This window comes from Hymenobacter sp. BT188 (assembly GCF_014333585.1).
In the GTDB taxonomy this organism is placed as follows: Bacteria; Bacteroidota; Bacteroidia; order Cytophagales; family Hymenobacteraceae; genus Hymenobacter.
In genome coordinates this window covers 518,769-634,111 of the sequence record NZ_JACSCW010000004.1, presented here as the reverse complement: position 1 = coordinate 634,111, position 115,343 = coordinate 518,769, and the positions used below count along the sequence as shown (strand labels likewise).

Here is a 115,343-nt window from a genome sequence, read left to right as displayed (position 1 = left end):
ATTCTTGCCCCATGCTCGTACGTGCTGAACTCCGTAAGCTCCTGCCCTATCGCACGGTCTGGATTGTGCTGGCGCTTTTTGTAAGTCTGCTGGCTTTCTTCGTTTCAGTAGGCGGCAACGTGACCATCAATGGGCAGACCATGGGCAGCAGCCTGTATGCGTTTCCGGGCTTGTGGACAAAGCTGGCTTACGTAGCGAGCTACTTTCATCTGCTGCTGGGCATTCTGCTCATCATTCTCATCACCGACGAATTCCAGTTTCGCACCTTCCGGCAACAGCTCATTGATGGCTTATCGCCGGCCGGACTGATACAAGGCAAACTGGCCGTATCGGGACTGCTGACCGTGTTTGGGATGCTCGTGGTACTGCTAGTCGGGCTTTACTTCGGGCTCTCCTATGCTAATGACTCCAGCATTTCCCCGGCGGAAGGGCTCTTCGACGCCCTGCTTCGCTACGGTGTGCAGGCCTTGGGCTACCTTAGCCTTGCTGCCCTATTTGGCTTCCTAATTCGAAAGAGCGGACCCGCTATTCTGCTTTTCCTGCTGTATTCCTGGGTAATTGAGCCTCTGCTGCGCTTACCCGTCGAGGACCACATTGACCGATATTTCCCCACCAAGGTATTTTCTAGCCTTACCCCCAACCCGACGCAGGCCATTCTCGAAACCATGACCGGCCCCACCAGCGCCCTCACCGCCACGCAAGCTGTGCCGCTCGCCCTAACCTATGCCGCTGTCTTTTGGCTCGGCAGCTACCTGCTGCTTCGCTACCGGGATTTGTAACGTGTTCGGCGTTTAACGCCACAGCATAAAAAAGCCCCCCAGAAGATTTATGGGGGGCTTTTTTATGCTAGGTATCGAAACGGTCTGCTTAAGGCTGCTTTTCTTCCGTCAGCGAATTAGCATAATTCACGATGAACGCCAGCTCGCGGGCAATGGTAAAGTTCAGGTTGTTTTGCTTGGCGTACTTCTCAATCTGGCGCGCCTGCTTCGGGTAGGCAGCCAACAAATCCTTCTTCGGATTGCGTAGCGGAATAATATTGCCTGTTGGCGTACCCAGGTAGAAATTGTCCTTTATCTCCGAGTACGAGCCCGCGTAGCGCGAAGGCCCAGCCGGATACCCACCATAGCCGCCCCCGTAACCATAAGGACCAGCGGCATACACAGGCCGCTCGACTAGGGCTTCGCGGCGCAGCAACACCGTAGGACCACTGCTCAGTTGCTCAAAAAACGCCGGCGATTTGTAGTCGCTGTAGTCGTTGTCACGGTTCCAGCGGTAAGTGCGGAATACCCGCACCAAGCTAGTGTCGGGTCGCTCCCGGCGATTCGGCAAGGGTCCATTGAAGAACGCGGGGCTACCGTAGTAGTAGCCCCGGCGCGCATCATAAAAGTCGTCGTAGTAATATGCATCGCGGCGCTGGTCGAACTGCTCGCCTTTCACCGCAAAGCTCTGCACGGCCACCGCCGAAAGCGTATTGATGGTATTATTGGGCATGGTCATGCGCACCACGTCCTCATTGCGGTGCAGTACGAGCGGCCCTTCCAGCGTATCGCCGTTGGCCAGCAGAATGGTACTGCCCGCAAACTCCTGCACGAAATTACTGCGCTGCGCCAGGGCAGTCGAAGTTGGGAAAAAGCTAAGCACCAGGGCGGCCACGCCGGCACTCAAAACGGAACGCAGGATTTTCATAGCCAGAGTAATATAGCCAAAAAACGCGTTTTCCGGCCTTTAGGCTATAATTCTTTTTCGGCTTCTACCGTCGTTTTACCGGGGTACGGCTTACTCAGAATCATGTGACCGAGCTTATCGCGCTTCGTAGTTAAATAACTCTGGTTATGTTGGTTGGGTTCAATTTCGATAGCTACGGTTTCGACAATTTCCAGTCCGTAGCCCATCAAGCCAGTACGCTTGCGGGGGTTGTTAGTCAGCAAGCGCATCTTACTAATTCCCAAGTCGCGCAAAATAGAAGCACCCACGCCATAATCGCGCTCATCCATGCCAAAACCCAACTCTACGTTGGCTTCCACCGTGTCGCGGCCCTGCTCCTGTAGCTTGTAAGCCTTTAGCTTATTCAGCAAGCCAATTCCACGGCCCTCCTGGTTCATGTACACCACCACACCCCGACCGGCCTTGTTGATCTGCTCCATGGCGCGGTGCAATTGCGGACCACAATCGCAGCGGCATGAGCCAAAAATATCGCCGGTTACGCAGGATGAGTGCACCCGTACCAGCGGTGGCTCCGAGCCAGTTAGGTCTCCTTTTACCAGAGCTAAGTGCTGAGCACCATTAGAGCGCTGGGTGAAGGCATAAAGGTCGAAATCACCCCACTGAGTAGGTAATTTGACGGTAATGTCACGCGTAATCAGGCTTTCTTTGGCCAGACGATACTTGATAAGGTCCTGTACCGAAATCAGCTTTAAATTCCAGCGCTGAGCGACTTCCTCCAGATCGGGCAGACGAGCCATTTCGCCATCTTCCTTTAGAATCTCCACCAGTACCCCAGCCGGCTCAAACCCCGCCAAACGCGCTAAGTCTACCGCAGCCTCCGTATGGCCGGCGCGACGCAACACGCCTTCCTTGCGCGCTTTCAGCGGAAAAATATGACCCGGCTTACCTAGCTCTTCCGGCTTGGTAGTGGGGTCAATAAGGGCCATAATGGTCTTGGAGCGGTCGGAAGCGGAAATGCCCGTCGTGACACCGTGGGTAAGCAAGTCAACCGATACCGTGAAAGGAGTCGCGTGCAGGGCCGTATTACGCCCCACCATAAGCTCCAAACCTAACTCCTCGCAGCGGTCTTCGGTAAGCGGTGCGCACACCAAGCCGCGACCGTGAGTGGCCATAAAATTCACAATTTCGGGCGTGGCACAGCGGGCAGCACAGATAAAGTCGCCTTCATTTTCGCGGTCTTCGTCGTCGACCACGATAACTACTTTGCCGGCGCGAATATCGGCAATGGCGTCTTCTATTGAATTAAGCATGAACGTAAGTGATGCAGATTAAAGGATGTTGCGGCGGTCGGCTTTTGGAAAACCTATTCGCAAAGCTGGCAGAACAACCACCAACGGCGCCACGAAGTTACGACAGGCAAAATTCTCGAATGGTAAACCGCTATATAAGCCAAATTAAGCCAGACCCTAGATCATCGAAATGCCCCCCGGAGACGCGAGTACGCTTCTCTACTCCTTTGCCAGTTCTGTAGCGCGCTGTTGAGCCGCTTTGATGCCATCTACCAGTGTTTCAGCCAAGTGGCCCGCCCGAAAAGTACGCAACGCTGCTTCGGTAGTGCCGCCTTTAGAGGCCACGTTGGCAATCAGCTGGTCGATACTTTGGTCGGAATTGTTCAGCAAATGAAAGGCCCCCAACATCGTCTGCTTTACCAGCAATCCCGCCACCGATTCCGAGAACCCCAGCTCCTGCCCGGCTCGCATCATGGCCTGCACGATGTAATAGAAATACGCCGGGCCACTGCCACTGACGGCCGTAACAGCATCGAGCAGGCTCTCATCTTCCATAAAGATAGAGCGGCCCGTGGCGTTAAGGAGGTTTTCGACCTGATGCAACCGCGTACGGCTCACCTCGGAAGAAGCTGAAAAACCCGTGATTCCCATACCTAGCAAAGCCGGCGTATTCGGCATAGCTCGCAGTACCTGCCGATGCTTGAGTTCCCGCTGCAAGCGCGCAATCGGGATGCCGGCCATGATGGATACCACTACCTGTTCAGGCTGTAGCACCTGCCGGAGCCCATCGGCCACCCGACCAAAATCCTGGGGCTTTACCGCTACCAGCACCACATCGTAGCTACCTACGTCGGCGGAAAGCAAGCCAGTTGGCATACCCAACTGGCTGGCATTTAGGCGCTCACAATGCGCGTCGTCGCGGCCCAGCAGCAGCATATCGGTGCGGGCCACGAGATTGTATTGCAGAAACGCTTTCGCAAAAGCTCGCCCCATGTTGCCGCAGCCCAGAATAGCGATGCGTAAGTTCTTATTCATGAGGATTAAGTAGTTAGTAATGCGCAGAGAAGCTTATTTCGAAGCCACTCTGATCAGCAACTTTGCCGGCAGTCCCCGTTGCTGTTTAAGCTAAATTCAAGAATGCAACGTGCTTATCCTAGGGCTTTTCAAACAAGCGCTCCAATCGGCTGGTAGCCGTGGCCCAGTTGTAGTTTTCGCGCACAAACTCAAGGCCCCGTTTGGCCAGTGATTTTGCATATTCAGCCTTAGCGAGCAGGTCGCTGATGTGCGCTGCCAGTTCCGCCGCCGATTGGCCAACAAGCAAATGCTCTCCTACTGTTCCGCGTAAAGCATTGTTTGCCAATGGAGTAGTTACGCAAGGCAAGCGCATAGCCATAGCTTCGAGCAGCTTATTTTGCAGGCCTGTACCTACGCGCATGGGCGCCACAAATACGCCCGCCGCCGCATACGCCTCGCGAATATCAGAAAGCCAGCCGCTGACTGTTACGGTAGGTGAAGCCAGCGCCTGCACCCGCGGCGCCGGCGTGGTGCCGGCAATCAGCAGGCGGGCTGCAGGATGTTGTTGCCGTACTAAAGGTAGGATTTCCTCAGCCAGAAACACGGCAGCATCCACATTCGGATGGTAGTTCATGTTGCCGCAAAACAGAATCTCGTATTCTTTTTTGCTTTGTACAGGCCGAAAATAGTTGGTATCGATTCCGTTCAGCACTACCTCAATCTCGGCCCGACGCGGGTGATCGATAAGCTGACGGTCTTGGTCGGAGATGATGGTGTGGTGGCGAAACCACTCAAATGCCGCCGCCTCGTAGGCGCGCAGACGCTCTGCTTCCAGCTGAAACACCGGCCGCTGCCACTGGGGGGCTTTTTCGGCCCGGCGCAGCATGCCAGCTGAGAATACATCCATGTAATCGAGGGTGCAGGGCAGGCGCTGCGTGTGTGGGCGCAGGTATTCGGCCATGCGAATAAGCTGGCAGTACGCGTGGTCGGGCTTAAACTGGATCATTATCTGATCGAGGCAGCGCTGGGCCTTGGTATCGTGAAAGTAGCCCACCTGCAACGGGCGCCCATTGGCGAGGGCGCGGGTCATGTTCAGGGCAATGCGGGGCCGGCGGAGCTGATGAATGTGCAGTCCCCCTTTGCAAAGGGGCGTCACGGTCGCCAGCGCGGACGGCGTCACGGGCTCATCGGTGAGAGCAAATAAGTAGATCTCATGGCGCTGGGCCAGCTCACGGAGTTGATGGAAGGCACGCAGCTTGTCGCCCTTGTCAAGCGGGTAGGGAAACCGGGACAGCAGGACGAGCAGCTTCATGGGGGGCAAAGTTAGACGCCGGGAGCAGTCAGGCTGCGGTAAAGGTCTACAAAGTGCGTTATAACCTGCTGATTATCGTAGGTACTCAGGATAGTTTGGCGGGCCGCCTGCCCTATCTGGGTGTGGTTCAAATCGCCGTTGTAATAGCTTTCAATACGATTAATCCACTCGCTGGGCTCATCGCAGAGCACAATATCATAGTCGTTGCGCACGCTGATACCCTCGGAGCCCAAGCCAGTACTGATTATGCACTTCGCCAATGCCATGCCTTCAATAATCTTGATGCGCATACCGCCGCCGCTCAGCAAGGGCACAATCATGATTTCATAGCGCTGCATAAACTCCGCTGCCGACTCCACAAAACCGTGTACGAATACGTTGCCCCCTTTTAGCCGCAGGATGCGCTCGGGCGTATCCTTGCCGGCAATATGCAGCTCCAGTTCCGGCATTCGCTCGTGTACGTAGGGCCACACATTGGTCAAAAACCAGTCGAACCCTTCCAAATTAGGCAGCCAGTTCAGCGAGCCAATCATGAACAGCGTTTTGGGTTTGGGCTGAATAGCGGAATCAATCTGAAACCGACTCAAATCTACGCCGGCCGGGATGAAGACCACCGGCTCGGGGCAGCCCATGGCCCGCAAGCGGCGCTGATCAGGAGCCGTAATAGCAGCTACGGCATTGAAGCGCGGCAAATACTTTTCCTCGAAGCGCTTCAGCCCATTCGCCAGATGGTGCAGATACATGGCTTTAAGAGGGTTGTGCTCCCGTTCGGCCAGCATCTTCCAGATGGTATGCTCCACATTATGAGCGCGTAGCACCACCGGCAGGTTGGGGGCTTCCGCCCGGATAACGTCCACGTACCAGGCTACAAAAGTGCCTTCTACCTGCACCACGTCGAAGCGTTCTGTGCGCAGTAGCTGTTTTAGCTCCGCCACCATTTGCTGGCTTACAAAACGCTCTACATTATAAGGCACCTTGCCTAGAAGCAGGTTTCTTAGCGCCTTTAACGGGTTCAGGCGCGTATCAACGGGCACCGTAAGTAGGCGCACGCGGAGCAAGTGGCTTAATACATCCGCCGACTGTTGGTGCTTGGGCGTGTTGGCGGCCAGCACTGTCACCTGGTGTCCGGCACGGGCTAAGCCAGCAGCTACGTCGTACATGGCAATAGCGCCTCCATCATGAGGCGGAAACGGCACACGCGGACAAAGCTGCAGGATATGCACAGGAAGTATTATGGAAATTATATATTAATCAGGAGTCGCAAAGCTACAAAGAACCCACAGGCGACCAAGCTGGCAGGTGGCTTAGGCCCGATATAGGCGAATGAGCTCATACACTTGCTCATCCGTACCCAAAACCAGCAGTACATCTCCTGGCGTGGGCACAATATCTGGATTGGGACTTACCTCCAGCTTATCATCGCGGTGTTTAAGCCCAATAACCGTAGCACCTGTTTGGGCAAAAATGTCCAGCTCTCGGATGCTACGAGTGCGCCACGCCGGTTTTAGGTCTTCCAGGCGAAGCTCTTCCAGACGCAGCTTATTTGGCCCCAAGCCCGAAATCATATCCAGAAACCGAATGACTTCGGGGCGAATCACGAGATTGGCCATATGCGAGCCCCCTATTTCATCGGGCATGACTACTGAGTTGGCTCCTGCGCGCAATAGCTTACGCTCACTGGTCTTGGCGCTAGCTCGGGCAATAATGCGAATGCTTGGATTCAGCTCGCGGGCCGTGAGCGCTACGAATACATTATCGGTGTCTTTGGGAAGCGTCGTAATGAGCGCCCGAGCGCGGTCTACGCCGGCGGCGCGGAGCGTATTGTCGTCGGTAGCGTCGCCTAAGATGGCTAACAGGGGTGTTTTGCTGGCATCGGCAGCCGTTTTAAGCAGCGCTTCATCCAGTTCAATGATAACTACCTGCGTACCGCTGGCCCGCAATTCCTCACAGGCCTTGCTCCCATTGCGGCCGAATCCACACACAATTACATGGCCTTTCAAATGACTAATCTCCTGGTCGGAACGAAACATAGCAAATGCATTGAGCAACCCACCCTCGAAAATATAGGTGGTGAGCACCGACAAAAGGTAGGCAACAACCAGCAGGTTGAAGAATATGTAAATCGAAACAAATAGCCGCCCGGCCGATGACAAGGGATGCACTTCGCCATAACCAACCGTTGATACGGTGATCATCGTCATATAGAGGGCATCGAGCAAGCTATACCCCTCGATGGCAATAAAGCCGATAATGCCGGTACCCAAGCTAATAACTGTCAGCAGTAAAGCCAACAGTAATCGGTTCAGGTTAAGACGCTTCCACATGCTGCTTTTAAGTCAAAACCTATTCCGTGCTGGCGATACCATGCTAGCATCAGCATAGCAAGCTAGCCGATTCTGCCCAGAAAAGCCCCCAGAGTATGCGCCATCTGCTTAGCTCTCAGTACAGCAGTACTACCCGCTTCTCGGAATGACCGTGCCCAGCATGCCGCCCAGTTGGTTGTCCATCTGCTTGAGCAGCTTAATTGCGTTTAGGGTTTCCATCAGGTCGGCCTCGTCCATGGGTTGGCGCAGGGCGTCGAGGCGGGTAGCGAGTTCGCGCTGCACGGTGCATTTATTAAGACGCAGCACGGCATTGTCGCAGGCTTGCTGGAGCAGGTCCAGCTCGCGGGGCACGTAGATCTGGTGGGTGGTCCAGTTGGGACTCAGTTCATACTTTTCGGTAGCCAAGTCGCTTACCAATTGGCGAATATCGCCGCGGCCGTGCTGAATGAGGGTGCGTACATCGGGCCAGCGGCCCTGCTCCATTTCGGTGCGGCAGAGGTGCAGCAAATCGGCGTAGATCGGCGTGAGAAACACGTTTTCCTCCAGCTGCCCAAACAGGTATTGGGCCACGCTTACCTCATTGGCCAACTGTTGCGGTGCATACAGCAGAATCAGACGCACGATTTCTCGCTCGCAGGCCTGCAATACATCCGGCACGGGCTCTACTTCCTCACTGGCTCCGGCATCAAAAGTCTGGGGGGCAAATGCGTCGGATGGCGCGCCGTACATGGCGGCTTCAGCTTCCTCCTCCAGCGAGAGTGGCCGCGTATTCGCGTAGGGCTTCTGGCTTTGGGGGCGAGAGGCTGGCTGGCTGGTGGGCGGCGCGGCAGCCGTCTGGGGGGCATTTTTGCCCCCCGCGCTCTTCACCAGCTTGTTATATTCCGTGATAAGTACCTGCTCGTCAATACCAAACGTGCCCGAGGTTTGCTGCAGGAACACCTGCCGCTTAATCGGGTCGGGCACCTTGGCGATGCTCTGGAGCACGTCGCGGATGGCTTCGGCTTTCTTCACCGGGTCCTGAGCGGCTTCGCGGGCTACGAGGTCGGTTTTGAAGCTGATGAAGTCCTTGCTGTGGTTTTCGAGGTGCTCGCGGAAGCGCTGGTCGCCTACTTTGCGGATGTAGCTGTCGGGGTCGTCGCCGTCAGGAAAAAGCACCACGCGCACGTTCAGGCCGCCTTCCAGAATCAGGTCGATGCCGCGCAACGAAGCCCGAATGCCGGCCGCGTCGCCGTCGTAGAGCACGGTCACGTTATCGGTATAGCGCGCAATGAGCCGTATCTGGCTTTCCGTGAGCGAAGTACCCGACGAAGCCACCACGTTCTTAATCCCGCCCTGGTGCAGACTAAGCACGTCGAGGTAGCCTTCAACTAAGTAGCACGTTTCCTCCGCCCGAATAGCCTGCCGTGCCTGGTACATGCCGTACAGCACATCCGACTTATGGTAAATATCCGACTCGGGCGAGTTTAGGTACTTGGCCGTCTTGTCGTTAGCCTTCAGCGTCCGCGCCCCGAAGCCAATGGTGCGCCCGGCCACGTTATGAATCGGGAACATGACGCGGCCCCGAAATCGGTCGTAGCGCCGGCCAGTGTCCTGACCTTGTTCGTCGTCCTTTTTAATGACGAGGCCCGTTTTTTCCAGATACTTCCGCTCATAGCCGGCTTTTTCGGCGGCCTTCAGCAGATCATCCCACAGGTCAAGCGAGTAACCCAGCTCAAACGTTTGAATAGTCTGCTGATTCAGGCCGCGCTGGCGCAAATAGCTCAGACCAATACTCTGCCCTTCCTCCGACTCCATTAGGAGCTTATGGTAGTGGTCTTTGGCCCAGTTGGAGATGATGTATTGAGAGTCTTTCTCGTTTTGCACGAGCTGCTGCTCAGGCGTTTTCTCCTCCTCCTGAATCTCAATGCCGTACTTTTTCGCCAGATACTTGAGCGCCTCCACATAGCTGCTGCCCTCAATATCCATAATGAACTGCACCACTCCGCCGGCCTTGCCGCAGCCAAAGCATTTGTACAATCCCTTAGCCGGTGCCACCGAAAACGAGGGCGACTTTTCGTGGTGAAACGGGCAGCAGGCCCACATATTCTGGCCTTTGCGCTTGAGGCTCACAAAGTCGCCGACTACCTCCACGATGTCGGCTAAGTGCAGGATTTGATCTATTGTTTCTTTGGGAATGCGGGCCATAAAGGCAAAGGTAATACCGCACCGCCCGGAAGTAACACCGACCTTCGGCTTGGCCTGATATTCAAGCCAGCGCATACTGCCGCATCATTTCCAAAAGAGTTTTATAAATACTCTTTTGGAAATGAGTTGTATCCACTACAATATAACTATACTTACTTTTAGTATAACCCCTTCCCAATCAAAAACTTATCACCACTTATTTATGAAAAAAGCGACTACTTTTCTCTCCATCCTCTTGCTGGCGCTGCTGCCGTGGCTTTCGCCGGCCCAAAGCAGTCAACCCGCCCTTATCGATCGGGAGCTGCTGTTCGGTGACCCCGAAATTTCGGGAGCTCAACTTTCGCCTGATGGCAAGTTCCTATCCTTTATCAAACCCTACAATGGCACCCGCAACATCTGGGTGAAAGGCTTGAACGAGGCCTTCGACAAGGCCCGGCCTATGACCAACGACCAAGCCCGACCGGTGCGCGGCTACTTCTGGAGTCGCGATGGCAAATACTTGCTTTACAGTCAAGACAAGGGCGGCGACGAGAACTTTAACATCTACGCCGTGAACCCAGCCGAGACACTGCCTGCCAGTCAAGCTGTGCCCGCGGCCCGCGACCTGACCGGCCTTAAGGGCGTGCGGGTGCTAATTTACAACGTGCCCCTCACCGACCCTAACTCGCTCTTCATTGGCTTGAATGAACGCGACAAAGCCTGGCATGACCTCTACAAACTAAACCTGACTACTGGCGAAAAGACCCTGGTGCGCCAGAACAACGACCGTATCGGCGCTTGGGAGTTTGATTGGAATGACCAGCTGCGAGTAGCCTCGCGCTCCAACCCTGACGGCAGTACGGAATGGCTACGGGTGGAAGGTGAAAAAATGACGCCATTCTACAAAAGCTCCATTGACGAGCAGAGCAACGTAGTTTCTTTTGCCAAGGACAATAAGCGGGTGTACTTGATCACGAACATGGGCACTAACCGGGATCTTTCTGAAATAGTGCTCCTAGACCCAGCCACTGGTAAAGAAGAGCCCTTTCAGGCCGACCCAATGAAGCGAGTGGATGTCGGCAACCTTACTATCTCGGAAAAAACTCACGAGCCAATTTATGTGAGCTTTGAGGACGAGCGGATGCGCCGGGTGTGGAAGGACAAGGAGTTTGAGAAGGATTTTAAAACAGTGAGCAGTCAGTTACCGGGCCTTGACCTGTACCCGGCGTCGAACACCACCGATGAGCGGCTGTGGCTGATCTCGGCCAGCTCGGCTACACAACCTCCTGTGACTTATCTCTTTGACCGCCAAACGAAGAAGCTTACCAAGCAGTATGAAACACGGCCTAAGCTGAAGTCCTCCGACCTGGCCGAGATGAAAGCGGTGCGCTACAAGTCTTCGGATGGCCTCGAGATTCCGGCTTACCTGACTCTACCCAAAGGCGTGGCAGCGAAGAACTTGCCGATCATCATTCTGCCGCACGGAGGGCCCTGGTCCCGCGATACCTATGGCTTCAACGCCATGCACCAGTTCCTTGCTAACCGTGGCTACGCGGTACTTTCTCCCAACTTCCGCGCTAGCACTGGCTACGGTAAAAAATTCCTGAACGCCGGCAACAACGAGTGGGGTCAGAAAATGCAGGACGACCTGACTTGGGGCGTTAAATATCTGATCAGCCAAGGCATTGCCGATCCTAAGAAGGTGGGTATCATGGGTGGTTCGTATGGCGGCTATGCCACCCTAGCGGGCGTCACATTTACCCCCGATTTGTACGCTGCGGGCGTGGCCATCGTGGCTCCATCCAACCTAACGACTTTGCTCACCACCATTCCACCGTATTGGGAAGCCATTCGTCAGCAGTTCCACCGGCGCATGGGCGACCCCAGCACCGAGGCGGGCAAGGCACAGCTCATACGCCAGTCGCCGCTCACTGCCGCCGACAAGATTAAGACCCCGCTGCTGGTAGTGCAGGGCGCCAACGACCCTCGCGTGAACAAGGCTGAGTCCGACCAGATAGTGGTTGCCCTGCGCGACCGCAACTACCCTGTGCAGTACCTACTGGCACCGGATGAAGGTCATGGGTTTGTACGCCCCGTGAACAACATGGCCATGTTGGCGGCTTCCGAGAAATTTCTTGCCAAGCAACTTAACGGACGCTACCAGGAAAGCATGAGCCCCGCCGTAGCGAAGCGGCTAAGTGAAATAACGGTAGATCCTAAGACGGTTGAACTCAAGAAAATCGGGAAAGCTACGATGGAAATGAAATAGTCAAAATAACGTCATGCATAACAGAAAAGCCTCTTTCGTTGAAAGAGGCTTTTCTGTTATGCTGGCTTCAATGCGCAAGCTATTATAAGTAGCACTTAGGAATAGCTATTGTAAACCTAGCCCTTTTTGTGCCTCCAGCAAGAGATCATGCACTACTAAGGGATGCCGGTAAGACTAAGCAACTTCTACCCACATTTCCGGGTTATCTTTGCACTTTGATACACCAATCTATGGCTATTACTCAAGAAGACGTACTGCGTGCCCTCAGCTACGTGGAGGAGCCCGATCTAGGCAAAGACCTGGTGACGCTCAACATGATAGAGGACGTACGCATCGACGGCCTGAACGTCTCGTTCTCCGTCATTCTCACCACCCCCGCCTGTCCGCTCAAAGAGCTGATTCACAACGCTTGCGTGCGCGCCATTCATACCATGGTAGACAAAAACGCGGTGGTGAATGTGAACCTCACTTCCCGCGTAACGACTGCTCGGGCAGCCAATTCGGCTATTCTCAGCGGAGTTAAAAACATCATCGCCATTGCCTCGGGCAAAGGCGGTGTAGGCAAAAGCACCGTGACTGCCAACCTGGCTATTGCGCTGGCTCGTACCGGCGCTAAAGTCGGTCTGATCGACGCCGATATTTCCGGCCCGAGCATGCCCACGATGTTTGGCCTAGAAGACTCACGCCCCCATGTATTCCAGACGCCCGAAGGCAAAAACCTCATTTTGCCCATCGAGAAGTTTGGTGTAAAGCTGATGAGTATCGGCTTTTTGGCCCCCAGCGACAATGCTATTGTGTGGCGCGGCCCCATGGCTTCGTCGGCGCTGAAGCAGTTCATTTCGGAGGTCGATTGGGGTGAGTTAGATTACTTGCTCATCGATATGCCCCCCGGAACCTCCGACATTCACCTGACACTGGTGCAAACCGTGCCCGTAACGGGTGCCCTCATCGTAACGACGCCGCAAAAAGTGGCGCTGGCCGATGCACAGAAGGGTTTGCAGATGTTCCGTCAGCCCCAGATTAATGTACCCGTGCTGGGCGTAATTGAGAATATGGCGTGGTTTACGCCGTCTGAATTACCTGAGAGCAAGTACTTCATCTTCGGTGAAGGCGGCGGCAAAGCCCTCGCCGAAAAGCACGAAGTGCCGCTACTGGGCCAGATTCCGTTGGTGCAAAGCATCCGCGAAACCGGCGACCAGGGCACACCCGCTATCACACAAGAAGGAACGCCCGCCGCAGCCATTTTCGAGCAGGTAGCCGAAGAAGTAGCCCGCCAGATTTCTATTCGCAACGCGGTGGCTCCGCGCACTCAGGTTGTCGAAATGACGCGCTAATCAGGGTGTTTTAGCTGTTTTTTGTAATGCATAAAGCTATTGCCGAACTTCCCAACCTTACGGTTGGTTGGTTCTTAACCGGCTAAAAGCCTTACTTTTGTTTTGCTAATTTTTTGTTTGTCTGGTTGTCGTAAACCAGTTGAATCAATAAAATCAGCGTTAATCTGCGATTCATGACACATTCTGCTGCCGTTGAAGAACATCCGCTCTTATCCCGCGTCGAGCAGGCCCTGGACACGATTCGTCCGTACCTGGCCGCCGATGGAGGCAACGTGCGTGTGCTGAACATCACGGACGATATGGTACTCCAGCTGGAGCTATTAGGTGCCTGCGGTACCTGCCCTATGTCGCCGATGACGCTGAAGGCTGGCGTAGAAGAGTCCGTGAAAAAAGCGGTGCCCGAAATTCGGTCGGTGGAAGCTACCAACGCTACCCCAATGGAAGAGCAACCCGCTGGCCAAACGGGCCATCCTTTGCCCCCCACGCCCGTACCTACGCCTCAGTTCTAGATTTTACTGCTTGTAATAGACAGCGCCCCGCTCCTGCCGATTTCGGCGGAAGCGGGGCGCAATTGTTTTGGGGAATCTACCAGGAAAACATTAAAGTGTTTATGAATTGCTACAAATGAAAATCGCTGTATTCAATCACCCAACAGGTAAATAGTGATTTATGGATGTATTTTTAATGTTCAGTCATAATTCAATAAACACACTGTTAGGCCCATTCTCTCGTCCATTTAGAAATCAGAAACACTAATAGGGATAAGAGAACTAATATGCCTGGTATAATCATAGAATACATTCCAATCGCAAAGCCATACCCGCCATTCCCTTCTTTAGGCATATCTACATATTCTGTCACCAGCCATGTTATTGTCAGAACATATAATCCGACAATTAACCAGTAAAAAAACACTTTTAGTCCTTTACGGATTGTCGCACGAATTATAAAAAACATAATTGCTATGTAAATAAATTGAATAATAATAAGTTCATCAAGTCCTGCCATAACTATTATATTATATCTCTGGATTTCGACTTTATAAAATTTTTATAACAAAAGCCTTTAGTTCGATCATTTTACTGTCGCGAAATTGCCAGACGTCGCAGTATGAATAATCGGCCATTTTTCCTGATTCGTCCTTTAAACTGATTTTGCCCCCAACTAGCGCCGTGCCTAGCCTTGAGGTGGAGGTTGTATCTCCAATGCCGCAACAGCGGCAAACAGTAACCGCGCCACCTGGATACTTCGGGTGGCGTTGTCGTTCTGTCTGGAGAGGCGCAGCTTCCCGGCATGGCTGGTCACGAGTTACGCTCCGCTAAACTCGCGCCAGTTGGGGGATGCTAGCAAGTTGCGCTGCGTTGAATTCGCGCTAGTTCAAAACTTTATTTTGAGTAATGTGATGAAACCCCTCTTTCCAACTTAGAAAAGGTTGTCTCATTAAGTTTTATGACAGCAACAAGAGGATTTCCGATAATTAGCTCTTTAAAGTCGAAGAAAATAAATTTCTTGTTTCGCACTTCATTTATCTCCTTCCAAGGAATAAGTATTGGGTCATGAAACAAACGAAATAAAAAGATGGGTTTTAGATAGATTCCTTCATTGGTAAATTCTAGTAAAAGTGAGTTATTATAATTAGCCTTATTTATCAAAGCGGAAATCAATCCTATCCGATTGCCAACAAATTTGTCATTTGTTTTATAGTGTAAGACAAGGTCACTCCAACCGAGTTTAGAAATAAGATAGGTAACAAATACCCATATGCTAATAAAGAAGAATGAAAAAAGGTAAACGAGATACTCCATTAACTTTTCTTATTATTAGTCTGGTGTTAATTGCAGTCAACATCTATATTGCCGCTACCGAAGATATACCGAGTAGCGGGTATCGCCCGAACGGTAGCGTGATTACCGCTACACATCCCGTAATCGTAGCGGTAATCAGCAGCGGAAGCTGCGACTCAAGGTAGCCGGTTTCATTGGGTTCCCCCAAACTTCTGTTTGGTTTGCAGTCCTTTGGCGAGTGGGTCTACCTTTGCCGCTCCTCCTACCAAGTATTTGCTCTATGGCCAGCCCCAACGACCCCGCGCTCCGATCCTGGATTGACATTCCGCCTACCAGTGACTTTCCGATTCAGAACCTGCCCTTTGGCGTGTTTGAAACGCCGGAGCGCGGCACTCGCCTGGGCGTGGCCATCGGCGAGTATGTACTGGACTTGTACGCGGTTTGTCAGTATGGTTTTTTTGAAGATCTGGACTTGGGACCGGCTCAGCCGAAAGTGTTCCGGCGGCGTTCGTTGAATGCTTTTATAGCCTTGGGCCGCCCTATATGGCGGGCCGTGCGCCAGCGGGTAAGCGAGTTGCTACGCCACGACAACCCCAGCTTGCGCGACAACGAAGAAACGATGCGGGCCTGCCTGCTGCGGCAAAGCGAAGTGGAAATGCGGCGCCCCGTAAAGCCCGGCAACTACACCGATTTCTATAGCAGCATTGAGCATGCCACCAATGTAGGCACCATGTTTCGCGACCCAAATAATGCGTTGCTGCCCAACTGGCGACATATTCCGATTGGCTACCACGGCAGGGCCAGCAGTATTGTAGTGTCGGGTACGCCCATTCGCCGCCCCAATGGGCAGCGCAAAGCGCCCGATGCCGATACGCCCACGTTTGGCCCATCTCAGCAGCTTGATTTTGAACTGGAAGTAGCATTTATAAGTGGCCGTTCGACGGAGCTGGGCTCTCCGGTTCCGATACAGTATGCCGAAGAGCACATTTTTGGCTTGGTGCTATTTAATGACTGGAGCGCCCGCGACATTCAAGCCTGGGAATACGTGCCGCTGGGGCCTTTTCTGGGCAAAAGCTTCGGCAGCAGCATTTCGCCCTGGGTCGTGACGCTGGATGCGCTGGAGCCTTTCCGTACGGCCGGCCCAGTCCAGGAGCCGGAGCCGCTGCTGTATTTGCGCCAGCTGGATGCACACAACTTTGATATTAACCTGGAAGTGGCCATTCAGCCCGAAAATGCCCCCCCGACAGTGGTTAGCCAAACGAACTTCCGGTACATGTATTGGAGCATGGCCCAACAGCTCACGCACCAAACCAGCAACGGCTGCAACCTGCAAGTGGGCGACCTCTACGCCAGCGGCACTATTAGCGGCTCTACGCCCGACTCGCTGGGCTCGATGCTGGAACTGACTTGGAAAGGCACTCGCCCGGTGCCATTATCTGATGGTTCGGAGCGCAAATTTCTGCTCGATGGCGACACGGTGACGATGCGTGGCTACGCGGAAAAAGATGGCGTGCGCGTCGGGTTTGGCCAGGTAAGCGGGATGATTCTGCCAGCAGTGGAGTAGCAGCAATGGCGTAAGCTACTTATAGTATCATAGTTTATAAAAGGCCGCTTCTTGCTGGAAGCGGCCTTTTTATGTTATCTCCGAAGCTTAAAAAAGCATTCTCAATTGTATCGATGGCCAATACATATTGGTCTAAGTGAAGTAGATTTAACACTACCCGTATAAACACGCATAAGCAGTAGTTTTAGTACGTATTCTTATTTGATTTAACACTTAATTACCCCCCATTTACCTCACTCCCGCAACTTTAGAAATACAGGGTAGTACCATTCATCACCGCTGTCAGGCGATTGTTTATTGTAGCGTTTATCTCAACGCTACCTGGCAGTGCTTTACAGCGGCTCGAACTTCTACCCACTACCTAAACGCCGGAAACGTATGTTAGCTATGGAATACCGGGGCCCGAAAAGGGTCCGTGCCGTTCAAAAACCAATGCCCGAAATCAAGCATCCTCAGGATGCTATTGTGCGGGTAACTCGTACCTGTATCTGCGGGTCGGACCTGCACTTATACAACGGCAACGTGCCTGACACCCGCGTGGGCTCAACGTTTGGGCACGAGTTTGTGGGTGTAGTGGAGGAAGTTGGCCCTGATGTAACCAAGATTAAGGTGGGCGATCAGGTGTTGGTACCCTTTAATGTTGCTTGCGGCGAGTGTCACTTCTGCAAACAGAATATGTTTGGCAACTGCCATGAATCGAATAGCATGGCGACGGCCGTGGGGGCCATTTTTGGGTACTCACACACGGCTGGTGGCTTCGATGGCGGCCAGGCAGAATATGCTCGCGTACCGTATGCCAACGTCGGTCCAACGGTTATTCCGGCCGGCATGGACCCGGATGATGCTGTGCTACTCACAGACGTAGTGCCCACAGGTTATCAGGCAGCCGAAATGGCGGGCATTCAGCAGGGCGATACGGTGCTGGTATTTGGTGCTGGCCCGGTTGGTATTATGGCGGCCCGCTGTGCGTGGCTGTTTGGCGCCGGCCGCGTTATTGTGCTCGATAATGTTGACTACCGCCTAGAATTCGTGCGTGATTATGCGCCCTGTGAGGTGTATAATTTCGATGAAATCGGCGACCCGGTGCTGTTTATCAAGAAAATAACCGACTGGATGGGTGCCGATTGTGTGATTGACGCGGTAGGAGCTGAAGCCTCCGGCGACCCGATGCAGACTATTACGGGCAGAAAGCTGCTGCTGCAAGCTGGTTCGGCCACAGCGCTGCACTGGGCTATCAACTCTGCGAAAAAAGGCGGTGTCGTTTCAGTTGTGGGCGTGTACGGCCCGACCGATAACCTGGTGCCCATTGGAAATATGATGAATAAAGGCCTCACTATGCGGGGCAACCAGACGTCGGTTAAGCGCTTGCTCCCGCGTTTGATTGACCACGTGATGAACGGCACGCTCAACCCGAAAGCAATTATTACTCACCGCATTCCGCTGGAGGAAGTAGCCGACGGTTACCGCATGTTCTCCGCGAAGCTGGATAATTGCATCAAGACGGTTATGATTCCCCCATCCGCTAACAAGTAAAGCCGACTGATCATGGAAAATACAATAAAAGATTACAAGCAGATTAAAGGCTGGGGTGTAGATGCGGATCCGAAGAACGACCCTACCTACCCCATGCGGAATAGGATGAATGTGTCGCAGGACCCTGACAGCCACTCGCACCCCACCCCGATGCAGCATGATGATACGGAGGTGCTGAAGTCGAATGAGCGGCCCCGCGTAACGGCTGTTTATGGTACTACCGTACCGCCCAGTGGGCTGAGCGGCATGATCCGGCGCTTTGCCTTCCGTTACAGCGAAAACGAGTATCGCCACTGGCTTCCCCTACTGGTGGCCGACCGCGTAAACGTGGTGGAAGGTATCCTGGAAGACTTCTCTAAGGGCACAATCCCGAATATTTTTGCCGAGAAGGGCTATGCCGTGGAGTGGAAACACAACCGTACAGCCTTCGTGACCAAGATGGCCGCTATTGCGGCGGTTACAGCTGGGGTTGTAATCCTGCTAAGCTCCGATTCCAAAAAGAACAAGGGCTCGCGCAAGATTAAAGGATATAAGAAGGGGTATCGCGGCTATGCTGATACGCACGCCCTATAGAATTGCAATTCTCTAAAAAAGCCCCCCAGATAAGTTCCGGGGGCTTTTTTAGTATACAGCCAACTATACATTTGGGTTTAGAGACGCGCATTCGGGTTTCAATCGTTGCGGCCGTTGTTTAGTGTGTCATCCTGACGAAGGAAGGATCTTATGCCCGATGCACGACTATTCTAGCAACGACTCTTTCCAACCTAATAAGATCCTTCCTTCGTCAGGATGACGGGCGCTTGTTGTTAAACAATCAGACGCAGATCCGCGCCTCAACATGTTATTTTTTACCAGCAATAATTTCATCTACTATACCGGGATCAAGCAAGGTAGTGGTGTCGCCGAGGTTGCTGGTTTCGCCTTCCGCCACTTTGCGCAGAATGCGGCGCATGATTTTGCCGGAGCGCGTTTTGGGCAAACCTGAGACAATCTGAATCTTATCGGGCTTGGCAATTTTGCCGATTTCAGCCACTACCGTTTCGATAATGCTGGCTTCTACGTGCGACATTTCGTTGGGCTTCACGGGCTCACTGCAAATAACGAAGGCATAGATGCCCTGCCCTTTCACATCGTGCGGATACCCAACTACGGCCGACTCTACTACATAGGCGTTTTCGTTGATGGCATTCTCAATTTCGGCCGTGCCGAAGCGGTGGCCCGATACGTTGATGACATCATCGACACGGCCAATAATGCGGTACATGCCATCCTTGTCGCGGCGGGCGCCGTCGCCGGTGAAGTAATAGCCCGGGTAAGCGCCAAAATACGTTTGGCGGCAGCGCTCATGGTCGCCGTAGGTGGTGCGAATAATGCCCGGCCACGGATACTTGATGGCGAGGTAGCCTTCCTCTTCGTTGCCTTCAATTTCCTTTCCTTCCTGGGTAAGCAACACGGGCTGCACACCGGGCAACGGCTGGCCAGCGTGGGCCGGTTTGAGCGGAGAAATGCCCCCCAACGCCGAAATCATGATGCCGCCGGTTTCGGTTTGCCACCACGTATCCACAATGGGGCAGCGCTCCTTGCCCACGTGGGTGTGGTACCAATCCCAGGCTTCCACGTTGATGGGCTCGCCCACAGTACCCAGAATGCGGAGGGAATCGAGGGAGTAGCTGAGTACGTTATCGAGGGGCGTGGCCATGAGTGACCGGATAGCGGTTGGAGCCGTGTAGAATATATTAACGCCATGCTTGTCAATTACTTCCCAAAAGCGTCCGGCGCTAGGATACGTCGGAATGCCTTCGAACATAAGCGTAGTGGCGCCACTTAGCAGCGGCCCGTAGAGCAGGTAGCTGTGGCCCGTCACCCAGCCGATATCGGCGGTGCACCAGTACACGTCGTTTTCATTTACCTGAAACACATTGCGGAACGTGTAGTCAGCCCACACCATGTAGCCGGCCTGGGTATGCACCACCCCTTTCGGCTTGCCGGTGCTGCCCGACGTGTACAGGATGAACAGCATATCCTCCGCGTCCATTTCCTCAGCCGGACACGATTTTTCAGCCTCCAACACTTCCTCGTGGTACCACACGTCGCGGCCTTCCTGCATGTGCACCGGCCAGCCTAAGTGCTCGACCACAATCACGCGGCGCACGCTAGGACAAGTTTCCAGCGCCTCATCCACTACCCGCTTCACCGGAATCTGGCGGGCGCCGCGGTTGAGGCCATCGGAGGTGAGGACGGTGGTCGCCTGCGCGTCGTTCACGCGGTCGGCAATGGCCGTGGCGGAGAAGCCAGCAAACACCACCGAATGCACCGCCCCAATGCGGGCGCAGGCCAGCACGGCAATAGCCAGCTGCGGAATCATAGGCATGTAGATGCACACCCGGTCGCCTTTTTCCACGCCATTATTGTGCAGCACGTTGGCAAACTTGCAGACTTCCTGGTGCAGCTCGCGGTAGGTATAGCGAATCTGACGGACTTTGGGGTCGTTGGGCTCCCAGATGAGCGCCAATTTGTTGCCGCGCGTGGCGAGGTGGCGGTCGAGGCAGTTTTCGGTGATATTGAGCTTGGCGCCGCTAAACCATTCATTGTGCCCACCAACGAGGTCGGCCTTAACTACCGTATCCCACTTGCGGCGCCAGGTAAAGGGCTCGGCCACGTCTGCCCAGAATTGCTCGGGGTTCTCGACGCTGCGCTTGTACGCGTCGGTGTATTCTTCGAAGGTGCGAATGCGCGAATGTTGAGTGGGCATAATAGGGAGAGTAGGTTGTGTGGAAGTTTCTACTGAGTGAGGCAGGAAGTTTACCTCTGTGATGGGTATCGAATGCTAGCGCAGGATTTATACTTTCTCAAATGCGGCCCCTATCCCCCGCCGCTCCAGCCCCGCCCGAATCTCGTCGAGAATCAGGGGGTCGTCGATGGTGGAGGGAATGGTGAACTGGTCGCCGTCGGCTAGTTGGCGCATGGTTTTGCGCAGGATTTTGCCCGACCGGGTTTTGGGCAGGCGCTTTACTACCAGCGCCTGTCGGAAGCAGGCAACCGCCCCAATCTGCGAGCGAATTACCTGTACCAATTCCTGCTCCAGGGCATCTTCCGCAATGGATTGGCCATCTTTCAGCACGATCAAGCCAATGGGCCGCTGGCCTCGGAGCTCGTCGGCAATGCCTAACACGGCGCATTCGGCCACGGCCGGATGCGCGGCCAATAGTTCCTCCATTTCGCCGGTGCTGAGGCGGTGGCCGGCCACGTTCATTACGTCATCGACCCGACCCATAATGAAGAGGTAGCCCTCCGCATCGCGGAAGCCCCCGTCGCCGCTGAGGTAGTAGCCGTGAAATGTGGTCAGGTAGGATTTGCGGAACCGCTCATCATCCTGCCAGAGCGTGGGCAGGCAACCGGGCGGCAACGGCAGGCGCACTGCTACCAGACCGGTAGTACCGGCGGGCACTTCGTGGCCGGCTTCATCCAGAATCTGGACATCGTAGCCCGGAACGGGGTGCCCGGCGCTACCAGCACGTGTAGGGGGCATTTCTGGGAGCCCTACCAGCGTGGCCAGCATCGGCCACCCCGATTCGGTTTGCCACCAATGGTCAATGACAGGTACGCCCAACGTTTGGGCAGCCCAATCATAGGTAGCAGGGTCGCAGCGCTCTCCAGCCAGAAACAGGTAGCGCAGTTGGCTCAGATCGTATTGTTTCGCCAAATTGCCCCCCGGATCTTCTTTTTTGATGGCCCGAATGGCAGTTGGCGCCGTGAACATTACGCGCGCACCGTACTCGGAAGCCACGCGCCAGAAAGTGCCCGCATCGGGCGTGCGCACGGGTTTGCCTTCGAACAGCACCGTGGTGCAGCCTTGTAACAAGGGTCCATACACGATGTAACTGTGGCCCACCGCCCAGCCAATGTCAGAGCCGGTAAACATAGTTTCGCCAGGTGCCAGCCCATAAATGGCGCTCATGCTGTATTTCAGCGCCACGGCGTGTCCTCCATTATCACGCACGACGCCTTTGGGTTTGCCGGTAGTGCCGGAGGTGTACAGGATGTAAAGCGGGTCGGTGGCGTACACGGGCACGCAGGCCTGGGGTTTGGCTTTCAGCAACTCCTGGTAATCAAGGTCGCGGCCAGATTGCATGTCGGCCTGCACGAAAGGGCGCTGGAACACCACCGTGTAGTCGGGCTTGTGAGTGGCCAGCGCAATGGCCTCATCGAGCAGAGGTTTGTAGGGAATAATCTTGTCGATTTCGATTCCGCCCGAAGCCGACACAATAACTTTGGGTTGAGCATGATCGATGCGTATAGCCAGCTCGTGGGGGGCAAATCCGCCAAAAACAACGGAGTGCACCGCCCCCAGACGGGCGCAGGCCAGCATAGCAACTACCGCTTCCGGCACGTTGGGCATATATATAATTACCCTATCCCCTTTCGCCACGCCCAGATCGCGCAGGCCGCCAGCAAAACGTGCCGTCGAATCGCGCAGCTGCTCATACGTGTAGTGCTGCTTGGTTTGGGTCACCGGCGAGTCATAAATCAGCGCCACCTGCTGCCCACGACCAGTCTCGACGTGATGATCGAGGGCCAGATAGCAGGTATTGAGCATGCCGCCTTTAAACCAGCGGTAGAAGCCGTTGTCGTCCTGAGACAGGATTTCCTTGGGTTCGTCGAACCATGTCAGTTGCCGGGCCTGCGCGGCCCAGAAGGCGGCGGGGTCGGCGAGGCTGGCCGCGTGGGCGGCAGCATAAGCAGACGGTTGGGGGGCATTTTTCATGGGGGTGAGTTATTACTCTTCCGATTGAGTGGGATTAACTTACTAACCAGAACGTCATGCAGAGCAAAGCGAAGCATCTCGCGTGTTTAGCTGGATTAGTACTCAAACATCAGCACGCGAGATGCTTCGCTTTGCTCTGCATGACGTTCAATTAATAATGTATGCATACTCAAAGACTTACAAAGAATCACTCAGCGGCGGTAGCTACCATTTCCTGCACTTTACTTACCAGCTGGCGCGTGCTGAAGGGCTTGGGAATGTAGAGGTCAGCGCCGGCTTCGTAGCCTTTCTGCACGTCCGCTTCCTTGCTTTTGGCGCTCAAGAAAATCACTTTCGTTTCCTGGCGGTCAGGATTGGCGCGCACGTGGCGGCACACCTGATAGCCATCCACGTCGGGCATCATAATATCCAGCAGAATTACATTGAAAGCCGTTTGATTGATGGCCTCCAGCGCTTCTGTGCCATTGCGGGCGATGCTGACGTGGTAACCGTTTTTGCGCATCAAAAACTCCAACGACATCACGATATTGGGCTCATCATCAACGATTAAGATTCGGGGCTGCTTCATAGAGAAAAAAACGGATCAAGAGCGGAATTCGGGGTAAAAGCGGAGGCTGACTGCTCCGTGAGCTCATGTAGTTTGCGGTTACTTAAACTTAGGTTTGGGTGCCGGCGGCAGTTGGCTGGGGCGCATTGCTGCTCGTCGAAACAGGCAGCTCAATGGAGAAGCGCGCGCCTTGGTCGGGCCTGCTTTCTACCCAGATGCGGCCAGCGTGCAGCTCCACTATCTTCTTGGTGATGGCCAGGCCCAGGCCAGAACCTTCGGGCTTGCGGGTAGTCTGGTTTTTGGCCTGGAAAAACTTGTCGAAAATCAGCTCATGGTAAGCCGGATCGATGCCTTTACCGTTATCCAGCACGCTGATGCGCAAGGCCTCTCCCACTACTTCCGTGAGGACGCTAATTTGCCCCCCACCATCGGCGCGGCACGATTTGATGGCGTTGGAAAGCAAATTGACCAGCACCTGCATCAGCCGGTCGCGGTCGCCGGAAAGCAGCGGCAGACTGGACGGCACTACCACATTGAGGTGGATATGCTTGTCGCGCATAAGCTGGCCCACCGACTCAATGGCGTCGTTGATGATTTCGGCCACGTCCAGGGGCGTACATTCCAGCGTGGCCTTGCCCGATTCGTACTTTTCCAGGTCCAACACCAGCGTAATCAGCCGGCTCAGGCGCTCCGACTCGCGGGTGATGGTGTGCAGGAATCGGAGGCGTTCTTCTTCCTCAATTTCCGGGTTATCGCTCAGGATTTCCGACAAAGCCCGAATACTGGTGAGCGGCGTGCGCAGCTCGTGCGTGACCGTGTAGAGAAACTCATCCTTGCGCATATCCAACTCTTGGAGCTGGGTGTAAGCATCGCGCAAGTCCTCGGTGAGGCGCTGCAATTGGCGCGACTGTTTCTGGAGCTGGCGGTTAGCTTCCAGCACTTGCTGGGATTCTTTCAGAATACCCACCACATTATCAAAGCTGATTTCCTCCACTCCCACCGCCGACGAGAACAGCAGCCGGGCCGAAGCCGGGCCGATACTACCGGCCAGCAGCTTTTCAGCATAGGCTACCAGGCGCGGATCGGCCTGGGGGGCAATTGTGTCGGCCGATTGGTTGTCGGCATCCGGGAAGCGCTCGGCGAAGGCGTGCAGGGCCTGGGCTGTCCGTTTTTTGCCTAGGAAGCCAGTGAGTAAAGCCCGCAGATCGGGGAGCGGAGCCGCAGAACTAGGCCAGCCGCTGGGGCCTTCAAACACGGTGCGGTAGCGGAATACATCCACAAATACATCGGCCTGCCGCTCTTCCAAAGCTGTGGGCTGGCCCGCCAGCGAAACCCCAACATAGAGGCCCACATTGAAAAACCAGCTCCAAAAAAGTCCGTGCGAGAGATAATCCAGGTCGCTGAGGCCAAATAACGCGAAGGGTCGGAGCCAGCTTTGGCCGAATAAGCCATCAGTGAGCAAGCTCTCGGGCAGCAGCCCCGGCCCAACCATGGTGGGCATAACGAGTGTGAAAAACCACACAAGAAAGCCCCCCAGAATCCCCGCTGTCGCGCCCTGATGGGTGCCGCCTTTCCAGTACAAGCTGCCCAGCACTACGGGTAGAAACTGCGCTACCGCCGCAAACGAAACCAGCCCGATATTCACCAGCGGCAGCAAATGACCCACAAAAATATAGTAGCCATACGCCAGCAGCAGCACCAATATCACGGCTAACCGCCGGCTTTGCAGCGCCACCTGACTCAGGTAAGCAAACCAACGCGTACGCACCTCGGAGCGGGCGGCGGGCACGCGCACGAGCAAGGGCATGAGCAGGTTATTACTCATCATTACACTAAGGGCAATGGTTTCGACGATAATCATACTGCTGGCCGCCGACAACCCACCCAGGTAGGTGAACATGGCCAGCCAGCGCTGGCCCGCGTTCAGAGGCAAAGCCAGCACAAACGTATCGGCATCGAGGCCGCGGCCCCCGTAGAGCAGTACCCCACCGAAAGCAATGGGGAGCACAAACAGATTGATGACGATGAGGTAGAGCGGAAACAGCCACATGGCTTTGCGCAGGTGGTCCTCATTCACGTTCTCGACCACCGAAACCTGGAATTGCCGGGGCAGCAGCAGTATGGCCGACACGCTGAGCATGAGCAGCGTGAGCCACTGCGTAGCGCTGGTGCCCGCCCCGCCCAGCGTAAACAGACGGTTGAGGGCCGGCTCAGCGGCCGCTTTTTCAAACACGTCGCCGAAGCCATCAAACAGCCCGTACGTGACAAATAGCCCCACGCCCAGAAATGCGATGAGCTTCACTAAACTCTCTACGGCAACCGCCAGCACCATGCCCTCGTGGCGCTCGGTGGCCTCCACGGAACGCACGCCAAAAATGATGGTGAAAAAAGCCAGCGCAACGGTGGTGTACAGGGCTGAGCTGGCCGCCTCCCCACCCGCGGCTACAATGGAAGTTGCCGCCGCTCCCCGAGTCATAATATTAAACGAGGCAGCTATCGCCTTGATTTGCAGAGATATATAAGGAATAATTCCCAACACGCACACCACAGTTACGAGGGCGCCAAGCGAGGCGCTTTTGCCATAGCGGGCCGATATAAAATCGGCTATGGACGTGAGGCGCTGCAAGCGGCAGATACGGATGATTTTGCGCAGCACCAGCCACCAGGCCGGAGCCAACAATGTCGGACCCAGGTAGATAACGACAAACTCCAGCCCGTGACTAGCAGCGTGGCCCACGCTGCCGTAGTACGTCCAGGCGGTGCAATACACGGCCATGCTCAGGGCGTACACATAGGGGTTGCTCACCAGCGAACGGCGTTCGGCCGAGCGGCGCTCCGCCGCGTAGGCTACGCCGAAAAGCAAAGCCAGGTAGCCGAAAGAAAAGCCGATGATGAGCAGCTGGTTCATGTATTACCCAGAGGGAGCTGGTGTAGAGAAAGCCGAACGTGAATGGTGCTTGTAGTTAAGGAAATCGTCAATTTTTAACTTTCCGGACCAGCCAGCCCGTGAGCATAACCAGCACCACCCAAGCCAGTAGCACATAGAGGTAGAGCACCGGAATGCCCCCCACCCGACCGTTATGATCAAAAACGGCCAGCAACGGATAATTGAGCAGCACCGCAAACAGCAAACCCAGAAACAGCAGACGCTGCCCGCGACGGTGTTCGGCCTGCTCTTGGGGCGACATGGAAGCCATAAACGACCAGAAATAGTTGAAGTAAAACCTGTGAATGCAGCTATACTCAGTAGGCAAAAGCATGCGGGTAGAATGTACGCATTCGCTGCTAAAAGCCCCCCAAACGCTAGTTAGGTCTGCTCATCCAACCAAAAAAAGTCCGTCGTGCCACTGGCCCGACGGACTTTTACAAGTTAACAGCGCTGGGCGTCCTGTTATCGAATCCTTAGTGGGTACTGCCAGAGCCTTCCTCCATGAGGCGCACGTTGCGCACATCTTTCATCATCGCCTGCCCGATAAACCAGCAGATCAGGGCAATGCTAACTGGATAAATCAGACCGGCAAAGCTGCTGTATTCTTTCAACAACGTACCCTCGGGCTTGGTAGCGGCCCACAGGGTGAGGGCCGTAGCAATGAAAGGCACAAAGCCACCAAACACGCCATTACCAATGTGATAAGGCAAGGAAAGTGAAGTATAGCGAACTTTGGTGGGGAACAACTCTACCAGGTAAGCCGCAATCGGACCATAGGCCATTGTCACGAAGAGTACGAGGCAGAAGGTCAGCGCCGTCATGGCCATCAGATTGGGATTCAGGGACTTCATCACGGCAGGCACGGCTTTGCCGGTGGCATCTACGGTAGCGGCAGTCACTTCCGTAAGAGGGCCAGCAAAGGCTTTGAGGCCGTAGAAAATGGGAATGGTAAATAGCGCCCCGCACAGTAGCCCCATCATGATGATTTTCTTGCGGCCAATGCGGTCCGATAAGCTGCCAAAATACACGAAGAACGGAGTAGCGAGCAGCAGGGCCGCGCACAGCACAATACTGGCGTCGATGAGGTCAAGCTTCAGCACGTTCTGCATGAAGGAGTAAGCATAAAACTGGCCGGTGTACCATACAACACCTTGGCCCATGGTAGCACCAAACAGCGAAATAAGCACCAAACGGCGGTTTACGGGGTTTACAAACGACTCGCGCAAGGGGTTCGTGCTTGTTTTGCCTTCAGCCTTCGCTTTCGCAAAGAGAGGCGACTCATGCAGTTTGCGGCGGATGTAGTAGGAAGCAATTACCAGCGCACCAGAAAGCAGAAACGGAATGCGCCAGCCCCACTCTTTAAAGGCTTCTTCGCCCATGCTCTTGCGGGTAACAATAATTACCAGAATGCTCAAAAACAGACCAGCCGTGGCTGTAATCTGGATGAAAGAGGTAAAGTAACCCCGGCGGTTATCTGGCGAGTGCTCAGCTACATATGTGGTAGCGCCGCCATATTCGCCCCCCAGGGCCAAGCCTTGCAGCAAGCGCAGCAGCGTAACGATAATAGGTGCGGCAATACCTATCTTGTCGTAGCTCGGAATAAGGCCGGTTACGAATGTGGCTCCACCCATGATTAGCAGCGTAAGCAAAAAGGTGTACTTGCGGCCAATCATATCACCGATGCGACCGAAGAACACTGCTCCGAAAGGCCGCACGATAAAGCCCGCTCCGAACACGGCCAGCGTACCCAGAATGGTGTCTTCAATCTTGCCCGTGGTGCCAAACAGCACCGGCCCAATAATGGCCGCCAGAGAGCCGAAGATGTAGAAGTCGTACCACTCGATGACAGTACCTACGGAGGAGGCCGTTATAACCTGCCAGATTTTACTTTCCGATACGGCGTTGTTGTCGTGCTCTACAGGCGCATCCGCGACAGTGCCATAGCCGGGATTAACAGTGTTTTCCATGCTGATTGGGGGGTTATGTTGTGGAGTATAGGGAAGTATCGATGGAGTTTTGACGAAATCCGCACGCTTTCAAAGCGGCCAGCTACAACAGCGTATTACAGAGACACCTGGGTCTGGAGCGTGATTTCGGGCCGATAGTTCAGGTTGTTGATGTTTGTGAAGTCGGGCCGGGCGCGGTAGTTGAGCGTGAACTTGGCGTTGTGTCCATCGATGTAGAAATTGGCCCCCGCATCGAAAATATTGACGTTTCTGATTTCACCGTTGGAGCGGCGCAGGCCTTCGTAGCTGGCCAGCAAATGGGAAGCATAAGGCTGCACGCGCAGCTTCGGCCCCAGCAGATTGGTTGGCAGCAGATAGCCCGCCTGCAGATAGCCTACATTACCTGTACCGGAGTGGGGCACAGCGTTGCCCCGGCGGGCATCAGTGCCATAGCCAGGATTGGAAGCCCCGATAAACCGCACGTGATTAGGGCCCATGTTATAGTTGTAGTACACCCCGTACAGGGTAAAGGCAGTACCAGATTCTTTGTTGATGGGTGTGTCAAAAAACACATCAGCTGAGAACAGCGCAATGTCATTTTTTGTCGTTTGAATGTTGTTGGGATCGGCAATCTGAGCGCCATTTACGATGCTGCTCGTGGGCCGCGACACCATGCCATCATTGTTGTAAAAGAAGCCTGCCCCAATGTTGAATACCCGCTTGGTGCCTAGGTAAGTGCCCACGTTGAAGGGCAGCAGATTAGCCTCCTGATCTAGGAACTCGTAGCTGAAATAGCCCTGGTAGACGTGGTCGGTGCCTTGGGGATTATACTGGGCGGTATTGGTACCGGTATTTACGGCGGTCGCGCCCGTGCCTACGGTAGTACCCAAGCCCAACGGGGTGCTTAGCGCCCCTGTCTGATTCGTCAGGAAAGACTCGTTTACGCTCAGCACGTAATCCAGCTTGCCAACTCGGCCCTTGCCGTACACCCCGATACCGCGCACAAACTGGTCGATGGCTTCGATGGTAGGCCAGTTGGTGAGCGGTGCGTCCAGCGTAAGGTAATTGATGGTGCTGGAGCGCGTCATGCGTGACAGGCCGTTCTGGTAGTGCATACCGGCCCCCAGATTCAGGTATTTGTTCACCTTATACTCCACTACCGCCTCGTGCACAAAAAGCTGCGGCTTCTTAGCGTCGGTAGCCGGGGCCACGCCGCCGCTCACGGCTGTTTGGTTGTTAATACCAATGTGGGTGTACACCAAAAACCGCGGATTTAGCTGCGACAGCACGATAAAGCGCGAGCGGCGAAGGGCAAAGTCAATCTGGTCGCTCTGGGGCTTATTGGGTGCGCGCAGGGTGCCAGTGTTATTCTCCGTGTAGCGCGTCCAGACCTGGTGCCAGGTGATAAAACGCAGATACTTTGAGCCATCAGGCGATAGGGGCACCTTCATGCCGGCCCCGTATGGCACAGACTCCGTGGCCGTGGGGGTAGGTGGAGCGGGTGCCGGCGCTGCTGGCGGTGGGGCGGGTTGTCCTCCGACGGGTGGGGGCTGTACCTGGGCTGAAGCTCCAGCGGCGGATAATAGGGCACTGATGGCCAACGCGTAACGGGCGGTTCGCATAGGGTCTGGGGGGATGGGTAAGAAGTGTGGGAACATCTACCCGAAACCAGAGCGATTCTCCGGTTCGGCCCAACCAAGTAGGAAAATCCTCGCAGCGAAAGCACACCCTTGCTATACTTCCGCTAAGTGCTATAGCTCTATACTCCCTTAAACCGCTCCCAGCGAATCATCATGTACTTATCGCCTAGCTCCGTGACTACCAGCCCCGCCCCTTTCAGTTGCTGCGGGTCCTGAAAAAACTCCGCCAGTTCCTTCTGATTCAGTATTTTATACGTGGGGTGATAGTCGGTTTGGCGGGGGGCTTTTACGCCGTACTTTTTCACCCAGTTCATCACACTCACGTGGCTCACACCCAGCAGGCGTTCAATCTCGCGGTAGCTGACGCCCTCTACGTACAGTTGAAGCGCCTTTATTACATAATACGAATTGATTTCCCGGCCCACCTTGGCTACCGAGAAATGGTAACCACAATTCTTACACTTATAACGCTGCCTGCCACCTACAACCCCACTTTTCGTAGCTTCCGTGGTGTCGCACTTGGGGCAGGATGGCTTGGTCATGGGGGGCTTTCTTCAGACAGAAAAAGTATAAGCTATATCTATTTAGTAAAGATATATCAGATTAGCTAATTACATAGTAAACCAACCTATTTATAGCTGTCTGCCAGCAGTCTACAAGTTTCTCATAACCAGCGCAACACATAAGAATATCAGCTCGACTCACGAGCTTAGCAACGCCGCCAAAACCGCATCAACCGCCAAACTCAAGCGGTACAGATCGAGGCGGTCAATAGTATCGGTGGGCTCGTGGTAGTGCTTGTTGCGGTAGAAAGCGGTGTCAGTGACCAGCACGGCAGAATAGCCAAACTGCCAGTAGTTGAGATGGTCGGAAAAGTCGAGGCCAGGCAGCCAGGTGGGCGCTTTGAAGCGCTTGACGGGCAAAGCAGCCACTTGGCGACAATGCCGCGCAAAATGCCGCCCGAAGCTTCCATTGCCAAATTTCTGGGCCACAGTCAGGTAATTGCCGCGGCTTCCATATACTAAGCTCAGCAGGCTGACGGGGTAATCCTGCGTGTTTTTGCGGTCATCGTAGTAGCCCAGGGTTTCCAGCGCTACCATGCCGCGCACAGGTATGCCTTGGTCGTGCAGGGATTTGGCGTGGATGTAGCTGCCCATGTTTTTGGTACGGAAGAATGGTGGTTCTTCCAAGGTATAAGCAACCAGATCAACGCGGTACGAAAGCTGTTGCTGCTGGCCCATCAAGCGCGCCAACTCTAAGAGCGCAGCTACGCCCGAGCCATTATCGTCGGCACCGGGCTGGTCGCCGCACACATCGTAATGGGCGCCTACAATGAGTCGCGGCCCATCCGTGGGGCCAAAGGAGCCGATGACGTTGCGGTAAATTTGCCCCCCAACCTCGTAAGGCTGGTCGCTGAGGCGGGCGCCAGCGACGCGCAACTGTCGGTTGACATACGCCGCCACTGTGTCGAGTACGGCTACCTGCCGATAATTGCGCGGCTGGGGTGTAGAAGTCAGGTATGTGAGGTGTTGTCGCAGGCGCACGGAGTCGGCCTTGGTAGTGGCGCTAACATGCAAGGTGCTCAACAGCAAATAAGTGAGCAAAGACAATCGTAAATGCATAAACTGCGCAGGTATTAGCTAAATCCTATACGTCGTGAAGTTATCTATTAACTATTCTTGGATACAGCGTGTCAGCTTATTTCTAGCAGTCCTAGTTTATCTGCACACCGAAATTAGCGAGCCTTTATTGCTGGGACCACAAGTATTTATTTCACTGTTTTTGGCGTTGCTTCACGTTGTTCTCTGGGGATTTGGATCATCAGAAATATCAGTTGCGATACGCCGATATCTGGGTCCGACACTTCTAGCTTCTTTGCTCAGCGTTCCCTTAGTAATACCTATTTATAAATGGCAAAATACGTTAACTAAACGTCGCGCAGATACCATTATTCAACAATTGGAAAAATACCAAAATAAGGAAGGCCATTATCCTGAGTCGCTTACGCAACTTAAACCGGGCTACTTGACTAAATTACCACGCACTGCTAAAGGCTTATTATTTCAACGGCCTTTTCGCTATAGTGAAATTGCGGACAACTCGCGAACAGCCCATTCTTTTTGGCTAGGTTACGACTCTGGGGCTTTCGTTGAAATTGTATATGACGGTTTATATGGAAAATGGTACATCAATGATTGACAAGCAATTATCGCTATACCTAAACAATAAGCCCTACTCTGCAACTCCAAGATACTCTGGCGGCACCGCCTCCGTCAGCCAAACGCCATTCGCCGACAGGTAAAAAAGCCCCCCAGCCCGGTGCAATCGGCCCGCTTGCACCGTGAGCACTACTGGCTTGCCATGACGGCTTCCTACGGTCACGGCTGTTTCCGCATCGGCAGATAAATGCACGTGCTGCCTACTACCACTTCGCAGTCCGTCCTTTCGTATTGAATCGAGAAAGCGTGTGGCCGTGCCGTGGTAAAGGAGTTCGGGTGGAACCACGGCGGTTAGCTCCAGATCTACGGCTACCGAGTGGCCCTGATTGGCGCGTATCTTCGCCCCATCAGCGGATAAGCTGAACCGTTGCTTATCGTTAGTGGCTACTACTTCGTGCAGTTGATTTGGTGTTACTTCATGCCCATGAGCGTGCAGGGCGCGGAGCAGTTCGGTCACGTCTATCCAGCCTTGGGTATCCAATTGTAACCCGAATGCTTCTGGCTTATGCCGCAGCACGTAACTCAGCGTCTTACTCAGTTGTTGATTTTGCATAGCACAAGCGATAGATCATCTTCGCGGCTTGAAAGTACAAACACGGCCCCTCACGCATTCCCATTTCTAATGTCCCTTCCCTCCTTCCGCACTATTGACCCAGCCACCATCAAGCCCAGCGAGCTACACCCATTTCTGGTCGGTGCCGTAGCGCCGCGGCCCGTGGCATTTGCCAGTACCGTGGATGCGGAAGGAAATGTAAACCTGAGTCCCTATAGCTTCTTCAACTGCTTCGGCTCCAACCCGCCTATTCTGGTGTTTTCGCCGGCCAACCGGGTGCGTGACAACTCGCAGAAACACACCCTGCAAAACGTGCGCGAAGTGCCGGAAGTCGTCATTCATATCTGCGACTACGCTATGGTCGAGCAAATGTCGCTGGCGAGCACGGAGTATGAAAAAGGCGTGAATGAGTTCGTAAAAGCCGGTTTCACGGAGGTGCCCAGCCAGAAAGTAAAGCCACCCCGAGTGGCCGAAGCCCCCGCAGCCTTTGAGTGCGTGGTGGAGCAGGTAATCGAGTTGGGTCAGAATAATGGCGCGGGCAACCTCGTTATTTGCCGGGTAGTTCTGGCTCATTTTCGGGAGGATATCGTGCTGCCCAGCGGCACTGGCATCGACCCGTTTAAACTCGACGCCATTGCCCGCCTCGGCGGCGACTGGTACTGCCGCGCCTCAGGCAGCAGCCTGTTTGAGGTGCCCAAGCCCAACCGCAACATGGGCATCGGCATTGATCAGCTGCCCGAACATATTCGCAACTCCGATCTACTAACCGGCAACAACCTGGGTCGCCTGGGCAATATTGAAGCTACTGCCCTGCCAGACGCGGCAGAAATAGAAGCCTTCCGCGACGATCCGCTGGTCGCTTACACGCTCAGCAAGTATGAAAAAGCGCCCCAAGAGCAACGCCAGCAGCTAGAGTTATTGGGGAAGAAGCTGTTGGAAGAAGGCCGACTGGTGGAGGCATGGAAGACGTTGCTCCTGGCTCAGCCAAAATAAAGACGAATACCTACAATGGCCGGACCATCTCGAATAAGGGCAAAGGCATTAGCTCCCATTGCATAGCCTGCAAAAACGAATAGAGCGGCCCGCTTGCCAGCATCGAAATCACGAGCGGTTTTTCCGGAAAAGCAGCCTCCACCGCTTGCAAAAGCTCCCGGCCACGCCCCTGCCGCCGATGCTCAGGCCGCACCAGCAGCGTCTGCAGCAGCGTACGATCTGGATCTTGGCGCAGCATCACGTACGCCTTTTCATCGAGCTGAAACGCCCGACTAGGCGTAGCAGCTCCCGTCAGCGTCTCGGGGGCATACATCCACGAAATATTGGGCTCACCTTCTAGCAGCACAAGTCGGGCTACTTCCGCTGGGTCTATCTCCTGTAATTCTCGGCGAGCCGCTGGGGGGCTTTTTGGAGTGGGTACATGCCGGAAGCTAAATAACTCGCGCTCATTCCGGAAGCCCAACCGTTCGTAGAGGCGGCGCGCCCGCTCATTAGCCGCGAATACTTCCAGCAGCATCGACCGGTCGCCGCGGGCAATAGCCTCATTTATGGCCGATTGCAGCATCTGGCGGCCGTATTGTTTGCCACGCTCATCCCGCACCAGACCCATAGCCGCTACACGGCTCGTCCAGCCCCGACGGGCAATGAAAACCACCCCAATTAGCTTCTCTCCCCGAAACCACAGCTTGCTCGCTTCGGCATCTAAATGCTCACCCCGAAATCGGCGCTCAAAACTGACCGGCGTAAATACCATGGGCACCATGTATTCCTCGAAAGAGCGGTTCATGGCATCGGTTACCTGGGCGGAAGTAAATTCGAGCACCGGGTGAGCAATGAGTTCTACGTCAGGGGTTAGCATGGGAAGAATCTATTTAACGAAGGCTGATTCGCTTATACATCTGAGCAAGCTTGGGCGCGCTGTTCCTACATTCGATCAGGCTAGTGTGTAGTTACAAGCATGTTGCAGATGGAGTCACAAAAAAGGCCATTTCAAATTAGAAATGGCCTTTTTTTAAGGAATAAAAATCTGTCTTCTAACCAGCTAGTTACGAACCGCAATCATTAGCCCAAGCTCTTTATAGCGCATATTGAATTTCTTCGCAATAGCCGAATTAGTCAATGAGCCTTTATAAATGTAAACACCAGCGCGGAAATGCTCATTGGCGAACAACACTTCATTCACGCCACCATGCTGACTGATTTCCTGCAGAATTGGCGTAAAAATGTTGCTTAACGCACCTGTAGCAGTGCGCGGAACGCGGGAAGCCACGTTCGGCACGCAATAATGTACGACGTCGTATTTGCGAAAAACGGGCTTGCTGTGGCTGGTCATTTCTGAGGTTTCAAAACAGCCACCTTGGTCGATGCTGACATCAATAATAACTGAGCCGGGCGCCATCGTGGCCACCACACTTTCGGGCACCATGAAGGGAATGCGACCTTCTTCCACATTCAGCGCGCCAATCACCACGTCGGCGCGGCGGATTTGCTGATTTAGCACATAGGTATCCAACGTACTGGTGTACAATTGGGTACCGAGGTTTTGCTTGAGTCGGCGCAGCTTGTAGATGTGGTTGTCAAACACTTTTACTTCGGCCCCCAGACCTGTGGCGGCGCGGGCAGCATACTCAGCTACGGTACCCGCTCCGAGAATGACGACTTGGGAAGGTGGAACACCCGTAATGCCCCCCAGAATAATTCCTTTGCCTTCATTGGAGCGAGCCAAATACTCGGCAGCGATGAGCATAACCGTGGAACCCGCAATCTCACTCATGGCGCGTACTACGGGTCGGGCGCCGGAGGGGTCTTTAATCAGCTCAAAAGCAATGGCATTGATCTTTTTGCGGGTAAGCGAAGAAATATAGTCACCGGTAAGTGAGCCGAACTGGAGGGCGGAAATCAGGGTTTGGCCCGCCCGCATGAGGTTAATTTCGTCGGTGGTGGGTGGGGCGACTTTCAGGATGATGTCGGCCTCGTACACTTCCTTTTGTGAATAGGCGATGGTTGCGCCTGCCTCCGAGAACTCGTGGTCGGAATACTTGCTGGGCTCACCAGCACCGCTTTCCAGCACGATTTCGTGGCCTTCGTTGATGAGGTGCTTCACGGCCTCGGGGGTCAGACCCAGCCGATTTTCCTGTAACGATGACTCGCGGGGCAAACCGATAAAGAGCTTGCGTCGGCGCGTCTCCACCGCCAGCATCGATTCTTGCGTGAAATAGGCACGGCTCGTAGCCAGCGACTCGAATCCCGGGGGTACTGCTTCCTGCATTATGGCAAGTAAAAATGTTGACCTAAAGACGCTGAATTAAAATGTGCAGGCAGAATGCAACTAACTTAAAAACAGGGTTGATTCTGCTTCAATTTTGCTGTTTAACTCATCGTTTTTAATTGAAGAACGCGTGCTTCTTCGCCGGTGACCGTGAGCGTGACAAGTAGATGGCGCGGGGGCAAAAGATCGGATACTCGGCTTGGCCATTCTATCAGGCAAAGATAGCCAGAATCGAAGTACTCAAGCGCACCCATTGCTAAAGCTTCGGCCGAATTATCGAGGCGGTAAAAATCAAAATGGTAGATGGGCTGATTGCGGGCGTCGCGGTATTCATTTACCAAGGAAAAAGTAGGGCTACTCACTTCGGAGGCTGGCACGCCCAGGTTTTCGCATAGTGCCTTAATTAGCGTGGTTTTGCCCGCTCCCATTTCGCCCTCAAACAAAATGATATTGTGGTCGCTGAGGGAAGCCCGGAGCTGCGCAGCGGCGGCAGGCAAGTCGGCGAGCGATGGAACGGCTATTTCAGTTTCAGGAATTGCCATAGTGCAGGGCGTGGATATGCTACTTCAGAATCTGATAAATGCGCACGTGCTCGTCTTTGTGTACGCGCGGGTTAAGGGCATGTAGCACCTGGTCGTAGGGCGAGGGCGTGATAGTATGCTCTAGTTTCAGGTTTGGAAACAACAAGCGCAGACGGTCGAGGCGGCGGTCAATGTCTTTGTCGCCCACCAGCAACAGGTAGGTTGGCCGGCGCTGGGTGTAATTCATCTCGCTGATCAGCCGCCGCAACGGCTTCTGGTCGTTGAGCGCGTAGGTCATCACGAAGTTGGCCGGCAGGTGACGCTGCTGTTGGTAGCGCCGCCATACGCCGCTGGAATCTGGAATGAAGGCGCTGGCTTCGGCTCCCATCCGACCCAGATAAAATATGGGGGGCATTTTGGTGCCGTGGGGGCCAAAATCGAGCACCAAACCGCGCAAATCAGTCTTCTGCGATAGATAGACCATAGGCTCGACGCGGCTTTTTTTGGAATAAGTTAGCGCCAAAGCCAGCGCTACAATCCCATTGAGGACCCAAAAAAACCGCCAGCTATTCGCCAGCAATTGTGGGTGTCGGTGCCAGAACGCAGCGCCGGCCACGTACCGCTCCCACCCTATCACGCCCAGAATAATGAGCAAGGGAAACAGGGGAAGAATAAATCGTTCCTGCTTATTCGGGAACAGGGAATGAGCAACAAAAAACAGCACTCCACCCCAGAAAAGTAAGGGTGCCAGCCGCCGGGTACGAGCGTAGCCAAGCACCAAAAAGGCGCTAATTGGTGGCACCAAAAAACCCAAAACTGTGAGCGCAAAGCGGTAAACAGGGCCCGTGCTATACTGAAAAGCGCCTTTCGAATTGAAAAGAAAATAAGCCACCAGCGAATGCATGGGATAGTCAAATAGAACTCCGTCGATAGTGCCTTGGACCAACCCAACCACGCCGATGAAGCCAAGCGCGAGCCACGCAATAGCTTTCCACTGCTGCCGAAATACCAGTACTGCGCCGGCCCCCATCAAAAACAAAGCCGTGTGGTAGCGAAACAGAAATGATACACCAAACAAAGCGCCAGCCAACCAAAAATGCCGCGCCTGTAGCCGGTCGCGGTAGCGCACGAGCACATAAAAGCCCCCCAGATACGGTGGAATGCACACCATCTCGACCAGATTGCGTACACTCATAAACGGCATAAACCACAGTACCGCTAACAACAGGCCCGCCCTTCGGGCGTACGTTTCGCCAGCTAGCTCTTTCGTGATTTTGTAGCCCAGATATACTGTGAGCAGCGAGTAAACCCCGTGCAGGAGACGCACTAAGGTCATTTTGGCGTCAGGATTGGTAAAGCCGACTGAATCGAGAAGCCAAAAAAGTCCGTAATGCAGCCCCGTGTAGGTCATGCTGTGGCGGGGCGGCAAAGGCTGGTGCAGCCAGGTGGTAAGGCCATACACCCAATCTTGGGCGATGCTGATAACGTCGAAGTGGTCGTCGTGAAAAGCGTAGCCCTTCGAGAAAAAAGCCGCCAGCACGCGCAGGCCCAACGCCAGCAATAGAATGGTGCGCAACGGGGGCAGATACTCCTGGCGCGCCGATGCTTGCTGGGCAGGTTGAGGCGAAAGGGTAAGCGGGTCGGGCATACAACAGACAGACGTAGTGCTGGGTCTCTGACGTGGACCAGCGGAATTAAACGGGCGCAAGTTCAACAATTCCTTTGGGCCACCGGTTAGCTTTCGCGCTATTTTCGGAAGCTGACTGCAGCACGCTCAGTGACTACACTTAACTTTCCGGCTACCAACCGGCTGTTATCTTTAAGCAAAAAAATGCCCCCCATGACTGTATCCAAGATGGCCGGTAGCTTGATCGGCTCTGAAATCATAAAAATCGGCAATGAGGTAAGTGAGATGATCAAGAAGGGAGCAGCCATCTGCAACCTGACCATCGGCGACTTCGACCCCGCTATTTTTCCAATTCCTGAAGAGCTGCGCGATGGTATAACAGAAGCGTATGCAGCAGGCCAAACCAATTATCCGCCGGCCAATGGCGTAGCCGACCTGCGCATCGCCGCCGCCGATTTTGTGCAACAGCGTCTGGGTCTGAGCTACTCCCCGGCCGATGTGCTGGTGGCAGGTGGCTCGCGCCCGCTCATCTATGCTACCTACTTAGCCCTGCTCGACCCCGGCGATAAAGTGGTGTTTCCGGTGCCATCGTGGAACAACAACCACTACTGCCACTTAGCCAGTGCGGAAGCGGTAATGGTGGAAACCAGCCCGGCCCACGACTTTATGCCCACGGCCGCCGAAATTGCCCCCCACCTGCCCGGCGCCACGCTTTTAGCGCTTTGCTCTCCTCTTAACCCAACCGGAACCGTATTCGCCCGTGCCGATCTGGAGGCTATCTGCGACTTGGTAATAGCCGAAAACCAGCGCCGTGGCCCCGATGAAAAGCCCCTGTATATTCTGTATGATCAGATTTATTGGATGCTCACCTTTGGCACCGCTCAGCACTTCGACCCCGTAAACCTGCGTCCCGAGCTGCGCGACTACGTTATTTATATTGATGGTATCTCTAAGTGCCTCGCTGCCACTGGCGTGCGGGTTGGGTATGCCTTTGGCCCGAGCGGAGTAATCGACAAAATGAAGTCGATTCTGGGCCACGTGGGCGCGTGGGCTCCCAAGGCTGAGCAGGTAGCCACCGCGCATTATTTGCCCAACACCACAGCCGTCGACACGTACACAGCAGCGTTTAAGCAGAAAATTCAGCGCAGCCTCGACACGCTTTATAAAGGACTGCAAGACCTGAAAGATGCAGGCTATCGGGTTGATGCTATTGCGCCGGCGGGGGCCATTTATCTTACCGCGCGGCTCGATGTGCTCGGAAAAACCACACCGTCAGGTCAATTACTGGCCACTACCCGCGACCTGACTTCTTATCTGATTGCTGAGGCGGGCTTAGCGTTGGTGCCCTTCAGTGCCTTTGGTACCGCCGACACTTCCCCGTGGTTCCGCCTCTCAGTGGGTGGTGCTTCGCTGGAGTCGATTGAGGCCGCTTTGCCACGACTGCGGGCGGCACTTACAGGATTAAAATAGTCATTACAGAGCGGTTTGGGAAGCATAGAATCGCTTTTCAGCAACCATATTGTTTCTCCAATTCTTTAATCCTTCTGCAAATCCTTAGATTGACAAAATTTTTGGTTGCCTGTTGAGCTTGCGAAAGCGTAACAGGCAACCGATTATTGTTCTGCTTACGCCACTCCTACCCTTGCGCTGCCGGTGTTTTTAACTGGCTGACAAGGGCCCGTCATCTCCTCCACCGCAGCGTCGCAACAGCGCTTGCTCCTGATGATCATTCGACCTACGCTTTTATCCACATCTATGTCAACCAACAATTTAGCTCCGCTCCCTCTTATATAGTCTTTATGCAAAGTGCTTTACCTACTTCGGCCATGGGTCGACTAGGTTATTTGCTGATACTGCTTCTGCTGACCTCGCAATCAGCCCTTGCTCAAACCCAGGCTAACCTGAGTAGCGTTACGGGTCGGGTGCAAACTGCAGATGGAGGCGTACCCATACAATTTGCCAACGTAACCCTGCACCGCGCCGCAGATTCGTTGGCGGTCAAAACAGAGTTCAGCGATGCCCAGGGAGCCTTTCGGCTGGAGCAATCAGCGGGGGGGTCTTTTTTGGTTTCCGTCACTCAGGTTGGCTTCATCCCTTATTGGAGTCCGACCTTCGAGTTGACCGCTGGGGGGCAAAATTTAGCCAATATCTTCCTGCAAGCCAGCGTAGCTACCCAACTCAAAGAAGTAACCGTAGTAAAGCAAAAGCCTTACTATGAGCGCTTAGCCGACCGCACGGTGGTGAATGTGGAAGGCTCAACACTGTCCGCAGGCAGTACCACACTTGATATTCTGAGCCGAGCACCCGGTGTAACTCTAGACGGCAACGAAGCCTTGGCGCTACGTGGCCGACAGGGTTTACTAGTATTAATTGATGGCAAAAGGCAGCCCATGACCGGCTCCGAGCTTTCTGAGTATTTGCGTGCGCTGCCGGCCGAGCAGTTGAGCAGCATTGAGCTAATTACTTCCCCCCCAGCCAAATACGACGCCCAGGGAGGAGGCATTATTGCTATCAATCTCAAAAAAGATCAGCGCCAGGGTACTAATGGCACTGCGAATGCCGCTTACGGCCGCGGCCAATACGGCAAATTCACTACGGGCCTAACGCTGAACCACCGGCAAAAGAAGTTAAATGCCTTCGGCTCTTACGCGTATGCCAATCGGGAAAACTTTCAAAAACTCACGTTCGACCGTTTCTTTTACGTCAACAGGGTTTTGCAAAGCAGCAGTCTCCAAAGAAACAACAGTCGCAGCCACCTTCAATCGCACACCTGGCGGGGCGGACTCGATTATACGCTCTCAAAGCGGACAGTTGTAGGCTTCGTTGTTGGGGGCCTGGACAGCCGCATTCCAGGTTTTGCTACCAACAGAACGTTATTGTTTGATGCCCAGAATCAACCGTTGCCGGCCTATCGGTCCACCATTAACCGGCGCCCCTACAACCCTAGCATTACAAGTAACCTCAATTTCAGGCATTCTTTTGCTGACTCCAGCGGAGCTCCCACGCTCTCGGTGGATATTGACTACGACCGCTTTAACCGCTACGCTGACCAGGAGCTGACCACGTTCTTCAGTGAACCCGGACGATCGGCGGCTATACTGGACGGCGACCAGGAGGGTAACCTGACCATTCAGTCAGTAAAGGCTGATTACACGCGCAATTTGCGTCGGGCTACGCGACTGGAAGCTGGCCTTAAAGCAACCCTGATTAATTCCGATAACGACTTGGTGTTTGATGACATTATTGATGGAGTAAGGACGCTCAATCAAAATTTTAGCAACAGTTTTCGTTATAACGAAAATATTAATGCGGCTTATTTTACCCTGACGCGCACTTTGCCTAAGCTTACTATATCGGCTGGGCTTCGGGGTGAGCAAACCAACGTGGATGGCCAGCAGGCAATAGGCAATGAAGGCTTCGACCGCAACTATTTTCAGCTTTTCCCTAGTGCCAGCGTACAGCGTAAGCTATCGGATAAGCACGATCTAAGCCTCTCCCTCAGCCGCCGAATCAACCGGCCCACGTACAATCAACTCAACCCGTTCCGGTCCTACGTAGATGCCACCTCCTACCGCACCGGCAACCCTTACCTACGGCCCGAAACCAGCTATAACATAGAGCTTACCCACACTTTCAAAGAAAAGTATAGCGCAGCGCTTAGCTATAGCATCACTGATTTACCTATTATCCCTATAATTCAACCAGCGTCTGAAGGTGGATTCTATGTCGTAAATCGTGACATCAACCTTCGTAGTCTACAGAATTATGTTTTAACCTTAACCGCCCCACTGGAGCCAACCAAGTGGTGGAGTGTTTATAACAATGTATTGGTGTACTACAATCATTTTGAAGGGAAAGTAGCCGATACAATGCCCCCTCGTACTTGGATAACGGTTAATCTAAGCACTAATAGCACATTTAAGTTTGGTACTGGTTGGTTGGCCGAGCTAAATGGTACGTATCTGGCACCCGAACGCTACGGGTACGAGCGGCTCCGGGCTCGCGGCCAGATAGCCATCGGAATCCAAAAGCAACTTTGGAATAATAAAGCTTCGGTGAAGGTGAACGCAACCGATATCTTGTACACAAGTCCCGTTCGCTCAACGTATGCTTACGCAAATTTTGAAGACACCTTCTATAATCGGCTCGACGCGCGGGTTGCTACGCTCTCCTTTACCTACCGCTTTGGCAACGATAAGCTAGCTCCTATTCGTAGGCGCCAAAGTGGAGCTGAAGACGAAAAGCGACGAGCTCAGTAATACTTCTTGCCAGAAGGCTAACCGATATTGGATAGCAGAATCACTAGTTAATAACGCTTCTTGCATAAAGCACTATACTTATATGCCAGATTGCAATCACCTCTACTAAATTCAAACTATTTCATAGTAGCTCATAAAAAAGGCAGACTGTAGTAGTCTGCCTTTTTTATGAGCTACTTAATTTAAGATCCTTTGGGGCTAAGCGTTACAAAAGGAATAATAATTTCCTCTAGCGAAATACCACCGTGTTGGAACGTGTCTTTGTAGTAATTCACGTAGTAGTTGTAATTGTTCGGGTAGGCGAAAAAATAATCACCTAACGTGAATACGTAGGCGGTGCTCACGTTTTCGCGGGGCAGAAAAATGCGTTCAGGTTTACGCACTACATATACGTCCTTCTCCGTAAAACCAAGGTTTTTACCGTGCTTGTAGCGAAGGTTCGTGTTTGTGTTACGGTCGCCTACAATTTTGAAGGGGCGCTTAACGCGGATAGTACCGTGGTCAGTGGTGATGATAAGCTTGCCTTTCTTGTCCGCAATCTGCTGAAGCATTTCATATAAGGGCGAGTGCAGAAACCAAGAGCGGGTGAGCGAGCGGTAAGCCGACTCGTCGCCAGCTAGCTCCCGAATCATCGCCATATCGGTGCGGGCGTGGGAGAGCATATCTACAAAGTTGTAGACGATGACATTAAGCTTATGATTATTGTGCAGGTTGCTCATCTTGCTCAGCAAGTCTTTGCCAGCCTGAAGATTAGTCACCTTGTTATAACTAAACTTTTGCTTCTGGTTAGCCTTCTGGAACATGATTTCCAGAAACTCGGCCTCGTTCAGGTTCTTGCCTTCATCATCGTCGTCGGTCACCCACAGGTTGGGATACTTCTTCTGTATATCACCGGGCATCATGCCAGAGAAGATTGCATTGCGAGCGTAAGCCGTCGTGGTAGGCAGAATACTGTAGTACATCTCCTCCGTGTCCACGGTGAACATCTCGGCAATGATGGGCTCTAAAATCTTCCACTGATCGTAGCGCAGGTTATCAATGAGTACGAAGTAGACGGGCGTATCGCCAGTGTCTTTGAGCAGCGGAAACACGCGCTTCTGAAACAGCTCATGCGACATGAGCGGAGCATCGTCCACTTCCTTATTTACCCATTCCTCATAGTTCTCCATAATGAACTTGGAGAAGTAGGTATTGGCCTCATCCTTCTGCATGTTAAACACGTCGGCCATGCTCTTGCCTTCGGTCTCATCGATCTCCAACTCCCAGTAGACCAGCTTTTTGTACACGTCAGCCCACTCTTGGGGCGAAAGACGGTCGCCGAGTTGCATACCCAATTGACGGAAATCGCGCTGGTAGCCGGTATTGGTACGCTCGCTCACTAAGCGCTTGTTGTCCAGCACTTTCTTTACAGAAAGCAAAATCTGGTTGGGATTAACAGGCTTGATGAGGTAATCGGCGATTTTGGAGCCGATCGCCTCTTCCATGATATGTTCTTCCTCGCTCTTGGTAATCATAATGACGGGCACCGTAGGCCGCGCCGCCTTAATTTCAGACAAGGTTTCGAGGCCGGTGAGACCGGGCATATTTTCGTCGAGAAATACGATATCAAAGCTCTGCTCAGCTATTTGCTCAATGGCATCGGCGCCGCTGTTAACGGGCGTGACGTCGTAGCCGCGGTCTTTGAGAAAGAGAATATGGGGCTTGAGCAGGTCAATTTCGTCGTCGGCCCAAAGGATGTTGTATCGTTGCATAAGGGTGTTTAGAGGTACGTTGCTTGAATAAGAGTGGCAGGGCAGCGGTAGTGCGAGTATGCCCGGAGCATAAAGCTCCGCAGTCACTAACGCTCTGCAACTGAAGTTTCGTCAGTAGCTTTACTGCCAATCGGTAGATTTTGATCCGAAAAATTCAGATTTCTCTATTTTTTGTAATTAACTCATCCGTTAAGTAAGGCATAATAAGATCGTTCTGGTTCCCTGGCTGGTTGCGCGAGCCGTATCGCAAAGTTTTAGTTCGCGGGTCGTTGCACAGGGTTCTGGGGGGCTTTTTTTACACCTACCACAATGCGCTGCGCACGCTCAGTGCCTTTTCAAACGCCTGCTCCCACTCATTAAGCTTCAGCTTAATGTAACTGCCAATGAACAAGAAAAAGATATTCAACGACCCGGTGTACGGCTTTGTAACAGTGCCCACCGAGCTCCTGTTTGATTTAATAGAGCACCCTTATTTTCAACGGCTGCGCCGCATTCAGCAATTAGGACTCACTGGCTTCGTGTATCCGGGAGCGTTGCACACGCGTTTTCACCACGCGCTGGGGGCTATGCACTTGATGAGCATGGCACTGCGCACGCTCAAAGACAAAGGGGTGCAGATTTCGGCGGCGGAAGGGCAGGCAGCACTGGCGGCTATTCTGCTGCACGATGTAGGCCACGGTCCCCTCTCGCACGCTCTGGAAACGGCTATTTTTGATGAGGTGCCGCACGAGCAGTTGTCACTTTATCTGATGCAGCGCCTCAATGCCGAGCATAATGGCGCCTTGGATAAGGCCATTGCCATTTTTCAGGGGAGCTACGCACGGCCGTTTTTTCATCAGCTGGTGAGCAGTCAGCTGGATATGGACCGGCTCGACTACCTCAACCGCGACTCCTTTTATACCGGCGTGCAAGAAGGCCGACCGGGCGCTGACCGTCTTATCAAAATGTTGACCGTAGTAGATGAGCGCCTTGCTTTGGAAGAAAAGGCCATTTACTCGGTTGAGAATTTCCTGGTGAGTCGGCGGCTGATGTACTGGCAGGTGTATCTGCACAAAACGGTGACCAGCGCCGAGCAAATGATTATCCGGATTGTGCAGCGGGCCCGCGACTTGGTACGCACGGGGCACGAGGTACCAGCCAGTGCCGACCTGCATTTCTTCCTAGCCAAAGCCGTTACGATACTGGACTTCGAGAAAGACGATACGATACTGCAACGCTTTGTGCAGTTGGATGACCATGATATCTGGGGGGCAGTAAAGATGTGGGCCTCTCACCCCGACCGCGTACTGAGCTATATGTCGCGCAGCCTGCTTGACCGGCGCCTGTTCAAAATAATCCTGCAGACTGAACCGTTTGAGGAAGAGATGAAAGCAGGCGTAGTCGAGTTGATTGCCGAACACTTCAATTTGCCCCCCAGCGAGGCCAGTCTGCTCATGCTTGCCGGGCGCATCAGCAACAATGCCTACGACGCCGACGGCAAGGATACGATTGATGTCTTAACCAAGTCGGGACGGGTGGTAAATGTGGCCGAAGCATCTGATTTGCCGAATATCCGCGCCCTAGGCCAACGGGTGGAGAAGCATTATATCTGCTACCCAAAGGAAATAGCGCAATAAGGTTTACCCTCGCTTCAAAGCATTATAAATAGATACGCGGTTATTTGACTGACATTTCAGCTTAGCACCAACCACGACTATTCACCAACTGATTTTATTTACTTTTGCCCGATGGAATTTACTGTAGGCCAAATAGCCGAAGTACTGAGTGGAACTGTCGAGGGCGACGCGTCTATGCGCATCGACCGGCTGGCAAAAATCGAGGAAGCGCAGGCTGGCTCTTTGGCTTTTCTGGCAAATGCCAAGTACGAGCCCTACTTATATACAACGGGTGCTTCCGCCATTATCATTAGCAAGAAGCAGGCATTGAAGCAACCTGTAGCAGCTGCTCTAATTCGCGTCGATGACCCGTATTTGTGTTTTAGTCGCTTGCTGGAGTTTTATCAGCAGACAACGCGTACGGGTCGGCGCGGCGTAGAGGAACCCTCCTTTCTGGGGGCCAATTCCAGTATTGGGGAAGGGCACTTCCGGGGGGCTTTTTCGTACATAGGCGAAGGCTGCACCATTGGCCGTGACGTGCTCATTTTTCCCCACGCTACCATCGGCGACCGGTGCCGCATCGGCGACGGCACCATTATTTACGCGGGCGCCAGAATTTATGCCGATACCGTTATTGGGGCGCGCTGCACTGTGCACGCGGGCGCCGTATTAGGCTCCGATGGCTTCGGATTTGCCCCCCAGCCTGATGGATCGTACCGTGCCATTCCGCAAATTGGAAATGTAGTCTTGGAAGATAACGTCAGCATTGGCGCTAATACTACCATCGACTGCGCCACCATGGGTTCGACTATCATCCGGGAAGGCAGCAAGATTGACAACCTAGTGCAGATAGCCCACAATGTAGAGATTGGGCGTCATACCGTGGTAGCTGCGCAAACGGGTATTTCGGGCTCAACCAAGATTGGCGACTATTGCGTGCTGGCGGGCCAAGCGGGCCTGGCAGGCCACCTGACCTTGGCTAACCGCACGACCGTCACAGCGCAGTCGGGCGTTGGCAAATCAATAAAGGAGGAAGGGCAGTTTTTGCAAGGCTCCCCGGCGTTTAACCTGCGTGATAGTTTGCGTGCCAACGCTATTTTCCGGCATCTACCTGAACTAGCGCGGCGCCTCGACGCACTAGAAGGCAGCAAAAGCGCAACAGAAAAGCTTTAGCTTTGCCTCTTAGAAAACCGGAAGTCGGAAACTAGGAGCTAAAAGCTCACAACTAGTAGCCAGGCCGGGCTTCTTTTTCTTCTGCTTTTGGTAATGTCATCCTTCCAGCTTCTAGCTTTCAGCTTCTAGCTCCTCTAATGAACGACAAGCAACACACTATCAAGTCGCCGGTTACTGTGAGCGGCATTGGCCTGCACACGGGCGTACAGGCCACCATGACCTTTTGCCCAGCACCAGTCGACCACGGCTATAAGTTTCAGCGCATCGATTTGCCCGGTAAGCCCATTGTGGATGCCGACGTTGATAATGTGGTGGACCTTTCCCGCGGCACTACCATCGAGCAAAATGGTGCCCGCGTAAATACCGTGGAGCACACGCTAGCTGCGCTGGTAGGCCTGCAAATTGATAATGTGCTGATTCAGCTGGATGGCCCTGAACCTCCCATCATGGATGGCTCCTCGTATGAGTTCATCAAGCCTTTGCAGGAAGCTGGCTTGGAGGAACAGAATGCGTTGCGCAACTACTTCGAGATTCCGGAGAGCATTCGGTACGTAGACCACGCCCGTCATGTAGAGCTAGCGGTGCTGCCTTTGCACGACTACCGCGTGACGGTAATGGTGGATTATAACTCCCCCGTGCTAGGCTCTCAGCACGCCACCCTCACTGATATCACCCATTTCGCTACCGAAATAGCCTCCTCACGTACCTTCTGCTTTTTGCATGAGTTAGAGGCCCTTTACAAGCAAAACCTTATCAAAGGCGGTGACCTCAGCAACGCTATTGTGGTAGTTGACCGCGTGGTAAGCGAGGAAGAACTGCATGATTTGGCGGAAATGCTCGGCAAGCCCAAAGTGGCAGTCAAGAAGGAAGGCATTCTGAATAATGTAGATCTGCGCTACAAAAACGAGCCCGCTCGCCACAAGCTTCTGGACTTAGTAGGTGATTTGGCCTTAGTAGGTCGTCCACTGAAAGGTCAGATTTTAGCAGCTCGTCCTGGCCATGCCGCCAACGTAGCATTCGCCAAGAAGATTAAGAAGAAGATGATGGAGGTGGACTCCTCTCCGGTGCCCACCTATGACCCTGGCCGCGAGCCGGTGATGGATATCAACAAGATATCGGCCACCCTGCCGCACCGCTACCCATTCCTGCTCATCGACAAAATTATCCACCTCGATACAACTACCGTGACGAGCGTGAAAAACGTGACGATGAATGAGCAGTTTTTTCAAGGACACTTCCCCGGCAACCCCGTAATGCCCGGCGTTATTCAGATTGAGGCTATGGCCCAAACTGGCGGTATTCTGGTGCTAAACACGGTGAAAGATCCCGAAAACTATTGGACTTACTTCCTAGGAATTGAGAACTGTCGATTCCGAAAAAAAGTAATTCCCGGTGACACCATCATTTTCAAATGTCAGCTACTCGCTCCTGTTAAGCGGGGAATTGCCAAGATGAGCGGCAAGGCTTTTGTGAATGGCAAAGTGGTGATGGAGGCAGAAATGAGCGCCGCCATTGTCCGCAAAGACGCTTAGTTTTTCAATTAACAATACAGAATGAACCAGCCCCTCGCCTATATTCATCCGGAGGCTAAAATTGCGCAAAATGTAGTGGTAGAGCCTTTTACCACTATTGATAAGGACGTAGAAATCGGCGAGGGCACATGGATTGGGCCCAATGTGACAATCATGCAGGGAGCCCGGATTGGCAAGAACTGTAAGATTTTTCCAGGTGCCGTTATTGCCGCTATGCCCCAGGATTTAAAGTTTGCGGGCGAAAAGACGACGGCTCATATCGGCGACAATACCGTGATTAGGGAGTGCGTGACCGTAAATCGGGGCACTATAGATCGGATGCGGACCGTGGTGGGGGCCAATTGCCTGCTTATGGCATACGTACACGTAGCCCATGACTGTATAGTTGGTGATAACTGCGTGCTAGCCAACTCTGTGCAACTGGCCGGTCATGTAGAAATAGGCGACTATGCCATTGTGGGTGGCATGTCAGCGGTGCATCAGTTTGTGAAAGTAGGACCGCACACCATGATTTCGGGTGGCTCGCTGGTGCGTAAGGATGTACCACCATTCGTGAAGGCAGGCCGCGAGCCATTGACTTACAGCGGTATTAACTCAATAGGTTTACGTCGCCGGGGCTACTCCGATATTAAGATCGGTGAGATTCAGCAGATCTACCGCTTGCTGTTTTTGAGTAAGCTCAATAATGCCGACGCGCTGGACAAAGTAGAGCTGGAATTGCTGCCCTCGCCGGAGCGGGATGAAGTTGTAAACTTTGTGCGCAACTCTGGGCGGGGAGTGATAAAAGGCTATTCACGCAGCAGCAACGGTAGCTCCGACTACTAGTCGTTTATGCAGATTCAGGCTACCGGACTTGGCAAGCGCTTCAACCGCGACTGGATTTTCCGACACCTGACCCACACCTTCCGGCCTGGTACTGCTACGGCCATTCTGGGGCCCAATGGCGCTGGGAAAAGCACCCTGCTTAATACGCTTTCCGGACAGCTATTGCCCACCGACGGCACACTTACCTACAGTTTGCAAGGCAAGCCAGTGTCGGTAGAGGATATCCCGGCCCAACTGGCCTATTGCGCGCCTTATCTGGAGCTGATTGAGGAGCTGACGCTAAGTGAGTTGCTCTCCTTTCACACCCGCTTTAAGCCTCTTCGGCCGGGACTTAGTATGCGAGGCCTGATCGAGCTGCTATATCTGGAGAAATCTCGTTATAAGCTCATCCGCGATTTTTCGTCGGGTATGAAGCAGCGTCTCAAGCTTGGATTAGCTTTATACAGCGCCGCTCCTCTCCTGCTTCTCGACGAGCCCACAACCAACCTGGATCGGGCCGGCGTGGCCTGGTATCAGGAACACATTCATGCTACAGTGGCGGGCCGGTTGGTACTGGTGAGCTCCAACGTAGCGGAGGAGTACGAGTTCTGTCAGGAGCAGCTAGACATAACCAGCTTTGGCGCCACAGCAGCTCGCTAGCGCAGAATAAAGCCCCACGCTTTTCGTAAAATGAATGTTCGGCAGGTGTGTGCTTCGTAACTGAATTTTCGCCAAATTTAAGAGTGCTGCAGCTTTCTCTTTTTATTGAAGCTCATCCATTTGTGCGGATCGTAACGTGGTGAATAAGGCTTTCTTGTGCAGGTTTTGAGCTGAACGCTCACAATTGATTAGTTAAAAAACGACTTTATTTCCAACGCAAAAACCATTCGGACCGTATCTTCGCAACTACCCAAGGGTAGTACAGCTGCCTAAAGTATTCTTCTTTCACCCATCACCTGCCCTGACACGGCCATGAGACAATACGACGACCTCGACGACGATTCGCTCGATGATGACGAGCTAGATAACTTCGCCAAAAGTGGCGGCCGCGCTGGTATCGGCAGCACCGAAGACCGCCTTAGCGCCAAGTATGCCGACTACCTGATGTGGCGCGATACGGGCTCCTCGCACGATGAGGCGCTGGACCTAGCCAGCATGACGGAGGAAGAGTACACTGCTGCCGAAGCTGCGGAAGATCCGGATAGCAGCGGCTTTGCTTCCTTGGATGACGATGACGACTTTGATATCGCCGATGATGATGATGACCTCGGGAGTAGCCGCTCCGGTCGTGGTGGCCGCATCAGCGACGATGATGACTATTAAAGACCTATAATTAACACTAAAAAGCCCCCCAGTGTAATGCTGGGGGGCTTTTTAGTATTTTAAAAGAAGGCTAAATTTTTTTACCAAACACCCGCTTGAGCAATTCACTGCCGCGTGCCATCGGATTTTCCCGAATGTTGGCTTCCTCCTGCGCGATGAGGGTAAAAAGCCCCCCAATGGCTTTGTCGGTAGCATACTGGTTCAGATCTGTATTGACGGGCTGCACCAGCGGAATGCGGTTATAGCGCGTCGTTAGGTCGGTGTAGTAGCGGGTGGCGTTCACCTTGTCAAGCGACTGCTGGATTATAGGCTTGAAAGCGGTGGTGAGTTGGGTAGTAGTGGTGCGACGCAGATAGTTGGTAGCCGCATCTTTCTCGCCAGTCAAAATGCCCCACACGTCTTTAAAGGTCAGGCTTTTGATAGCGGCTAAGAAAATAGGCTTGGCACTCTTGGCCGCATCCTCGGCGCCGCGGTTCAACGACAGCTCGAACTTATCGACCTGTGAACCTAAGCCAATGCTACGCAGCGTATTAGCTACACGCTGGGCATCGGGCGGAAACGGAATGCGGATAAGCTTGTTGAGGTAGAAGCCATCTTGCTGAGACGCTTGGTCGGCGCCTTTGCTGATACCTTGCACCAAAGCTTCTTTGAGGCCACGGACGGCTTCATCTTGCGTGATGCTACCAGTGGAGCCTTGCGTTGGAGTCTTGGTAGTTGGGGTTGTCAAAATGCCCCCCAGTTTGGGTAAGCGAAAAACCTGCGCTGAGGCGGCCACATGCAGACCAAGCAACGTAGTTAATACGAGTGAATAGCGAATCTTTTTCATAACTCGGGGCAACTAAAGTGTAACGACCAATGGGCCGGGCGTACTGGCTAAGGCACAAACCGGACCAAACCATCCTACTTTTTCTTTCCTTATTCCTTTCTATGCGGCAGGTACCTAATGCAGAAATCATTACCATCGGCGACGAGCTACTTTATGGGCAGGTTGTGGACACCAACTCGGCCTTTATGGGCCAGGAACTAGGCAAGCTGGGTATACGAGTGCGCCAGATAACGAGTGTCTCGGACCGGGCGGCTGAAATCGTGCTGGCGCTGGATGCGGCCCGTGAGCGCGCCGACGTGGTGCTGATTACTGGCGGCTTAGGCCCCACCAAAGACGACCTGACCAAGCATATTCTCACCGAGTACTTTCGCACCGAGTTGGTGCTGCATGAGCCTTCCCTGCGCGATGTGGAAGGTATCTTTGCCCGCTTCAACCGGCCCATGCTGGAAGTAAACCGCCAGCAGGCCTATTTGCCCGCCGCCTGCACTCCTATCCGCAATGCTGTGGGTACGGCGCCGGGCATGTGGTTCGAGGATAGGAACGTGGTGTTTGTGTCGATGCCAGGCGTACCGTTTGAGATGAAGCGCATGATGACTGACATTGTGTTGCCTAAGCTCAAAGAACATTTCCATACAGCGCCCATCGAGCACCTAGTCATTCAGACAGTGGGCATTGGTGAGTCATTTTTGGCAGAGAAAATTGCGGACTGGGAAGACAGTTTGCCCCCCAATTTCAAGCTGGCTTACCTGCCCCACCTAGGTGCCGTACGCCTCCGCCTCACCGCCACCGACGATGGAATCCCCGACCTGCGCGGACGACTTGAGGCCCATCTGCCTTTACTTCAGGAACGGCTTGGCGACTACATTTTTGCCGTTGGGGAAGTGTCGTTGGAAGCTGCTGTTGGTCAATTATTAGTTGAGCGCAACCTCACCATTGGCACGGCCGAGAGTTGCACGGGCGGCTACCTGACTCACAAGCTAACCAGCGTGCCAGGCAGCTCGCGCTACTTTCTGGGGGGCATTTTGGCGTATCATAACGATATCAAAATCAAACATCTAGGCGTAAGCACTGAAACCTTAGCTACACATGGCGCAGTGAGCGAGGCTACCGTGCGCGAGATGGCCGAAGGAGCCCGCAAACACTTGGGCGTAGATGTAGCACTAGCAACAAGCGGCATTGCCGGCCCCGGAGGCGGCACCCCTGAAAAGCCCGTGGGCACCGTCTGCATTGCCTACGCCGACGCTCACCAAACCATCAGCAAGCAGTTCACTTTTGACCGTGGGCGTCAGCTCAACATTGAGTATACAACTACTACCATCCTGAATCTGCTGCGACAGAGTTTGCCGAAAGCTCCCTAGCATAACTGCTTACCCGCATTCCTAATCAGCACCAGCCTTAATTATACCTGAACGTTAACTAGACCCGAATGGCAGCAATGCCGCTCGGGTCTGGTGTTTTATTACTATGGTAGTTTGAGGAGTTTACAGGTGAGTAAATACAAAAAATAAAGGTTGGTGAACTTTTTCTAAAAATTTATAAAGTACTATTAAACCTTATTAGCTCATCGCCCTCCAAGTGACCAAAGAACCCATTCTCCACCCTTTCCCCTTGCACGCATTATGAAAATGTTTACTCTCCGTCCGGCTTACATGGCTACCATCGCTAGTGGTATGTTGCTACTCGCATCCTGCGATAAGAGCCAGGATCCTACCGCCATTGAAAGCCTTACTTCGGCCGAAGACAGCGGAGTAGCCGAGGATACTAATGCTTCTGCCAGTGACCTGCTTAATGCAGCGGCCCCGCAGGATGCTACCCAGTCGGGCAGCACGACAGTAGCTAGCGCCGCCGATCTGGCTCGCCTGCTTTCTGGATGCGCAACCCGCACCTACGATGCCGCCACCAAAACGCTAACCTTGGACTTTGGCCTAACAAACTGCATAGGGCCCAACGGTGTGGCCCGTCGTGGTAAGCTTGTGGCCGTATTTAGCGGCCCTTATCGCCAGACCGGAGCCGTTATTACGGTGACGCCAGTGGAATATTTTGTGAACGACAAGCAACACACGGGCACCCGCGTACTGACTAACTTGGGCAATGGCTCCTATTCGGTAAGCGTTGCGCAGGCTAGTGTTATTACCTCAGAAGGCACCCACACTTGGTCTGCTCAGCGCCAATATACTCGCACAGCTGGCTTCGGCACTCCCACTATTCTTGATGACAAATACAGTGTAACAGGTTCAGCAACAGGAACTAATCGCCAGGGCATAACTTATTCCGCCAAGATTGAGCAGCCACTCTTAAAGGAATTCGCCATTGGGTGTGCCCGGCACTTTGTAGCTGGCACCGTCAGCGTTACGAACTCTCAGCAGAAGACGATGCTATTGAATTACGATCCTACAGGCACACAGTCCTGCGACAATATTGCCTCGGTTACTATCAACGGTCGCACCCGCACAATTCGGCTGCGTTAAATCCTCCCGACCAGCAATTACCATTAATTAATTTTTTGCTTTAGCCAATATAAAGTCCCCAATCTACCTTCTCAGGTTAGATTGGGGACTTTTGCGTCTTGGTTACCCTTCTATTTTATAGTAGCCACAAAATCAAGCTCTATCGTCAGAATTGATTTGATCAGAGGAGTTAATAAGCGAAATAAGCTTTCCGTATTAGCTTTTTCGAAATCAGTTCTCAAAGTCCAACAACGTGGGGTTGTTTTCAGAGTAGCAGCTATAACACCCAAACAACTGCTTTCTGATTAACACACTCTGTTTTCTGGTATCGGCACGCCCTCATGCCTACACCTCAGTTTATGCTACCCGCTAAAACACCTACCTTTGATGAAGCTTGACGGGCGTCCACCCCGCATATTATGGCGCGCACTGAGCTAATTTTCTGACCTTCAACACCCAACAAACCCCAACCCCCAATAACCGCATGGCACGAGTGGAAATGGTGATGCCCAAAATGGGCGAAAGCATTATGGAAGGCACCGTCCTGAAATGGCTCAAACAAGTAGGCGACGCAATTGAGCAGGACGAATCCGTACTGGAAGTAGCTACTGATAAGGTAGATACCGAAGTACCTGCCATTCATGCCGGCATTTTGCAGGAGATTCTGGTACAGGAAGGCGAAGTGGTAGCCGTAGGTGCTCCCATCGCTATTGTCGAGACCGACGCCAGTGCTGCCACATCGCCCCCGGCTGCACAAGCTGCTGCTCCTGAGGCAGTTTCTACCGCTGCCTCTGATAATGGCGAAGACATTTCAGTTGATATTCCTCACTTGCCAGAGCCCGCCCAATCTTCGGCCAACCAGAATTCAGCGCAGCCTCAGCCTGGCCGTTTCTACTCGCCGCTGGTATTGAGCATTGCGCGTCAGGAAGGAATTTCAATGGCTGATCTGGAATATCTGCCCGGGACTGGCAAGGAAAATCGCGTCACGAAGAAGGATATTCTGGATTACGTGGAAGGCGGCAAGAAGTCGTTGAGCCAGGCAGCTAGCGCGGCCGCGCCTACTCCTCAGAATGCCCCCCAGCCCATGTCGGCGCCCGCTGCGCAGCCGCTTCAGGCGCAGCCAACCGCCCAACCCCAGGCGGCACCAGCCGAAGCGACTACCAAGCCCGCTACGGCGCCCGCCAGCAAGCCTGTGCCCTCTGTGAGTGGCAACCAGGAATTGATCGAGATGGACCGCATGCGTAAGATGATTGCCCAGCGCATGGTGGACAGCAAGCGGATTGCCCCCCACGTCACGTCCTTCGTAGAAGCAGATGTAACTGAACTGGTAAACTGGCGCAACAAGCACAAAGATGCCTACAAAAAGCGTGAGGGAGAAAATTTGACCTTCACGCCTATTCTGATTCAGGCTATTGCCCGCGCTATTCAGGACTTCCCCAATATCAATGTATCGGTGGATGGAGACTACATCATCAAGAAGCGCGACATTAACATTGGCCTGGCCGTGGCGCTCCCTTCCGGCAACCTGATTGTGCCCGTGATTCACAATGCCGATCAGCTGAACCTAAACGGGTTGAGCAAAAAGGTAAATGATCTGGCTAACCGGGCTCGCATCAACAAGCTAACCCCTGGCGACTTGGAAGGCGGCACCTATACCGTATCCAACGTGGGCTCGTTCGGCAACGTGATGGGTACGCCCATTATCATGCAGCCGCAGGTGGCTATTATGGCTTTGGGCGCTATCAAAAAGAAGCCCGCCGTTATCGAGACGCCGCAGGGCGATTTGATTGGTATTCGACACTTTATGTTCCTTTCTCACTCCTACGACCACCGTGTGGTTGATGGCTCGCTGGGTGGCATGTTCGTGCGCAAAGTGGCCGACTACTTGGAGCAATTCGATTCTAATACCGTTATCTAAAGTAGCTCGCGGCACCTTAACAGGCGGCGCGGCTGCACTTGAATAAGCCCGTCTACTGGACGGGCTTTTCTTTTTCTAAATCAGTTGATTATGAAAAATGTACTTTCCCTCATTGCCCTCGTTATTTCCTTGGGGCTTATCATCTTTTTGTACTTACAGCTAAGCTCCACACAAGAGCAATTACGCCAAGCCGAGCAGCGCTATGCCGACTGTGAGAAGGTAACCTTCCAGCTGCAAAACCAGCTCACTGCCAAGCAACGAGAGGCTGAAGCGAAATAAAGCCCAGTACTAGTGAAGCTACAAAAAAATGCCCCCCAGATATTTTCTGGGGGGCTTTTTTCGGCGGGAAAACCTTACGACTTAATTCCCAAAAGCATCAGCATAAATGCCTGCTGCCGGGCTACATCACGAATGGACTTGAAACGGCCCGAGGCGCCGCCGTGGCCCGCTGCCATATCAGTGTGCAGTAGCAGTAGGTTGTTATCGGTTTTCATGGTGCGCAGCTTGGCAACCCATTTGGCGGGCTCGAAATACTGTACCTGCGAGTCGTGCAGGCCAGTGGTAACGAGCATATTGGGGTATGGCTGCTTTTTCACGTTGTCGTAGGGAGAGTACGAGAGCATGTAGTCGTAGTATTCCTTTTTGTTAGGGTTGCCCCACTCGTCATACTCGCCGGTAGTGAGCGGAATGCTTTCATCCAGCATAGTAGTTACGACATCCACGAACGGCACACCAGCCAGTACACCTTTGTAGAGGTCGGGGCGCATGTTCACTACGGCACCCATAAGCAGGCCACCAGCGCTACCACCTTGAGCAAAGAGCTTAGCTGGCGAGGTAAACTTCTGTTGAATCAGGAACTCCGAGCAGTCGATGAAGTCAGTAAACGAGTTTTTCTTCTTGAGCAATTTGCCGTCCTCATACCACTGCCGACCCATTTCCTGCCCGCCCCGAATGTGGCAGAGCGCGTAAGCAAAGCCGCGGTTAAGCAGGCTCAGGCGGGCCGCGCTGAAGGTCGCGTTGGAGATGATGCCATACGAGCCATACGCGTACTGAAGCACCGGCGCATTGCCATCTTTCTTGAAGCCCTTCTTATAGACAATCGAAATCGGAATCTTTGTACCGTCTTTGGCCGTGGCGTACGTGCGCTCGGTCACGTAATCTTCCTTGTTAAAGCCCCCCAGCACGGCTTGCTCCTTGAGCAGCGTTTTTTGCTTGGTGACCATGTTATAGTCGTACGTGGAATTGGGCGTGGTAAGCGAGGTGTAGGAATAGCGCAGCACTGGCGTATCAAACTCGGGATTCACGCTGATGCTAGCTGAGTACGTAGGCTCCCCGAAATTGAGGTAGTGCTCCTCACCTTTCCAGGGGCGCACGCGCAGGCCTAGCAAGCCTTCCTTGCGCTCACCCAGCACGAGGAAATTCTTGAACAGCTCCATGTTCTCCAAAAACACGTCTTTGCGGTGCGGAATAATCTCTTTCCACGCCGTTTTGGCCGTGTTGCTAACAGGAGTTTCGAGCAGATGATAGTTGGGAGCACCCGCATTCGAGCGGATATAAAACTTGTTGCCGAGATGATCTACGTCGTAGAGATGGTCCCTTTCGCGGGCCAAGAATACTTTGGGCGCAGCCGTGGGGTTGCTGGCGTCGATGTAGCGCAACTCCGAGGACATGGTGCTACCCATTCCGATGAAGATGTACTTCTTCGACTTGGTACGGCCCACGCCTAGGTTGAAGGTGTTGTCCTTTTCCTCGTACACCAGCACATCCTGCTTGGGATCGGTACCTAGCGTGTGCCTGTACACCTGATAAGGCAGCAGCGTGGTGGGGTCCTTTTTGGCGTAAAAAAGCGTCTTGTTGTCGGTGGCCCACACGGCATTGCCGCTGGTATTCACGATTTTCTCGGGGTACAGCTTACCCGTTTTCAGGTCCTTGAAGCGCAATGTGTACAAGCGGCGGCTTACTGTATCGGCGCCGTAGGCCATCACTAGGTTGTTGTCGCTGACCTCGTAGCCGCCAATCTGGAAGTAGGTTTTATCCTTACCCAACTCATTGGCATTGAGCAAAATTTCCTCAGGCGCCTTCATATCGCCCTTCTTGCGGCAGTAGATAGGGTACTCGCTGCCAGCCTCGTAACGAGTGTAATAATAGTAGCCGTTGTCGCGGTAAGGCACCGATTCGTCCTGCTCTTTTATCCGGCCTTTGATTTCGTTGAAGAGTTTGTCTTCCAGTTCTTTGGCTGGCGCCATCTGCTTGTCGAAGTAAGCATTTTCGGCATTGAGGTAGCTGATTACCTCGGGGTTTTCGCGCTCATTCAGCCAGTAATAGTTATCGGTGCGAGTGCCGAAGGGCGAGGTCAGCTGCTTGGGCTTGATGGGCGCGAGAGGCGGCGTGGTCATGGAGTAAGTAGTAGGCTGCGTCTGGGCTTGCGCTACGCCCAGCGTCAGGGCGAAGGCACCAGCCAGCCAGCGTAAGGAATGGTTCATAGAATGTTAGGCTGAGGTTAGAACTTAGAACAAGCTAAAGGTACAGAAATGAATCAGCCTTGCTCCCAGCACGAAGGCATAATTGCTTCAGAAATGATTATTCACAAAAAGCCCCCCAGCGAAGTTCTGGGGGGCTTTTTTATTACACCCTACCTAAAGCGCAGCTAAGCTTTGCTCCAGCGCCGTGATTTTTCCTTCGGCGTCGGCTTGTTTCTGCCGCTCCCGTTCCAAAACGTCGGGCTTGGCGTTTTGCACAAATTTTTCGTTGCTCAGTTTCTTCATAACTGACTCCAGGAAGCCGCGAGCATACTCAATTTCCTTAGTCAGGCGCTCGCGCTCGGCACCTAAATCGATGTGGCCTTCCAGGGGAATGAAAAACTCGCCTGTGCCTAGCACGAAGCTTACGGCGCCAGTTGGGGCGGCGCTTACGAAGCTAATGTCGCTCAGCGCCGCCAACTTGCGAATTACACCGTCATAATCGCGCAGCAAGGCAGCTTCCTCAGTTTTGGCTGCCAGCGTCAGGGGCTTATTAGGGCCGATTCCTTTCTGGTTGCGCACGTTGCGGACGCCAGCTACCACCTCCAGCACTTTATCCATGCGGCTGAGGATGTCGGCAGCATTGGCCATCGGCTGCGGCTTGGGCCAGGCGGCCACGCACACGTACTCTTTCTCTCCTCGCTCGTCCAACTCATGCCAGATCTCCTCGGTAATAAAGGGCATGAAAGGGTGCATGAGCTTAAGCAGCGTTTCCAGGTAAGCCGTGGTCTGGCGCAGCGTTTCTGGGTCGATAGGCGCTTGGTAGGCTGGCTTGATCATTTCCAGATATACCGAGCAGAAATCATCCCACACGAGCTTATACACAGTCATCAGTGCATCCGACATGCGGAACTTGGCAAAGTGCTCGTCTAGCTCTATCTGAGCGCTTTGCAGCTTAGCTCCGAACCACTCTACTGCTTTCTCATTCGCAAAAGGCAAGTCAAGATTTATTTCCCAGCCCTGAGTAAGACGGAAGGCGTTCCAGATCTTGTTGGTAAAGTTGCGGCCCTGCTCCACAAGGCGAATGTCAAACAGCAAGTCGTTACCAGCGGGCGACGAAAACAGCATACCGGTGCGCACCCCATCGGCGCCGTACTGGGCAATAAGATCCAGAGGATCGGGCGAGTTGCCGAGCTGCTTGCTCATCTTGCGGCCTTGGTCGTCGCGCACGATGCCCGTGAGGTACACGTTGCGGAACGGCACCTCTTTGCGGTACTCCAGACCAGCCATAATCATGCGAGCCACCCAGAAGAACAGAATCTCGGGAGCCGTTACGAGGTCGTCGGTAGGATAGAAATAGTTGATGTCAGGGTTGTCCGGATCTTTAAATCCATCGAACACCGAAATCGGCCATAGCCACGCCGAAAACCACGTATCAAGCACATCCTCATCCTGACGCAAGTCACTGATTTTCAAATCGGCGTTGCCGCTCTTTTCACGTGCTGCTTCAAGCGCTTCATCTGCGGTGAGAGCAACCACGAAAGAGCCATCGGGCAGGTAGTAAGCCGGGATGCGCTGCCCCCACCAGAGCTGCCGCGAGATGCACCAGTCGTGCACGTTTTCCATCCACACCCGGTACATGTTCTTAAACTTGGGCGGGTGCAGCTTGATTTCGTCGTTCTCCACTACGGCCAGCGCCTTTTCGGCCATATGGTCCATTTTGCAGAACCACTGCATGCTCAGGCGCGGCTCAATGACAGCCCCAGTGCGCTCGGAAGTTTGGAGCACGCTAGCGTAGTCTTCGATCTTATCGAGCAAGCCAGCAGCCTGCAAATCTTTGGCTATCTGCTTGCGGGCAGTAAAACGATCTTGGCCTACATAGAGCACGGCCTTTTCATTCAGCGAGCCATCGTCGTTGAGAATGTCGATAACCGGCAGGTTATGCTTTACGCCTAGTTCATAGTCGTTCAAATCGTGGGCCGGCGTCACTTTCAACGCGCCTGTTCCGAAGTCAATGGCTACATATTCATCCAGAATAATGGGAACTGCGCGTCCCAGCAACGGAATGCTTACTTGCTGGCCGTGTAGGTGCTTGTAGCGCTCATCGTTGGGGTTTACAGCTACCGCTACGTCGGCCATAATTGTCTCGGGGCGCGAGGTAGCTACGGTTAAAAACTGGCCCTGCTGCCCTACCACTGGGTAGCGCAGATAATACATTTTGGCCTGGGTATCCTTGGCAATTACCTCCTCATCGGAAATAGCCGTGCGGCTCTGTGGGTCCCAGTTTACCATGCGGATACCGCGGTAAATCTGGCCCTTCTGGTGCAAGTCCACGAACACGCGCAATACAGCGTCGGTCAGCTCAGGCTCCATAGTGAAGCGGGTGCGGTCCCAATCGCAGGAGGCACCCAGCTTTTTGAGCTGCTCCAGTATGATACCACCGTATTTCTCCTTCCATTCCCAGGCATGCGCTAGGAACTCCTCACGGGTCAGGTCGCGCTTATCGATGCCTTTCTCCTTTAGTAGGGCTACTACTTTGGCTTCAGTAGCAATGGAGGCATGGTCGGTGCCGGGCACCCAGCAGGCTTCTTTGCCCTGCATACGGGCACGGCGCACCAGCACATCCTGAATGGTATTATTGAGCATGTGGCCCATGTGTAGCACGCCCGTCACGTTGGGCGGCGGAATCACCACGGAGTAGGCAGGCTTACGCGGGTTGGGCTTGGCTTTAAAAAAGCCCTGCTCCTGCCAACGCTCGTACCATTTGGCTTCTACGTCGGCGGGAGTATAGGTTTTGGCGATGGACATGGGCGCGGGGGGCAAATTCAGTTCTAAACAATGACAAAAGTAGGCATTTCAACTGGGCAAATGCCCCCCAGAACATCAGATTGGCTAAAGTGCCAAGGAATGTCAATTCTTATCTTCTGGTCCTACCTTTGCCACTTGACGAATGGCTAAGCTCTAGGTTTAATGTATTTTTAATCTAGTGAGCCGTTTTTTAAATTATTTTTACAAGTTCTCCACTCTCCCCCAAGTCGGCATGGCCGCTTTGTTCTCCTTTCGAAAAGTACCTAAAGTTACCCCCAGCACGCCTGAGCCGGTTGTTTTGCCCCCCACTACCTCCGTACGAGTCGGGATGGGCCAACTACTGGTGGAGGGCGGGGAGCCAACGCGCAACTTGGAGCGAGCCGCCCGCATGATTGGTGAGGCAGCGCAGCAAGGCTGTGAGTTGATCCTGCTGCCCGAAACGCTAGATTTTGCCTGGACACATCCGAGCGCCCTCACAGAAGCACAGCCTATTCCAGGACCATTCAGCGACTTGCTTTGCCAGCAGGCAAGCAAGCACAAGATCTATGTGTGCGCTGGCCTTACGGAGCGGTTGAATGGCCGTAATTACAACGCCGCTATTCTAATAAATCCCGAAGGCGAAATCATCGTTAAATATCACAAGATAAACTTATTAGGGGTTGAGTTGCCGTTTTACTCCGTGGGCCAAACTCTGAACGTAGTGGACACGCCTTTAGGTAAAATCGGGGTTAATATCTGCGCCGACAACTACCTCGATGGCTTGCCCATTGGCCACACGCTGGCTCGTATGGGCGCTGAGTTTATTATCTCTCCTTCTTCCTGGACCGTCGATTATTCGCTGACGGAAGAAGATGATCCGTACCGCGAAAAGTGGGTAAATCCATTTTCAATTTTGGCTCGCCTCTATAATGTAGTGGTGGTCGGGACCACGTCGGTGGGCTATATTGTAGGCGGGCCGTATGAGGGCAAGAAAAGCGTTGGCTGCTCTTTGGCGGTCGATGCGAGTGGCGTGCGCGCCCAGGGTACTTTTAATGAGTTTGCGGGTGATTTGGTAGTGGCCGATTTGCCTCGCCCTATTCGTCCGGAGCAGGGAACGGCCATTGGCGAAATGCTCCAACGCAAAGGCTATCAGTTTGATAAGTTGCTTTAGAATAACGCCTATCCATTTATTCACGTTATAAACCCCACTAAGCAAAGCCTCAGATTTCATAGTCTTTCACTTTTACTTTGCCGCTTGTCCGCTCCACTTTCATCCTCTACTAACGCACCGACCAGCACAACGGAGCTCACTGCTACAACTGTGTCTGCTCAACAGCCGAAGGCGCCATCCCAGCGCTGCACTCGGTGTATTATGGATAGCACCGTGCCTGGTATTCAGTTTGATAGCCGCGGCGAGTGCAGCTTCTGTGCCTTGCACGACAAGTTTGATAAAGCTTTTCCGCTGGGTGAAGCTGGCCGCTTGCAAGTGCAGAAGCTTGCCGACGATATCAAGCGTGCGGGCCGGGGCAAGAAATACGACTGCGTACTGGGCGTAAGCGGCGGCCGCGACAGTTCGTTTACGCTCTGGTATTGCGTCACAAAGCTGAAGCTGCGTCCGCTGGCGGTGCATTTCAATGACGGCTTTGGTAATCCTGTGGCGGGCGAGAACATGGTAAAAGCTTGCCGTAAGCTGGGCGTAGAGCTTCGCACCATCACCTCCGACTGGCGCGAATCCAAAGACCTCAAAATTGCTTTTCTCAAAGCCTCCACTCCTGATATGGAGGAAGGCACTGACCTCGGCATTGCTACTGCTTTGTATGGAGTAGCCGCAAAGGAAGGCATTCAGCGCATCGTGATTGGCCAGAGTTTCCGTACCGAAGGCATCTGCCCGTTATCCTGGAATTATCTGGATGGCCGCTACTTGAAAGCTGTGCATAAGCGCTTCGGCACGGTGCCGCTGCGACCTTGGTCGCCCGCTGATCCGGGTTTCAATCTGGATTTGAAGGAGATGTTTTACTACGCCTTTGTGCGGCGCATTAAGACGGTAACGCTGCTTTACCACATCGACTATGTGCGAGCAGATGTTGACGAGTTGATTGCTCGTGAACTGGACTGGGTAAATCCGGGCGCTCATTACTTCGACGACCTTTACCAGAGCGTTATCTACTACCTCAACCGCACCAAGTTCAACATCGACCGCCGACTGTTCAACTATTCAGCTCTGGTGCGCTCAGGTCAGATGTCGCGGGAAGAAGCTTTAGAGCGCACCTCCCATATCAATTCCATAGAAGACCCGCGCGTGATTGACCTCTGTATCAAGCGCCTTGGCCTGACACGTGCGGAGTTCGACCAGATTGTAGCTACACCCCCTAAAACGTTCCGCGACTACCCGAATAACTATTCGCTCATTCGGCGGCTGCGCTGGCCTATCAAGGTACTGAGCCAACTGAATCTGATTCCAGAGTCAGCTTACGACAAGTATTTTAACTGTGGTACATAAACCCTGATTTCGTTACACTCATATCTGCAAAAAAGCCCCCCAGAACTTTTCTGGGGGGCTTTTTATAAGCTACATCCTAAAATCACGGGCTGCGTTGGTTAAGCAGTGAGATGGAGCCACTCTTTCTTCTTGAGCAGTTCTTCCTGAGTTTCGCGCAAATCGGGGTCGTCCACACAGCAGTCTACGGGGCACACGGCGGCGCACTGCGGCTCTTCGTGGAAGCCAACGCACTCGGTGCACTTATCCGACACGATGTAGTAATATTCGTCCGAAACCGGCGTTTGGGGCGCCGTGGCTGATACTACGGCTCCACCATCAACTTCCACTTGCTTCAAAGAAGTGCCATCGGCCCAGCGCCATTGGGCACCACCTTCATAAATCGCGTTGTTGGGGCATTCAGGTTCGCAGGCACCACAGTTGATGCACTCGTCGGTTATCATTATGGCCATAGCCGCAGTCGTCTTGGTTTGGGTACTAGTAATTGAACATATATGCTTACGCAAAGATGCCCCCCAAAAGTTGGTTGGGACCAGCAAAAGTAGAAACTAACCTTGTTTTAATTTTGAATGTTCAGCTTTGAGGGACGAATAAACGAAAATTTGTCTCTCACGGCTGTTCCCACTGTAGTATAATGGCTTTTTCTGTCATCGTACCAACCAGTTCCACTTATCAGAAACGTTTAACCTAATGACATATTCCGAACGCCAAGCTGCTTTCATTGCCCTTGGCCAACGCCTACGCCACCTCACCGAAGACGAAAAAGCCGACCTTTTTAGTCGAGCTCGTAATAATAATTCGTGGTTCGATGCGCCCAACGTCGCCTCGGCCCTGGATGGAATTGCGCGCTTGCTGGAAGAAGATAGCTTTCGAACCTGGGCAAACCGTTATTCAGCCGAACCCCCTACGCCGCGTGCTGTGGGTGTAGTGATGGCAGGCAATATTCCGTTGGTGGGCTTCCACGATTTGCTGTGCGTAGTGCTCAGCGGGCACAATCTGTTGGCAAAACCCAGCTCCGACGACAAATTTCTGATGCACTGGATTGTAAATGAGTTCACGCGCATTGAGCCGCGCATGGCTGAACGCATCACTTTCGTAGAGCGCCTGAATGCCGCCGATGCCTTCATTGCTACCGGCTCCGATAATACAGGCCGCTACTTCGAATATTATTTCCGCAACAAGCCCAACCTCATCCGCCGCAACCGCACCAGCTTAGGAATTTTATCGGGCCAAGAAACTCCAGAAGAGCTAGCCGCCTTGGGTGCCGACATTTTCCAATACTACGGCCTAGGTTGCCGCAACGTATCGAAGCTCTTGGTGCCCAAAGACTACCGCTTTGATAAGCTGCTGGACAATCTGCAACCCTGGGAGCGTGTGCTGGAACAGAACCGCTACCAAAACAACTACGACTACAACAAGAGTATTCTGCTGGTAAACCGCGTGCCGCACTTCGACAATGGCTTTGTGCTGTTCACGGAAAGCGCCCAACTCGTGTCGCCGATTTCGGTAGTCCATTACGGCACCTACCGCGACGAGGCCGACCTTCAGCAGCAACTGGCGCAGGTAGCTAATCAAACGCAGTGCTTGGTGTCGGCTGGGGGGCAATTTCCGGGCAGCTTCGCCTTTGGGCAGGCTCAATGCCCTAGCGTAAGCGACTATGCCGATGGCGTGGATACGATGGCTTTTTTGACGGCTTTAACGTAGACAATAACATATATAATGCCTCTGGGGCGCTTACTGTAATTCGGCTTGTCTGGATTACTTTGCCGATCTACGGTACTGCCTCTGCCGCTTCACAGGCATTTTGCACACTTAACCGTTTTGTGCTATGAACGCTGACTTTACCGATGTTGTGACCGTCGAAAAAGAAACGATTTCCGGCCAAATATTTCCCCACGATGATGTGCTTACCGACCCGGAAGCGAAGCTCAAGCGTCGCCGTGATGCTGAGCGCGCTGCGACGTTAGGCAACGGGTACCAAGGCAAGTTGGATATTTATTTTCAAACGGCCGATGGCGTCACTAAACGCGTGCAAACCACCGTGTGGGCTGCCCACGAAGAGTATATTACACTAAAAGCAGGAACCACCATTCCCCTACGTGCTATACTTCACTTCGAATTTTACTAAAACAAAAAAGCCCCCCAGTGATGCTCCGGGGGGCTTTTTTGTTTAAGAGTTGTTAGCAACGATCCAGCGTTTTGGCAATTAGATCGTTCATGGTTTGTTCGGCATTAGTGGCAAATTCGCCGGTAGACCGATTAGCCACAATCGCATTCAGCGATACAATTTCGTGGCCCAGCATGCGGCCTAGCGCATAATAGCCGGCGGTTTCCATCTCAAAGTTGGTGAGGCGGAATTCACCTTCAGCGCTTTCGTACCGGAAGTTCTGAAACTGCTTAATCAGATCGGGCTGACGTAAATCGAGGCGGAGTACGCGGCCCTGCGGACCATAGAAACCAGGGCACGTGAGTGTGTTACCAGTCAGCATTCCAGCCCCAATCTGTTCCCGAATAAGATCGTGGCCACGCACGCAGTACGGGCGATAATCGAGCTGCAAAGCCTTTTGGATGCCAGTACCTACTTCCACCTCCAGACCGGTTTCTACCAGCGGATAAAACTGCATAAGGGCATCAAGGCCTACGCCGTGTTCTGTCACGAGGTGAGCACCTAACGGAATATCAGGCTGCAAAGCGCCGCTGGTACCTACCCGAATAATGCGCAGCGTAATGCGCTCTTCCATGGGCCGCGGCTCGCGTGTTATAAAGTCAATATTCACCAGTGCATCCAGCTCATTCAGCACTATATCAATGTTATCGGTGCCAATGCCAGTAGAAATTACCGCGATGCGCTTGCCCTTGTAGTAGCCCACGTGGGTCACGAACTCGCGCTTGTTTACCTGCGTCTCGATGGAGTCAAAGTGCTGACTCACCAGCGCCACCCTGTCTGGGTCGCCAACGGTAATAATGGTTTCGGAAATATGATCAGGCAGCAGGTTGAGGTGATACACGCTGCCGTCGCGGTTCAGAATGAGCTCGGAGTCGAGAATAGGCATAGGAAGTGGGATTAGAAAGTGGCGCGAAGGCGGCAAATTAGTTATAACCTGTTACGCAGCGGCTCAGGCATAGTTTGCGGGCTTCTACTCTCCCCGTCGAGATACAACTGATTTCGAACTTCACTCGTTGGAATTAAGATACATTCACCAACGCCCTATCCCATGAGCAACACCCAGATTCAGGGAAAAGACTTTTATAATAGTGTGCTGCAGTTCTATGATCAGGCCGCGCAGTTTTCAAAACTTGATCCTGGCATTCTCTCCCAGATCAAGGCTTGCAACAGCATTTACAAGGTTAATTTTCCGGTGGAAGTTGATGGGCATGTGCAGGTTTTTGAGGGAATACGGGTGCAGCACAGCCACCATAAACTACCCAGTAAAGGCGGTATTCGCTACAGCGTGTATGTAGATGAGGAAGAAGTGATGGCACTAGCTACACTTATGACCTTCAAATGTGCCCTCGTCGATGTTCCTTTTGGTGGGGCTAAAGGCGGCGTCAAAATCAACCCGCGAACTAGCTCCGTGGAGACGCTGGAGCGAGTAACGCGCCGCTATGCTAGCGAGCTGATTAAGAAAAATCTTATCGGTCCGGGCATGGACGTGCCCGCCCCCGATTACGGCACGGGTAGCCGCGAAATGGCCTGGATTGCCGACACATACCTAGCGTTCAAATTCGGCGACACCAATGCGCTGGGCTGCGTAACTGGCAAGCCGGTGGGCCAAGGCGGTATCCGCGGCCGGACCGAAGCCACAGGTCTGGGCGTCTTTTTCGGCTTGCGCGAACTCCTAGCCGACGGCGAGCTCCTGAAAAAACTCGGGATGACGAGTGGCATGGCCGGCAAACGAATCATCGTACAAGGATTAGGCAATGTAGGCTACCACGCGGCTCACTTCTGCGAGTTGGAAGGCGCTATCATCACGGGGATTGCAGAGCGCGAGGGGGGCATTTTTAACGCTGATGGTCTCGATGTAGCTGCCGTGTTTAAGCACCGCAATGAAAGTGGCTCCATCCTTAATTATCCCGGCGCGCAAAACGTAGCGGAAGCCAGCCAACTCTTGGAGTATGAGTGTGATGTATTGTTGCCCGCCGCGCTGGAAAACCAGATTCACGCTGGTAATGCCGCTCGCATTAAAGCCAAGATAATTGCGGAAGGTGCCAACGGCCCTACTACCAAGGATGCCGAGAAGATTCTGATCGAACGCGGCGTTGTTATCCTCCCCGACCTTTATCTAAATGCGGGGGGCGTTACGGTTTCTTACTTTGAGTGGCTAAAGAATCTCTCGAATGTGCGCTTTGGTCGCATGGGCAAACGGGCAGAAGAAGCTTCGCTCCGCCGCCTAGTAACCACCATCGAACAAACCACAGGCAAGAGCATCAGCGCCCAGGAACGCGAGCTAATCATTCAAGGCGCCGACGAAACCAGTCTCGTACGCTCGGGCCTAGAAGACACCATGATTGTGGCTTACCATGAAATCAGAGAGGTAATGCACCAGATAAAGGGCATCGAAGATCTGCGCACTGCCGCCTTCTACAGCGCCATTGAGAAAGTAGGCGTCAGCTATCAGTCATTGGGTATTTTCCCATAAGCCCAGATGATTTTCGAAAGAATCAAAAACACAAAAGGCAGCACCGTATAGTGCTGCCTTTTGTGTTTTTGATTTGCTTTAAGTAGAAATGCCTATCGGCGCCTCTTAATATGATGGAGCGCGGTAGGAAACTAAGCCTTGCTCGGGGCGATAGTTGTTGCTCAGCTTCGGATATGTGCCCGTGCCATCATACGCCCGCTTATCGGGGTGGGCTTGGCAAGTGGTTGAGCAAGCGCCTTCGAGTTCTTGGCCACAGTTTTCGCAGAGTGCCAAATGAGCGTTGCAGTGCGGATTGGCGCAGTTTACGAGCCTATCGGAAGGCGCATGGCAATGGTGGCAATAAGAGATAATTGTGGGATTGACGCTGTTTACATCCACCGCTACGCGGTTGTCGAAGACGTAGCATTTGCCCTCAAAATCTTCGCCACCCTCTTCAATTCCGTACTTAATAATGCCGCCGTGAAGTTGGTACACGTTCTCGAAACCCTGCTCCAATAGGTAAGCGCTGGCTTTTTCGCATTTGACGCCACCAGTACAATAAGTCAGAATTTTCTTGTCCTTAAACTCCTTTAGCCGCTCCACCCGTTCGGGGAAGTCGCGGAAGTTTTCCATGTCTAGGGTGACGGCGTTTTTGAAACGACCTACATTGTACTCGTAGTCGGAACGCACATCCACCACTACCACATCGTCGCGGTCTTTGAGTTCCTTAAACTCTTGCGGTGAAAGGTGTTGCCCAGTGCGCACATGGGGCCGCACGTGACGCAAACTGCTGTGCACGATTTCAGGCTTCACGCGAACATGCAGCTTCTGAAAGGTATGCGCAGGCGCTTCGTCAACTTTAAATTCCAAGGCTGAAAAGCGCGGATCGGCTTTTACAATCTGCATATACTCCTCACAGTCAGCCGCTAGCCCCGACACCGTACCATTGAGACCTTCAGCCGCCACAATAATGCGACCTAACAGCTTCAAACGCAGACACAGCCGATGATGCTCCTCACGATACGCCTCCGGATTTTCAATCGGTGAATAGCAGTAGTAAAGCAGAACGCGATAATCCATCTCTGAAATGGTGTTTTGTGCTACGAGTGAATGCTAAATCAAGTACGAAGGGTTCCGGGGGGCTTTTTTGTGTGACAAAATGCATGTCTGTCCAGCACCCAGAAGCCAGTGCCTAAACTTTCGTGGCGGGGTTCCCGAATACCGTCTGGTTTGCTGCCACATCAGCCACTACAACCGAACCAGCACCCACCCGGGCTTTTGCCCCGATTTTTACGCCTCCTACGATGATAGCGCCCGGGCCGATAAACGCCTGCTCGGCCAGCACGGCACCTGCATTAACGATGGCACCCGCTCCTATCTGCACAAAGTCGGCTAGTTCTACCTGCACATCAATTACAGCGTTGGCTCCTATAAGGCAGCTGTTACCCATTTTGCTATTGCTCGATACGACGGCTCCAGCCCCAACAAGGTTGCCGTGCCCCAGCCACGCCTGTTCCGAAACGCTAGCGCGAGCATGAATGGCGTTCACTGGCACCACCTCGTACTCATCGCGGAGCATATTAGTGAGGCTGCGGCGGCTGGCCGTATCCTCGGTGGCCACGAACACTTCGCACTTTTTGCCCAGAAGCTTGAGCAGTTCGCGGTCATCGGTGTTGCCCATTACGGGTACATTGTTTAGCTCGGTGTTCTGCAGTTTAGCATCGTCGTCGAGCAGACAATACACCACAACATCGTTGCTTTGAAAGGCATCAAGTGCCGTTGCGCCCAAGCTTTGAGCACCCAAAATAATAACTGGATTTTCCATGTGAAGCGAAAATGCCCCCCAGGGGCGATTTTTTCTAAACCACAAAGATACACCCTACTGCGAGCGGGGCCAAGTATTGCGCAATAGTCAGTGGCCATACGCTCACTACTTAGCCTTACTTATCCCTGAACTGCGGCAGCCAACGGACCGCATATTCATTTTGAAGCAGCAGAAATACTAAGTACGGCAGCAAAACCGCCCGGTAGCGGTTCAGGGTGCCCAGGTTAGGAGTGCTAAGGCCTAACAAGGCAGCTAAAGCCAAGCAGTACAGCACCAAAATAACTACCAATGCGAATGGCAGGTAGCCGGGCCGATGTCGAGCCAGCGCTACGAAGGCCACGCCAATTAGTAGCAACAAAGCCAAGTTTTCGAGCCCGGCAACTATGTACAGGAGCTGTTTATCTTCCCCCAGCCAAGGGCGAGTAATAGTGCTTACAACAGCCTTTGGCGCATAGCGAAGCATGCTTTCCAAAGTAGGCTTTAAGTCGGCGTATTCAATGTGTGGGCGGGTTCGGGAAGCCCTCAGTAGTTGGTGATAATTGTTGCTTAGCTGATTAGTAAACTTATTCACGCGAAGAACGGGAATTACCTCAGCAGCTACCCGCATCCCTCCTACCAGCACTACCAAGATAATGGCCAGCTGCACAAGCCAATGCCGGGCACGGCTAAAGAACTGTTGTAGCAGATGCACTACTATAAGACTAGCTAACCCACCCAACAGCAGACCAGCAAAGAAAAAACGCATTTTAAAGTGCAACCACGCCAGCAGCAAAGCGCCAACTATTCCCACTAGTCGAACAGGTTGGCCGCCATACACCCAGCCGATAACCAAAGCAGTGAGCCAAGCTCCGCTCCCTATCAATAAGCTCTCTTTCGTAATGCCCGACGACCAATAAACGACGGACGGCCACGCCAGCCATGCCACTGCCGCCGCCCCTACGGGTACTCGTGGTAATGCCCCTTCTACTGCCCGCACCAGCTGCCAGCTACCGACAAAACTAAACAGGCTCAGATAAGCCCCATTCACCAGCGTATTCCCCAACGACCCTAAATTCAATACCGATAGTAGCTTGATGAGAAAGAAGGTATTTGAGAAGCCGTGAAATATGAGTTTTCCCCCATAGCCATGAAATTCTTCTCCCAACAGCGTCTGTAGCCAAGCGCTGGGGTTATCCCATAGCTGAGCGTTGAGCAGCTTGCCCCAGAACTGAAAATATGCAGCGTCGCTGGTGAGCATAACGCAGGCAGCGGAGCCCGCCAAGAGCCTGAGCCCTAAGGCAGGTAGCAGCACCTTGCGCAACGCAGAAGCACGAGCTTGCCGCCGCAGCCAGTATACCAGCGCTACTAGCAAAAGTATATTCAGCCCTATAGCGACAATAATCTTCACTTGGGTGGCAAATTATGCTGCAGAATTCGGCTACCAATGGCGCACTTCAGGCAGCGTCGGGGCTGGCAATAACCACGATGCATAGCCAGCAGTCCTTGCGAGTCGGCGGCGGTGCGGTGCTCAAAGTGCAGAGCTTCGTAAGGGGCCGTAAGATGATTATGCTCAGCGGGCAACTGCTCCAGCAAGGCTATAGCTTGCTCCACCAACTCGGGCTGGCCTACGTGGCGGGCATAGGCTACACGCAGAGGCACCACAACGTTGATTATCAATAGATGAATGCTACTTCGGCCCAGAGCAGCTACTTTGCCGGGGCTGCCCGGCCGGTAATGCGCCTGCCAATAAGGAGATACCGCCACCCGAAAAAACTGCTCCAGCGCCGCTATGCTAACGGCCGTGAGCAACGCATCAAACAGGGCCGGACGGGCATGAAGCAAAGCCGCTAGCTGAGCAATACGTACCGTCGGAAAGTTGGCGGGCCGCAGGCGCAGGAAGTTCCAGGCATGGGCAGGCAAAGCCAGAGAAGCCATCTCATATTTATGACGCAGAAACTCATACTCCCGGCACAATTCGACCAGGTAAGCATCATTGGGGGGCAAATCGGAGGCAGTGGGCAAAAGTCCAGCCTGCCCAAAAAGTAACGCTTCCGTCTGAAGCGAATCGTGGCGGTGCCGCCGCAGAATGCTTAGCGGCACGGCTTTAGCCAAACGAGCTAGCGGCTCACTATTTTTCTTAAACCCAAAAGCGGCGGCCAGCACATGATAAGCCGTGGCTCCCCAGTCGCCGCCTAAGTGTTTATTCTGAACTTCTATCAGATCAGCTTTTTGCTCTACTCTTTCCAGTAACGCACGCCCGAGCATCATGGTGCGCGTAATGCTCGGCACCAGTGGGAGAAACGGCGCACACGGCACCGATACGGCATCCAAATTACCCCCCAGCGCGGCATAAGTGGTCAGTAGTGCAGGCATTAAGCGCGGCGCTAAGGTCAGCGAAGGAATGTCGGATCCATTGGTGCGCTGCACGGGCTGGTCGGCGGCATACACCACATGCAGTACTACTTGGTCGTATTTCGGGTCTGTCTGGTGCTGGTGACGCTGCCAGTCGGAGGCGCGCAAATGAATTTCCACCGCCCCGTTCCACTCTACCTCACCAATCTGAAGACGAGCATTCAGAAAGTCCGGACCAGCATCCGTATTGTGGTGGCCGGGGCGCAAAACAATCAGCTTTTCGCCCTGGTCCGTCAGCAAATCTGTTTTATCAAAATACTGGTGCTGCCAGACATAGTGCAGTAGCTCTTCTTTCATAAGTGATAAGGTGATCCAATATAAGTAAGTGGTAGTGATGCTGAGAATAAAGGCAATTATTAACTCTTTATTCGGGCAAAGGCCGCATACAAAAACCAAGCACTTATTTGAGACTATTCACCAAAAAAACGGCCCGCCTCCACTAGAAGTGAAAGCGGGCCGAAATTTAATAGCGACGGATTAACGCAGGTCAATCACCTTTACGCCTTTATACTTGGTCTTATCGAAGTTGAAAGTAGTAGCATCTACCGGCGGATTAGGCTGAAATTTGCGAATAGTAACGGTAGTCCGACTGCCATTCTTTTTGAACATCTTCCAGCTTTTCAACGACTTATCCGCCTTGCTCACAGACAAACGCACTTTGAAGACCTGATTATTTCGATCCTCGGGGGCCAATTCAATGATATCGACAGCCTCACCAGCTTCTTTGGCTTCCTGCACATATGAGTACTTGTAGCCTTTTTTATACAACGTATAAATCTGAGCCGGCGAAATCTCCCCCTCTTCAGGCTCATAGTCGGAGATGTTCACCTCGTTCTCGTCCTTCATGTAAGTCCACATGGTCTGGCCGTTGTTGATGATCTCCTGACCGCTCAACTTCAGCCGAAACTTTTGGCCACTCACCGTAATATCGCCGGTCATGTTCTCCTTCACCTTGGCCGCATCGTTTTCGAGGGTTTGGGTGAAAGTGGCTTTAAATGCTTTCATTGCCTGATACTTGGCACTCATCTGGTCGAGAATTTTACCAGCTTTGGGGTCCTGCTGTGCGGGGGCGGCTGCAACTAGTGTAACCGATAACGTCAGCAGAGCGAGAAATTTTTTCATTTGGGAGGAGAAATTGCTGTTGCAAAGTGGGGGCTCAGAACCAGAAACTCTATTGGTAACCATAAAAACAGAGGTAATAGTTCTTCCGTTTTTATGCTACAATTTCCAACCTTAAGCACTTATTTCTAGGTTTTGTTCAGGTTATTCAATAATTGCTCCAAACTGTACTCGTCTGGAATTAATACCTCCCGGGCCTTGCTGCCTTCAAAGGGTCCTACGACGCCGGCGTGTTCGAGTTGGTCAATTAAGCGTCCGGCCCGGTTATAGCCCAGCTTTAGGCGGCGTTGGAGCAGTGAGGTACTACCCTGCTGATGCGTTACGATTACGCGGGCGGCTTCCTCAAACATGCTGTCGCGGGAGGCAGGGTCAAAGTCTTCGCTGTTGCCACCCGTATCACCTTCGGCACCAGCTACTTCAGGCAGCAAATACGCCTCTGGATAGCCTTGCTGCTCACCGACAAAATCGCAAAGGCGATCTACTTCGGGCGTATCAATAAAGGCGCACTGCACGCGAATCAAATCGGAGCCGGCCGAGAATAGCATGTCGCCTTGTCCAACCAGTTGATCAGCGCCACCTGTATCCAGAATGGTGCGGGAGTCAATTTTGGAGGTCACTTTAAAGGATATACGGCATGGGAAGTTGGCCTTGATGATACCAGTAATAACGTTCACGGAAGGCCGTTGTGTAGCTACAATCAGGTGAATACCAATGGCACGCGCCAACTGAGCCAGACGCGCGATAGGCGTTTCCACTTCCTTTCCTGCTGTCATCATCAAGTCGGCCAACTCATCAATAACAAGCACAATGAACGGCATGAAGCGGTGGCCTTTTTTAGGGCTAAGCCGACGCTCCACAAACTTGCGGTTGTACTCCTTCAGGTTGCGGCAGCCAGCGTCTTTCAACAGGTCGTAGCGCCGATCCATCTCCATGCACAGGGAGTTAAGCGTGTTCACCACCTTCTTTGTATCGGTGATGATGGCCTCTTCCGTGTCGGGTAGCTTAGCCAGAAAATGGCGCTCGATTTTGTTGAAGATGCTCAATTCCACCTTTTTAGGATCGACGAGCACAAACTTCAGCTGTGAAGGATGGCGCTTATAAAGCAGTGAAGCCAGAATCACGTTCAGGCCCACCGACTTACCCTGACCTGTAGCACCGGCCATGAGCAAGTGAGGCATTTTGGCCAGATCGGCCACAAATACTTCGTTGGTAATGGTGCGACCAAAGGCAATGGGCAAGTCCATTTCGCTGGTGCGAAACTTCTCGTGGCCCAGCACCGAGCGGATGCTCACCATTTCCTTTTTGGTATTCGGCACCTCGATACCGATGGTGCCTTTACCGGGAATCGGCGCGATGATGCGGATACCTAACGCGGCCAGGCTCAGCGCAATATCATCCTCCAGGCTCTTGATCTTAGAGATACGCACACCGGCATCAGGCACAATCTCATACAGCGTAACCGTGGGCCCGATGGTGGCTTTGATGCTGGCGATGTTAATACCATAATGACCCAGCGTCTCCACGATACGGTCTTTGTTGTCCTCCAACTCCTCTTTGCTCACCTGGGCTTTGGCGGCACCATAGTCGTTGAGCAATTCTAGGGTTGGATATTGGTAGCGCGAAAGGTCGAGCGTGGGATCGTAGTTCTCTGTGCCTTCGGCAAAGAAATCATCCTCATCGGCCACGGTGATGGCCATGGGGGGCGTTTCGGCGGGAGTAGCCGGAGCTACGGTCAAAGGAGGCGAAGTGGGTGCAGTGGTGTCGTCGGCCAGATCAGCCATGGAAAGCGGCGTGGGCACACGGCTGGTCACGGGAGCAACCTCAGCATCAACAGGCATTTCGACCGAGAAGCTAGGTCCGCTGTTTGCAGCCGAAGCAGCTAATGCTGCCGCGCCCGCCGTGGCCACGCTGGGTGCCACCGATAATGGCAAGGCTGCGCCCGCCGGAGCCGTAACACTAAAAGCCGGGGAAGCAACCGACCCCGTAGGTGCCGGGCCTTCCACTTCAAATTCTTCGTCATCCTCCTCATCCATCGTTGAGGTGAACGGGGGGGCAATTTCTGCTTCGGCCTCTCTTCTAGCTACTGACTTTGTAGAGCGAAGCGTCATCTGGGGAGCAATTTCCGTTTCTTCAGCATCGAGCGAGGCAGTAGGGTCTGCGCCATGATTTACGCCCAGCCCGGTGCGGCCATACAGATCTAACCCATTGGTGCTATCGTTGGTACTAGAGGCGTCTGCTTCCTCTTCAGCGGCCGTTCCCATGCTTAGGCTGGTCACATTAAAGAAGAAGACAACGAATGAAATTAACAGAAAAGCCAGTAGTAGCACCGTACCCCAACCAATAAGGCTATCGAGCCAGGAGGCAACTTCATAGCCGATGCCGCCGCTCAAAAAATCGAGGGTATGCGCTAGGTTTGGGTCGGCATCAGGGGTTTGAAGGGTAAGCACAACATAGCCCAGCAAAGCACTCAGCCACAGCATCGAAAACAGGCACAAGGCTATAACATAGCTGAGCGACACGCCTACGCCAGCCCGTCGAAACACGATTTTGTAGCCTAGAAAGAAGACGATAGGAATGACCGCAAACGCGGCTACACCGAAGCCTTTATAAATGAGCACTTGGGCGGCCATTGCTCCTAATAAGCCCAGCCAGTTGCCCGACTCCTGCCCTGCTTCCTTAGCAGGCGTGGTGGCCAAGCTACCTACCACGCTCTGATCGGCGTGCCCCGTAAAGAGGAATGACACGAAGGCTATAGTAAGATAGATAGACCCTAGCAGGAAGAAAAATCCGAGGAATAACTGAAAACGACGGTCGCGCAGAAAGCCAAAAATACCACTCAAAGAGGGCAGCTTAGGCCATTGGCGCGGGGGCTTCAGGGCTTTGGCAGCAGCCTTGGCTGCCGCTGGTTTGGAGTTAGCCTCGCTGCGGCGACTGTTTTCGCGGGGAGCCGGCGTGGGCTCAGGTGCGGGAGCTGGACGCGTGGCGGGTCGGGCAGCTGGGCGGGGCTCGTTGCCGCGGGCTGGCGGAGTGATGGGTTGTTTATATGTATTCTTTGCCATGCTTAGGCACCGAAAGGCTAAATGTAGAGGTCACAAGGTGGCAGTGTGGCTTTTCTTGGGAACAATTTTTCCCGGCAGCCAACACCTCACGCTTCGTAAAGATACACTTGCCCGCCCGCAGTCCTAACCGAAAATTTGCCTCCCAGACCGCTCCATAGCCTAAATAACCTGGTTCCAAAACCATTACAGGTAAAAAAGCGCACTGTAAAAACGAACACGTCGCCCTAGGTGAAGACAGTATGGACCTTCACTCAAGGCGACGATGCAAAAAATCGGCGACTAGCTGCGCGGGTGAAACTCAGTAATGACTTGCTTCAGGTAATCCCGGTCAAGGTGGGTGTAAATTTCGGTGGTGGTAATGCTTTCGTGGCCCAGCATTTCTTGCACGGCCCGCAGGTCGGCGCCTCCTTCAATAAGATGAGTGGCAAAGCTGTGTCGGAACGTGTGCGGACTCACGGTTTTGCGAATACCTGCTTTATCGGCCAAGGCTTTGATGATATTAAAAATCATCACCCGCGACAATTTTGCCCCCCGACGGTTCAAAAACACGATATCCTCGTGGCCGCGCTCAATGTCGAGGTGGCAGCGTATGCCGGTGAGGTAGATGTTGAGGTGCTTCAGCGCGTCGCGGCCGATGGGCACGAGGCGTTCTTTGTTGCCTTTGCCTGTGACGCGCACAAAGCCCTGATCAGCATACAAATTAGATAGCCGCAGCTCCGTCAGTTCCGATACGCGCAAGCCTGAAGAGTAGAGCACTTCCAAGATGGCGCGGTTGCGGGTGCCTTCGTTGGTGCTAACGTCCACGGCGTCCAGCAATTGTGTTATTTCCTCATACGCCAGCGTATCAGGCAGCTTACGGCCGATTTTGGGAGCTTCCAGGGTATCGGTCGGGTCTATTAGCAGCATATCTTCCATTATGAGGAAGCTGTAGAAGGCCTTGATGCCGGAAAGCGTGCGGGCTTGGGAAGTAGCGCCAAGCCCCAATTCGCCCAGCCAGGCCAGAAAATCACGCAGAATCCGGGTCGTTACCTGCTCCGGGTTGGCCGGCAGCTTCGATATTTCCAGATACTGCCGCAATTTGCCTACATCCCGCACATATGCCTCCACACTATTGCCCGATAACGATTTTTCGAGTTGTAAATAGCCTTCAAATTGCTTGAGGCTGACGGACCAATTCAATAGTATAAAAGTTAGAAGCGTGAGGTGTGAGGAAGAATCCAAGAGTCGTGCCGAATGGGGGGCTTTTTCCAGGAATCTGTAGGAGTATTGGGGTCGGGTAATAGTTGTAGCAGCAAGTAGTACTTTTTGGCTCAATCTAGAAAACGCTAGTTTTAGCCACGTTCCCCGACCTTTACCTTTTCGCTTCACTTCTGCTTCATGAAAATCATCATCATCAACGGTCCCAACCTCAACTTATTGGGTCGCCGCGAACCGGGCATCTATGGCAACCGCTCTTTCGAAGACTTTCTGCCCGATTTGCACGAGGCATTTCCCGCCATCAAGCTGGAGTACTTTCAGTCGAGCCACGAGGGCGAACTTATTGATAAGCTGCACGAAGTGGGTTTCACCTACCACGGCATTGTGCTCAACGCCGGCGGCTACACCCACACCAGCGTAGCACTGGCCGATGCCGTAGCCGCTATCAATACGCCCGTAGTAGAGGTACATCTGTCTAACCTAGCAGCCCGCGAAGAGTTTCGGCAGAAAAGTCTGCTCGGCAAACACTGCATTGGCACCATCACCGGCTTCAAACTCGACAGCTACCGGCTGGCTCTGCATTATTTTGAAGGCTTGCGCCCGAAGCGCGTTGGATTCAAGGTGTAAAGAAAAGGTTGTTGTTGGGGGGCTTTTTTGCGCCCATGCCTAAATGTTGGACATGAATCAGGTCGAGGGAGACGTTAGTTGCTTCAAGAAAGGAAGCGGTCAAACCCCGCTCCTACTACCTTTGTCTTCTCCACTCGCAATCCCCAACTGAATGTATACTTTCAATCCTGGACCATCGGCCGTGTATCCGGCCGTGCGCCAATACCTTACCGATGCCTTCGATGAAGGCTGGCTGTCGGCTCCGCACCGCGGCGAGCGTTTCACGGGCCTGATGCGTCAAACCGTTACAGATCTTCGGGCCAAACTCAATATCCCGCAGGACTACACCGTATTTTTTCTCAGCTCGGCCACTGAGTGCTGGGAGGTGTTAACGCAAAGCCTGACGCCCACCAAAAGCTTTCACTTGTACAATGGTGCCTTCGGGGAAAAGTGGTTCGACTATGCCCGCGCCCTGCGCCCTGCCTCTACCGGCCAGGCTTTTGGGCTCGATGAGTTACCCAATGTGCATACGCTCCCCTTCACCGACGACACCGACCTGGTTTGCCTTACCCAGAATGAAACCTCAAACGCCACTCAGCTCCGCGACGGTTTTATCCTGAATGTGTTCAACCGACTCGGCAACGCCTTGCTGGCCATCGATGCTACTTCGTCGCTGGCAGGCATTCAGCTGAAGTATATTAAGGCTGATATCTGGTTTGCTTCGGTGCAGAAGGCTTTTGGCCTGCCTGCTGGCTTGGCTCTGATGGTACTTTCGCCCCGCGCTGTAGCCCGTTTCCGCCACCTCAACGAGCGCGCGCACTACAACAGCCTGACGGCTCAGTACGAGAAAATGCTCAACTGGCAAACCAACTACACGCCCAATGTGCTGGGCATCTATTTGCTTAGCCGCGTGCTTCAGGACCGGGCGCCTATCAAAGCCGTACACCAGCACCTTCAGGACCGCGCCACCAAGCTCTACGACTTCTTCGATAGCGCTACCCAGCTCAGCCCGCTCGTGCAAAACCCTGAAACCCGCTCCACTACCGTTATCGGCTTACAAGGCCCCCCAGCCCTGATCGACGAGGTAAAGCGCAGTGCCTTGGCGCAGGGCATGCAGCTTGGCAATGGTTACGGCACCTGGAAAGCCAATAGCCTGCGCATCGCCAACTTCCCAGCCATCCCGGATGCGGCCTACGAGAAGTTGGTGCAGTTCTTTGCCAAAGACTTTGCCTGAATCAATGGTTGCCTGAGTGCAGGATAGAATGGGTGAATAGTAGGTACCCGATTCAGCTATCCACTAAGGCAGCCATTCACCCATTGCTCATGTTCTCTTTAAAAGAAATTTTCTCCGTCACGCTTACGCTGTTTGCCATTATTGATATTCTGGGCTCCATCCCCATTATCATTCAGATTCGGCAGCGGGAGGGCAAAGTGCATTCCGAGAAAGCCACGCTGGTAGCGGGGGTGCTGATGGTGGTATTCCTGTTTTTGGGCCAGAGCATTTTATCTCTATTTGGCGTTGACTTTCAGTCGTTTGCCTTAGCTGGCGCCATCATCATCTTCCTTATTGGTATGGAGATGATCCTGGGCATTGAGCTATTCCGCAATGATCCGCTGGCCGCTTCGGGCTCCATTGTGCCTCTGGCTTTCCCAATCATCGTCGGGGCCGGCACCATGACCACCTTACTCTCGTTGCGGGCGGCTTACTCCTTACCTAATGTACTGGTAGGCATCGCGTTGAATCTGGTCTTTGTCTACGGCGTGCTCAAAAGCAGCGCCTGGATTGAGCGTAAGCTCGGCAAGGCCGGCGAAGACATTCTACGCCGAGTGTTCGGCGTGATTCTACTAGCAATCGCCATCAAGCTGTTTAAAGCTAATTTTTAAATGGTTAAGGGGATGAATGGTTAAATGGCTGCTTGTTCAACGACTTACAGAACGCCCAAGCATCTAACCAGTCACCCATTTAACTATTTAGCCATTCGAAAATGATATATCTTTTTACCGACGGATCTTCCCGTGGAAACCCCGGTCCGGGCGGCTACGGAGCCATTCTACGCTTCGGCCGACACGAAAAGGAGCTTACTGAAGGCTTTAGGCTCACCACCAACAACCGCATGGAGTTGTTAGCAGTCATCGTTGGTTTAGAGGCCGTCACGCGTCCTGAAATGCCCATTACCGTTGTCACCGACTCCAAATATGTGGTTGACGCCGTTGAAAAGCGCTGGGTATTCGGGTGGGCTATGAAGCCTGATTTTGGCAAAAAAGCCAATGAAGACCTCTGGCGGCGTTTTTTAAAAGTGTACAAGCAGCGCACAGTGCATTTCCGTTGGGTGCGTGGCCACAACGGCCACCCCGAAAATGAGCGCTGCGACCGACTAGCGGTGTTCAGTGCCACGCAAGGCAAACTACTCGTGGACGAAGGCTACGAGCTTATCGAAGCTAAACGCTAGAACTCACTTTGTTCCTCAGTATATCAACCGCAAAAAATAGCCATAGTACTGCTGCAATTAAATAAGGAATGCGACTCCCCTACTATTCTTCATTAACTGGTGTGAGAGCAGTAGCTGCGTTTATGGTTTATTTACACCATTATAATCCAGGGCAAACAATATTCGGAAGCCAAATTTTAAAATCTGTATTCTACGAATTCCACGTAGGGGTTACCATCTTCTTTACGCTCAGCGGCTTTCTTATTACCGAACGGTATTTCACCACAGAAACACTATCACTCAAAAACTTAAGAACATATATTATAAATAGACTTGCCAGAATATATCCACTCTATATAGTTTTATCTTTACCTGTTTTCTTTATTGCCTTTTATAATGTCGGATTTACCAGATATTATTTATATGCACTCATACTTAATATCACGCTTCTTAAGAGTTTGTCTTTAGAATATGCATTTACTGGCATTCCTCAAGCATGGTCGCTAACTGTTGAGGAATGCTTCTATTTCTTTGCCATATTCTTTTTTGCCGTCTTATATAGTCGCCGATTTAGTAAAGCTATAGTCTGGATATCAGCTATCATTCTACTGCCTACTACAGGGTTTTTATTAGTTCAAGTCTTCCACTATCTGCATTTACCATTCTTCGAAAACGCCTCCTTCGTGGCCTATAACACCTTCTTTGGTCGTTTTTATGAATTTTTTATTGGCGCTGGTTTAGCGTTGTTGCTAAAGAAAGTAAAAACCAAACATGATTTTTCTGTTTTAACATATGGTGGCATTATCTTATTCTCACTGGGTATATTTGCTCTAATGAAAATAAAAGTGGCATATGGAGCTAATTTCGGCATAAGCCCTCCTATTGGCACTGCAGTAAATAACCTTTATCTACCTTTGTGTATAGCTACTATATTCACGGGTCTGCTTCGAGAGAAAAGCCTTGTTTCAACATTCTTATCTACAAAGCCATTAGCTATACTTGGAAAAAGTTCTTACGCATTTTATTTAATTCATATGGGGCTTATCCATGAACTACTGTCGCCGTATTTCAATGAGAAATCTACATTAGGCGCTTTAGCCATTTATTTGATTTTGGTAGCATTATCTGTAGCTCTGTATTACTTCTTTGAAGAGCCTGTGAATAAAAAAATAAAGTCACTTACTTCTCGTCACAATTGGCCAACTCCTACTTCCAGTTCAAGCAATTCCGCGTTGAGCAAGGCCAGTGTGCGATGAAGGTGTGCACCGATGCCTGTGTGCTCGGTGCTGCGGCCAACCTTTCCGAGTCTACTCGCCTTTTAGATATTGGCACAGGCACTGGTCTGCTTGCTTTAATGGCGGCCCAGCGCAATCATTCGGTTCAGATAGAAGCTGTTGAGTTAGATGAATCGGCGGCTGCGCAAGCCATTGGCAATGTGGCTGCTAGTCCTTGGCCGGAGCGAATCAAGGTTCACGGGTCGAGTTTGGCACAATTTGCTAGTACCCAGCCCGAGCCCTTCGATTATATTATCTGTAATCCGCCTTTCTTTCGCCATTCCCTGCGCTCACCTGACGCGGCACGAACGACAGCCCGCCATACTGCCGCTGATACTTTATCCTTTGAGGAGCTCACAGCTTTCACTGCACAATACCTCACTCCCGCTGGGCAGCTTACTGTGCTATTGCCCCCGCCAGAAATGCATCATTTAGAACAGAAAGCGGCTCTGGGGGGCTTTTTCCCCAGCATTCAGCTTCACCTACATCATCGCTTGGGCAGCCGCGCTAACCGGCATATCACCACCTTTACCCGAACGCCAGAGGCCACCAAAAACTATAGTTTGGCCATATACACCGAAGCTGAGGCGACCTATTCTCCAGAATTCAAGGCTCTACTACGCGATTTTTATCTGGCTTTCTGAGTTGCTCTTGCTGTTCTCAGCAAAGCATGGCACCTTGAGAATCAACGATAAAATTTGGGTGGGTTTTCGAACTTGAATCGCTTTCCATCAATTCGATAATTCGCTTTCCTCTTCCTGAAACTTAATTCCGTAGTCAGCTTCCAATTCAGCTAAAATAGGCTCGTAGATGTCGGCGTGCGTAGGAATAACCACGCCACGCTGCGGTACCAGACCACGGGCTAGGCGGCGCACGGCCATACCAAGGGGCAGCCCTACTGTTTTGGCCATTGCCGTGTGCGTGGCATCGCCGCCGGGCACCACCAGCGAGGATGTACGCCGATACCGTTTGCCTTGCAACATAAACTCAAAAAGGTGCTGCATCACAATCAGGTCGTGGTCGCCGGGCTGGAGGCGCCATTTTTCGGTCAGTAAATGCTCCAGCAGTTGAGCGGGTGTGGCGTTGGGTAGGCCAACGGCGGTATGTTTGAATAGCCCAAGCCAGCTGAGCAGTCGCATTTCTTCTCCATCCGGATTTAACCCTAGATAGTCAGCCAATTGAGTCGCTAAATTGCCCCCCACGGAAGCGGCGGGAGGCAAATAGGCGGCGATGAGCTGCGGCCACGTCCAGTCGGCCGTATTGCCTAGCTGCACGGTGTCGTCAGTAAGGCCAAGGCGCACCAGCGCATTCCAGGCAGCACAATAGCCCGGCCGGCGCAGAGTGCCACGTAAAATAGTTGGGATAGCATCGAGGCCGTAGGGCGCACGGTAGCTGAGCGAATCGCGGTTGGCGTAGCCTTCAAACTGCCCGTAACCGGGCAATTCCAAAACCTCTAAGCGGCGAAAGAGCTGCTGATACGGAATAAAGTGAGGCTGGCCATTTTCGAGGTATTTGGCGGTACTTTGGCCAGCCAATACCACGTTGCGCGGGTTCCAGGTAAACTTGTACCGCCACGGATTATTCCCTTCAGACTCGGGAGTAAGTAAACCGCCGCAATACGATTTGAAGGATACTAATTGCCCCCCACGCGCCCGAATGACTCCTATTGCCTGCATAGCCGACATATGATCGAGGCCGGGGTCGAGGCCGCACTCCATCAGCAGCGTCACGCCAGCAGCCTGGGCTTCAGCATCTAAGGCGCGGATTTCATTGGTGGCGTAGCTGGCGGTGGCCAGATGGCGGCGATTGCGCAGACACGCACGGGCTACCACCGGATGAAACGCCGCGGGCAGCATGGAAATCACCACGTCGGCGGCGGCTACCAGCTCCTCCAGCAGCGCATCGTTCTCAATATCAAAAGGTACAGCGCGGGCGTATTCGGTGTGCGCTACTAGTATAGGTACCAGATGCGCAGGCTGCACATCGGCCACGGTGAGGTGCCAGCCCTCAATAGGAGCATAGCGCAACAGGTAGTTAATCAGAGAAGATGCCGAACGCCCGGCCCCGAGCAGCAGAATATTTTTCAAGAGAAGGGTGCGTAGTGATGCACAAGTCTACGAACTCTACCGCTAATCCGCCGTCTGGCAACCGGTCATTGCCCTCTTTGCGAATAACCAATATATTAAAGCTTCTAGGGCTTAGCAACGTATGAAATGAGTGCTTGGGGGGCAAATCTCCGAATGTTTTAATGTTGATACACTTGTAAATGGATAAATGTCTTACATTCACCGCCCCTTCTCCTACCGGGGCCGCTTGGTTGGTGATGGAACGCTGCATTTCCTTAGACCTGCCAATGGCTCACCCGTTACAACTGACTATTACTGTGGATGTACTGGCTTCCGAAGCGGAGCTCACCCCATCCGAAGCCACCATCTGGCACGCGGCACGCGCGGCCACTGATCACGCTTACGCACCTTATTCTCACTTCAACGTCGGGGCCGCGCTGCTCCTCGACGATGGCTCTGTTTTCCGGGGCTCAAATCAGGAAAATGCGGCGTATCCATCGGGTTTGTGCGCGGAGCGTACGGCCTTATTCGGCCTAGCGGTAAGCCAGCCCGAACGACGCATTGTTGCTATGGCCGTGGCCGCGCGCCCGGCCCAGGGCGACTTTATGCTGGCCATGCCGTGCGGAGCATGCCGACAGGTAATGACCGAATACGAAAACCGTCAGGGCCAACAGATTCCGCTGCTCCTGCCCGGCCCCGATGGCACCATCTACCGGTTCCGCACCCTATCCGATTTGCTGCCGTTCCAGTTTTCGGCCGAAAATCTACCGGGGCAGCCAACTTAGTTGTTGCGGTAACATTCTACTTATCAGGTGTGGCTTTAGCTCAGGAACATCGGCTTACGGTGGCGCGTACCGCACGCTATTATCAGTTGGGTGAGCTAACCGAGCGCACCCGGCACATTTGGTTTGTGTGCCATGGTTACGGGCAGCTGGCGGCCTATTTTATCCGGCATTTTGCTGTTCTCACTGAAGCCAACGACACCGTGATAATAGCCCCGGAAGGCCTGTCCCGCTTTTATTTGTAGGGCAATGGAGGCCGCATTGGGGCGAGTTGGATGACACGGGAAGACCGGCTATCTGAGATTGACGATTATGTGGCGTATTTAAACCAACTGGCCGAAACGCTGCTGCAAAAAAGCCTCCCAGATGTAGCTGTCACTGTGTTTGGCTTCTCGCAGGGCGCAGCTACAGTTAGCCGGTGGCTGGCCCGCGCAACGTTTCGGCCAGACCGGCTCATTTTGTGGGCCGGCGCTTTCCCCGATGATATAGACTATGCGGTGGCCACCCACTTATTGCAACGCCTGCCCGTAGTGCTGGTGTGCGGCGACCAGGACGAATTTATCAAGGAAGCTGATCTGCAAAAGCAGCGCGACTTCCTGCTTCGGCTGGGTGTAGAGCCCACCATTCTGCACTTTGCGGGCAAGCATGAGCTTCATGCCGCCACACTGCGGCAATTGAAGTAGCTGGCTGCCTAGCTAGTTTTCTGAGTAGTTTTTATCTTCTGGGTTGGGGTTTTGGCCTTTTTTGGGGCCTTATACCGTTTGTTGGCCCAGGTGAATAACGACACCTCGGCATAAGCATTGGCCCCGTAGGGATTGCTTTTCTCGAAGAGCGCCTGCAGGTTATTGGAGCCAATGGTCAGAGGCCCAACCCGTAGCATCAGACCATAGGCCATCATCTGATAGTTGTTTACCAGCGAAACCGGCGCGGCAATTTCCAGCCAGCGCGTTTCGAGGCGGGGCGTAAAGGCCGCGTAGGAAAGCTGGCGCATCCCGATGGCATAGCGCCCACGCAAGCTCTGGCTTACGGCTGCGTTAGCATAAATTTTGCCCCCCACGTGGTAATCGAAGTCCACATTGAGCGCCGTGGGCAGGCCCGCTACAAACTTGGTGTCTTTGCTCAGATCCTGCGCCCGCAGAATCCGCTCGATGCGCTCATCAAAGTTATCTAAGTCGATGCCGTTCACATCGTCATTGCTCACGCCTAGGTTAGCCGTTTTGATTTCGTTGTAAGCCACGGCCTGGTCGCGGTAGCGAATGCCGCCGATGTCGGTGATGGCTACGGCCAACCGATAGCGGTATTTGTTGCGGCCGTGGTCTACCTTTTCTGCTCCTTTCGCATCCCGATAACGGTAGCGGTCACCGTCGGGTCGGTACTCATAGACGAAGCCAATATCTGCCCCCCAGCCGCTGCCGGGCGTGTTCTGCCCTCTAAGCCAACGCCCGCCCTCCTCCGTATCAAGATCGTCGAATGCCCGCGGATTGGAATAGCCAAAGGCGCCATCAAGGTTGCGGATTCGCACGGTGGTATCACTCACTCCACCTGGCGCAGCCACTTCCAGATTCATGCTTTTGGCTTGTAAATACGCTGATCCGGCACCCATCAGACGCTTCACCGTGATGCCTGTTTTGAGAAAGTGCGGGCCTTCATCGAACACAACCCGTCCGTAAGTCAGGTTCCATTCAGCAAAGGCATTCATGTTGAGGTTAAGCTTGTTATCGGTAAAGCGGCCACCATTCTCGAATTCGTCCACCGCATTTCGAATCAGTTCCTGCGAGACGTTATTGCCCTGAAGCGCAGCCCGCACCCGCGTACTCCCCGCAATGCTGTGCCTGGAATTTAAGCGAAGCAACAGGCCCGGCCCGCGAGCATTCACGCCTGCACTCACCAGGTTAGGTCGGTCGCCTGTGCGTTGTTGGAGGTAGCGGCTTTCCAGCTCAAAATCTTCGCTGGGGCTATTCAAACTCCAAGGGCCGGTATAGCGGTAGGCGGTATTGGTGGCGTGCCCATCAATGGCCAGCAGTTCCAGCTGCACGCTGTAACGATTATCGGCGATGGTAGCCGGGTTCCAGATTGCGCCTCCTATCCCTGCAAAGTTGCTGTGCGAAGGATTGAACATTTGCTGGGCAGTTGCATCATAATTGGGAAGCGCGACAAGCAGCGAGCCACAAACATAGAATAGTAGAGATTTTCTCATGTAGGCAGGTGTGGGTTAGTAATTGATCAGTAGACAATTGCGTTTGCAACAAACAGAATAGCAATGCTACAACCTTGCATTATTTTATGAAATACCTACATTTAAGTAATTTCATATTTGACGTTATATTTATTCGAAGGGTTCTTTTGATTCCTAACTAGATATGCACCGAGGTACCGACCAGTTGACTTATCCCGTGTTTACCTGCGATAAATCAGCATTGGGTAGTGTGTCTTATTTCCACTTTTGCCCCCCGGCCATGCCCAGCTATATAGGGGTCTTTTTGCTGCTTTGGGTGAGTTTGGTTCTGATACCGACAGCAACGAAAGCTGATCCTAATTTGCCCCCCAAGCTTTCTGATACGCTTTACCTGCGCGAGTCGAATGGCATTCACCTCTCTGAAACCTACCGCTACACCACGGAGTCTTTTTCGGCCCCGCCCACCCCTGCTCACGCTGACAGCCTGTTTCGGGCTGGTGCTTTTACCGCAGGCCCATGGCACCGGACGCTCAACTTAGGCTTTGTGCATCAGCGGCTTTGGCTGCGGCTGGCCGTTGTGAATACTCTGCCGCAGCGCACCCGTTTTATCTGGAGCCTGTACAACTACACTGATAGCGCCACGCTGTATTACCGTAGGGCAGGCGACGAGCAGTTCACGCGTGTATCTGCCGCTTCCTCCCAAGTTCCGGCTGCTGAGCGCATATTTCCGGCAAGAGCCTTATGCTTGCCTTTCACGCTAGCAGCCGGCGAGCACGCCGAATTGTACCTACGCATTGATCATCACGCGGGGGCCCTTTATGTGCCCACCGACGTGACAACGACCGAGGATTTTCTGGCCTGGGAGGTGAATTATGTCTTTTATAAGCGCTGGATTTGGCTTATCGGGTTTTATTTGGGCAGTGCCGTATTCAACCTGGTTTTGTTCGGTTTTCTGCGCGACCGAATTCACCTCTGGTATGTGGCGTATGTGGTTTTTACCACGATTTTCCTGCTGATGGAGGATGGGCTGGATGCCTTAGCTTTTCCGGCCAGTGTTTACCGTCTACTGTGGTCTATTGGTCAGTTCAACTTTATGCTGCTGGCGGCAGCCTGCGGGCTCCGCATTCTTCAGTTATTCCTGCGGCTGCGCAACGGCTGGCCGATTCTCCACCGAGTAGGCACTGGTCTGGTTATTACGGCCGCTGTCTTTGTGCTGGCCTATACGCTGCTTTATCCGGTTGCTCGCGCTCAGGAAGGTACGCTGGGGCTTACGCTGCTCAACGGTGGCCGGGAGGTATTGCTGGTGGCCATTTTTACTTACTGCTGGGTTGCGCTGATAGCTGTTTTCCGCTCCCCTCGCCGCCGCCGTCTGGCCATCTACTATTCCCTCACCTACTTCTTTTTCTTCGGAGGATTTGTGCTGTTCTGGCTAAACCACGTCGGGCTTACTACCCTGCATCTGGTCGAGCCTAATGCCTTGGCCTGGGGGCTATTTCTGGAGCTGTTGGTTCTAAGCTTCCTACTCACAGGTCGTTTTCGCCACACACTACGTCAAAATGCCAAGCTGCGTATCCGGCAGCTGCGCGAACGCAATGACATGAGTGCCCGCCTAATAGCTGCTCAGGAAGAAGAACGTGAACACCTAGCCCGTGAGCTCCACGACGCTTTAGGGCCAAACCTGATGGCATTACACATGGCTTGGCAAGGGCAGGCAATTCGTGATGCGCTGGCCGCTTTTCCCGAAGCCGCTGCTGCCGCTCGCCAAACCGAGTTGCTGTTGCGCCACCTGCGCGATGAGGTGCGCACGCTAAGTCATGCGCTGCTCCCTGCCGAGCCTGGCCTAGGTAGTTTAAGTGACTCGATTGCGCACTTAGGGGAGCTATTAAATCTCTATGGCAACCCCACAGTGCATACCTATTGTGATACCGGCCTCGACACCATCCCTCAGCCTCTCCAAATGTCGGCGTACCGTATTGCGGCTGAGCTGCTTAACAATGCGGTGCGCCATGCGCGGGCCTCCGAAGTGAACGTGCAATTGCTCCGACACCCAACTTCCTTAGAGGTTTTGGTAGAAGATAATGGGAAAGGCTTTGAATCGAGCTCCGCAAGCAACGGTATCGGTTTGCGGGGCGTACGCGCCCGCGCCGACTATCTGGGCGGCCAAGTCCACATCGATAGCTCCAGTGATGGCACCAGCATTATGGTTTGGCTACCGTGTTGAGTTAAGTCAGTCTCGTCTATAAGGTCACAATGAGTTGTTGGTAACCACCTCACGCATGAATCAAGCTTTATCCTCTGGCGCACCAGCTTTGCCTTGCCGACTGCTCATCGTCGATGACCATCAGATGCTGATGCAAAGCCTGACCTTGCTGCTGAATGAGCAGCCCGACCTGACGGTAGTAAGGCAGCTCCGGTCGGGAACCGATCTGCTGGCTTGGCTGTCGGCCGCGGCTACCCCAACCGCTGATTTACTCCTGCTCGACTTACACTTACCACCTCCCGATGGTCTCACCTTATTACCTCAGTTGCGGCAATACTGGCCCCAACTGAGGGTATTAGTTTTGAGTACGGCCGCGGCGGGTCCTGAGCTTATTGAGCGAATAGCTGCCAGTGGTGCGCGTGGCTTCGTTTCCAAATCGGCAGATGCTGACCTGCTGCTGACGGCCATACGGGCCGTTCATAGGGGCGAGCTAGCTTTTCCGCCTCGGCTTCAGCAGGCTACGTTGCTCACGGTTGGCGCTACAGCGGAGCCGTCGCTTCGCCTCCAGCGCCTCTCGAAGCGGGAGCGGGAGATTGTTCGGCTAATCCGCACTGGACATACCTCGCGCGTCATCGCTGATCATCTTTCGCTGTCGGAGCTAACCGTAGCCACGCACCGGCGAAATATTATGTACAAGCTGGAGCTACAGAACCTGGCTTCGTTGGTGCAGTTTGCCATCGACCACGGCTTATAAAACCTAAAAAGCCCCCCAGAACTTAATACCGATTCTGGGGGCTTTTTATCAAGTTTCTCCTTGTAATTCGAAGCTTACAGCTCTTTTCGCATGGTAGTAGCGGCCGCTTGGGCTGCTGGCAAAAGCAGAACTTCCGCGATGTTCACGTGGGCCGGGCGCGTTACCATAAACTGAATGACATCCGCCACATCTTCGGCCCGCAGGGGCTCGTAGCCTTTGTACACGCTGCTGGCGCGGTCGGTATCTCCTTTGAAGCGAACCGTCGAAAACTCGGTTTCCACCGCTCCCGGGTTAACCTCGGCTACTCGAATGTGGTGGGGCAGCAGATCAAGGCGCATGCCTTTGGAGAGCGCGGCCACGGCCGCTTTGGAGGCACAATACACATTACCATTGGCGTAGGTTTCGCTCCCGGCAATCGAGCCAATATTGATAATATGGCCCTGTTTGCGCTGTACCATGCTGGGCAAAATAGCCTGACTCACATTGAGTAGGCCTTTTACATTGCTGTCCAGCATCTGATCCCAATCGTTGGGGTCGCCATCCTGAATGGGCGCCAAACCATGAGCACCGCCGGCATTATTAACGAGCACATCAATCTGTTGAAATTCAGCCGGCAGACTAGCCACGGCTGCATCGGTGGCCGGGCGGTCGCGCACGTCGAAGAGCAGCAGATGCACTGGTGTAGGTGCCAGCTGTTGCGCCAGCTCCTCTAGCCGTTCCCGCCGGCGCCCCGTCACAACGAGCTGGAAACCAGCCTGTGCTAGCGCTACGGCCGTCGCCCGGCCAATTCCTGAAGAAGCACCCGTGATAAAAGCAGTTTTCATGATAAGCTGTACAAGTATAGAAGTCCAAAACAAGAAAAAAGCCCCCAGCGCGTGTTTTCGTGCTCTGGGGGGCTTTTTGGACTATTGATTTATTCAAAAGTGAGATACAAGGTAACTGTGTGAGCGCGCATGCTTTGCAGGCTGCGGCTATACACGTTGTCGCCGGGCTGCAAGAGGTTGGTCAAACCGTGGGAGAAGCGCAGCTCAGGCGCAAACTTAAACAGGGGGTAAAACAGGTCGAGCCCAACACCATACTCAATTGCAATGTCGCTATCATCGGCGCGGAGCAAGTTGCGCTCAGGGTCTTTGCGGCGGTTACCCACGTTAAAGCTCGGCTTCACGCCTCCGACCACATACACCCGCGTGTTGCGCCGCCGGTCCGAGTGAAACTTCAACAACAGCGGGAATTCCAACTGCGTGCTTCCTATTTCCTGTGTCTGGATAGAGTCGCTGGTGAGCAGGGGCTTAAACTCCACACGACGCGTGATGAAGCTCACTCCCGGCGTAAAACGCAAGTTGAAATGGTTGGCCAAGCGCACATCACCCACGAAACCAACCGAAAAGCCAGGGCTAATAATAGAGTTAGCCGTTACTGCCTGGCTGCCTACATACGCTTGCGACTGCTCAATGCTGTAGCTCGAGAAATTGGGGGCAACATAAAAGCCGGGATGAAACCAGCGGTTGTCGTAATCTGCCAAGTTATCAACCGTGATAGACTTAACATTGCCCCTTTTACCAATTTTGGCGCGGGTCTTTCGCTGCGCCTCTGCACTTAGTGGCAGCAGCAGCAAAACGAACCCGACAAGAGCCAGACAAATTATTTTTGAGCTGTGTAAATGGAGCTTATGCCGAACGTGAGGGGTTGCCATGCGGGATTTTTGAAGCCAACCTGCGTTAATATGGACAGGAAGTCAGGACCATCGGGAAAAGCCTGCACCGATTCGGGCAGGTAGGTGTAGGCAGCGCGGTCTTTGGAAATGAGCTTGCCAAAAACGGGCAGTACGCGCCGAAAATAGAAATTATACGCTTGCTTGAGCGGAAAGGCAGTCGGTTTGGAGAACTCCAGAATCACCATTTTGCCCCCCGGCCGCAGTACTCGCTGCATTTCAGCGAGCCCTTGCTTAAGGTTTTCAAAATTACGCACTCCAAACGAAGCCGTCACCGCATCAAAGTGATTATCTGGAAAAGGGAGGCTTTCTGAATCTCCCAATTCTAGCTGAATCCGGTGAGAAAGGCCTTTATCGACCAGCTTACGCCGCCCCACCTCCAGCATACCTTCTGAAATATCAACGCCAGTCACCTGGGTTTCCGGCGACAGACGCAGGCTCTCAATGGCAAAGTCGGCCGTGCCAGTAGCAATGTCCAGAATGCGCGTCGGGCGCAGATCCTTCAACTGGTTCACGGCCTTACGCCGCCAGTAAATATCGGTACCAGCGCTCAGGAAGTGATTCAGGAAGTCATACTTGCCAGCGATGCTGTTAAACATCTGGGCTACCTGGGACTTCTTGCCGGCAGCATCGTCTTTATAGGGTACAACGGTCATAGGGCTCTGGGGCGAACAACGAAGGAAGGAGGGCAAAATTGCTCAAACATAACGCGCCGGGGGGCATTAAGTTAAAAAAAACGGGTCGGGCATAATGCCCGACCCGTTTTTAAGGGTATTCGAAAGCCGATTAGTTGTTGTCGGTCTTCACTTTAGTTTTGCCATCAGCGTCTTTCACTTTCGAGTCGATCTCGCCGTTTTTGGCTTTGGTTTTCGACTCTTCGCCATTGGGTGACTCCGTCTTGATTTTCACTTTCTCGTCATCCACTTTCGTTTTGATCGTAGTGCCATCAGCAGTTTTTACTTTGGCTTTACCATCGGGCAACGCAGTTCCCATAGGAGCAGCAGTAGCAGAAGAGTCAGTAGTCGTAGTTGGAGCAGCAGCCTGAGAAGTAGTTGGCGTAGTGCCTGTGCCTGTAGTGGTAGTGCTGTTACCTGTGTTCAAGACTGGAGCAGGCTCGCCTTCACGCTGAATCACACGGAACTCAACCCGACGGTTAAGCTGCATGTTCTCAGGCGTATCGTTTGGAGCAGCCGGACGACGCTCACCGTAGCTGGCAGTTACGAGGCGAGCATCAGAGATGCCCTTACGCAGCAGGTACTTGTAAGCAGCCGTCGAGCGGTTGTCGCCGAGGGTCATGTTATACTCATCTGTATTGCGCGAGTCACAGTGGCCTTCCACCGAAATATTTACGCCGGGGTTAGCCTTCAGGATGCTAGCAATTCGATCCAGCTCCGTGATAGACTCAGGACGCAGAGCGTACTTGTCAGTCTCGAAGTAGATTTTCTTGAATGCGTAAACATTCGAGCTATCCACGTAAGGCACGTAGAAGTTCTTCTCAACGATAGTAGAGTCGGTGGTGGCTACAGGCACTTGGAACTCCTCGGTAATGATGTTCTTACCATCTACCGATATAGCTACCTGATAAGGACGACCCGACAGGACGCTTACCTGATAATCGCCGGTTCCGGGCTTTGTTACGTCGCGGTAGCTAAGAGCTGTTTGGTCAGCCTGAGTACCACTAAACACTAGCTCTACACCTGGAATAACAGTGCTGTCGCGCATGCTGAACACTTTACCACGAATGGTAGCGTTCTTAATGTAATTGATGGTGTAGATATCCTTCTCACCGTAACCACCAATGCGGTAGCTCGACAAGTAAGCATACGTACCATCTGGGCTCAAACGGTAGTACGTATCATCGTCAGGAGTGTTGATAGGATAGCCCATGTTCTCGGGCCGTCCCCACTTCCGACCAATAGAATCGTAAGTAGACTTGAAGATGTCGTAGCCACCCATGGTGTTCAGACCACGTGAGCTGAAATACATAGTTTTGCCGTCCTTGCTTAGGTAAGGGCTGTCATCATCATACTTAGTGTTGATGCCAGTTACCGGCTTAGGCTTACCCCAGTCTCCATTACCAGAGCGGGTAGATACGTAGATATCCAGCGTGTTATCCTCAGAGTATTTTCCCGTAGAAAAATACATCGTCTGACCATCTGGCGTAATGTAAGCGTCCGACTCAAAAGCGCTGGTGTTAATGTTGCCATTCAGCTTTTTAGGAGGAGTCCAGTCGCCGCCCGTTTTTTCAGAATAAAACAGGTCGCCATTCTCATCTTGGCGATACATCAGCATTTTGGTGTCGTTGTCATACACCTGTATGGAGGCGTCGTGACCTTTACCATTGAGGACACCGCTGAGCGAACGGGGCTTCTCCCATTCGTCATCGCTAATGCGCTTGGCTTCAAAGATATCTTCGAAGTACTCACCATCAGAGGCTAGGTTGCCGCCTTTTTTGGTATTGCCACTATTGGCACCAGTTACATTTTCGCCACGGGAAGTGAAAAGTAGAACTTTGTCATCGGCAGAAATAACGGGACTGTGCTCAGAGTGAATCGTGTTGATTGTAGGTCCGAGGTTCTTAACAAAGATGTCCTTTGGGGTGCTGAACTGAACCTTTGCGTTTTTGCTATGCTGAATCAACTGAGCCAACTCCGCTTTACGCGTGTCTTTTTGCTTCAGCGTAGCGTTGTATGTCTGGTAGTGCGTGATTGCCTCATCGAAGTTGTAGTTGAGGTGATCTACGCGGCCCAACCAGTACTCAACGTCTTTAGAAACCTTCGGCTTTAGGCGCTGCGCTTTATAGATATAGTCGCTAGCCTTTTCCTTGTCAAACGACATGTATGAAACACCGGCCCGGAACAGAGCAAGCGCATTGTTTGGCTCTGCGGCTAATACCTGCTCGTAAAAAGGAATAGAAGCTCGGTAGTTCTCTTGAGAAAAGAACTTATTCGCAGTCTTGAGTTGCTTGCGGGTGCCCTGAGCCATTGCGGGCTGAGCTACAGCAGCGGCAAGTGCGAAGGCGCAAGAAGCTTTCAATAAACTTCTGACTAAGTTATCCATTGTTGAAGGGGGTTTAATACTAAAGAGTGCAGGATGTATGAAGTAGCAAAAGGCGCTTACTTATGAGGAGAGGACTCCGATCAAATGGGCCCTTATACTTAAATGTAGTTGTAAGGTTAGAAGGCGTTCGGCACATTTTAAACATTGAGTTTAAAAAAGTGCAAATAACAGTTCTATTAAACCAGCATATTTCTATCCAAAAAGCAGATACATGGCGGCAAAGATAGAAATTTTATAATACGACCTTCATCCTATACAATTTAATTAAAAAAAATCCTGTAACGGCTTTAAAACCCATTAAATCAATAGTCTAAATATTTAAGATTTCATAAAAAAGCAAGTTCAGTATAACCCCTAAAATGTTGCTCTGAGGGTAGCCCAAAAATCTACGGAGCGGTACGGCCAAGGCTTTCACTTACCTTTGCAGCATCACCCGTGCAGAGAAAACCATGCTGATTCGCGAAGCTAAATTTATCACAAGTAACTCACGTGCAGACCAATGCCCGCCTGCTACCCTGCCCGAATACGCTTTTATCGGGCGCTCGAACGTCGGCAAATCCTCGCTGATTAATATGCTCACCAATCAGAAGGGACTCGCTAAAACTTCTTCCTCCCCTGGCAAGACACAGCTGATAAATCACTTTCTTATTAATAATGAGTGGTACTTGGTCGACTTGCCGGGCTACGGCTACGCCAAGGTGAGCAAGACGGCGCGGGCCACCTGGAGCAAGATGATTAGCTTCTACATGCGACAACGCGAGAATCTGACCTGCGTGTTTGTGCTTATCGACTCGCGCCACCCTCCCCTCGCCCCTGATATTGAATTTATCGAGATGCTGGGCAAAGAAGGCGTTCCTTTTGTGCTCGTGTTCACCAAAGCCGATAAGCAATCGGGCTCCCGTACCCAGCAAAATGTGGTCGATTATACTCGTAAGCTGAGTGAAACTTGGGACGAACTTCCGCGCTATTTTATCACGTCAGCGGAGGATATGACGGGCCGCGATGAGGTGCTTGATTTTATTAACGAGATAAATAAGCAACTGGCTCAAGCCCCTGATAATTCTTAAATTGGCCTTGTAATTGCCCATGTGAGAATATTAATTTTCGACGTAATTATCTGTTTTTTTCATGAAAAAAATCTCATTTGTTTTTTTGCTGGCTTTATTATTCGGTGCAGTTCCGAGCTTTGCTCAAACTCCAGCCGCTAAACCAGCTACCCAAACCGGCGTAGGAAAAGCTATTCCGGTAGCTGAGTATTACGAAGGTGGCCAGGAAGCCATGTATGCCTTCATCGACAAGCAAATCAACTACCCTGTGCTTGCCCGTCGCAATCGTATTCAAGGCACTTGTATTGTGAGCTTTACGCTGAACACAGATGGTACCATGACCGGTATTAAGCTGGTGAAGGGCGTAGGCGGCGGCCTCGGCGAAGAAGCTTTGCGCGTGGTGCGCCTGCTCAAGTTCAACAAGCCCGATTACGCGATTCTGACTAGCTTGCCCATCGTTTTCCGCTTGTCGGCTAACAAGCCGGCTGGCAACACTGAATAACTTTTCTTTTTCATCCCAACTGTTTTTTTATGCCCTACGACCTGAAGGAAATTGCCGCCATAAGCGGAATGCCGGGTCTTTACCGCTTGGTGCGTCCAACCCGCAACGGCGTTATTGTAGAGTCGCTCGATGAGAAGGCGGCCCGCTCGGTAGCCTCAGCCCGCAACAAGGTTTCGCTCCTGCAGGAGATTTCCATTTACACCCAGGATTACGACCAGACGGTGCCCCTGACGGAAGTATTCGACCGGATTTATCAGCAGCATGGCAATAGCCTAGCCCTCACCAGCAAAGCTGACGACCGCGACCTGACGGCTTTCATGGAAGGTATCATTCCAGATTATGACCGTCAGCGCGTGTATATGTCTGATATCAAGAAGCTGGTATCGTGGTATCATGCCGTAAGCAGCCGCCTTGACTATCAAGCGCCTGCGACTGAAGAAGCTGCCACTACTGAGCAAGCAGAGAAACCTGCCAAAAAAGCCCCCCAGGCCAAATCGAAAGGTGCAGATACGGCTGGCACTCAGCAGGAAGAAGCGGCATCTGACGAGGCGCTGAGCACGGCAGGTATTATCCCGGCCGAAGGCGAATCAGACGAGCTTACCAACCCCGAAGCGGGTGATGACACGCAGACGGCCAAGAAATCTAAGAAAAAAGCTTAGCTCTCATTAAATAAATATTGCTTAGTACATAAAAAAGCCCCCCAGATCATTTCTGGGGGGCTTTTTTATGTACTAAGCAATATTTATTTAATGAGAGCTGATTACAACATTAGTTGAAGCTTGCTCTTTGGCCAAAAAAGCTTCGGCCTTCTCAACCAGCTCCGTAGAGCCGATAAACAGCGGACAGCGCTCGTGTAAGTTGCTTGGCTCGATTTCCATGGTGCGCTGGCGGCCATTGCTGGCTTTGCCCCCGGCCTGCTCCACGATGAAGGCCAACGTGTTGCACTCATACAATAAGCGCAGTTTGCCTTGGGGGGCTTTTTTGGTAGCAGGGTAGATATAGATACCGCCTTTGAGTAGGTTGCGGTGAAAGTCGGCTACCAGTGAGCCTATGTAGCGAGCTGAGAAGTTATTCTGCTTGCAGTACGTCACAAATTCGGCGACTCCTTCAGAGAAAGAATCGGAGCTACCTTCATTAATAGAGTAGATAGTGCCCGTTTTAGGCGAAACGATGTTGGGGTGCGAGAGGAAAAACTCACCCAATGACGGCTCATACGTAAAGCCGTTTACCCCATTGCCTGTCGTATACACAAGCATGGTGCTGGAGCCATAAATAACGTAGCCAGCCGCAACCTGGTGGGTGCCAGGCTGCAGGCAATCCTGCTCCGTACCATCGGTGCCCGTGGGCGACATACGCCGGTAGATGCTGAAAATGGTCCCGATGGATACGTTTACGTCAATGTTGGATGAGCCGTCCAGCGGATCGATGGCCACGATGTATTTGCCCTGCGTATTCCCGGTTTGGATCATCTCATCGTCCTCTTCCGATACGATGGTGCACACCTCGCCGCCGTTGCGCAGGGCCCGGATAAAGCGAATATTGGCAATCACGTCCAACTTCTGCTGATCTTCGCCCTGCACGTTGCGGTTGCCATAAGCGCCGGCAATGTCAATGAGACCCGAGCGGTTGATTTCGCGGTTCACGATTTTGGCCGCTAATGCAATGTCACGCAGTAGTTGAGAAAGCTCCCCGGTAGCGTAGGGAAAGTCTTCCTGCTTGCGCATAATGAATCGGTCGAGGGTGGCGCCGACCGGAAGTGCGAGTTTATTATGATCCATGTGGGTGGGATAGATAACCGTGGGTCTGGTGTACAAAACTAAGTGATTTGAATTGTTTACGAAGCGCTGAGTTGCAGCAATTGTACCTTTTCGAGCACAATTCGCAACACTAAAGCCGAGTACGTACTTTTGGTCCATGCAGGAAAAGCCCCGTTTGCAGGTTTACAAATTTGGCGGCGCCTCGGTGCGCAATGCCGAGGCTATTCGCAATCTGGCGCGCATTGTAGGCGCAAATGCCCCCCAAGGTCATTTACTGATTGTGGTGTCGGCGATGGGCAAGACGACGAATGCGCTGGAGGAGATATTTCATCTGGCGCACTCCGGTCAGGATTATGACACTCTGCTCGCCGTATTGCGGGAGTACCACCAGAACGTGGCAACGGAGCTGCAGCAGGAGGCTGGGGGGAAAATTGGCGCTGATAATGTGGCCGAAGGTCAACTGGAAACCCTTCTGACCCAGCTGAGCAACCAGCTCACCACCCTCACTCCCGGCGACTACGACCGGCAGTACGACCAGATTGTAAGCTATGGCGAGCTACTGGCGACCAGCATCGTGGCGCAGGCGCTGGGTGCGCATTGGCTTGATTGCCGGCCCCTACTTCGCACCGACCACACTTGGCGTGAAGGCCGCCTCGATTGGCCCACTACTGAGTATAATATTCGTGATGAAGTTCCCCGCCTCCTACTCACCGGTCCCGTCGTGACGCAGGGTTTTCTGGGCGGAACGGCCAGTGGCGCTACCACTACGCTAGGCCGCGAGGGCTCCGATTATACCGCTGCCATTTTTGCGTACTGCCTGCACGCGGAGTCTGTTACGATCTGGAAAGACGTGGCCGGCCTGCTCAATGCCGACCCTAAAATATTCGCTGATACGGTGCGCTACCCGGAAATCAGCTACCAGGAAACCATTGAAATGGCGTATTACGGCGCTTCCGTCATTCATCCCAAAACCATTAAGCCGCTGGCGGTACAGCATATTCCGCTGTATGTGAAGTCGTTTCTGGACCCCACAGCCGAGGGCACCCGCATTGGTGACTGCCGACACGCGGCTTTGGCGCCGGCTTTTATCCGCAAGACCAATCAGTGTCTCATTTCCTTCGAATCGAAAGATCTCACTTTCATTTCGGAGGAAAATCTGGAAGTCATTTTTGGTGCCTTGGCTCAGGTACGGCTCAAGATTAATCTGATGCAGAACTCAGCCATTTCCTTCTCCGTCTGTACCGACTTTTCCGCTTATCGCCTCGAAAAGCTGCTGGATCACCTGCGCGACCAGTTTACCATTCATTACAACACGGAGTTGGAGCTCTACACCATTAAGAACTACGACTCGGCTAGCATTCAACGCCTCACCAACGGCCGCGAGCTGCTGCTAGAACAGCGTACCCGCCTTACTTTCCAGTTTGTCTCGCGGGGAGGTTTGAATGAATTCATAAAATAACTTTACCACAACCCATCCCATCCCCTACATGGAATTCATAACCGTTACGCCCGCCGCACGTCCGCAAGTAGCGCTCATTCAGCTTAATCGCCCGAAAGAGCTCAACGCCCTGAATTTGCAACTTATGCAGGAAGTAGCCGCAGCGCTGAAAGAGCTGTGCGCCGACGATACCGTGCGCGTCATTGTGCTCACCGGTAACGAACGGGCTTTCGCGGCCGGCGCCGACATTAAGCAAATGGCAGGACGTACGGCCATCGATATGCTCACCATCGACCAGTTTAGCACCTGGGACCAGATTCGGAAGACGCATAAACCGCTGATTGCCGCCGTTTCGGGCTTTGCGCTGGGTGGTGGCTGCGAACTGGCCATGACCTGCGACATGATTGTGGCTTCAGAAACAGCACAGTTTGGGCAGCCCGAAATCCGCATTGGCACGATGCCGGGCGCGGGCGGCACGCAACGGCTTACCCGGGCTTTGGGCAAGGCGCGCGCCATGGAAATGGTGCTTACCGGCCAGCCAGTTTCGGCCCTGGAAGCCGAGCGCCACGGCTTAGTGAATCGGGTGGTGCCGGTGGGGCAATACCTGGAAGAGGCGTTTCGGTTGGCGGCCAGCATTGCGCAGATGTCACCGGTAGCGGCGCGCCTCGCCAAGGAGTCGGTGAACCGGGCGTTTGAAACGCATCTGGATGAAGGCCTGCACTTTGAGCGCAAGAACTTCTATATGACTTTTGCTTCCGAGGATCAGAAAGAAGGAATGGCTGCCTTCGTAGAAAAGCGTCCGGCCGATTTTAAGGGGCGCTAGTATCTAAAGTGGAGTAACGTATAAGACTGCGCCCCTCTTTACATCAGTGTCACATTTTTGCCCCCCAGAGAACAATATTGTACTTCTATACCTTATTAAGGTAGCATTTAAGTAGAATTCATTCTTTCTGTGAGCACTTCATCTGAACACACTGACGCTTCATTGCCAGCGGCGCCCACCCCCCAATGGCTGCGCGACCGGCTAACCAAGGCGGGCCTGCGAGCTACGCGTCAGCGTCTGCTCATTCTGGAAAGGGTGGTAGTAGCAAAAGGCCACCCGACAGCAGAACAGGTACACCGCCAGGTGCTGACGTATGATGCTACCGTGTCGCTAGGCACCGTGTATAAGGCCCTGGACAGCTTTGTTACATTGGGGCTTTGCAAGCGCGTGCCTACGGCTGAAGGCGCCTGCCGCCGTTACGATGCCGACTGCTCCACTCACCACCACTTGTATTGCTCGAACACGCAGGAAATAATTGACTACTGCGACCTACAGCTAGACGCGCTGATTCGGGAATTCCTGGAAACGCGTGGCTTTCAGAACTTTCGGCCCCGCTCCTTTTCTCTGCATATCACCGGCGAGCGGGCCGATTCGACAAACGAGCAACAATAATTGCCCCCCAGCTTTATCTTAGCGTATAGCAAGGCTGCCGAAGCTGCACGTTAGGATAAAATGTGACGTTAGGCAACGTACCAGTCTTTTACGTTCACCTTATTCCACCCGTTTAATAGCATTTCCATGGCAGTTTTAGTTGGCAAGCGTGCCCCTTCTTTCAAGGCTACGGCCGTTGTTGATGGCGAATTCGAAGAAGAGTTCTCCCTCGATCGATATCTGGGCAAAAAGCATGTTATCTTTTTCTTTTATCCCGCTGACTTCACCTTCGTTTGTCCGACCGAAATTCTTGCTTTTCAAGATAAGTTGACGGAGTTTGAGTCGAAGGGCGTTGCCTTGGTAGGCTGCTCTACCGATACGCACTTTTCGCACTTGGCCTGGCTCAAGACGCCACGCGCGGATGGTGGTATTGAAGGCGTCACCTATCCGCTGGTTGCCGATGTTACCAAAACCATCGCGGCCAATTATGACGTACTCGGCGGCCACTATGATTACAACGAAGCTGGGGAAATGACCTTCATTGGCTCGCCCCTCGCCTATCGGGCTCTTTTCCTGATTGATAAAGACGGTATCGTGCGTCATCAGCTCATCAACGATGGCCCGCTGGGACGCAACATCGATGAGGCTCTGCGCATGGTGAGCGCCCTGCAATATTATGAGGTGAAGGGTGAACAATGTCCGGCCAACTGGACGGAAGGCGAAGAGGGAGTATTCGCAACGCGCATCGACGTGTTTGACCACCTTTCCAAACAGGGCGTCACCCAATAATTTTACATTTCCTACCCACGACAAGCAGCAGCTCTGGCCACTTGGTCAGAGCTTTTTTGCGAATGGCTAACCAGAAGACTGTAATTTTGCCCCCGCTTAGCTGTCGAACGATGACTGCACAGGCAAAAAGGCAGAATGTGTAAGCTGACACTGAGCAGCTTAGCGTACCCTTTTCTTACCAACTGACAATCAATTCATTGCTTTTCCTCTATAATCTTGCTCTCCAAACATATGCCTTGCTGCTGCGCTTGGTTGCATCGTTTGTGCCTAAGGCGGAGCAGTGGCTGAGCGGGCGGCGTGGACTGCTGCCCCATATTCAGCAGACGCTGAAGGACGAAACGGCGCCACTGGTATGGTTTCACTGCGCTTCGCTGGGCGAATTTGAGCAGGGCCGACCACTCATGGAAGCGTTTGCCCAAGAGCATCCGCACTTCAAAATTGTGCTCACATTCTTCTCGCCGTCCGGGTACAACGTGCGCAAATCGTGGCCCGGCGCACACTACGTGTTCTACCTGCCGCTCGATACCGCTGCCAACGCCCGCACTTTTCTGGATGCGGTGCGCCCACAGCTGGCCGTGTTTGTGAAATACGAGTTCTGGTATCACTTCCTGACCCAGCTTCAGCGCCGCGGCGTGCCGGTGGTGTGCGTATCGGCTATTTTCCGGCCGCAACAGGTGTTTTTCAAACCCTGGGGGGCTTTTTTCCGCAAAATCATCAGTCGCTTTACGCACATCTTTACCCAAAATGAGGCCTCGGTTGAGCTGCTGCGCACTATTGGTATCCGGCAGGCCAGCGTGGCGGGCGACACCCGTTTTGATACGGTGGTACGCACGGCCTTGGCTTCGCCCAAGCCATTGCCTTTAGTGGAGGCCTTCGTGGCCGATGGCACTCCGGTGTTCATTGTAGGCAGCAACTGGCCCGAAGATCTACCGGCCCTCACACCCCTGCTGCGCCTATATCAGGAGCAGATGCGCTTCATATTTGCCCCCCACGAAATCACCGAAACCAATCTGGCTTTGGTGGAAGCGGCGTTGCCCGGCCGGGTGGTGCGTTACTCCACCGCCACCTCGGCTACTGTGGCCAAGGCGCGGGTATTACTCATGGACAACGTGGGTTTGCTAAGCCAGTTGTACCGCTTTGGTACGTACGCCTATATCGGGGGGGCTTTTGGCAAGGGGCTGCACAATACACTGGAAGCGGCGGCTTTTGGCTTGCCGCTGTTTTTTGGGCCTACCTATACCAAATTTCAGGAAGCCGTCGATCTGGTAGAAATGGGGGCTGCATTTCCGGTGCACACTGCCGATGAGTTGAAAAAGGCCTTTGGGCTACTGTGGCACCAGGATGACCTGCGGCTGCGCGTACAGGATATGAGCCTAGAATACGTGCACCATCAAGCGGGAGCTACCGCCACCATTATGGCGGCATTGGCAAAAATGAATGTAGTACCCGTTGCAAACAAAATTTAATCAGGCACTCCCCCATGACTGGCACTGTCATCAAATCAACCGGCTCATGGTACCTAGTGCGCGAACATGGTACGGGCGTGCTGCACCGCTGTCGGCTGCGCGGCAAATTCAAGCAGAAAGGCCTCAAAGTAAGCAACCCATTGGCCGTAGGCGACCAAGTTGAGTTTACGGTAGAACAGCAAACCGAAGGCGCTGGCGTAATTCACCACATCGAGCCGCGCCGCAACTACATCATCCGCCGCTCAGTGCACAAAACCGAGCACGCCCACATTGTAGCCGCCAACCTCGACCAAGCCTTGCTGGTCGTGACGCTGGTGTCGCCTGCTACTTCGTTTGGCTTTATCGACCGGTTTCTAGTCACGGCTGAGGCTTACAGCATTCCGGTAACGCTCATTTTCAATAAAACCGACCTATACGACGACGATCTGTTGGGTTATCAGGATCAGATTTCGAATATGTATCAGCGCACGGGCTATCCTAGTCTGCGCTGCTCCGCCGAAACGGGCGAAGGTTTGGAAGCCGTTGATGCCTTGCTTGATGGCAAAGTAACGCTACTGTCGGGCCATTCGGGCGTGGGCAAAAGCACGCTTATCAATGCGCTGGTTCCTGATCTGGACCTGAAAACAGCCGAAATCAGCGAGTTCTCTGATAAAGGCGTGCACACCACCACGTTTGCCGAGATGCTAGAAGTACGCGAAGGCACTTACCTAATTGATACGCCGGGCATTAAAGAACTAGGCTTGGTTGATATTCCGCCGGCTCAATTGGCACACTTCTTCCCCGAAATGCGGGCCTTGCTCAATCAGTGCCGCTACCACAACTGCCAGCACGTGCACGAGCCCGGATGCGTGGTGCGCGAAGCGGTCGACAAAGGTCGTATCGCTCTGCCGCGCTACGATAGCTACCTTAGTATGCTGGCCGGGCAGGACAACCGGCACTAGATTTTCCTCCATGATGTTTGGGTAACCAAGTGCCGAACAATCCCGCTGTATCCTCGTTTTCTTTAGAAAACTGAACGTATGCAGCTCCAAAATTCAACTTTCCTTATTACCGGCGGCACGCTGGGTATCGGCTATGCCACCGCTAAATTATTGATTCAGCACGGCGCTAAAGTGGCCATTACGGGTCGTACGGCAGCTACCGTGAAGCGCGCCGCTACTGAGTTAGGCGCCCTCGGCATTACGGCCGATGTTAGTAAGCCCACCGACGTGCAGCGCACCTATCAGGAGTTCCTCGCAGAGTTCGATCACCTGGATTGTCTGATCAATAACGCGGGCGTGGGCACGAGCAAAAAGCTGGTTGACCTTACGCCCGAGGATTTTCAGCGGGTGCATGATACCAATATTGTGGGTGCCGCGCTGATGGCTCAGCAAGCCGCCAGGCTGTTCATGGAGCAAAAGTCCGGCAACATCATTAACATAGGCTCTTCCGCTGCTACCAAAGGCTACGAAGGTGGCTCTATCTATGTGGCTTCTAAGTTTGCACTGCGCGGCATGACCCAATGCTGGCAAAGCGAGCTGCGCAAATATAATGTGCGCGTCATGCTGGTAAATCCCAGCGAAGTAACAACGGCCTTCGGCAGCAAGGAGCGCCAGGAACGGCCTGAGCAGCCTAATAAGCTACGCGGCGAAGAAATTGCTTCCGCTATTAAAGGAGCCCTCGAAATGGATGACCGCGGCTTTATCACCGAGTTGAACGTGTGGGCTACAAATCCCTTCTAAAAATCAGTATTTAATAAAAAGAAAAAGCCCCCAGACCGAGTCCGGGGGGCTTTTTGCAATACTAACAATAACCCAGATTACTTTGTGGGCATCAATACTTTGTCAATTACGTGAGCGACGCCGTTGTTAGATAGCACATCAGCTTGCACTACGTTGGCACCATTTACGGTCACTTTGCCACCCGCCGTGCTAACGGTCAGCTTTTCACCCTGAATGGTGGTCAACTGCTGACCATCCTTCAAATCGGCGGCCATCAGGCGACCTTTTACTACGTGGTATGTCAAAATACCCGACAGCTTCTCTTTGCTTTCAGGCTTCAAAAGGCCATCAAGAGCACCTTTGGGCAGAGCCTCAAAAGCAGCGTTGGTGGGAGCAAATACGGTGAACGGGCCAGCGCTGGCCGCTTCGTCATCGAGGCCGGCAGCCTTCAGGGCCGTCGTAAGTGTGCTTATCTGCGACACAGCCATGGCGTTTTCCGCCAGGTTTTTACCCGAGGTATCCATGCGCGAGGAGTCGTTCATTGCCATCGCTGGGTCCATGGCCGTGGTATCGGTCATAGCCATGTCGGTGGTTTCGGTGGTGGTAGTCGTCTCGGCAGTTTTGTTGTCACCACAGCTCGTCATGCCAAAAGCAAAGGCGGTGGCGGTAAACAACGTAAACGAGGTGTTTCTCAGGGTCTTTTTCATAAGACGCAGATCAGGGTTTTGGTTGAAGAAAAAAGAAAGTAAGGTGGTAAGGCAGGAAACGAAAAAGCAGATTACCAGGTAATCATGACTAAGCTTACGCAACAAGCTGAACAGTGGACGCCCGCGCCCTATGTTTTGGCTACCTTTGCGCCGCTTAGTTGAGCTTAATAAGCGTCAACTTGCACTTTGTGTTTAAAAATTTATTTTCTACCCGCATGAAAACTGCTGAGATTCACACCAATAAAGGTGTAATGAAGGTCGAGTTCTTTGAAAAAGATGCTCCACAGACTGTCAAGAACTTCACCGACCTCGCCCAGAAAGGCTTCTACGACGGCCTGAAATTTCACCGCGTCATCCCCAATTTTGTGGTGCAAGGCGGCGACCCCAACACCCGCGAGGGCGCTAAAGGAATGCCCGGAACTGGTGGCCCCGGCTACAAAATCAAGTGCGAAACCTCCGGCGACAACCAGTACCACGACCGTGGTATTCTGAGCATGGCGCACGCTGGCAAAGACACCGGTGGCTCGCAGTTTTTCATCGTGCACTCACGTGAAAACACCGCCCACCTCGACCGTGTGCACACCGTGTTCGGCAAAGTAGTAGAAGGCTTGGACATCATCGACCAGATCAAACCCAACGACGAGATCCAGAAGATTGTAGTGACTGAGGCGTAGTCAACTGTCAAACAACTATATAAAAAAGCCCCCCAGACTCAGTCCGGGGGGCTTTTTTGTGTTGTTCTCGTTTGCACAGCCAAACAGTAGTAGCAACTATTGTAAAGCCTGATTATATCGCTAGAACATATTGAAATCCAGATTATTAAGTACTTATATATAGTATATGCAAAGTCGAATAAACGCCACAATTGGTTTGACTTGACCATTTACAATGTCCTACTTGGAGTGAGCATAAACGCTACGCATTTCAGCGGCGCGTGCTAGCCGATTAGCTGCATCACTCCCCTTGTATGGCCCCTCCCTTTACTCCCGCGTTTGCTATTGTGCGGCTGTTTCGCCAACGCCTGGTTGCTACCACGCTCAGCTGGCTGTCACTGATTGCCCACTTATTCCTGGTTTCGGGTTGCAACTACTACCGTACTAAGCCTGAGGAAATAACCCCAACGGCAGTTACCCAGCTGGCCGAATCCAAGGTATTTCTGGTCCATCAGGGCACCTCGATTTGGCAGCTTAACAATCCACAGCTTAATGGTGAGGTACTTACTGGCCAGAAAGCAAACCTAAATCCTGGCTTAGCTCCTTATGTTGTGCCTACAGCTTTGGCCTCGCCTCGCTACAAATCCAGAGATAAGGAGCAGGTCTTAAACCTAGTGCATGTATATATCACCGACTTGCAAGCGGGAGAAGGAGAACAAGTCAGCATTCCGCTAACTGCAATGAATCGGATTGATATAGTCGAAGCGAATACTGGTAAAACCGTGCTTTCTCATGTGCTTGGTGCAGTGGGCATCGGGGCAGGTATTTTTACCCTCATTGGTGTTATCGCTCTGCTCACCAAAAGCTCCTGTCCATTTGTATACGCGCATAATGGACAATCCTACCAATTTGTGGGCGAGGCGTATAGCGGAGCCATTTTCGCGCCAGCAGAGCGCGATGATTATATGCCTCTTACTTCTATTAAAGACACTGGGGGGCAATTTAAGATCAAAATCACGAATGAGCTGCGGGAGCGTCAGTACACTAATGTTGCCGAACTGTGGGTGGCGCACCACCCCAAGAACGTACAAGTATTGCTAGATAAAATCGGCAACGTGCATACGATTACCCAGCCGCAAGCACCAGCCAAAGCGGTATCCATGCGCGGCGTCAACTACACCACCCAACTCGTTGCCACCGACCACAACGTATTTCTCTTCAACGAAACAGCGCCAGGCGCTACTCAAAACAGTGTGGTGCTCAGCTTCAATAACCCTACCGAAGCCAAAACGGGCAAGTTGGTGCTCCACGCTCAAAACTCCCTGTGGCTGGATTATCTCTATGGCGAGTTCACCAAGAAATTTGGGAGTGCTTTCAACGAATGGGCTCACACGCAGAAAGATGTTCCCGCTGAAAAGTTGCATCAGTGGTCATTAGATCAAGGCATCCCATTAAAAATCTCTGTCAAAACGGCCAACGGCTGGCAACTGATCGATAATATTACCACGGTTGGCCCCCTCGCCTCTCGCGACCTGGTTATTCCCTTCAAACTGCCGGCCGGGCTAAATTCTCATCCGTTGCAAGTGAAAATAGAAACGGGTTTCATGTTCTGGGAGCTGGACTATGCCGCCGTCGATTTCACTCCAAACCAGCCCGTACGCCTGGAAAAAAGCCCCCCAATAACAGCTCGCGACGAAATCGGCCGCGACCAGCGCGAGGCTCTTTCCAAAGTTGATGACGACTATCTGCGCCAGCTTCAGCCGGGCACGGAGGTAACACTCACCTATCGCGCCACGCAGCCAGCGGCCGGCCAGCGCAGCACCGCTTTTTTGCACACGCGTGGCTATTACGAGCACATTCGGCAGTACGAGGGAATGCCCAATCTGCCCCAACTCTATGCTTTCCGCCGGCCGGGCCGCTTTATCGAGTTCTCGAAAGAAAAGTATCAGGAGTCGCAGCAGGAAATGAATCTGGCCTCAGTCAATCCGTAAGTACCATGGAATCAACCCTTATTTCAGAGCTGAACTTCCTGGATGCCGTCCCCGCTCCGGCCGCTGCCTTGCCGTCAAGTCCCGTTGACTTGCCAACTTTGCCCCCCACGGTGGTTTCGTCGCCGCTTAAGCGGGCTTTGCTGAATGGTGTGATAAGTCTGGCGGAAAAAAAGCTGGTGTTCCAGTATTTGCGGACGCCAGCCCGAATACTTCAGGCAGCCAAGCAGGTGCAGCTACTGCGCACAACCTACTACGGTGAGCATCGGGTGCAGAAAATAGCCTGCGTGGCCGGGCGCTACTACCAGGAATTTCAGAAGCCCGGTTGGCCATCGGCAGCTTTCAACAGCTACATAGCCACCACGCTCAACCGCCTAGTGCCTTTCCGCGCCGAGCAGAAAACCGTGCAGATGGTGTTTCTGGCCATCACCAAAAAATGCCCCCTGGCCTGCGAGCATTGCTTCGAGTGGGATGCGCTTAACCAGCGGGAGAAGCTTTCTCTCTCTGATTTGCACACAATGGTAGCCAACTTCCAAGACCGCGGCGTCACCCAGATTCTTTTCAGCGGCGGCGAGCCCATGGTGCGTATCAATGATATGCTGGAGGTGCTGCGCACGGCTAGCTCCGGCACCGACTTCTGGGTATTCACCTCCGGATTCAACTTTACGCCCGCCAATGCCCAACGACTCAAACAAGCTGGCCTGACGGGCGTTTCCATCAGCCTCGATCATTATGAATCCGCACGGCACAATGCGTTTCGCGGGTCAGCAGAGGCGTATGAGTTCGCCATTCAGGCGGTGGTTAATGCCAAGGAAGCCGGATTGGTCGTCGCCCTGACGCTGTGCGCCACTCAGGCGTTTACCACTGTCACCAACCTGATGTCGTACGCAGCGATGGCCAAGCAGCTAGGTGTCACGTTTATTCATGTGCTGGAGCCACGGGCAGTGGGGCATTATGCTCAGCAGGAAGTTGATTTGAGCCCGGCCCAGACCGCGCTGTTAGATGAATTTTACCTAAAGCTCAACTACAGCGGCGACTACCACGACTGGCCCATCGTGCACTACTATGGCTACCACCAGCGGCGCATGGGTTGCAGCGGCGGCGCCGACCGCTTCCTCTACGTAGACACCGACGGTGACATGCACGCCTGCCCTTTTTGCCAGAAGAAGTCGGGCAGCGCGCTTTTAGCCTCGTTTGATGAAGCGCTACAGGTAGTCAGGCAAAGTGGTTGTCATCAGTTCCCAGCATCTACCATGTGAGTTGAAATTTTCTTTGTGCGGAAGCGGGCCTGTTCTGATACAGCCCCGCTTTTTCTATGCTCATAGAAGTCGAGAAGCAGCAAGTATCCGTGCGGCTTTAAAGAATATGGAATCGCTAAAGCTGCCTTTTGAAGCGACTGAAGCAAACCAAGAAAAAATGTAATGTTTCCCTAACTGACCTAAGCTGAGTAATTCCGTTCTTTACCCCTCACCCACTAACCCAAACCCCTCTATGAAACATCTTACTCGCATAGCCGCTTGCTGCTCGCTTGCCTTTTTGGCAGCCTGCAACGACGATAACGGCAATCCGTTCGTCATCAACAAGCCTATTCAGGTTACGTCGCTCCGCTTTATTGGAGAGCAGATAGTGCCGTTCGGTCAAACCTTCAATGGCACCACGCTGGGGGGCTTTTCCAGCATTGATTACCGTGCGGATAATGGCTCTTACTATATTATGTGCGACGATGCTTCTGCGTTACAGCCCGTTCGATATTACACGGCCAACCTCAATTTCAACCAGAATCAGTTTTCGGGCGTCACGTTCACGAGCGTTACTACGCTGAAGCGGCCCGACGGCAGCAACTTTCCCAGCCTTGCCGCCGACCGCAACAATGCCATTGACCCGGAAGGCATCCGCTACGACCCCACCACAATGCGCATTATCTGGTCGAGTGAGGGCATTCGCAATGTGACTCTCACGCCCCCCACGCTGAATCAGCCTTTCCTGCGCGAAGCCAACCTCGATGGCTCTTACGTGGCTGATTTTAGCGTCCCATCGTTGTTTCGCATTCAGGCTACCGAAAACGGTACCCGCTCCAATGGCGGCTTCGAGGGCATTGACCTGACAGCCGACGGCCGCTACCTGTTTGCTGCTCAGGAAGAGCCTCTGTACGAAGATGGTCCCCGCGCCGACGTAGGTGTAGCCAATTCGCCTACGCGCATCGTGCAGTTCAACAAAGCCACGCGTCAGCCAATTGCCCAGTACGCCTACCAGCTCGACGCGGTACACCAGGCGCCCAACCCCTCCAACCAATTCCGCCTTAATGGAATAGTGGAAGTGCTTACCCTTTCGGACAAGAAATTGCTCGTGATGGAAAGGTCATTTGCCGTGGGTGCAACGCCCGATTACTCAGTGAAGATCTACGAGGTTGAACTGGCTGGTGCCACCAATATCTCCGGTCTCAATTCATTGCAAGGCGCGAATTACAAGCCCGTGCGTAAGCGCCTGTTGCTCGACGTAGCTTCCACCGGCATTCGTCGGATCGACAATCTGGAAGGCATGACCTTCGGCCCGAAACTGCCAAATGGCAACCGTTCCTTGATCCTGGTTTCCGACGACAACTTCAGCAATGCCCAGATTTCGCAATTCCTGGCTTTTGAAGTTAGGCCATAACTGATCACAGGAAATTGCGTCTGAAAAGGCAGCTTATGTTTTACTTAGGCTGCCTTTTTTGCTTAACCGTGATAAGCTATCAGTTACCAAAAGGAGGCCTCAGCGCGCTGTAACAAGCGTATTATGAACAATTTATATAGCCAGCCCGTAAGGATAGTATTACATACAATATTTATACGATGATGTTCAGAACTAACATACAACGAGGCATACTACTTCTTTCATTACCCTTAGCGATGAGCTGCACTTTAATCAGCGGTGGCACTTCCTCCGATCCGCAAGTGCAGGAGTTGGAGCGCCAAGTAGAAGAGCAAAAGCGGATTGCGGATGAGGCTGAACTGCGTGCGAAAAGCGAAAACCAGGAACTCAAGGCTCGTCAGTTGCGCTTGAAAGCAGCTAAAAACGAAGCCAAAGCCCGGAACATGTGATTCCATTCGTTTCGCTTATTAAAAAGCCCCCCAGCCATAAGCTGGGGGGCTTTTTTGCATATCGCTCTTGCTAAACAAACCTAACGGCGACGGCGGGGCTTCTCTTCTTCCTCATCCTCGTCTTCATCGCCGCCGAAGCTGGGCATAGTGAACATGGAGCTGAGCAGGTCCTTGAACTGCGTGCCGGCCGTCACGCGGTTGCGCGAAATCAGGCTGTGCTCGGCCAAGCCGTGCAGACAGAACTCCATCAGGAAATAAGTGGTGTCCTTGTCCTCGTTTGGGTGCAGGAATGTCACGATGTCGCGCAGGCCGGGCACCTCGTCCAGCGACTTGCGATACTCCTTATCAGCAGAATCGTTAAGTACATCGACGGTGTTGCCGCTGCCAAACCAATCCTGCACCGTTTTGTAGGGGTTCGGAATGGTCTTCTTTTTCTTTTGCTTATCCGGGTCGGGAAAATAGTTCAGGAAGTAGGTCCGAATGGCTTTGCCCATTAGCTTCTCAGCCACCAGGCCGGCTCCCTCCTGCTCACCTTCGTACACCAGCTCTACTTTGCCGGTAAGGGCGGGCACAGCTGCCATGAAGTCGGCGATGCGCACGTAGGTCTTCTTCTCGCCGTTAATCAGCGCCCGGCGCTCCGCTGCGCTTATCAGGCTTTCGTAAGCAGCAATAGTCAGGCGAGCCGATACACCGCTCTTAGCATCTACGAACTCAGAACCACGAGCTTCAACGGCCACTTGCTCCACGAGGTCGCGCACCAGCTCGTTGGTAGTCACCAGGCCTTCTTGCGCGGGCTTGATGCGGGCTTCCTGACGAGTGATACGCTTGCCGATTTCAATCGACTTCGGATAGTGCGTAATGATCTGAGAATCGATACGGTCCTTAAGCGGTGTCACGATGGAACCACGGTTGGTGTAATCCTCGGGGTTTGCCGTGAACACGAATTGGATATCCAACGGCAGGCGCACTTTGAAGCCGCGAATCTGGATGTCGCCTTCCTGCAAAATATTGAAGAGCGACACCTGAATACGAGCTTGCAAATCGGGCAATTCGTTGATAACGAAAATGCCACGGTGCGAGCGCGGAATCAAGCCAAAGTGGATCACGCGCTCATCCGAGTACGGCAGCTTCAGCGTGGCCGCTTTAATGGGGTCAGCATCACCAATGAGGTCGGCTACTGATACGTCGGGCGTCGCCAGCTTTTCGGTGTAGCGGTCCGAGCGGTGCATCCACGATACGGGCGTATCATCGCCTTTCTCGGCAATCAGGTTTTTGGCAAAAATGGACAAGGGCTGCAACGGGTCGTCGTTCAACTCCGAGCCTTCTACCACCGGAATAAACTCGTCGAGCAGGTCCACCATAAGGCGGGCAATGCGGGTTTTGGCCTGACCACGCAATCCCAGCAAATTGATATGATGCATGCTCAGAATTGCCCGCTGCAAGTCTGGAATCACGGTTTCTTCGTAGCCGAAAATGCCAGGAAACACCTCCTCCTTACTTTGCAGCTTGGTAATCAGGTTATCGCGCAACTCTTGCTTTACAGAGCGCGACTTATAGCCGGAGTTTTTTAGGGCACCGAGGGTGGTAATCTGTTGAAGTTCTTGAGAAGAAAGCTGGGCGTAAGCCATATAAAGGGGAAGATATTGCGAGAATAAAAATTACGACACAAGAAGAACCGTTAACTTCCTCCTCAACTCGGGAATGAAGCTTGTTGTTCAGGCGCTCTACAGCGACTTACGACGGTTCTTCTTGTAGTCTTCGAAAATCAGGTGACCAAGGCCTTTCAAGCCACTGAAGTACGCTTTGCCTTGGTTTACCTCCGTAAACTCATTCACGAATTGCTGCAAATACGGATCTGAGGCAATCATGAAGGTGGTAATCGGAATCTTAAGACGACGGGCAGCGGCAGCAAGGTTCAGGGTTTTGTTGACGACTTTGCGGTCGAGGCCGAAACTGTTTTTATAGTAGCCGTTGCCTTCTTTCAGGCAGGTGGGCTTACCGTCCGTTATCATAAAGATCTGCTTATTAGCGGTTTTGCGCTTGCGCAGCAGATCCATAGCCAGCTCCAGACCGGCCACGGTGTTGGTGTGATAAGGACCGACTTCGAGGTAAGGCAAATCCTTGACCTTGATTTCCCAGGCGTCGTTGCCGAACACGATAACGTCGAGGAAGTCCTTGGGATACTTCTGCTTCACCAACTCGGCCAGGGCCATCGCTACCTTTTTAGCGGGCGTGATGCGGTCTTCGCCATATAGTATCATGGAGTGCGAAATGTCGATCATAAGCACGGTGCTGGTTTGCGACTTGTGCTCATTTTCGCGCACCTCCAGGTCGCCTTCCGCCAGCATAAACTCATCGGTGAGACCGTGGTTGAGCTGGGCGTTGCGGATGCTTTCGGTCATCGAAATCTGATCGAGGGAGTCGCCGAAGCGGAACTCGCGCATATCGGTGCTCTGCTCGTCGCCTTGGCCCGTGTGAGGCGTGCGGTGGTTGCCGGTGTTGCTCTTTTTGAGCTTGCCGAAAATCTCTTCCAGCGCCGACTTCCGAATGCCCTGCTCAGTTTTGGGCGTGATCTTGAAAGCACCCCGCTCCTGCTCGTTTTCATCAATGTAGCCTTTGGTTTTCAGGTCATCAATGAAGTTGCCGATGCCGTACTCGCCATCGGTCAGGCCATATTGTTTGTCGAGTTGGGAAAGCCAGGAAAGGGCCTCTGCCACGTCACCAGACGTGATAGTGACCAGTTGCATAAATAACTTAAATAAAGAATCGAAGCCTTTTTCAGGCGATTCATCGGGCACGAAGTCCCGGAAGCGAAAACCAGCAGCCATAGGAAGGGGGATTGAGGCTTAAGAACAACAGCGCGGGCGGCAATGTTCATCCAATGCGCCACAAGCAAGTTACAGCTTTGTCAAGATACACTGCGACACGCATTTGCGTGTTGAACAACGGTGGCGCTTGTTTGTATTGCATTGGTAACACCATCAGCGTACGACACACGTAAAATCACGCTCTGATCCACTTCTAGCAATTTCTCTTCCTATGAAAGCTATCTGGAATAACACTGTTCTGGCCGAAAGCAACGACACGGTAGTTGTGGAGAACAACCACTATTTCCCCGCTGAATCAATCAACCGCGAGTTTTTTGAGGAAAGCATTGCCCAAACTACTTGCCCTTGGAAGGGCCGCGCCAGCTACTACTCCGTACGCGTTAACGGTGAGCTGAACAAAGACGCTGCCTGGTATTACCCCGAGCCCAAAGACGCTGCCAAGCAGATTGAGGGCCGCGTGGCGTTCTGGAAAGGCGTGCAGGTGCAGCCATAAACATCCCAAAAAGCCCCCCAGCGCAACCTGGACTGCTTCCGACCGTTTGCGAAAAGAGGTTGGCCGGATAGGCTGGCCGATTATGTCATCAACGGAATTCGTTATGAAGCAGTATTCATTTCAGGGCCTTCTGGGGGGTTTTTTAGTGGGATTAGCTGTCGTAGGCAGCGGCTGTGATAGTCAGCGCACGGCAACTGAAGGCGCTAATCCGACCGCGCCTAGTGCGGAGGCCACGGTGCCCATTAGTTTCCAGAAAGAAGTAGCCCAAGACGATTATCGCTTTAGCGTACAAACAACTGGCACCGGCACTAGTAGAACTCTTTCCCTGACCGCTGTCAAGGATAGCCGAGAGCTGTTTAAGACATCTGTCCCGATTGAGGGCCAAGTGAGCGACGCGGTAGCTACCAATCTCAACGACGATAAGTATCCCGAGCTGTTCGTCTTTGTGGCCGGGGCGGGCAGCGGCTCCTATGGCCGGCTGGTGGGCTACGAGTTTATGAATCAAGGTCATAGGCCTCTAAATTTACCAGAGTTGAGCGGCCCGGCCGCTGCGGGCTATATGGGTCATGATGAGTTTCGGGTG

99 protein-coding genes (1 of these 99 only partly in view) are annotated in these 115,343 nt (G+C 53.1%); 54 read left to right on the top strand and 45 right to left on the bottom strand.

Annotated elements, in window-relative coordinates:
- Positions 1 to 11: 11 nt before the first annotated feature.
- Complete coding sequence (locus H8B13_RS14145) at positions 12 to 779, top strand: ABC transporter permease (protein WP_187311442.1); 768 nt, start codon at positions 12 to 14, stop codon at positions 777 to 779.
- A gap of 88 nt (positions 780 to 867) precedes the next feature.
- Here the strand turns inward: H8B13_RS14145 and H8B13_RS14140 are convergent, their stop codons facing one another.
- The 7 genes from H8B13_RS14140 to dnaG form a co-directional block, all read right to left on the bottom strand.
- A complete protein-coding gene (locus H8B13_RS14140) occupies positions 868 to 1,686 on the bottom strand; it encodes a hypothetical protein (protein WP_187311441.1) in 819 nt (272 codons plus the stop codon).
- 44 nt (positions 1,687 to 1,730) lie between these two features.
- Positions 1,731 to 2,975, bottom strand: a complete 1,245-nt coding sequence (locus H8B13_RS14135) for a bifunctional 3,4-dihydroxy-2-butanone-4-phosphate synthase/GTP cyclohydrolase II (RefSeq protein ID WP_187311440.1) — start codon at positions 2,973 to 2,975, stop codon at positions 1,731 to 1,733.
- 198 nt (positions 2,976 to 3,173) lie between these two features.
- On the bottom strand, positions 3,174 to 3,989 hold the full coding sequence (proC, locus tag H8B13_RS14130) for a pyrroline-5-carboxylate reductase (RefSeq protein ID WP_187311439.1): 816 nt from the start codon (positions 3,987 to 3,989) through the stop codon (positions 3,174 to 3,176).
- Between the two features lie 118 nt (positions 3,990 to 4,107).
- Positions 4,108 to 5,280, bottom strand: coding sequence for a glycosyltransferase (locus H8B13_RS14125; RefSeq protein ID WP_187311438.1), 1,173 nt, complete (start codon positions 5,278 to 5,280; stop codon positions 4,108 to 4,110).
- Between the two features lie 11 nt (positions 5,281 to 5,291).
- Entirely contained in the window at positions 5,292 to 6,503 is a 1,212-nt protein-coding gene (locus tag H8B13_RS14120; protein WP_187311437.1) for a glycosyltransferase family 4 protein, read from the bottom strand.
- Between the two features lie 81 nt (positions 6,504 to 6,584).
- Entirely contained in the window at positions 6,585 to 7,604 is a 1,020-nt protein-coding gene (locus tag H8B13_RS14115) for a potassium channel family protein (RefSeq protein WP_261990374.1), read from the bottom strand.
- Positions 7,605 to 7,733: 129 nt separating this feature from the next.
- A complete protein-coding gene (gene dnaG / locus H8B13_RS14110; protein WP_261990373.1) occupies positions 7,734 to 9,863 on the bottom strand; it encodes a DNA primase in 2,130 nt (709 codons plus the stop codon).
- 127 nt (positions 9,864 to 9,990) lie between these two features.
- Between dnaG and H8B13_RS14105 the strand changes: the two genes are divergently transcribed.
- The 3 genes from H8B13_RS14105 to H8B13_RS14095 all read left to right on the top strand — a co-directional run bounded on the left by H8B13_RS14105 (position 9,991) and on the right by H8B13_RS14095 (position 13,879).
- Positions 9,991 to 12,036: a S9 family peptidase gene (locus tag H8B13_RS14105; RefSeq protein ID WP_187311436.1), complete on the top strand. Its 2,046-nt coding sequence runs from the start codon at positions 9,991 to 9,993 to the stop codon at positions 12,034 to 12,036.
- A 230-nt stretch (positions 12,037 to 12,266) separates the two neighbouring features.
- Entirely contained in the window at positions 12,267 to 13,370 is a 1,104-nt protein-coding gene (locus tag H8B13_RS14100) for an Mrp/NBP35 family ATP-binding protein (RefSeq protein WP_187311435.1), read from the top strand.
- A 173-nt stretch (positions 13,371 to 13,543) separates the two neighbouring features.
- The gene (locus H8B13_RS14095; RefSeq protein WP_187311434.1) at positions 13,544 to 13,879 is read left to right on the top strand and encodes a NifU family protein; all 336 of its coding nucleotides are present in this window, start codon (positions 13,544 to 13,546) and stop codon (positions 13,877 to 13,879) included.
- A 205-nt stretch (positions 13,880 to 14,084) separates the two neighbouring features.
- Here H8B13_RS14095 and H8B13_RS14090 read toward each other — a convergent pair whose 3' ends face one another.
- A complete protein-coding gene (locus tag H8B13_RS14090) occupies positions 14,085 to 14,378 on the bottom strand; it encodes a hypothetical protein (protein WP_187311433.1) in 294 nt (97 codons plus the stop codon).
- 1,056 nt (positions 14,379 to 15,434) lie between these two features.
- On the opposite strand from H8B13_RS14090, the gene fahA reads away from it, so the two are divergent.
- The 3 genes from fahA (at position 15,435) to H8B13_RS14075 (ending at position 18,824) form a co-directional block, all read left to right on the top strand.
- A complete protein-coding gene (gene fahA, locus H8B13_RS14085) occupies positions 15,435 to 16,718 on the top strand; it encodes a fumarylacetoacetase (RefSeq protein WP_187311432.1) in 1,284 nt (427 codons plus the stop codon).
- Positions 16,719 to 17,096: 378 nt separating this feature from the next.
- On the top strand, positions 17,097 to 18,251 hold the full coding sequence (locus H8B13_RS14080; protein ID WP_187311431.1) for a zinc-dependent alcohol dehydrogenase: 1,155 nt from the start codon (positions 17,097 to 17,099) through the stop codon (positions 18,249 to 18,251).
- 12 nt (positions 18,252 to 18,263) lie between these two features.
- Positions 18,264 to 18,824, top strand: coding sequence for a hypothetical protein (locus H8B13_RS14075; protein ID WP_261990372.1), 561 nt, complete (start codon positions 18,264 to 18,266; stop codon positions 18,822 to 18,824).
- 268 nt (positions 18,825 to 19,092) lie between these two features.
- Here H8B13_RS14075 and acs read toward each other — a convergent pair whose 3' ends face one another.
- The 9 genes from acs to H8B13_RS14030 form a co-directional block, all read right to left on the bottom strand.
- Complete coding sequence (acs, locus tag H8B13_RS14070) at positions 19,093 to 21,003, bottom strand: acetate--CoA ligase (protein WP_187311430.1); 1,911 nt, start codon at positions 21,001 to 21,003, stop codon at positions 19,093 to 19,095.
- A gap of 87 nt (positions 21,004 to 21,090) precedes the next feature.
- Complete coding sequence (locus tag H8B13_RS14065) at positions 21,091 to 23,016, bottom strand: propionyl-CoA synthetase (protein ID WP_187311429.1); 1,926 nt, start codon at positions 23,014 to 23,016, stop codon at positions 21,091 to 21,093.
- A 187-nt stretch (positions 23,017 to 23,203) separates the two neighbouring features.
- Positions 23,204 to 23,584, bottom strand: a complete 381-nt coding sequence (locus H8B13_RS14060) for a response regulator transcription factor (protein WP_187311428.1) — start codon at positions 23,582 to 23,584, stop codon at positions 23,204 to 23,206.
- An 88-nt stretch (positions 23,585 to 23,672) separates the two neighbouring features.
- Positions 23,673 to 26,471, bottom strand: coding sequence for a sensor histidine kinase (locus H8B13_RS14055; protein WP_187311427.1), 2,799 nt, complete (start codon positions 26,469 to 26,471; stop codon positions 23,673 to 23,675).
- A 67-nt stretch (positions 26,472 to 26,538) separates the two neighbouring features.
- Positions 26,539 to 26,823: a hypothetical protein gene (locus H8B13_RS14050; RefSeq protein WP_261990371.1), complete on the bottom strand. Its 285-nt coding sequence runs from the start codon at positions 26,821 to 26,823 to the stop codon at positions 26,539 to 26,541.
- Positions 26,824 to 26,965: 142 nt separating this feature from the next.
- Positions 26,966 to 28,459: an MFS transporter gene (locus tag H8B13_RS14045; RefSeq protein WP_187311426.1), complete on the bottom strand. Its 1,494-nt coding sequence runs from the start codon at positions 28,457 to 28,459 to the stop codon at positions 26,966 to 26,968.
- 95 nt (positions 28,460 to 28,554) lie between these two features.
- Positions 28,555 to 30,060: a hypothetical protein gene (locus tag H8B13_RS14040; protein ID WP_261990370.1), complete on the bottom strand. Its 1,506-nt coding sequence runs from the start codon at positions 30,058 to 30,060 to the stop codon at positions 28,555 to 28,557.
- A 137-nt stretch (positions 30,061 to 30,197) separates the two neighbouring features.
- Positions 30,198 to 30,620 (bottom strand): terminase gpP N-terminus-related DNA-binding protein, encoded by a 423-nt coding sequence (locus H8B13_RS14035; protein ID WP_187311425.1) that lies wholly within the window; start codon positions 30,618 to 30,620, stop codon positions 30,198 to 30,200.
- Between the two features lie 159 nt (positions 30,621 to 30,779).
- Positions 30,780 to 31,700 (bottom strand): M28 family peptidase, encoded by a 921-nt coding sequence (locus H8B13_RS14030; protein WP_187311424.1) that lies wholly within the window; start codon positions 31,698 to 31,700, stop codon positions 30,780 to 30,782.
- 34 nt (positions 31,701 to 31,734) lie between these two features.
- Here H8B13_RS14030 and H8B13_RS14025 point away from each other — a divergent pair, with 34 nt between their 5' ends.
- Positions 31,735 to 32,277, top strand: a complete 543-nt coding sequence (locus H8B13_RS14025; protein ID WP_187311423.1) for a hypothetical protein — start codon at positions 31,735 to 31,737, stop codon at positions 32,275 to 32,277.
- A 33-nt stretch (positions 32,278 to 32,310) separates the two neighbouring features.
- Here the strand turns inward: H8B13_RS14025 and H8B13_RS14020 are convergent, their stop codons facing one another.
- On the bottom strand, positions 32,311 to 32,850 hold the full coding sequence (locus tag H8B13_RS14020) for an RNA 2'-phosphotransferase (RefSeq protein WP_187311422.1): 540 nt from the start codon (positions 32,848 to 32,850) through the stop codon (positions 32,311 to 32,313).
- Between the two features lie 69 nt (positions 32,851 to 32,919).
- Here H8B13_RS14020 and H8B13_RS14015 point away from each other — a divergent pair, with 69 nt between their 5' ends.
- On the top strand, positions 32,920 to 33,843 hold the full coding sequence (locus tag H8B13_RS14015; RefSeq protein WP_187311421.1) for a flavin reductase family protein: 924 nt from the start codon (positions 32,920 to 32,922) through the stop codon (positions 33,841 to 33,843).
- Between the two features lie 10 nt (positions 33,844 to 33,853).
- Here the strand turns inward: H8B13_RS14015 and H8B13_RS14010 are convergent, their stop codons facing one another.
- From H8B13_RS14010 to H8B13_RS13995, 4 genes are all read right to left on the bottom strand, one after another.
- A complete protein-coding gene (locus H8B13_RS14010) occupies positions 33,854 to 34,702 on the bottom strand; it encodes a GNAT family N-acetyltransferase (protein ID WP_187311420.1) in 849 nt (282 codons plus the stop codon).
- A gap of 183 nt (positions 34,703 to 34,885) precedes the next feature.
- Positions 34,886 to 36,112 (bottom strand): alanine dehydrogenase, encoded by a 1,227-nt coding sequence (locus tag H8B13_RS14005; protein WP_187311419.1) that lies wholly within the window; start codon positions 36,110 to 36,112, stop codon positions 34,886 to 34,888.
- A 101-nt stretch (positions 36,113 to 36,213) separates the two neighbouring features.
- Positions 36,214 to 36,654, bottom strand: coding sequence for a tRNA (adenosine(37)-N6)-threonylcarbamoyltransferase complex ATPase subunit type 1 TsaE (tsaE, locus tag H8B13_RS14000; protein WP_187311418.1), 441 nt, complete (start codon positions 36,652 to 36,654; stop codon positions 36,214 to 36,216).
- Between the two features lie 19 nt (positions 36,655 to 36,673).
- Positions 36,674 to 38,281, bottom strand: a complete 1,608-nt coding sequence (locus H8B13_RS13995) for an ArnT family glycosyltransferase (protein ID WP_187311417.1) — start codon at positions 38,279 to 38,281, stop codon at positions 36,674 to 36,676.
- A gap of 192 nt (positions 38,282 to 38,473) precedes the next feature.
- Between H8B13_RS13995 and H8B13_RS13990 the strand changes: the two genes are divergently transcribed.
- Both H8B13_RS13990 and H8B13_RS13985 read left to right on the top strand, forming a co-directional pair.
- Positions 38,474 to 39,730, top strand: coding sequence for a pyridoxal phosphate-dependent aminotransferase (locus tag H8B13_RS13990; protein ID WP_187311416.1), 1,257 nt, complete (start codon positions 38,474 to 38,476; stop codon positions 39,728 to 39,730).
- 329 nt (positions 39,731 to 40,059) lie between these two features.
- Entirely contained in the window at positions 40,060 to 42,519 is a 2,460-nt protein-coding gene (locus H8B13_RS13985) for a TonB-dependent receptor (RefSeq protein ID WP_261990369.1), read from the top strand.
- Positions 42,520 to 42,701: 182 nt separating this feature from the next.
- On the opposite strand, the gene H8B13_RS13980 is transcribed toward H8B13_RS13985, so the two are convergent.
- Positions 42,702 to 44,270 (bottom strand): PglZ domain-containing protein, encoded by a 1,569-nt coding sequence (locus H8B13_RS13980; RefSeq protein WP_187311415.1) that lies wholly within the window; start codon positions 44,268 to 44,270, stop codon positions 42,702 to 42,704.
- A gap of 383 nt (positions 44,271 to 44,653) precedes the next feature.
- On the opposite strand from H8B13_RS13980, the gene H8B13_RS13975 reads away from it, so the two are divergent.
- The 6 genes from H8B13_RS13975 (at position 44,654) to H8B13_RS13950 (ending at position 50,697) form a co-directional block, all read left to right on the top strand.
- Positions 44,654 to 45,886 carry an HD domain-containing protein gene (locus tag H8B13_RS13975; RefSeq protein WP_187311414.1) on the top strand — a complete coding sequence of 411 codons (1,233 nt, stop codon included), beginning with the start codon at positions 44,654 to 44,656 and terminating at the stop codon, positions 45,884 to 45,886.
- 111 nt (positions 45,887 to 45,997) lie between these two features.
- Positions 45,998 to 47,038: a UDP-3-O-(3-hydroxymyristoyl)glucosamine N-acyltransferase gene (gene lpxD / locus H8B13_RS13970; RefSeq protein WP_187311413.1), complete on the top strand. Its 1,041-nt coding sequence runs from the start codon at positions 45,998 to 46,000 to the stop codon at positions 47,036 to 47,038.
- 137 nt (positions 47,039 to 47,175) lie between these two features.
- Positions 47,176 to 48,570, top strand: coding sequence for a bifunctional UDP-3-O-[3-hydroxymyristoyl] N-acetylglucosamine deacetylase/3-hydroxyacyl-ACP dehydratase (locus H8B13_RS13965; protein WP_187311412.1), 1,395 nt, complete (start codon positions 47,176 to 47,178; stop codon positions 48,568 to 48,570).
- 21 nt (positions 48,571 to 48,591) lie between these two features.
- Positions 48,592 to 49,395 carry an acyl-ACP--UDP-N-acetylglucosamine O-acyltransferase gene (gene lpxA / locus H8B13_RS13960; protein ID WP_187311411.1) on the top strand — a complete coding sequence of 268 codons (804 nt, stop codon included), beginning with the start codon at positions 48,592 to 48,594 and terminating at the stop codon, positions 49,393 to 49,395.
- A gap of 6 nt (positions 49,396 to 49,401) precedes the next feature.
- A complete protein-coding gene (locus H8B13_RS13955) occupies positions 49,402 to 50,034 on the top strand; it encodes an ABC transporter ATP-binding protein (RefSeq protein ID WP_187311410.1) in 633 nt (210 codons plus the stop codon).
- Between the two features lie 312 nt (positions 50,035 to 50,346).
- On the top strand, positions 50,347 to 50,697 hold the full coding sequence (locus H8B13_RS13950) for a hypothetical protein (protein WP_187311409.1): 351 nt from the start codon (positions 50,347 to 50,349) through the stop codon (positions 50,695 to 50,697).
- Positions 50,698 to 50,767: 70 nt separating this feature from the next.
- Here the strand turns inward: H8B13_RS13950 and H8B13_RS13945 are convergent, their stop codons facing one another.
- Positions 50,768 to 51,523: a DUF4197 domain-containing protein gene (locus H8B13_RS13945; protein WP_187311408.1), complete on the bottom strand. Its 756-nt coding sequence runs from the start codon at positions 51,521 to 51,523 to the stop codon at positions 50,768 to 50,770.
- A 101-nt stretch (positions 51,524 to 51,624) separates the two neighbouring features.
- Between H8B13_RS13945 and H8B13_RS13940 the strand changes: the two genes are divergently transcribed.
- The 4 genes from H8B13_RS13940 (at position 51,625) to H8B13_RS13925 (ending at position 56,167) form a co-directional block, all read left to right on the top strand.
- Entirely contained in the window at positions 51,625 to 52,881 is a 1,257-nt protein-coding gene (locus tag H8B13_RS13940; protein ID WP_187311407.1) for a competence/damage-inducible protein A, read from the top strand.
- A gap of 261 nt (positions 52,882 to 53,142) precedes the next feature.
- Entirely contained in the window at positions 53,143 to 53,991 is an 849-nt protein-coding gene (locus H8B13_RS13935) for a hypothetical protein (RefSeq protein ID WP_187311406.1), read from the top strand.
- Positions 53,992 to 54,454: 463 nt separating this feature from the next.
- Entirely contained in the window at positions 54,455 to 55,888 is a 1,434-nt protein-coding gene (locus H8B13_RS13930; RefSeq protein ID WP_187311405.1) for a dihydrolipoamide acetyltransferase family protein, read from the top strand.
- Positions 55,889 to 55,978: 90 nt separating this feature from the next.
- A complete protein-coding gene (locus H8B13_RS13925; RefSeq protein ID WP_187311404.1) occupies positions 55,979 to 56,167 on the top strand; it encodes a hypothetical protein in 189 nt (62 codons plus the stop codon).
- A gap of 74 nt (positions 56,168 to 56,241) precedes the next feature.
- On the opposite strand, the gene H8B13_RS13920 is transcribed toward H8B13_RS13925, so the two are convergent.
- Positions 56,242 to 58,371, bottom strand: coding sequence for a S9 family peptidase (locus H8B13_RS13920; RefSeq protein ID WP_410054435.1), 2,130 nt, complete (start codon positions 58,369 to 58,371; stop codon positions 56,242 to 56,244).
- Positions 58,372 to 58,524: 153 nt separating this feature from the next.
- Positions 58,525 to 61,155, bottom strand: a complete 2,631-nt coding sequence (locus H8B13_RS13915) for a valine--tRNA ligase (protein WP_187311403.1) — start codon at positions 61,153 to 61,155, stop codon at positions 58,525 to 58,527.
- A gap of 232 nt (positions 61,156 to 61,387) precedes the next feature.
- Here H8B13_RS13915 and H8B13_RS13910 point away from each other — a divergent pair, with 232 nt between their 5' ends.
- Together H8B13_RS13910 and H8B13_RS13905 are read left to right on the top strand one after the other, a co-directional pair.
- Positions 61,388 to 62,305: a carbon-nitrogen hydrolase family protein gene (locus H8B13_RS13910; RefSeq protein ID WP_187311402.1), complete on the top strand. Its 918-nt coding sequence runs from the start codon at positions 61,388 to 61,390 to the stop codon at positions 62,303 to 62,305.
- 84 nt (positions 62,306 to 62,389) lie between these two features.
- A complete protein-coding gene (locus tag H8B13_RS13905; RefSeq protein ID WP_187311401.1) occupies positions 62,390 to 63,634 on the top strand; it encodes an N-acetyl sugar amidotransferase in 1,245 nt (414 codons plus the stop codon).
- Positions 63,635 to 63,732: 98 nt separating this feature from the next.
- Here H8B13_RS13905 and H8B13_RS13900 read toward each other — a convergent pair whose 3' ends face one another.
- Positions 63,733 to 64,083: a 4Fe-4S dicluster domain-containing protein gene (locus tag H8B13_RS13900; RefSeq protein ID WP_133273107.1), complete on the bottom strand. Its 351-nt coding sequence runs from the start codon at positions 64,081 to 64,083 to the stop codon at positions 63,733 to 63,735.
- A gap of 238 nt (positions 64,084 to 64,321) precedes the next feature.
- Here H8B13_RS13900 and H8B13_RS13895 point away from each other — a divergent pair, with 238 nt between their 5' ends.
- Positions 64,322 to 65,335, top strand: coding sequence for an acyl-CoA reductase (locus tag H8B13_RS13895; protein WP_187311400.1), 1,014 nt, complete (start codon positions 64,322 to 64,324; stop codon positions 65,333 to 65,335).
- 124 nt (positions 65,336 to 65,459) lie between these two features.
- On the top strand, positions 65,460 to 65,759 hold the full coding sequence (locus H8B13_RS13890; protein ID WP_187311399.1) for a hypothetical protein: 300 nt from the start codon (positions 65,460 to 65,462) through the stop codon (positions 65,757 to 65,759).
- A gap of 52 nt (positions 65,760 to 65,811) precedes the next feature.
- Here the strand turns inward: H8B13_RS13890 and H8B13_RS13885 are convergent, their stop codons facing one another.
- The gene (locus H8B13_RS13885; RefSeq protein WP_187311398.1) at positions 65,812 to 66,684 is read right to left on the bottom strand and encodes a nucleoside phosphorylase; all 873 of its coding nucleotides are present in this window, start codon (positions 66,682 to 66,684) and stop codon (positions 65,812 to 65,814) included.
- Positions 66,685 to 66,846: 162 nt separating this feature from the next.
- Between H8B13_RS13885 and H8B13_RS13880 the strand changes: the two genes are divergently transcribed.
- On the top strand, positions 66,847 to 68,271 hold the full coding sequence (locus H8B13_RS13880; protein WP_187311397.1) for a Glu/Leu/Phe/Val family dehydrogenase: 1,425 nt from the start codon (positions 66,847 to 66,849) through the stop codon (positions 68,269 to 68,271).
- A 105-nt stretch (positions 68,272 to 68,376) separates the two neighbouring features.
- Here the strand turns inward: H8B13_RS13880 and H8B13_RS13875 are convergent, their stop codons facing one another.
- The 7 genes from H8B13_RS13875 to xerD all read right to left on the bottom strand — a co-directional run bounded on the left by H8B13_RS13875 (position 68,377) and on the right by xerD (position 77,823).
- The gene (locus tag H8B13_RS13875; RefSeq protein ID WP_187311396.1) at positions 68,377 to 69,330 is read right to left on the bottom strand and encodes a rhodanese-related sulfurtransferase; all 954 of its coding nucleotides are present in this window, start codon (positions 69,328 to 69,330) and stop codon (positions 68,377 to 68,379) included.
- Positions 69,331 to 69,442: 112 nt separating this feature from the next.
- Complete coding sequence (locus tag H8B13_RS13870; protein WP_187311395.1) at positions 69,443 to 70,075, bottom strand: NeuD/PglB/VioB family sugar acetyltransferase; 633 nt, start codon at positions 70,073 to 70,075, stop codon at positions 69,443 to 69,445.
- A gap of 115 nt (positions 70,076 to 70,190) precedes the next feature.
- Positions 70,191 to 71,462, bottom strand: a complete 1,272-nt coding sequence (locus H8B13_RS13865) for a hypothetical protein (protein WP_187311394.1) — start codon at positions 71,460 to 71,462, stop codon at positions 70,191 to 70,193.
- On the bottom strand, positions 71,459 to 72,763 hold the full coding sequence (locus H8B13_RS13860; RefSeq protein ID WP_187311393.1) for a DUF2851 family protein: 1,305 nt from the start codon (positions 72,761 to 72,763) through the stop codon (positions 71,459 to 71,461). The genes H8B13_RS13865 and H8B13_RS13860 overlap by 4 nt, the downstream gene beginning before the upstream one ends.
- A gap of 180 nt (positions 72,764 to 72,943) precedes the next feature.
- Entirely contained in the window at positions 72,944 to 73,588 is a 645-nt protein-coding gene (locus H8B13_RS13855; RefSeq protein WP_187311392.1) for a LolA family protein, read from the bottom strand.
- Positions 73,589 to 73,713: 125 nt separating this feature from the next.
- Complete coding sequence (locus H8B13_RS13850; RefSeq protein ID WP_187311391.1) at positions 73,714 to 76,644, bottom strand: FtsK/SpoIIIE family DNA translocase; 2,931 nt, start codon at positions 76,642 to 76,644, stop codon at positions 73,714 to 73,716.
- A 279-nt stretch (positions 76,645 to 76,923) separates the two neighbouring features.
- Positions 76,924 to 77,823: a site-specific tyrosine recombinase XerD gene (xerD, locus tag H8B13_RS13845; RefSeq protein ID WP_187311390.1), complete on the bottom strand. Its 900-nt coding sequence runs from the start codon at positions 77,821 to 77,823 to the stop codon at positions 76,924 to 76,926.
- A gap of 198 nt (positions 77,824 to 78,021) precedes the next feature.
- Between xerD and aroQ the strand changes: the two genes are divergently transcribed.
- The 6 genes from aroQ to H8B13_RS13815 all read left to right on the top strand — a co-directional run bounded on the left by aroQ (position 78,022) and on the right by H8B13_RS13815 (position 82,794).
- Positions 78,022 to 78,468 carry a type II 3-dehydroquinate dehydratase gene (aroQ, locus tag H8B13_RS13840; RefSeq protein ID WP_187311389.1) on the top strand — a complete coding sequence of 149 codons (447 nt, stop codon included), beginning with the start codon at positions 78,022 to 78,024 and terminating at the stop codon, positions 78,466 to 78,468.
- A 151-nt stretch (positions 78,469 to 78,619) separates the two neighbouring features.
- Positions 78,620 to 79,681 carry an aminotransferase class V-fold PLP-dependent enzyme gene (locus H8B13_RS13835; protein WP_187311388.1) on the top strand — a complete coding sequence of 354 codons (1,062 nt, stop codon included), beginning with the start codon at positions 78,620 to 78,622 and terminating at the stop codon, positions 79,679 to 79,681.
- An 89-nt stretch (positions 79,682 to 79,770) separates the two neighbouring features.
- Positions 79,771 to 80,331 (top strand): MarC family protein, encoded by a 561-nt coding sequence (locus H8B13_RS13830; protein ID WP_187311387.1) that lies wholly within the window; start codon positions 79,771 to 79,773, stop codon positions 80,329 to 80,331.
- Positions 80,332 to 80,432: 101 nt separating this feature from the next.
- Positions 80,433 to 80,897 carry a ribonuclease HI gene (gene rnhA / locus H8B13_RS13825; RefSeq protein WP_133273122.1) on the top strand — a complete coding sequence of 155 codons (465 nt, stop codon included), beginning with the start codon at positions 80,433 to 80,435 and terminating at the stop codon, positions 80,895 to 80,897.
- Between the two features lie 68 nt (positions 80,898 to 80,965).
- On the top strand, positions 80,966 to 82,132 hold the full coding sequence (locus H8B13_RS13820; RefSeq protein WP_187311386.1) for an acyltransferase family protein: 1,167 nt from the start codon (positions 80,966 to 80,968) through the stop codon (positions 82,130 to 82,132).
- Positions 82,072 to 82,794 (top strand): tRNA1(Val) (adenine(37)-N6)-methyltransferase, encoded by a 723-nt coding sequence (locus tag H8B13_RS13815; RefSeq protein ID WP_261990368.1) that lies wholly within the window; start codon positions 82,072 to 82,074, stop codon positions 82,792 to 82,794. The genes H8B13_RS13820 and H8B13_RS13815 overlap by 61 nt, the downstream gene beginning before the upstream one ends.
- A gap of 87 nt (positions 82,795 to 82,881) precedes the next feature.
- On the opposite strand, the gene H8B13_RS13810 is transcribed toward H8B13_RS13815, so the two are convergent.
- Positions 82,882 to 84,237 carry a saccharopine dehydrogenase family protein gene (locus tag H8B13_RS13810; RefSeq protein ID WP_187311385.1) on the bottom strand — a complete coding sequence of 452 codons (1,356 nt, stop codon included), beginning with the start codon at positions 84,235 to 84,237 and terminating at the stop codon, positions 82,882 to 82,884.
- 266 nt (positions 84,238 to 84,503) lie between these two features.
- Between H8B13_RS13810 and cdd the strand changes: the two genes are divergently transcribed.
- Genes cdd through H8B13_RS13800 form a run of 3 tightly spaced genes read left to right on the top strand, consistent with a single transcriptional unit; the run spans position 84,504 to position 85,681 of the window.
- Entirely contained in the window at positions 84,504 to 85,001 is a 498-nt protein-coding gene (cdd, locus tag H8B13_RS13805) for a cytidine deaminase (RefSeq protein ID WP_187311384.1), read from the top strand.
- A 29-nt stretch (positions 85,002 to 85,030) separates the two neighbouring features.
- The gene (locus H8B13_RS21280; RefSeq protein WP_261990367.1) at positions 85,031 to 85,243 is read left to right on the top strand and encodes a hypothetical protein; all 213 of its coding nucleotides are present in this window, start codon (positions 85,031 to 85,033) and stop codon (positions 85,241 to 85,243) included.
- A 30-nt stretch (positions 85,244 to 85,273) separates the two neighbouring features.
- Entirely contained in the window at positions 85,274 to 85,681 is a 408-nt protein-coding gene (locus tag H8B13_RS13800) for an alpha/beta hydrolase (RefSeq protein WP_261990366.1), read from the top strand.
- Positions 85,682 to 85,689: 8 nt separating this feature from the next.
- On the opposite strand, the gene H8B13_RS13795 is transcribed toward H8B13_RS13800, so the two are convergent.
- Positions 85,690 to 87,195: a DUF5723 family protein gene (locus H8B13_RS13795; RefSeq protein WP_187311383.1), complete on the bottom strand. Its 1,506-nt coding sequence runs from the start codon at positions 87,193 to 87,195 to the stop codon at positions 85,690 to 85,692.
- Between the two features lie 259 nt (positions 87,196 to 87,454).
- On the opposite strand from H8B13_RS13795, the gene H8B13_RS13790 reads away from it, so the two are divergent.
- Together H8B13_RS13790 and H8B13_RS13785 are read left to right on the top strand one after the other, a co-directional pair.
- Positions 87,455 to 89,395 (top strand): 7TM diverse intracellular signaling domain-containing protein, encoded by a 1,941-nt coding sequence (locus H8B13_RS13790; RefSeq protein WP_187311382.1) that lies wholly within the window; start codon positions 87,455 to 87,457, stop codon positions 89,393 to 89,395.
- Between the two features lie 55 nt (positions 89,396 to 89,450).
- Positions 89,451 to 90,128, top strand: a complete 678-nt coding sequence (locus tag H8B13_RS13785; protein WP_187311381.1) for a response regulator — start codon at positions 89,451 to 89,453, stop codon at positions 90,126 to 90,128.
- A gap of 74 nt (positions 90,129 to 90,202) precedes the next feature.
- Here H8B13_RS13785 and H8B13_RS13780 read toward each other — a convergent pair whose 3' ends face one another.
- From H8B13_RS13780 to H8B13_RS13765, 4 genes are all read right to left on the bottom strand, one after another.
- On the bottom strand, positions 90,203 to 90,952 hold the full coding sequence (locus tag H8B13_RS13780; protein ID WP_187311380.1) for an SDR family NAD(P)-dependent oxidoreductase: 750 nt from the start codon (positions 90,950 to 90,952) through the stop codon (positions 90,203 to 90,205).
- An 89-nt stretch (positions 90,953 to 91,041) separates the two neighbouring features.
- A complete protein-coding gene (locus H8B13_RS13775; RefSeq protein ID WP_187311379.1) occupies positions 91,042 to 91,650 on the bottom strand; it encodes a porin family protein in 609 nt (202 codons plus the stop codon).
- A 119-nt stretch (positions 91,651 to 91,769) separates the two neighbouring features.
- Positions 91,770 to 92,495 (bottom strand): bifunctional demethylmenaquinone methyltransferase/2-methoxy-6-polyprenyl-1,4-benzoquinol methylase UbiE, encoded by a 726-nt coding sequence (gene ubiE, locus H8B13_RS13770; protein WP_133273131.1) that lies wholly within the window; start codon positions 92,493 to 92,495, stop codon positions 91,770 to 91,772.
- A 130-nt stretch (positions 92,496 to 92,625) separates the two neighbouring features.
- Positions 92,626 to 94,875 (bottom strand): OmpA family protein, encoded by a 2,250-nt coding sequence (locus H8B13_RS13765; RefSeq protein WP_261990365.1) that lies wholly within the window; start codon positions 94,873 to 94,875, stop codon positions 92,626 to 92,628.
- A 473-nt stretch (positions 94,876 to 95,348) separates the two neighbouring features.
- Here H8B13_RS13765 and yihA point away from each other — a divergent pair, with 473 nt between their 5' ends.
- The 3 genes from yihA (at position 95,349) to H8B13_RS13750 (ending at position 97,106) form a co-directional block, all read left to right on the top strand.
- Positions 95,349 to 95,966, top strand: a complete 618-nt coding sequence (gene yihA / locus H8B13_RS13760) for a ribosome biogenesis GTP-binding protein YihA/YsxC (protein ID WP_187311377.1) — start codon at positions 95,349 to 95,351, stop codon at positions 95,964 to 95,966.
- A 61-nt stretch (positions 95,967 to 96,027) separates the two neighbouring features.
- On the top strand, positions 96,028 to 96,447 hold the full coding sequence (locus H8B13_RS13755; protein WP_187311376.1) for a TonB family protein: 420 nt from the start codon (positions 96,028 to 96,030) through the stop codon (positions 96,445 to 96,447).
- A 29-nt stretch (positions 96,448 to 96,476) separates the two neighbouring features.
- A complete protein-coding gene (locus H8B13_RS13750; RefSeq protein ID WP_187311375.1) occupies positions 96,477 to 97,106 on the top strand; it encodes a DUF5606 domain-containing protein in 630 nt (209 codons plus the stop codon).
- Between the two features lie 87 nt (positions 97,107 to 97,193).
- Here H8B13_RS13750 and fbp read toward each other — a convergent pair whose 3' ends face one another.
- Positions 97,194 to 98,225, bottom strand: a complete 1,032-nt coding sequence (gene fbp / locus H8B13_RS13745; RefSeq protein WP_187311374.1) for a class 1 fructose-bisphosphatase — start codon at positions 98,223 to 98,225, stop codon at positions 97,194 to 97,196.
- 136 nt (positions 98,226 to 98,361) lie between these two features.
- Here fbp and H8B13_RS13740 point away from each other — a divergent pair, with 136 nt between their 5' ends.
- The 7 genes from H8B13_RS13740 to H8B13_RS13710 all read left to right on the top strand — a co-directional run bounded on the left by H8B13_RS13740 (position 98,362) and on the right by H8B13_RS13710 (position 105,032).
- Positions 98,362 to 99,663 (top strand): aspartate kinase, encoded by a 1,302-nt coding sequence (locus H8B13_RS13740; protein WP_187311373.1) that lies wholly within the window; start codon positions 98,362 to 98,364, stop codon positions 99,661 to 99,663.
- A gap of 28 nt (positions 99,664 to 99,691) precedes the next feature.
- Complete coding sequence (locus tag H8B13_RS13735) at positions 99,692 to 100,465, top strand: enoyl-CoA hydratase-related protein (RefSeq protein ID WP_187311372.1); 774 nt, start codon at positions 99,692 to 99,694, stop codon at positions 100,463 to 100,465.
- 129 nt (positions 100,466 to 100,594) lie between these two features.
- Complete coding sequence (locus tag H8B13_RS13730; protein ID WP_187311371.1) at positions 100,595 to 101,077, top strand: Fur family transcriptional regulator; 483 nt, start codon at positions 100,595 to 100,597, stop codon at positions 101,075 to 101,077.
- Positions 101,078 to 101,203: 126 nt separating this feature from the next.
- Positions 101,204 to 101,845, top strand: a complete 642-nt coding sequence (locus H8B13_RS13725; RefSeq protein ID WP_187311370.1) for a peroxiredoxin — start codon at positions 101,204 to 101,206, stop codon at positions 101,843 to 101,845.
- Positions 101,846 to 102,042: 197 nt separating this feature from the next.
- Positions 102,043 to 103,311: a 3-deoxy-D-manno-octulosonic acid transferase gene (locus tag H8B13_RS13720; protein ID WP_187311369.1), complete on the top strand. Its 1,269-nt coding sequence runs from the start codon at positions 102,043 to 102,045 to the stop codon at positions 103,309 to 103,311.
- A gap of 14 nt (positions 103,312 to 103,325) precedes the next feature.
- The gene (rsgA, locus tag H8B13_RS13715; RefSeq protein ID WP_187311368.1) at positions 103,326 to 104,252 is read left to right on the top strand and encodes a ribosome small subunit-dependent GTPase A; all 927 of its coding nucleotides are present in this window, start codon (positions 103,326 to 103,328) and stop codon (positions 104,250 to 104,252) included.
- Positions 104,253 to 104,330: 78 nt separating this feature from the next.
- Positions 104,331 to 105,032, top strand: a complete 702-nt coding sequence (locus tag H8B13_RS13710) for an SDR family oxidoreductase (protein ID WP_187311367.1) — start codon at positions 104,331 to 104,333, stop codon at positions 105,030 to 105,032.
- Positions 105,033 to 105,109: 77 nt separating this feature from the next.
- On the opposite strand, the gene H8B13_RS13705 is transcribed toward H8B13_RS13710, so the two are convergent.
- Positions 105,110 to 105,718, bottom strand: coding sequence for a fasciclin domain-containing protein (locus H8B13_RS13705; RefSeq protein WP_187311366.1), 609 nt, complete (start codon positions 105,716 to 105,718; stop codon positions 105,110 to 105,112).
- A 215-nt stretch (positions 105,719 to 105,933) separates the two neighbouring features.
- On the opposite strand from H8B13_RS13705, the gene H8B13_RS13700 reads away from it, so the two are divergent.
- From H8B13_RS13700 to H8B13_RS13680, 5 genes are all read left to right on the top strand, one after another.
- Positions 105,934 to 106,392 carry a peptidylprolyl isomerase gene (locus H8B13_RS13700; RefSeq protein WP_187311365.1) on the top strand — a complete coding sequence of 153 codons (459 nt, stop codon included), beginning with the start codon at positions 105,934 to 105,936 and terminating at the stop codon, positions 106,390 to 106,392.
- Positions 106,393 to 106,685: 293 nt separating this feature from the next.
- The gene (locus H8B13_RS13695) at positions 106,686 to 108,362 is read left to right on the top strand and encodes a hypothetical protein (RefSeq protein ID WP_187311364.1); all 1,677 of its coding nucleotides are present in this window, start codon (positions 106,686 to 106,688) and stop codon (positions 108,360 to 108,362) included.
- Between the two features lie 5 nt (positions 108,363 to 108,367).
- Positions 108,368 to 109,618 carry a radical SAM protein gene (locus tag H8B13_RS13690; RefSeq protein ID WP_187311363.1) on the top strand — a complete coding sequence of 417 codons (1,251 nt, stop codon included), beginning with the start codon at positions 108,368 to 108,370 and terminating at the stop codon, positions 109,616 to 109,618.
- A 232-nt stretch (positions 109,619 to 109,850) separates the two neighbouring features.
- A complete protein-coding gene (locus tag H8B13_RS13685) occupies positions 109,851 to 111,011 on the top strand; it encodes an esterase-like activity of phytase family protein (protein WP_187311362.1) in 1,161 nt (386 codons plus the stop codon).
- Positions 111,012 to 111,247: 236 nt separating this feature from the next.
- Positions 111,248 to 111,439: a hypothetical protein gene (locus H8B13_RS13680; protein WP_187311361.1), complete on the top strand. Its 192-nt coding sequence runs from the start codon at positions 111,248 to 111,250 to the stop codon at positions 111,437 to 111,439.
- 80 nt (positions 111,440 to 111,519) lie between these two features.
- Here the strand turns inward: H8B13_RS13680 and H8B13_RS13675 are convergent, their stop codons facing one another.
- Positions 111,520 to 113,067, bottom strand: coding sequence for a sigma 54-interacting transcriptional regulator (locus H8B13_RS13675; protein WP_187311360.1), 1,548 nt, complete (start codon positions 113,065 to 113,067; stop codon positions 111,520 to 111,522).
- A gap of 96 nt (positions 113,068 to 113,163) precedes the next feature.
- Positions 113,164 to 114,267, bottom strand: coding sequence for a vWA domain-containing protein (locus tag H8B13_RS13670; protein WP_187311359.1), 1,104 nt, complete (start codon positions 114,265 to 114,267; stop codon positions 113,164 to 113,166).
- Positions 114,268 to 114,478: 211 nt separating this feature from the next.
- On the opposite strand from H8B13_RS13670, the gene H8B13_RS13665 reads away from it, so the two are divergent.
- Both H8B13_RS13665 and H8B13_RS13660 read left to right on the top strand, forming a co-directional pair.
- Complete coding sequence (locus H8B13_RS13665; protein WP_187311358.1) at positions 114,479 to 114,760, top strand: DUF427 domain-containing protein; 282 nt, start codon at positions 114,479 to 114,481, stop codon at positions 114,758 to 114,760.
- Between the two features lie 103 nt (positions 114,761 to 114,863).
- Positions 114,864 to 115,343, top strand: the 5' portion of a protein-coding gene (locus H8B13_RS13660; RefSeq protein ID WP_187311357.1) for a hypothetical protein. 156 nt of this gene lie beyond the right edge of the window; only the first 480 of its 636 coding nucleotides appear in the window; the start codon lies at positions 114,864 to 114,866; the stop codon falls past the right edge of the window.

Excerpts from the sequence above, each read along its gene's own strand:
- H8B13_RS14145 (WP_187311442.1), top strand. The coding sequence starts at position 12 with ATGCTCGTACGTGCTGAACTCCGTAAGCTCCTGCCCTATCGCACGGTC.
- H8B13_RS14140 (WP_187311441.1), bottom strand. The coding sequence starts at position 1,686 with ATGAAAATCCTGCGTTCCGTTTTGAGTGCCGGCGTGGCCGCCCTGGTG.
- H8B13_RS14135 (WP_187311440.1), bottom strand. The coding sequence starts at position 2,975 with ATGCTTAATTCAATAGAAGACGCCATTGCCGATATTCGCGCCGGCAAA.
- proC (WP_187311439.1), bottom strand. The coding sequence starts at position 3,989 with ATGAATAAGAACTTACGCATCGCTATTCTGGGCTGCGGCAACATGGGG.
- H8B13_RS14125 (WP_187311438.1), bottom strand. The coding sequence starts at position 5,280 with ATGAAGCTGCTCGTCCTGCTGTCCCGGTTTCCCTACCCGCTTGACAAG.
- H8B13_RS14115 (WP_261990374.1), bottom strand. The coding sequence starts at position 7,604 with ATGTGGAAGCGTCTTAACCTGAACCGATTACTGTTGGCTTTACTGCTG.
- dnaG (WP_261990373.1), bottom strand. The coding sequence starts at position 9,863 with ATGCGCTGGCTTGAATATCAGGCCAAGCCGAAGGTCGGTGTTACTTCC.
- H8B13_RS14105 (WP_187311436.1), top strand. The coding sequence starts at position 9,991 with ATGAAAAAAGCGACTACTTTTCTCTCCATCCTCTTGCTGGCGCTGCTG.
- H8B13_RS14100 (WP_187311435.1), top strand. The coding sequence starts at position 12,267 with ATGGCTATTACTCAAGAAGACGTACTGCGTGCCCTCAGCTACGTGGAG.
- H8B13_RS14095 (WP_187311434.1), top strand. The coding sequence starts at position 13,544 with ATGACACATTCTGCTGCCGTTGAAGAACATCCGCTCTTATCCCGCGTC.
- H8B13_RS14090 (WP_187311433.1), bottom strand. The coding sequence starts at position 14,378 with ATGGCAGGACTTGATGAACTTATTATTATTCAATTTATTTACATAGCA.
- fahA (WP_187311432.1), top strand. The coding sequence starts at position 15,435 with ATGGCCAGCCCCAACGACCCCGCGCTCCGATCCTGGATTGACATTCCG.
- H8B13_RS14080 (WP_187311431.1), top strand. The coding sequence starts at position 17,097 with ATGTTAGCTATGGAATACCGGGGCCCGAAAAGGGTCCGTGCCGTTCAA.
- H8B13_RS14075 (WP_261990372.1), top strand. The coding sequence starts at position 18,264 with ATGGAAAATACAATAAAAGATTACAAGCAGATTAAAGGCTGGGGTGTA.
- acs (WP_187311430.1), bottom strand. The coding sequence starts at position 21,003 with ATGCCCACTCAACATTCGCGCATTCGCACCTTCGAAGAATACACCGAC.
- H8B13_RS14065 (WP_187311429.1), bottom strand. The coding sequence starts at position 23,016 with ATGAAAAATGCCCCCCAACCGTCTGCTTATGCTGCCGCCCACGCGGCC.
- H8B13_RS14060 (WP_187311428.1), bottom strand. The coding sequence starts at position 23,584 with ATGAAGCAGCCCCGAATCTTAATCGTTGATGATGAGCCCAATATCGTG.
- H8B13_RS14055 (WP_187311427.1), bottom strand. The coding sequence starts at position 26,471 with ATGAACCAGCTGCTCATCATCGGCTTTTCTTTCGGCTACCTGGCTTTG.
- H8B13_RS14050 (WP_261990371.1), bottom strand. The coding sequence starts at position 26,823 with ATGCTTTTGCCTACTGAGTATAGCTGCATTCACAGGTTTTACTTCAAC.
- H8B13_RS14045 (WP_187311426.1), bottom strand. The coding sequence starts at position 28,459 with ATGGAAAACACTGTTAATCCCGGCTATGGCACTGTCGCGGATGCGCCT.
- H8B13_RS14040 (WP_261990370.1), bottom strand. The coding sequence starts at position 30,060 with ATGCGAACCGCCCGTTACGCGTTGGCCATCAGTGCCCTATTATCCGCC.
- H8B13_RS14035 (WP_187311425.1), bottom strand. The coding sequence starts at position 30,620 with ATGACCAAGCCATCCTGCCCCAAGTGCGACACCACGGAAGCTACGAAA.
- H8B13_RS14030 (WP_187311424.1), bottom strand. The coding sequence starts at position 31,700 with ATGCATTTACGATTGTCTTTGCTCACTTATTTGCTGTTGAGCACCTTG.
- H8B13_RS14020 (WP_187311422.1), bottom strand. The coding sequence starts at position 32,850 with ATGCAAAATCAACAACTGAGTAAGACGCTGAGTTACGTGCTGCGGCAT.
- H8B13_RS14015 (WP_187311421.1), top strand. The coding sequence starts at position 32,920 with ATGTCCCTTCCCTCCTTCCGCACTATTGACCCAGCCACCATCAAGCCC.
- H8B13_RS14010 (WP_187311420.1), bottom strand. The coding sequence starts at position 34,702 with ATGCTAACCCCTGACGTAGAACTCATTGCTCACCCGGTGCTCGAATTT.
- H8B13_RS14005 (WP_187311419.1), bottom strand. The coding sequence starts at position 36,112 with ATGCAGGAAGCAGTACCCCCGGGATTCGAGTCGCTGGCTACGAGCCGT.
- tsaE (WP_187311418.1), bottom strand. The coding sequence starts at position 36,654 with ATGGCAATTCCTGAAACTGAAATAGCCGTTCCATCGCTCGCCGACTTG.
- H8B13_RS13995 (WP_187311417.1), bottom strand. The coding sequence starts at position 38,281 with ATGCCCGACCCGCTTACCCTTTCGCCTCAACCTGCCCAGCAAGCATCG.
- H8B13_RS13990 (WP_187311416.1), top strand. The coding sequence starts at position 38,474 with ATGACTGTATCCAAGATGGCCGGTAGCTTGATCGGCTCTGAAATCATA.
- H8B13_RS13985 (WP_261990369.1), top strand. The coding sequence starts at position 40,060 with ATGCAAAGTGCTTTACCTACTTCGGCCATGGGTCGACTAGGTTATTTG.
- H8B13_RS13980 (WP_187311415.1), bottom strand. The coding sequence starts at position 44,270 with ATGCAACGATACAACATCCTTTGGGCCGACGACGAAATTGACCTGCTC.
- H8B13_RS13975 (WP_187311414.1), top strand. The coding sequence starts at position 44,654 with ATGAACAAGAAAAAGATATTCAACGACCCGGTGTACGGCTTTGTAACA.
- lpxD (WP_187311413.1), top strand. The coding sequence starts at position 45,998 with ATGGAATTTACTGTAGGCCAAATAGCCGAAGTACTGAGTGGAACTGTC.
- H8B13_RS13965 (WP_187311412.1), top strand. The coding sequence starts at position 47,176 with ATGAACGACAAGCAACACACTATCAAGTCGCCGGTTACTGTGAGCGGC.
- lpxA (WP_187311411.1), top strand. The coding sequence starts at position 48,592 with ATGAACCAGCCCCTCGCCTATATTCATCCGGAGGCTAAAATTGCGCAA.
- H8B13_RS13955 (WP_187311410.1), top strand. The coding sequence starts at position 49,402 with ATGCAGATTCAGGCTACCGGACTTGGCAAGCGCTTCAACCGCGACTGG.
- H8B13_RS13950 (WP_187311409.1), top strand. The coding sequence starts at position 50,347 with ATGAGACAATACGACGACCTCGACGACGATTCGCTCGATGATGACGAG.
- H8B13_RS13945 (WP_187311408.1), bottom strand. The coding sequence starts at position 51,523 with ATGAAAAAGATTCGCTATTCACTCGTATTAACTACGTTGCTTGGTCTG.
- H8B13_RS13940 (WP_187311407.1), top strand. The coding sequence starts at position 51,625 with ATGCGGCAGGTACCTAATGCAGAAATCATTACCATCGGCGACGAGCTA.
- H8B13_RS13935 (WP_187311406.1), top strand. The coding sequence starts at position 53,143 with ATGAAAATGTTTACTCTCCGTCCGGCTTACATGGCTACCATCGCTAGT.
- H8B13_RS13930 (WP_187311405.1), top strand. The coding sequence starts at position 54,455 with ATGGCACGAGTGGAAATGGTGATGCCCAAAATGGGCGAAAGCATTATG.
- H8B13_RS13925 (WP_187311404.1), top strand. The coding sequence starts at position 55,979 with ATGAAAAATGTACTTTCCCTCATTGCCCTCGTTATTTCCTTGGGGCTT.
- H8B13_RS13920 (WP_410054435.1), bottom strand. The coding sequence starts at position 58,371 with ATGAACCATTCCTTACGCTGGCTGGCTGGTGCCTTCGCCCTGACGCTG.
- H8B13_RS13915 (WP_187311403.1), bottom strand. The coding sequence starts at position 61,155 with ATGTCCATCGCCAAAACCTATACTCCCGCCGACGTAGAAGCCAAATGG.
- H8B13_RS13910 (WP_187311402.1), top strand. The coding sequence starts at position 61,388 with ATGGCCGCTTTGTTCTCCTTTCGAAAAGTACCTAAAGTTACCCCCAGC.
- H8B13_RS13900 (WP_133273107.1), bottom strand. The coding sequence starts at position 64,083 with ATGGCCATAATGATAACCGACGAGTGCATCAACTGTGGTGCCTGCGAA.
- H8B13_RS13895 (WP_187311400.1), top strand. The coding sequence starts at position 64,322 with ATGACATATTCCGAACGCCAAGCTGCTTTCATTGCCCTTGGCCAACGC.
- H8B13_RS13890 (WP_187311399.1), top strand. The coding sequence starts at position 65,460 with ATGAACGCTGACTTTACCGATGTTGTGACCGTCGAAAAAGAAACGATT.
- H8B13_RS13885 (WP_187311398.1), bottom strand. The coding sequence starts at position 66,684 with ATGCCTATTCTCGACTCCGAGCTCATTCTGAACCGCGACGGCAGCGTG.
- H8B13_RS13880 (WP_187311397.1), top strand. The coding sequence starts at position 66,847 with ATGAGCAACACCCAGATTCAGGGAAAAGACTTTTATAATAGTGTGCTG.
- H8B13_RS13875 (WP_187311396.1), bottom strand. The coding sequence starts at position 69,330 with ATGGATTATCGCGTTCTGCTTTACTACTGCTATTCACCGATTGAAAAT.
- H8B13_RS13870 (WP_187311395.1), bottom strand. The coding sequence starts at position 70,075 with ATGGAAAATCCAGTTATTATTTTGGGTGCTCAAAGCTTGGGCGCAACG.
- H8B13_RS13860 (WP_187311393.1), bottom strand. The coding sequence starts at position 72,763 with ATGAAAGAAGAGCTACTGCACTATGTCTGGCAGCACCAGTATTTTGAT.
- H8B13_RS13855 (WP_187311392.1), bottom strand. The coding sequence starts at position 73,588 with ATGAAAAAATTTCTCGCTCTGCTGACGTTATCGGTTACACTAGTTGCA.
- H8B13_RS13850 (WP_187311391.1), bottom strand. The coding sequence starts at position 76,644 with ATGGCAAAGAATACATATAAACAACCCATCACTCCGCCAGCCCGCGGC.
- aroQ (WP_187311389.1), top strand. The coding sequence starts at position 78,022 with ATGAAAATCATCATCATCAACGGTCCCAACCTCAACTTATTGGGTCGC.
- H8B13_RS13835 (WP_187311388.1), top strand. The coding sequence starts at position 78,620 with ATGTATACTTTCAATCCTGGACCATCGGCCGTGTATCCGGCCGTGCGC.
- H8B13_RS13830 (WP_187311387.1), top strand. The coding sequence starts at position 79,771 with ATGTTCTCTTTAAAAGAAATTTTCTCCGTCACGCTTACGCTGTTTGCC.
- rnhA (WP_133273122.1), top strand. The coding sequence starts at position 80,433 with ATGATATATCTTTTTACCGACGGATCTTCCCGTGGAAACCCCGGTCCG.
- H8B13_RS13820 (WP_187311386.1), top strand. The coding sequence starts at position 80,966 with ATGCGACTCCCCTACTATTCTTCATTAACTGGTGTGAGAGCAGTAGCT.
- cdd (WP_187311384.1), top strand. The coding sequence starts at position 84,504 with ATGGCTCACCCGTTACAACTGACTATTACTGTGGATGTACTGGCTTCC.
- H8B13_RS13800 (WP_261990366.1), top strand. The coding sequence starts at position 85,274 with ATGACACGGGAAGACCGGCTATCTGAGATTGACGATTATGTGGCGTAT.
- H8B13_RS13795 (WP_187311383.1), bottom strand. The coding sequence starts at position 87,195 with ATGAGAAAATCTCTACTATTCTATGTTTGTGGCTCGCTGCTTGTCGCG.
- H8B13_RS13790 (WP_187311382.1), top strand. The coding sequence starts at position 87,455 with ATGCCCAGCTATATAGGGGTCTTTTTGCTGCTTTGGGTGAGTTTGGTT.
- H8B13_RS13785 (WP_187311381.1), top strand. The coding sequence starts at position 89,451 with ATGAATCAAGCTTTATCCTCTGGCGCACCAGCTTTGCCTTGCCGACTG.
- H8B13_RS13780 (WP_187311380.1), bottom strand. The coding sequence starts at position 90,952 with ATGAAAACTGCTTTTATCACGGGTGCTTCTTCAGGAATTGGCCGGGCG.
- ubiE (WP_133273131.1), bottom strand. The coding sequence starts at position 92,495 with ATGACCGTTGTACCCTATAAAGACGATGCTGCCGGCAAGAAGTCCCAG.
- yihA (WP_187311377.1), top strand. The coding sequence starts at position 95,349 with ATGCTGATTCGCGAAGCTAAATTTATCACAAGTAACTCACGTGCAGAC.
- H8B13_RS13755 (WP_187311376.1), top strand. The coding sequence starts at position 96,028 with ATGAAAAAAATCTCATTTGTTTTTTTGCTGGCTTTATTATTCGGTGCA.
- H8B13_RS13750 (WP_187311375.1), top strand. The coding sequence starts at position 96,477 with ATGCCCTACGACCTGAAGGAAATTGCCGCCATAAGCGGAATGCCGGGT.
- fbp (WP_187311374.1), bottom strand. The coding sequence starts at position 98,225 with ATGGATCATAATAAACTCGCACTTCCGGTCGGCGCCACCCTCGACCGA.
- H8B13_RS13740 (WP_187311373.1), top strand. The coding sequence starts at position 98,362 with ATGCAGGAAAAGCCCCGTTTGCAGGTTTACAAATTTGGCGGCGCCTCG.
- H8B13_RS13735 (WP_187311372.1), top strand. The coding sequence starts at position 99,692 with ATGGAATTCATAACCGTTACGCCCGCCGCACGTCCGCAAGTAGCGCTC.
- H8B13_RS13725 (WP_187311370.1), top strand. The coding sequence starts at position 101,204 with ATGGCAGTTTTAGTTGGCAAGCGTGCCCCTTCTTTCAAGGCTACGGCC.
- rsgA (WP_187311368.1), top strand. The coding sequence starts at position 103,326 with ATGACTGGCACTGTCATCAAATCAACCGGCTCATGGTACCTAGTGCGC.
- H8B13_RS13710 (WP_187311367.1), top strand. The coding sequence starts at position 104,331 with ATGCAGCTCCAAAATTCAACTTTCCTTATTACCGGCGGCACGCTGGGT.
- H8B13_RS13705 (WP_187311366.1), bottom strand. The coding sequence starts at position 105,718 with ATGAAAAAGACCCTGAGAAACACCTCGTTTACGTTGTTTACCGCCACC.
- H8B13_RS13700 (WP_187311365.1), top strand. The coding sequence starts at position 105,934 with ATGAAAACTGCTGAGATTCACACCAATAAAGGTGTAATGAAGGTCGAG.
- H8B13_RS13695 (WP_187311364.1), top strand. The coding sequence starts at position 106,686 with ATGGCCCCTCCCTTTACTCCCGCGTTTGCTATTGTGCGGCTGTTTCGC.
- H8B13_RS13690 (WP_187311363.1), top strand. The coding sequence starts at position 108,368 with ATGGAATCAACCCTTATTTCAGAGCTGAACTTCCTGGATGCCGTCCCC.
- H8B13_RS13685 (WP_187311362.1), top strand. The coding sequence starts at position 109,851 with ATGAAACATCTTACTCGCATAGCCGCTTGCTGCTCGCTTGCCTTTTTG.
- H8B13_RS13680 (WP_187311361.1), top strand. The coding sequence starts at position 111,248 with ATGAGCTGCACTTTAATCAGCGGTGGCACTTCCTCCGATCCGCAAGTG.
- H8B13_RS13675 (WP_187311360.1), bottom strand. The coding sequence starts at position 113,067 with ATGGCTTACGCCCAGCTTTCTTCTCAAGAACTTCAACAGATTACCACC.
- H8B13_RS13670 (WP_187311359.1), bottom strand. The coding sequence starts at position 114,267 with ATGGCTGCTGGTTTTCGCTTCCGGGACTTCGTGCCCGATGAATCGCCT.
- H8B13_RS13665 (WP_187311358.1), top strand. The coding sequence starts at position 114,479 with ATGAAAGCTATCTGGAATAACACTGTTCTGGCCGAAAGCAACGACACG.